This is a genomic window from Bacillota bacterium, from assembly GCA_029961055.1.
Classification (GTDB): Bacteria; Bacillota; Sulfobacillia; order JAIMAT01; family JAIMAT01; genus JAIMAT01.
On the sequence record JASBVM010000001.1, the window covers coordinates 57,672 to 145,577 of the forward strand.

Consider the following 87,906-nt stretch of genomic DNA (forward strand, 5'->3'; position numbering starts at 1 on the left):
CCCGGCGTCGCCTTCGACCGTCGCGGCTTCCGCCTCGGCTACGGCGGCGGCTACTTCGACCGCTGGCTCGCCCGGCCCGGGATGCACGCCCGTACCGTGGGCGTCGCCTACGCGGCCCAGATCGTCGAGAGCCTTCCGCACGCGCCCTGGGACCGGAGGGTGGAGGAGCTGCTCAGCGAGGAAGCGGGGCCGGAGCGATGCGCCGGACCCGGCCGTGCTCCAGGGCGAAGATGAGCGCCTCGGCGGTGGCGCGGTTGGTGGCCACCGGCACGCCGCGGACGTCGCAGAGCCGGAGCAGGGCGGAGACGTCGGGCTCGTGCGGATGGGCGGTCAGGGGGTCGCGGAAGAAGAAGAGGACGTCGACGCGGCCCTGGGCGATCTCGCTGCCCACCTGCTGGTCGCCGCCCATGGGCCCGGAGAGGAGGCGCTCCACGTCCAGGCCGGTCGCCTCGGCGACCACCCGGCCGGTGGTGCCGGTGGCCACCAGCTCGTGGGCGGCCAGCAGCTCCCGGTGCTGGCGGGCGAAGTCGACCATCTCGGGCTTCCGGCGATCATGGGCCACCAGCGCGATGCGCAAGCGCTCCGCCTCCCGACCCTTTCGTGGCTCCGTCTTCTTTCTTCGCGTGGAAAACTTCGCGTGAAAAATGCGGCCGCCTGCCGGCGGCCGCAGCTCCCACGCAAATCCCCTGCGAATCTGGTGGACGTGGCGGGATTCGAACCCGCTACCTCTAGCTTGCGATGCTAGCGCTCTCCCAATTGAGCTACACGCCCTCGCGGCGCCCCTCAGTATAGCCGCGACGCGAGCGGCGGGTCAAGCGACCGCACCCGACAGGAGGCGCCGGCCTGCCGCCCACCCCTGGCGGCGACCGGCGGCGGAGAGCGTGCGCGGCCCCGACCGCCGTCGGCCGCGGGAGCCTTTCGGTCCTCCGCGCCGAGCCCGGTCGAGCCGTGCCCGCCCGCGGCCGGGGAAGGCTCAAAGGTGGGGGAGGAGATCCGATCCCAGGACCGAAGAGGGCAGGCAGTGGGTCAAAGTGGGGCCAAGTGGGAGACCCACCCGGCGGGATGGCGGCGAGCGAGCGTGCTGATCGGGGAGTACCGCCACAGCCTCGATGCCAAGGGCAGGGTGACGATCCCGGCCCGGCTCCGCGACGAGTTGGGCGCGCGGGTGATCCTCACCCGCGGCCTCGACCGCTGCCTCTTCGTCTATTCCGTGGAGGACTGGGAACGGCTCCGCGCGGGTCTGGCCCAACTCCCCTTCACCCAGGCCGACGTGCGCGCCTTCGCCCGCCTCTTCTTCGCGGGGGCGGTGGAGGGCGAGGTGGATCGCCAGGGGCGGCTCCTGATCCCGCCCATGTTGCGCGAGTACGGCGGCATCGATCGGGAGATCGCCATCCTGGGCGTCTCGGACCGGCTGGAGATCTGGGCTGCCGAGGTCTGGGAGGAGTATGCCCGGCGGACCTCCGCCTCCTACGAGGCGGTGGCCGAACGGCTCTTCGCGCCCGGGTGGGGAGCGGGGCGCGAGGAGCGGGGGGCAGGTACCAGGGGGTGAGAGGCTGTGCAGGGTCAGCTTCTGCACGTCCCGGTCCTGCGGGACGAGGTGGTCGACTTCCTGGCCGACCGGGACGTGGGCCAGGCGGTGGACGCCACCGTCGGCGCGGGCGGCCACGCGGAGGCGCTGCTGGCCAGCGGCCGCGTGGGGTCGCTGATCGGACTGGACCGGGACACCCGGGCGCTGCCCTTGGCCAAGGAGCGCCTGGCGCCCTGGGGATCGAGGGTGACGCTGGTCCACGCCGACTTCGCCGACCTGGACGAGATCCTCGAATCGCTGGGCACCGGCCCCGTCGATGCCGTCCTCTTCGACCTGGGCCTCTCCTCCATGCAGGTGGACGAGCCCGAGCGGGGCTTCTCCTACCAGCACGACGCGCCGCTGGACATGCGCATGGATCCGAGCCAGCCGACCACCGCCTACCACCTGGTCAACGGCCTGACGCGCGGGGAGCTGGAGCGGCTTCTGAGGGAGTACGGCGAGGAGCGGTGGGCCGGCCGGATCGCCGACTTCATCGTCCGCGCCCGGGACCGGGGCCGGATCGAGACCACGGGCCAGCTGGTGGAGATCGTCAAGGCGGCCGTCCCCGCCGCTGCCCGGCGCCAGGGGGGCCACCCGGCGCGCCGGACCTTCCAGGCGCTGCGCATCGCCGTCAACGACGAACTGAACGCGCTGGAGCGCGGCCTCCGGGCGGCCATGGAAGCGCTCAACCCCGGCGGGCGCCTGGCGGTGATCAGCTTCCACTCGCTGGAGGACCGCATCGTCAAGCGACGCTTCCAGGAAGCGTCGCGGTCCGGAGGGTGGCGGTTGCTCACGCCCACCCCGGTCTCGCCGGGCACCCGGGAGGTCGAGGCCAACCCTCGCGCGCGCAGCGCCAAGCTCCGTGTGCTGGAACGTTCGGGCCCGGTGGGGGGCGGTTCTAATGCGGAGGCGGGCGAATAGCGATGCAGGGTAGCCGAGCGGTTGCGCGGGGCCGGCCGCAGGAGGGGGCGGGGCGGGCCGCGCGCTCGCCGCGCCGCCGTCCCGCCGCCCGGGAGGGTCGCCGCTCCGAGCTGCGCTTCCTCGGGGGGCTGGCGCTCCTCTGGCTGCTGGCGGTGGGCGTGGTCGTCCTCCACGTACAGGTGAGCAGCGCCGCCTACCGGCTCGATCAGGAGGCCAGCCGCCTGGCCGCGCTCCGCCAGCAGGAGGCGCTCCTGGCGGCGCAGGCCGCCAGCCTCGACTCGCCGCAGCGCGTGCTGAGCGAGGCGCGTACCAAGCTGGGACTGGTGACGCCGCAGGCTTCCCCCATCCCGCTCCGGCCCGGCCGGCCCGCCGGGGCGCCGCCGGCGCCGGCCGGCAGGCAGGCGGTGGTGCGGTTGCCACCCCCGCCGCAGCCTTCCCCCGAACGGGCGGCGGTCCAGTCCTGGTGGGGCCACGCCGTCCGCTTCGCCCAGGCGCTCTGGGCGCTCGGCCGGTGACGGTCTGCGCGGACCGGTCGCCAGCTCCGCGTCGCACGGTGCGAGACGGTGAGAGAGGAAGCGGGTGAGGTGGAGGACGATGAGGGCCGAGGGTAGGCGCCGCCTGGCCGTGGTGCTGATCGGGACGCTCGCGGCGCTGCTCCTCCTGGCCGTCCGTGTCGCCTACCTGCAGCTCTGGCGCGGCTCGGAGCTGGCCAGACAGGCGCAGGAGACGCGCACCCACGACCTTCCCGTCGCCCCCAAACGCGGCGAGATCGTCGACACCCGCGGCCGTCCCCTGGCGGTGGACGTCACCGCCCAGACGGTGGTGGCCAACCCGGCCGAGATCACCGACCCGGCGGGGGAGGCGGCCAAGCTGGCACCCGTGCTGGACGTGCCCGAGCCGGTCATCCGCCAGATCCTCTCCACCCGCAGCTCGTACCAGTACGTGAAGAGGAAGGTGGACCCGAAGACCGCCCAGGCCGTCCGCGACCTCCACCTGCCCGGGATCTACCTGACCCAGGAGAGCTCCCGCTTCTACCCCGACGGCATCCTGGCCGCCAACGTCCTGGGTTTCACCGGCATCGACAACCAGGGGCTGGACGGCGTGGAGGCGGTCTACAACAAGGAGCTGCAGGGCAAGCCGGGAGCGATCCGCCTCCAGTTCGACGCCCGCTCGCAGCCGCTTCCCCAGGCGGGCGCCGTCTACAAGAAGCCGGAGGACGGCATGACCCTGGAGCTCACCATCGACCGGACCGTCCAGACCATCGTGGAGCAGGAGATCGAGCGCGTCTTCCAGCGCGTCCATCCGCTGGGAGCGTGGGCCCTGGTCATGGACCCCAACACCGGCGCCATCCTGGGCATGGCCCAGCGCCCCAGCCTCGACCCGAACCGCTGGCAGCAGCTCTCCGGCCAGGAGCTGCAGAGGCTCTCGCGCGACCTCCTCATCGACAACACCTACCCGCCGGGGTCGGTCTTCAAGCCGGTCACGGCCGCCATCGCCATCGAGACCGGCAAGGTGACCCCCGAGACGCCCTTCTACGACCCCGGCAGCGCCCGCATCCTGGGCCAGACCATCTCCAACTGGAACGGCGCCGGCCGGGGGGCGACCAATTTCGGCGAGGGCTTCCAGGACTCGGCCAACGTCGTCTTCGCCAAGACGGGGCTGATGATCGGCAAGAGCACCTTCTACGAGTACCTGAGGAAGTTCGGCTTCATGGGAACCACCGGCGTCGACCTCCCCGGCGAGGCGCTGAGCATCATGCCGCCGGAGTCGCGAGCCACCGACCTCGACCTGGCGCTGATGGCCTTCGGCCAGACCCTGACGGTGACGCCCATCGCCATGGCCCGGGCGATCGCCGCCATCGCCAACGGCGGCTACCTGGTGACGCCACACGTGGCCAAGGCGCTGCTCTCGCCCGACGGGCGGGTGGTCCGAACCTTCGAGTGGAAGCCCCAGGGCAGGGTGATCTCAGCCCAGACCGCGGCCACGGTCCGCTCCCTCATGGAGCGGGTGGTGCAGAACGGGACCGGCGTGGAGGGGCAGATCCCCGGCTACCGGGTCGGCGGCAAGACGGGCACCTCGCAGAAGGTGATCGGCGGCCGGGTGGTGCCTGGAAAGAATATCGCATCGTTCATCGGACTCGTCCCCATTGATCGCCCCCGGCTTTTGATCTACGTAATGGTGGATGAGCCGCAGGGGGTCCCGTACGGCGGCCAGGTGGCGGCACCGGTCTTCCACGATATCGCCGTGCAGGTGCTCAACGTCCTGCACATTCCCCCGGATGCCAAGGTGGGGAACGGCACCGCCCCCGGCGGACAGGAGCAGGACACGCTGGTACCCAACCTCGTCAACCTGGACCGCAAGACGGCCGAGGGGCTGGCACAGGAGAGCGGGGTCCAGCTCCGCTTCCTGGGCGGCGGGCCCCTGGTGCTTCGCCAGCTGCCGGCCAAGGGCGCGGTGGTGGTGCGCGGCAGCATCGTCTACGCGTACACCGACCCGGCCCCGGGAAGCCCGGCCGCCCAGGGCAAGGTGACCGTCCCCGACCTCCAAGGGCGGCTGCTGGGCGACGCCGCCGACCTTCTGGCCTCGGTGGGCCTCCGGATGGAGGCCGAGGGCGACGGGGTGGTCACCGGCCAGACACCCGCGGCGGGGAGCCTGGTGGACCCGGGGACCGTCGTCCGGCTGCGGTTGACGGCAGCGCCCCAGGAAGGTGTGACCGGACCTCCGTGATCCGGGCGCATCCCAAGATCTGGAGGGAACGTCTTGCGACTTTCGGAAGTGCTTGCCCTGTGCGAGGTGCGTGAGATCCGGGGGGACCCGGCCACCGAGGTGACGGGGGTGGCCTACGACTCTCGCCGCGTCGAGCCCGGCGACCTCTTCGTGGCCGTGCCCGGCTTCCGCACCAACGGCCACCTGTACGTGAAGGAGGCGGTGGCGCGAGGGGCGGCGGCGGTCCTGGCCGAACAGCCGGTGGAGACCGGGGGGCGCCCGGTGGCGCTGGTGGCGGACACCCGGCGCGCCCTGCCCCGGGTGGCCGCGCAGTTCTTCGGTCACCCTTCCAAGCAGCTCCGGGTGGTGGGGGTGACGGGGACCAACGGGAAGACCACCACCACCTTCCTGATTCACGCCATCCTGTCGCGCCGCCATCCCACCGGCCTGATCGGCACCGTGACCAACGTGGTGGGGGGGCGGCGCGTGCCGGTGGAGCACACGACGCCCGAAGGCCCCGACCTCCAGCGGATGATGCGGGCCATGTGCGACGCCGGCGACCGGGCGGTGGCCATGGAGGTCTCCTCCCATGCCCTCAGCTTGCACCGCGTGGACGCGGTGGAATTCGACGTGGGCGTCTTCACCAACCTCACGCAGGACCACCTGGACTTTCACGGCGACCTGGAGCACTACCTGGAGGCCAAGGCGCTCCTCTTCCGCTCGCTCGGTCGGAGCACCTGGGGCCCGCCCAAGCAGGGCCCCAAGGCGGCCGTCCTCAACGCCGACGATCCGGCCAGCCGGCGGATGCGGGAGGTGACGGCGGTTCCCGTGCTCACCTACGGGCTGGGCGAGGGCGCCGACTTGCGGGGCGAGGTCCGGCGCATGGAGAGCGGCTCCACGCGGGTGGCGGTCGAGGGAGCGTACGGAGGGGGCGAGTTGCTCCTGCCGCTGCCGGGCCGCTTCAACGTCTACAACGCCCTGGCCGCGCTCGGCGCGACGCTGGCGCTGGGGGTGCCGCTGGACGCAGGGCTGGAAGCGCTGGCCCAGGCCCCGGTCGTCCCCGGCCGGTTCGAACGCATCGAGGGCGAGCAGCCCTTCACCGTGGTGGTGGATTACGCCCATACGCCCGACGGCCTGGAGAACGTGCTCAAGACGGCCCGCGAGCTGACCCGGGGCCGGGTGATCGTCGTCTTCGGGGCGGGTGGCGACCGGGACCGCGGCAAGCGGCCGCTGATGGGTGCCGTGGCCGCCCGCTGGGCCGACCGCATCGTTCTCACCTCCGACAACCCGCGCGGCGAGGAGCCGGAGGCCATCCTGGACGACATCGAGCAGGGGCTGGCCGGGACGGGCGCCAGCTACACCCGCTGCGTCGACCGGCGGGAGGCGATCCGCGAGGCCATCGCCTCCGCCGCCCCCGGCGACCTGGTCCTGATCGCCGGCAAGGGGCACGAGACCTACCAGATCTTCCGCGAGCGGACCGTCCACTTCGACGACCGCGAGGAGGCCCGGGCGGCCCTGGACGACCTGGGCTTCGCGGTGGCGGGACCCCGGGGAGAGCGCCCGTGAGGTACGAGGCCGGCGAGTTGGCCCGGATCCTCCCCGGCTCGCGCCTCCTGGGCGACGGGCGTGCCGTCGCCACCGGGGTGGCGAGCGACAGCCGCGAGGTGGCGCCGGGGGATCTCTTCGTCGCCCTGCCCGGCAGCCGGGTCGATGGGCACCACTTCCTCGCCGCCGCCTGGGAGGCGGGGGCGACGGTGGCGCTGGTGCAGCGGGAACCGGCCGTGGTGCCGGCCGGGCGCGCGGTCCTCCGCGTCGCCGACACCCGGTGGGCGCTGGAGCGGCTGGCGCGGGAGCACCGGCGCCGATGGGGCGGCCGCGTGGTGGCGGTGACGGGGAGCGTGGGCAAGACCAGCACCCGCGACCTGGTGGCGGCGGTGCTGGCCAGCCGCTTCCGTGTCCTGCGCGCCGAGCGGAATTTCAACACCGAGGTGGGGGTGCCCCTGACGCTCCTCCGGCTCGCTCCGGAGCATGAGGTGGCGGTCCTGGAGCTGGCCATGCGGGCTCCGGGCGAGATCCGCACCCTGGCCCGCCTCGCGGAGCCGGAGACCGGCGTGGTCACCCGCATCGCACCGGTCCACCTGGAGTTCCTGGGCTCGCTGGAGGCCATCGCCCGGGCCAAGGGGGAGCTGGTGGAGGAGCTTCCGGCCTCCGGCCGGGCGGTCCTCTCCGCCGACGATCCGTGGCAGGCCGGCATGGCGGGGAGGAGCCGGGCTCCGGTCCTCTGGTACGGGGGCGGCGAGCGGGCGCAGGTGCGGTACGAGGCGGTGGAGGCAAGACCGGAGGGGAGCCGCTTCCGCCTCCGCCTGCCGGACGGCCGGAGCGTCGAGGCGGCGCTCCCGTTCCCGGGCGAGCACATGGTCTACGACGCCACGGCGGCGGCGGCGGTCGGCTTCCTCATGGGCGTGGAGCCGGAGGCGATCGCGGAGGGGCTGGCGCGCGCGGAGTTGACGGCCCATCGGGATCGCTGGGTGGATGCGGGTCCCTGGCGGATCCTCGACGACTGCTACAATGCCAGCCCCGCCTCGCTGGAGGCGGCGCTGGCCGTCCTCGCCGGCGCGCCGGGGCGGCGGGTGGCCGTTCTCGGCGAGATGCTGGAGCTGGGGCCGGAGTCGGAGCGGTACCACCGCGAGGCGGGTGCGAAGGCGGCGGCCAGTGGCGTCTCGCTGCTCATCGCCGTGGGGGCCGGGCCGGCTCTCCTGGCGCTGGCCGAGGCGGCGCGCCAGGCCGGCGTCCCCGAGGTCGTCGAGGCGGAGGACGCCGGGGCGGCTGCGGAGGCGGCCCTGAACCGGCTCCGGCCGGGCGACGTCGTCCTCGTCAAGGGGTCGCGCGCGCTGGGACTGGAGCGGGTCGTCGAGGCGCTGAGCCATGCTTGAGACATGGCAGCGCGGCTGGTGGCTCCCCCTGGCGGCGGCCGCCGCCTTCGGCCTGCTCGGAACGCTTCTCGTGACGCCACTCCTGCTCCCTCTTCTGCGCCGCTGGCACGTCGGCCAGGCGGTCCGCCCGGAGGGGCCGGCCACGCACCGGGTGAAGGCGGGGACGCCCACCATGGGCGGCCTCGCCTTTGTCCCGGTCACCGCGGCGGCCACCCTTCTCTGGGCACCGCCCAGCGCCCCCACGGCGGTGGCGCTGGCGCTCTTCCTGGGCCACGGAGCCCTGGGCTGGCTGGATGACCACCTGAAGGTGGTCCGCCACCGCTCGCTCGGTCTGGCCGCGCGGTACAAGCTCCTGGGCCAGACGATCCTGGCGCTTCTCCTGGTCTGGGCCGTCGGCCACGGGGAGCTGGGCAGCTGGGTCCAGATCCCCTTCACCAGCCAGCGCATCGATCTCGGCTGGGCCTACCCGGTCCTGGTCTGGCTGGTGGTGCTGGCGGCGAGCAACGCCGTCAACCTGACCGACGGCCTGGACGGTCTCCTCGGCGCGACCACGCTGCCGGTGGCGCTGGCATATGCATGGATCGCCATCGCCGCCGGCCAGGCCGGCCTGGCCGTCGGCATGAGCGCGCTCTTCGGGGCGCTCCTGGGCTTCCTCGTCTTCAACCGTCACCCGGCGCAGATCTTCATGGGCGACACCGGCTCCCTGGCGGTGGGCGGACTGCTGGCGGCGGTGGCCATCCTGACCAAGACCGAGCTGTATCTGGTCCTGATCGGTCTGGTCTATGTGCTGGAGGCGCTTTCGGTGATCGTCCAGGTGGCCAGTTTCCAGCTGACGGGTCGGCGAGTCCTGCGCATGAGCCCGCTCCACCACCATTTCGAGCTGGGCGGCATGAGCGAGGAAGGGGTGGTGGGCCGCTTCACCCTGCTCTCCCTGCTGGCGAGTGCGACGGGACTCCTCTCTCTCTGGATCTCGGGGGGCTGGTAGCGGTGAGGGAGCGCCGCCCGCCGGTGGACTTCGGAATCCTGGCGCCGGTCCTGCTGCTGCTGGCCGTCGGTCTGGTCATGGTGCTCAGCGCCAGCGGCCCCGAGGGCCTGGTGGTCTACGGCGACCCGTACTACTTTTTCAAGCGCCAGCTCGCCTGGGCGCTGATGGGCGGGCTGGGCATGTGGGTCGCCTCGCGGGTCGACTACGCGAACTGGCGGCGGTGGGCGGCGCCGCTGATGGCGGTCACCGTGGTGGCGCTGGTCCTGGTGTTGCTGCCCGGGGTGGGGGTCGAGTCGCACGGGGCCCGGCGCTGGCTCGGCTTCGGCGGCCTCAGCTTCCAGCCCTCGGAGATGTCGAAGCTGACGGCGGTGCTCTTCTTCGCCCACCTTCTCTCGCGTACCCCCGAGGGTGCCAAGGACATCCCCAGGGGCCTCCTGCCGGTGACTTTGGGCGTCGCCGTCCTGGGAGCCCTGATCATGCTGGAGCCCGACCTGGGGACCACGGTCACCATCGCCGGCACGGCCCTCATCCTTCTCTTCGTCGCAGGCATGCGCGTCTCGCACCTGGTGGGCGCCGGGCTGGCCGCGGTGCCGGCTCTGGCCTACCTGATCTTCGCCGAGGGTTACAGGCGGCAGCGCTTCTTCGCCTTTCTCAACCCCCAGGCCGATCCGCTGGGAGCGGGTTACCACATCACCCAGGGACTCTACGCGCTGGGCGAGGGTTCGCTCTTCGGCGCAGGCCTGGGCAACAGCCTGCAGAAATACTTCTACGTGCCCGAGCGGCACACCGACTTCATCTTCACCATCCTGGCCAACGAGCTGGGCTTCGTGGGCGCGCTGGCCGTCATCGTGCTCTTCGCGGTCCTGGGCTGGCGGGGCTTCCGGGTCGCCCTGCGGGCGCCGGACAGCCTGGGCGCGCTGCTGGCCGCGGGGGTGACGGCGGCGATCCTGGTGCAGGCGGTGGTCAACATCGGCGTGGTCAGCTCGGTCCTGCCCATCACGGGCATCCCGCTGCCCTTCGTCAGCTTCGGCGGCTCGAGCCTCGTCTTCAGCCTCACCTCGGTGGGGGTTCTGCTCAATGTCTCGCGCTACGCCAGGCTCTGAGCCGGGCGCGCCGGCGCGCCCGGCCTGGAGAGGCGGGGTGCGGCGCCCGCGCAAGGTGCTGATCAGCGGCGGCGGAACGGGGGGCCACATCTACCCGGCGCTGGCCATCGCCCGGGAGCTGGAGCGGGCGGTCCCGCAGGAGCTGGCGGCCCCCGTGGAGATCGTCTACGTCGGCGTGGCCGGCGGGATGGAGGAGCGCCTGGCCAAGCAGGCCGGGTACCGCTTCCTCGCGGTGGAGGCGGGCGGGCTGGTGGGGAAACGGCCGCTGGAGCTCCTGAGGAACGGGGCGCGGATGGGGATCGGACTCTTCCAGGCGGCGGCGCTCCTCCGCCGGGAGAAGCCGGACCTGGTGGTGGGCACGGGCGGGTATGCCGCCGCGCCGCTCCTGGTCGCGGCCGTCCTGCTGCGCGTGCCGGCGGTCATCCAGGAGCAGAATGCCGTCCCCGGCAGGGTCAACCAGATGCTGGCGCCCTGGGTGCGCGAGGTCTACCTGGCCTATCCGGAGGCGGCCCGCCGCCTGCGGGGACGGAGTCTGGTGACGGGCAACCCGATCCGCGCGGAGGTGGTGGAGGCCCGGCGGGAGGAGGCCCGCCGCCGCCTGGGGCTGCCCGCCGGCGACGCGCTGGTCCTCTGTACCATGGGCAGCCGGGGCTCCGCCGCGGTCAACCGGGTGCTGGCCGACCTGACCGCGGAATGGGCGCGCCGCCCGCCGGGGAGGCCGCCGGCCTTCCTGCTGCTCGCCACGGGACGCGCCCACCACCGGGACTTCCTGGCGCGGCTCGGCCGCGCCGGCGTGCCCGAGGAAGGGCCGCACCACCGGGTCCTCGCCTACATCGACGAGATGCCGCAGGCGCTGGCGGCCGCCGACCTCGCGGTGGCGCGCGCGGGGGCCATCAGCCTGGCCGAGCTGACCGCCCGCGGCCTGCCCGCGGTGCTGGTCCCCTCGCCGCATGTCGCCTACGACCACCAGCATGCCAATGCCGCCGCGCTGGCGCGCCAGGGCGCGGCGGTGGTCCTGGAGGAAGCCGAGCTCACCCCCGAGCGCCTCCGCTCGCTTCTGGAGCGCCTGCTCGGGGACCGCGAGGAGCTGGCGCGGATGGCGGCCGCCAGCCGGAGCCTCGGTCGCCCGGAGGCGGCGCGGGCGGTGGCGGAACGGCTCCTGCGCCTCCTTCGCTAGGCCTGGCCGGCCCGGCCCCGGCCGGCTCCCGGTCGTCTCCCGGTCGGCGGGACCGGCAGGGGTGCTGGCGCATACTTCGGAAGGAGAGCGGCGGTGCGGACGAGCCCGATCGCCCTACGGCGCATCGACGGAGAAGGGACGCAGATGGACGGCAACCGGGCAGCAGACGGGCAGTGGCATCTGATGGGTGCCGGGGGAAGCGGCATGGTCGGGCTGGCCCTCCTTCTGGAGTCTGCGGGCGAGAGCGTCACGGGCTGTGACGCCCACGAGTCGGAGGCCCTGGAGGAACTGGCCCGGCACGGGATCGAGATGGCTTGCGGGCATCGGCCGGAACACCTGTCCGACTGCCGCCGACTCGTGGTCTCGAGGGCGATCCACCCCCGGAACCCGGAGGTGGTCGAGGCGCTGCGTCGCGGTCTCACCGTGGAGTACCGCGGCGAGCGACTGGCGGCGCTCTTCAACCGGCGGCGGGGGATCGCCGTCGCCGGCAGCCACGGCAAGTCGACGACCGCCGGATGGATCGGCTGGTGCCTCCGCGAGGCGGGGCTGGAACCCACCGTCTATCTGGGCGCGCGCCTGAGCGGGCTGGGGACGCCGGTGCTGGTCGGCGGCGGGGACCTCTTCGTCGCCGAGAGCGACGAGAGCGACGCCAGCTTCGAACTGCTCCACCCCTGGCTGGCCGTGGTCACCAACGTGGACGACGACCACCTGGAGCGCTACGGGAGCATGGAACGGATGGTGGAGGGCTTCCGCCGCTTCGTGGACGGCGTGAGGCCCGGCGGGTACGCCCTCCTGGCCGCCGAGGATCCGCTCCTGGGCGGGATCCGCTCCCGGACGCGGATCGTCACGTACGGACTGGGAACGGGCGAACTGCGCGCCGGGGAGGTCCGCTCCAGCCTGGAGGGCGAGAACTTCCGCGTCCGCTGGCGCGGCCGGGACCTGGGTCTCTGGCAGATCCGCCTGCACGGCCTGCACAACGTCCGGAACGCGCTGGCGGTGATCGGAACGCTCGCCCTCCTCGGCCTCGACGTCGAGGAGAGCCGCCGGCTGCTGCAGGCCTACCGCGGGGTGGCACGCCGCCTCGAGCACGTCGGCGAGGCGGCCGGGCGCCACCTCCTGGACGACTTCGGCCATCACCCCGCCGAAGTCGAGGCGACCCTCCGCGCCGCCAGGAAGCTGGCGGGCGGCGGTCGCCTCCTGGTCATCTTCCAACCCCACCGCTACACCCGCACCCGCCGCCTGGCGGAAGCCTTCGGGCCGGCGCTTGCCCTGGCCGACCAGGTCTGGGTGATGCCCGTCTACGCCGCAGGCGAGGAGCCCCTGCCCGGGGCCGATCCGGCCCGCATCGTGGAGGCCGTGCGGCGGGCGGGGGGCCGGGCCGAGCTGGCCGCCTCCGGCGAGGAGGCCGCGGCCGCGGCGGCCGGCCGGAGTTCGGCGGGTGATCTCATCCTCACCCTGGGGGCAGGCGACGTGTATACTGTCGGACCGGAAGTCCTGCGGCAGCTGAACGGGGAGAGGGCGGTTGGAACCGGCGGCGGCACCCTTCGCAGAAGCGATCCGTAGGATAGGCGGGATCCGAGTGGCGGCCGGAGAGCCGCTGGCGCGTCATACGACGCTGCGGATCGGCGGTCCCGCCGATTTCTTTGTGGAACCGGAGACGGAGACAGGGTTGCGAGCCCTTCTTTCTCTATGCGCGGAGAGCGGTGTCGATGTCCACTTCCTGGGGCAGGGGTCGAACGTCCTGGTGCCGGACGAGGGCGTGCGCGGGGTGGTGCTGACCACGCGCCGGCTCTTCGACCGCTGTCGCTTCCAGGGGCGCGAGGTGACCGTGGGCTCGGGCTTCGCCCTCGGTCGCCTGGTCCAGCTCTCGCTGGAGCAGGGCCTGGGGGGACTGGAGCCGCTGGCCGGGATCCCGGGCACGGTGGGCGGTGCCGTCTACATGAACGCGGGCACGCCCGCGGGGAGCATCGGCGACAGGCTGGTCTGGGCGCGGCTGATCGGCCCTTCGGGAGAGGAGCGGCGGCTTGCGCGGGAGGAGATGGGCTTCGGCTACAGGACGTCGCGCCTGCAGAGCGAGCCGGGCTGGCTGGTGGCCGAGGTCCGGCTCGAGCTGGACGAGGCGCCGCGGGTGAACGCCGAGATCCTGCGGGCGGCCGCCCGCAGGCGCCGGCAGACGCAGCCGCTCGCCTACCCCAACGCAGGCAGTATCTTTCGCAATCCCCCCGGGGATTACGCAGGCCGCCTGATCGAGGCGGTGGGGGCGAAGGGGCTGGCGGTGGGCGGGGCGGAGATCTCGACCCTGCACGCCAACTTCATCGTCAACACCGGCGGGGCGACGGCCGCCGACGTCATAGAGCTGATGCGGATCGCGCGGAGGCTGGTGCGCCAGCGATTCGGCCTCACCCTCGTCCCGGAGATCCGGCTCTTCGGCGTGCCGGCGGGAACGCTGGAGCGATGGCTGGACGAGGGTGGAGGTGAAGCCGTTGGCACGCTTCCGCATTGAAGGGGGGCACCCGCTGGTGGGCGAGCTGCCCATCCGTGGGGCCAAGAACGCCGCCCTGCCGGTCCTGGCGGCCACGGTGCTGGCGCCGGAGCGAAGCCTGGTCGTCGACGTCCCGGAGCTGCGGGACATCCATGTCATGGTGGAGATCCTGAAGGCGCTGGGCGCGCGGATCGAGGTCGGAGAGGTGGACGGGGTCCGCTCGCTGGCCGTGGAGCTGGCGGAGGTGTCGGACTGGGAGCTGCCGGAAGGCCTGACGCGGAAGATGCGCTCCTCGATCTTCCTGGCGGGGCCCCTGCTGGCCCGGTGCGGCCGCGTCCGCTTCTCCTACCCGGGGGGCTGCGCCATCGGACCGCGCCCCATCAACTACCACCTGCAGGCGCTCAGGGCGATGGGCGCCCAGGTGGTGGAGCAGGGCGGCTACGTGGAGGTCACGGCCGAGCGCCTGCACGGGGCCGAGATCCACTTCGACCAGCCGAGCGTGGGAGCGACGGAGAACGCGCTGATGGCGGCCACGCTGGCCGAGGGGGAGACGCGCCTCTACAACGTGGCCAAGGAGCCGGAGATCCAGGATCTGGCCGGCTTCCTGACCGCCATGGGGGCGGAGATCGAGGGCGCCGGCAGCGACGTGATCACCGTCCGGGGCGTGCGCGAGCTGCACGGCGCGACGCACCAGGTGATCCCCGACCGGATCGAGGCGGGCACCTTCCTGGTGGGTGCCGCCATCACCCGCGGGGACGTGCTCCTGACCGGCGCCCGTGCCGACCACTTGGCGGCCGCCCTGGCCAAGCTGAACGAGGCGGGCGCCCGGGTGGAGAGCGGCCCGGGCTGGATCCGCTGCCGCGGCCCGCGCCGGCCGCAGGCGCTCGATCTCCGGACCGCGCCCTACCCGGGCTTTCCCACGGACCTGCAGAGCCCTTTCCTCGTCATGGCGACGGTGGCCGACGGAACCAGCGTCATCACCGAGTCCATCTTCGAGAACCGCTTCAAGGTGGCGGAGGAGCTGAGACGGATGGGCGCCGACATCACCGTCGACGGGCGCGTGGCGGTGGTGCGGGGAGTGCCCGAGCTCTCCGGCGCCGAGGTGGAGGCGATGGACGACCTGCGCGGCGGCGCCTCGCTGGTCCTGGCCGGGCTGGCGGCGCAGGGGACGACGTGGGTGACCGGCATCGAGCACGTGGAGCGCGGCTACGAGCGGATGGACGAGAGGCTGCGCCGGCTGGGGGCGGTGGTGGAGCGGGTGGACTAGGAGGCGACGGGGCGGCCACCTGGGGTGCGGGCGGCGGAGGAAGCGCGATGGTAGTAGAATCAAGCCGGTCGCCCGATGGCTTCAGGAGGGAGGAGCGTTGCCCGCTGCACGGCTCCATCGCCACCCGTGGTCCGTGGCAAGGGAGGGTTGGCGGTCTCGCGTACCGGCCAAGGTGCGCCTTCGCGCCCGGGCCCTCCCGCGCCCCGAGCAGGTGGGGACCATCCTGGTGCCGGTCCTCTGCCCGCTGGGCGACACGCTCTTCGCCACGCCGGCTCTCCGCGCCCTTCGCCGGCGTTTCCCCGGCGCGCAGGTGACCGTCCTCGCCTGGTCGTCCAATGCCGAACTGCTGGCCGGGAACCCGGCCGTCGACCGCCTCTGGGAGGCGGAGGGCCCGATCGAGCTGCCCCGCTGGCTGGTCACCTGCCAGGAGGCCCGCTTCGACCTGGCGGTCGGCCTCTCCAACGTGGGCAGCTGGCTCGCCGCCTTCAGCGGGGCCCGCTGGCGGACGGGCTTCGCCTCGCAGAGCCTGGGGCTCCTGTACAACGTCCCGGTGCCCGACCGGCGCGACCTCCACGCCGTCGACTACGCGCTCCGCGTGGCGGCCGCCCTGGGTGCCGAGCCGCCGAGGGATCCGGCGCCCGAGGTCTACCCGTCGCCCGCCGAGCGGCGCTGGGCACGGCGGTTCGAGCGCCGCTTCCGCCTGCCGGGCCGTCCCCTGGTGGCGATCCACCCGGGGGGACGCTTCTTTCCGCAGAAGAGGTGGCCGGCCACCTACTTCGCCCGCCTGGCCTCCGAGCTGGAGAGGCGACGGGGGGCGCGCCTGCTGGTGGTGGGCGGCCCCGACGACGCCGAGGCCGGCGAAGCCATCCTGGACGCCCTTGCCGAACGCGGGAACGGCAGGAACCTGGCCGGCCGGATCGGGCTCCGGCGGACGGCCGCCCTGCTGGCCCGTGCCGACCTCTTCGTGGGCAACGACTCGGCCCCGCTCCACCTGGCCTGGGCGATGGGGACGCCCACGCTCGCGCTCTTCGGCCCCACCGACCCGCGCAACTTCGCGCCGCGCGGGGAGCGCCACCGGCTGCTGCAGGTGCCGATGAGCTGCGGCCCCTGCGTCCACTGGATGGGCGGTACCCTGGAGTACCTGGCGGCGCGCCGCTACCAGGAAGATGCGCCGGCGGAGTGCATGCTCCGCCTCACCCCGGAGAGGGTGCTGGCGGAGGCGGAGCGGCAGCTGGACCGCTGGGGGCGGAGAGGATGAGCGGCATGCGCGTGGCCATGTTCACGGACAGCTACACGCCGTACGTGAGCGGTGTGGTCCGCTCCATCCTGCTGCTCAAGCGCGAGCTGGAACGGATGGGCCACGAGGTGACGGTCTTCGCCCCCGACTATCCCGGCGTCTCGCCGGAGGAAGACCGCGCCCAGCGGGTGATCCGCCTCCCCTCGCTGCCCGCCCCGACCCAGCCGGACTTCCACGTGGCCATCCCCTGGGCGCCCGGCATCATGCGCCGCATGCGCCGGCTGGAGCTGGAGGTGGTCCACAGCCACACCCCCTTCGTCATGGGGGGCGTGGCCGCAGCGGCGGCGCGACGCTTCCGCCTGCCGCTGGTCTTCACGTACCACACGCGCTACGACCTCTACACGCACTACGCGCCCATCGACGTCCCGCTCACCCGCCGGGTGGTGGCCGAGTGGGCCACCTTCTACGCCAACTCGGCCGACCAGGTGATCGCGCCCTCCCCCTCGCTGGCCCGCTGGCTGGCCGAGCAGGGGGTGGGATCGCCGGTCCGCACCATCCCCAGCGGCATCGACCTGGAGGCGCTCCGCGCGGGCGATCCGGAATGGCTTCCCGGGCGGATCGGCATCGCCCCGGGCACGCCCATCGTCCTCTACGCGGGGCGACTGGGGGCGGAGAAGAACCTCGACCTTCTCTTCCGCGCCTTCGCCGGCCTGGCGGAGGTGCGGCCGCAGGCGCACCTGGCCCTGGCGGGCGACGGCACCGAGCGCCGGCGCTTGGAGCGGTGGGCGGAGCAGCCCCCGCTGGCGGGGCGGGTCCACTTCCTCGGGACGCTGCCGCCGGAGGAGCTGCGCCACGCCTACCACGGCGCCACCTGTTTCGCCTTTCCCTCCCTCACGGAGACGCAGGGGCTGGTGCTGGCCGAGGCCATGGGCGCCGGGCTCCCGCCCGTGGCGGTGGACGCGCCGGCCAGCCGGGACACCATCCGGGACGGCGTCGACGGCCTGCTGGTGCCTGCGTCGGAGGAAGCGATGAAGGCGGCGCTGCTGCGCCTCCTCGACGATCCGCGGCTCCGCGCCCTCCTGGCCAGCGAGGCGCGCGCCCGCGCCGAACGCTTCTCCATCCGCCGGACGGCCTCGCTGGTCCTGGCCACCTACGAGGCAGCCCTGGCCGCCGTGCTCAAGCCGTGAGCGCCCGCGCCCTGCGCCGCGGCCTTCTCCTCTCCCTCGGCCTCAGCATCGCCGGGGTGGTGCTCCTCCTCGTGGTGGGTGGCGGCCGGCGGGCGCTGGAAGCGCTCTTCTACGTGGAGCCGGCCTGGTACCTGGCGGCCGTGGCGCTCATCTTCCTCGCCTGGGGGCTCCGCACCTGGCGGATCACCGTCCTGGCCCGGGCGCTGGGCCATCCCATGCCGGTCGGTCGCTCATGGACCTTCTACCTGGCGAGCGTCTTCGTCTCCCACGTCACCCCCAGCAGCTCGGGCGGGCTGCCGGCCCTCCTGGCGCTGATCATCCGGGACGGGATGCCGGCCGGCCGCGCCTCCGCCCTGGTCTTCCTGGAGTCGACGCTGACCGCGCTCGTCTTCGCGGTGGCCGCGCCGCTCCTGATCCTGGTCGGCCCCGTGGCGCACCTCGCCCCCGACCTGCGCGCCGGCCTGGAGACGCTGGTCACCGCCTTCATCGGCGTGGCGCTGCTGCTCCTCGCCCTCCTCCTCTGGCCCGCGGCCCTGGGCGGCGCCTTCCTCCGGCTGGTCGTCAACCGGCCGCTCCTCCGCCTCCTGGGGCGCGAGCGGGGCGCCCGCTGGAACCGGGGGGTGCGCCGGGAGGTCCGGCGCTTCACCGTGGCCATGCGCTGGATGCTCGTGCGCCGCTGGCCGGCCCTCCTGGTCACGGTCCTGCTCAGCCTGCTCTACTGGGCGGTCTACCTGGCCATCCTTCCGGCGCTGATGGCAGGGCTGGGTGTAAGATTCACCTGGTATGCGCCCTTGGCGGTCCAGCTCCTGTTCAACCTGGTCCAGCCCGCGATTCCGACGCCGGGAGGAAGTGGTGGCGCGGAGATCCTCTTCGCCTACCTCCTCCGGGGGCTGGTTCCGGCGGAGCTGGTCAGCCCGCTGGTGCTCCTCTGGCGATCGGTCACCTTTTACCTGAGCGTGGCGGTGGGCGGCGGCGCAGCCATCCTGACGCTGCGGCCGTTCTTCTCGGGGCGCCGGCTGGCCGGCCACCGGGTGCGCTGAGGCCGGGGGCCGGCCAGGCGCGGGCGGCGACCGCGGAGACGCGGAGAGGGGAAGAACCGCTTTGTCGAAGACGGAACGCCTGGAAGAAGCGCTCCGCGCCTGGCGCGGCTGCCGGGTGGCGGTGCTGGGCGACCTGATCGCCGACCACTACGTCGCCGGCGAGGTCCGCCGCATCTCCCGCGAGGCGCCGGTGATGATCGTCGAGGAGCAGCAGGAATGGTACCAGCCGGGCGGGGCGGCCAACGCCGCCCAGGGCGCCCGTGCGCTGGGCGCCTCGGTCACCGTGCTGGGCATGGTGGGCGCCGACGAGGCCGGCCGCCGGCTGCTGGACGGCCTGGCCAGCCAGGGCATCGACACCCATTCCATCCTGGTCGAGAGCGACCGCCCCACGGCGGTGAAGACCCGGTTCCTGGCGGGGGGCCCGCAGGCGCTCCGCCAGCAGGTGCTGCGCGTCGACCGGACGCCCCCCATCCCCCCCGAGGAGGTCATCCACCCGCTGATCGAGCGGCTGGAGCGCCTTCTGGAGGGGATGGACGCCGTCCTCCTCTCCGACTATGGGCACGGGCTCCTGACGCCCGCCCTGATCGAGCGCGTGCGGGAGGTGAGCCGGCGGCGGCAGATCCCGGTCACCGTCGACTCCCGCTACCGGCTGGGCGAGTTCCGCGGGCTGACGGCGGCCACGCCCAACCTGCCGGAGGCGGAGGCGATCCTGGGGCGACCGCTGCCCGAACAGGCGGCGGTGGAGGAGGCGGGACGCTCCCTCCGCCGGGCGCTCGATCTGGAGACGCTGCTCATCACCCAGGGGGACCGGGGCATGACGGTCTTCACGCCCGCCGCGGTCCGCCACATCCCCGCCCTGGAGGTGGCCGAGGTCTTCGACGTCACAGGGGCGGGCGACACGGTGATCGCCACCTTCACGCTGGGCCTGGCGGCCGGGCTCGACCCGCTGGAGGCGGCCGAGGTGGCCAACGTGGCCGCCGGCCTGGTGGTGCGGAAGCTGGGCGCGGCCACGGTCGGCCCCGACGAGCTGCGGGAGGGATGGCGCGCATGGCTGACGCCGACGGGGAGCGGCGTCCTCCGGAGTTGAGACCGGACGGGTCCGCTCGGCCGGGCAAGCAGGCATACGTCGAGAGCATCTTTGACCGGATCGCCCCGCACTACGACCGGATGAACCGGCTGATGACCATGGGCGTCTGGAGCTACTGGCAGAGGAGCTTTCGCCGCCTCGCCGGAATCCGCCCGGGGGACCGCGTCCTGGACGTGGGATGCGGCACCGCCGAGCTCTCCTTCCTGGCGGCCCGGGAGGCGGGGCCTGGGGGGCGCGTCACCGGCGTCGATATCGCCGAGGGGATGCTGCAGATCTGCCGGCAGAAGCTGCTCGACCACCCCATGGCCGACCGGCTGGAGTTCCTGCGCGCCGACGCCCAGGCGCTCCCCTTCCCCGACGCCAGCTTCGACGTGGTCGTCTCCGGCTTCATGCTGCGAAACGTCGCCTCCCTGGACCGCGCCCTGGTGGAGATGGTCCGCGTGCTCCGACCCGGGGGTCGCCTCGCCGTCATGGAGCTGACCCACCCGCCTTCGCGCTGGGTGGCCGCCCCCTACCTGGCCTACTTCCGCCATGTGGTCCCCTGGCTCGGACGCTGGGCGGCTCGCGAGGGCGACCCGCTCCCTCCGTACGCCTGGCTGCCGGAGTCGCTCAGGGAGATCCCGTCCGCCCCGGAGCTGGCGCAGCGGATGGAGCGGGCCGGTCTCAACCGGGTCGCCTACCGCTACCTGACCGCCGGCATCGTGGCCATCCACACCGGCCTCAAACCCGGCCGCAGCGAGCGATAGAGGGCTCCCGCCCGCCGGCTGGCCCCGTCCCGCTCCGCCCGGCGACGGCCTTCGTCAGGAGCGGTCAACGGCTACAATGGGGATCAGGAACTGTGATCAAGGTCGAAACGAATCGGGGGCGATGGCCGCTCGAGATGTCCGTCATCGTCGTGGGTCTCAACCACAAGACGGCCAAGTTGGCGCTGAGGGAGCGCGCCTCCTGGCCGGAGGGCGAGATCCCCTCCGCCTTGCGCAGGCTGGTGACCCTCCCAGGGGTCCAGGAGGCGGCCATCCTGGCGACCTGCAACCGCGTCGAGGTCTACGCCGCCGTGGAGAGCCCGGCGCGCGACGCGCAGCGGATCCGGGAGTGGTGGGGCGAAGGCAGGGGGCTCGGCCCCCATCTGGAAGAGTCGGGATACCTTTACGTCGACGGCGAGGCCGCCGGCCACCTCTTCGCCGTGGCCGCCGGCCTCGACTCGCTCGTGCTCGGCGAGACGCAGATCCTGGGCCAGGTCCGCCATGCCTACCGGGTGGCCCAGCTGGCCGGGACGCTGGGGAAGAACCTGTACGAGCTCTTCGACCGTGCGCTGACGGCCGCCAAGCGCGTCCACACCGAGACCGCGCTCAGCCGGAGGCCGGCCAGCGTCCCCCACGCGGCGGTCGAGCTGATCCGGCGCATCTTCCCCGACCTGGAGCGGCGGTCGGTCCTGGTGGTGGGCGCGGGTCGGACGGCGGCGCTGGCGGCACGGCAGCTGGCAGCCGGCCACCCGGGGCGCTGGGTGATCGCCAACCGGACCCGGGCCCACGCGCTTCCGCTGGCGGAGGAGCTGGGCGCGGAGCTGGCCGGGCTGGAGGCCCTGGAGTCGCTCCTGGGCGAGGTGGACGTCGTCCTCACCGCCACCAGCTCGCCGCACCTGCTGGTCACCCGGGAGATGGTGGCGCGGGCGACGGAGAGGCGGGAGCACCCCCTCTTCCTGGTGGACATCGCGGTGCCGCGGAACGTCGACCCCCAGGTCCGCTCGCTCGAAGGGGTCTACCTCTACGTGATCGACGACCTCCAGGTGCTGGTGGCCCGGGAGCTGGAGGCCAAGGCGAGGGAGGCCGCCCGCGCCCGGGCCATCCTGGGCGAAGAGGTGGACGCCTTCCGGGAGTGGCAGGCGTCGCAGAGCGTGATCCCCCTGGTTCGCGCCCTGGTGGAGAAGGCGGAGGAGATCCGCAGGGCGGAGATGGAGAAGACGCTCCACCGGCTGCCCGGCCTGGGGGAGAGGGAGCGCCAGGCGCTGGACCAGCTGACGGCCAGCATCGTCCACAAGCTTCTGCACGACCCCATCGAGCAGCTGAAGGAAGGGGCGTTGCGCCCCGAGGGCGGCGATCTGGCGGAGATCTTCGGGAGGCTCTTCCGCCTGGCGCCGGAGCCGCAGGCCGGCGGGCCCGGGGCGGAGGCGGGAAGCGCGCGGGAGCCGGCGGCGGCCGCCTCCGGCGGGACCGCCCTCCGCGGCGTGGAGCGCCGGGCCCCATGAAGATCCGGATCGGGACGCGGGGTTCGCGCCTGGCGCTCTCCCAGGCCGCCTCCGTGCGGCAGGCGCTCCTGGCCCTGCTCCCGGAGGAGGACGAGGTCGAGCTGGTGCCCATCGTCACCAAGGGCGACCGGCGGCAGGACGTCTCCCTCGCCCGCCTGCGCGGGCGCGGCGTCTTCGTCAAGGAAGTGGAGCAGGCGCTCCTGGAGGGGCGCGTCCAGATGGCGGTCCACAGCGCCAAAGACCTCACCTCCCGGACCCCGGAGGGCCTCCGCCTGGGCGCCTTCCCGCCCCGCCAGGATCCGCGCGACGCGCTGCTGAGGCCGCGGGGGCGGCCCCCGGCCCGCCTGGAGGAGCTCCCCCGCGGGGCCCGCGTGGCCACGGGGAGCATCCGGCGCCAGGCGCAGCTCCGCTTCCTGCGGCCCGACCTGGAGCTGGTCGACCTGCGCGGCAACGTGGAGACACGGCTGAAGCGCCTGGACGCGGGGGAGTTCGACGCCCTCGTCCTGGCGGTGGCCGGGCTGGCGCGGCTGGGCGTGGCCGACCGGGCCTGGACGGTGCTGGAGCCGGATGTGCTGTTGCCCGCGGTGGGTCAGGGGGCGCTGGCGGTGGAGATCCGGGACGAACCGGGTCCCGTCGCCGAGTGGGCGGGTCGCCTGGACGACCCGGAGACCGCCGTCTGCGTCGGCGTCGAACGCGAGTTCCTGGCTACTTTCGGCGGCGGCTGCGAGGTGCCGCTGGCGGCGCTCGCGCGGCTCTCCCCGGGGGGCAGCCATGTCTCCCTGGTCGCCCGGGCGCTCGACCCGGCGGGAGGAAGCCAGCTGGAGGAGCGGGCGACCGCGCCCCGCGAGGAGTGGCGGGGGCTGGGGCGGCAGGTGGCCGAGCGCCTGATCGGGCGGGGCGCGCTGGAGCTGGTGGGGCGCCGTGACCGGCGAGCCTGAGGGGAGCGGGGCGCGGGCGGCGGCGCCTGCGCGCCGGGTGGCGCTGGTGGCGCTGGAGGACGACCGCCGGCTCGCCCGGCTCGTGGAGGCGCGCGGCGGCGAGGCGGTGGTGCTCCCCCTCCTGCGCGTCGAGCTGGCGCCGGCCGGGTCGGCGGAGGCGATGGAGGCGGCGCTGGAACGGCTCCGTCCCGGCGACTGGGTCGCCCTGACCAGCGCCCGCACCCTCCGCGCGCTGGCCGAGCTGGGCGGCCGCCTGGGGTGGAAGGGTCTGGACGAAGCCTTCCGCGGGCGCGCCCTCCGCGTGGCCGCGGTCGGTGGGGCGACGGCGCGGGCGGCGGAGGAGGCGGGTCTCCCGGTGGAGCTGCGGGGGGGCGGCGGCGACCTGGAGCTGGCGGAGAGGCTGGCGGCCGCGGGTGCCCGGCGGGTCCTGCTTCCCCGCTCCGGGGCGGCGGGCGAGGGCTTCCCCCAGAGGCTCCGCGAGCTGGGCGTCGAGCCCCTGGCGGTGACGGTCTACGAGAACGTCCTGGCGGGGGAGAGGCTGCCCGAGGCGGCGACGCTTCTGCGGGAGCGGCGGCCGGAGGCGGCCCTTCTGACCAGCGGCTCCACCGCGCTGGCGCTGGCCGAGGCGCTGCGGGCGGCCCGCCTGGCGCCGCCGCCGGTCGGGGTGATCGGCGCGTCGACGCGGCGCGCGGCCGAGGAGGCGGGGCTGCCGGTCGCCTTCATGGCCGCGCGCCCGTCGCTGGAGGAGCTGGTGGAGGCACTGGACCGCTTCCTGGCGGGGCGCGAGTGAAGGAGGAGGGACGATGGCGACGAGTCGACAGGCCCAGGTGGCCGCCTTTCCCGCGGTGCGCATGCGCAGGTTGCGCGAGAACCCGGTGATCCGGGAGATGGTGCGCGAGACGCGCCTCTCGCCGCGGGAGTTGATCCAGCCCTTCTTCGTCCGGGAGGGGAAGGGCGAGCGGGAACCGGTCCCGGCCATGCCGGGGGTGGAGCGGCTGAGCATCGACCAGCTGCTGGTGGAGGCGCGGCGGAGCTACGAGGCGGGCGTGCCGGCCGTCCTCCTCTTCGGCATCCCCGGGGTCAAGGACGAGACGGGCTCGGGGGCCTACGCCCGGGAGGGGATCGTGCAGCGCGCCGTGCGCGAGCTGAAGTCGGCGCTGCCCGAGCTGGTGGTGATCACCGACGTCTGCCTCTGCGAGTACACCTCGCACGGGCACTGCGGGCTGATCATCAACGGGCGCGTGGCCAACGACCCGACGCTGGAGCTGCTGGCCGAGACCGCCGTCTCCCACGCCGAGGCCGGCGCCGACATCGTGGCGCCCTCGGACATGATGGACGGCCGCATCGCCGCCATCCGGCACGCGCTGGACGAGGCCGGGTACACGGAGACGCTGGTCCTCTCCTACGCGGCCAAGTTCGCCAGCACCTTCTACGGGCCGTTCCGCGAGGCCGCCGGCTCGGCGCCCGCCTTCGGCGACCGGCGGAGCTACCAGATGGACCCGGCCGACGGCGACCAGGCGCTCCGCGAGGTGGCGCTGGACGTGGAGGAGGGCGCGGACATGATCATGGTCAAGCCGGCGCTCCCCTACCTGGACGTGATCCGCCGCGTGCGGGAGCGCTTCCTCCTGCCGCTGGTCGCCTACCAGGTCTCCGGCGAGTACGCCATGATCCGCTTCGCGGCGCAGGCGGGCGCGCTGGACGAGGAGGCGGCCGTCCTGGAGTCGCTCACCGCCATCCGGCGCGCCGGGGCGCAGATGATCATCACCTACTTCGCCACCGACGTGGCCAGGCGCCTGGGCGCCTGACCGCCTCCGGCGCCTGTCGCGCGCGTCAACCCGCGAGGCCGCCGCATCCCGCCGGATGCGGCGGCTTTCCTGCCAAGGAGCAGGAGTGACGCCGCGTCGACCCGTACAATGGAGGTGACGCATCCGTAAAATCCGCATTCGCGCGAAGGAAGGGAGGAGCGCCGATGGCCATCCGGCAGCAGGCGCCCGGGCAGGGGCCGCAGGCGGAGAGCCGGCCGGAAGCGGAGGGCGGGCTGCGGAAGCCGCGCTTCCTGACCCGTTCCGAGATGGAGGTGCCGGCCTTCGTCCGGCCGGAGCAGCTGGCGGAGGAGGGCTTCGACTACGAGCGGGACCTGGGCGACCCGGGCGAGTACCCCTTCACCCGGGGGATCCACCCCACCATGTACCGCGGCCGCCTCTGGACCATGCGCGAGTTCGCCGGCTTCGGCGACGCGGCGGCCACCAACCGGCGCTTCCACTACCTGCTGGAGCAGGGACAGACCGGTCTGAGCGTCGCCTTCGACTTCCCCACGCTCCTGGGCTACGACTCGGACGCTCCCGTGGCCGAGGGCGAGGTGGGCCGCATGGGCGTGGCCGTGGACACGCTGGCCGACATGGAGCGCCTCTTCGAGGGCATCCCGCTCGACCGGGTCTCCACCTCCATGACCATCAACGGCCCGGCCATGATCCTCTTCGCCATGTACCTGGCGCTGGCCAGGAAGCGGGGGATCCCCTTCGACCGGCTGAACGGGACGATCCAGAACGACATCCTCAAGGAGTACACCGCGCAGAAGACCTATATCTTCCCGATCCGGCCGTCGCTGAAGATCATCACCGACATCATGGCCTACGCCTCGGAAGAGGTGCCGCGGTGGAACACCATTTCCATCTCCGGCTACCACATCCGCGAGGCGGGGGCCACCGCCGTACAGGAGCTGGCCTTCACCCTGGCCGACGGCTTCACCTACGTGGAGGAAGGGATCAAGGCCGGCCTGGACGTCGACCGCTTCGCGCCACGCCTCTCCTTCTTCTGGGACATCCACCTCAACTTCTTCGAGGAGATCGCCAAGATCCGCGCCGCCCGCCGCATCTGGGCGCGGGAGATGCGCGAGCGCTTCGGCGCCAGGAACCCGCGCTCCTGGACGATGCGCTTCCACAGCCAGACGGCGGGCGTCTCGCTCACCGCCCAGCAGCCCGAGGTGAACATCGTCCGCACCGCCTTCGAGGCGCTGGCGGCCGTGCTGGCGGGTACGCAGTCGCTCCACACCAACTCCTTCGACGAGGCGCTGGCGCTGCCCACGGAGGAGGCGGTCCGGCTGGCGCTGCGGACGCAGCAGGTGATCGCCGAGGAGATCGGCGTGGCCGATACCGTCGACCCGCTGGCCGGCTCCTACTACGTGGAGTGGCTGACCCGCCGGATGGAGCGGGCCGCCTACGACTACTTCCGCCGGATCGAGGAGGCGGGCGGCGTCGTGGCCGGGATCGAGAACGGGTTCTTCCAGCGGGAGATCGCCGACGCCGCCTACCGCCAGCAGCTCCGCCTCCAGTCCGGCGAAGAGGTGCTGATCGGCGTCAACAAGTACGTGCTGGACGAGGAGCAGCCCCCGCGCATCCTGCGCATCGACCCGGCCGTGGAGCGGGAGCAGGTGGAACGCCTCCGCCGCATCCGCTCCGAACGGGACCCGCAGGCGGTGGCCCAGGCGCTGGAGCGCCTGGAGCGGACCGCCCGCGAGGGAGGGAACCTGATGCCGGCGCTGGTGGACGCCGCCTCGGTCTACGCCAGCGAGGGCGAGATGGCCGACGCGCTGCGCTCGGTCTACGGCGTCTACCACGAGGAGCCGCTCTTCTGAACGTCCCGGAACGAATCTCGCCGGCCGGGGGGCGCTTCCTCCGGCCCGGCAGGGAGGCGCACCTGCGCGATGAGCCGACCGCTTCGAGTCCTGGTGGCCAAGCCCGGGCTGGATCGCCACGACCGGGGGGCCAAGGTGATCGCACGCGCGCTCCGCGACGCGGGCATGGAGGTGATCTACACCGGCATCCACCAGACCCCGGCCGAGATCGTCGCCGCCGCCGTCCAGGAAGACGTCGACGTGGTCGGCCTCAGCATCCTCTCCGGCGCCCACATGACGCTGGTACCGCGGGTCCTCCAGGGGCTGCGCGAGGCGGGGGCCGGCGACATCCCGGTGGTGGTGGGCGGCATCATCCCTCCCGAGGATGCGGAGGAGCTGAAGCGGGCGGGGGTGCTGGAGGTCTTCGGCCCCGGGAGCTCGACGGAGGCCATCGTCGACTTCATCCGCCGCGAGGTGGGCGGCCGGGTGAACGCCCTTGGCTGAGCCGGGAGCGGTACCGAGGAGGGAGACGGCCGAGGGCTGGGCGGAGCGCCTCCTGGCCGGCGAGAAGCGGGCGCTGGCGCGGCTGATCACGCGCATCGAGGCGCGCGACCCGGCGGCGGGCGAGGTGCTCCGCCTTCTTCACCGCCGTGCCGGCCGGGCGCACGTCGTCGGGGTGACCGGGGCCCCGGGCGCCGGAAAGAGCACGCTGATCACCGCCCTGGCCCGGGAGCTCCGGCGGCGGGAGCGGAGCGTCGCCGTCCTGGCGGTCGACCCCTCCAGTCCCCTGACCGGCGGCGCGCTCCTCGGCGACCGGATCCGTCTGGGGAATCTCTCCACCGACCCCGGCCTCTTCTTCCGGAGCTTCGCCAGCCGGGGTCACCTGGGCGGCCTCAGCCGGGCCGTCGGTGACGCGGTCCGCGCGGTGGACGCCGCCGGCTACGAGGTGGTGCTGGTGGAGACGGTGGGTGCCGGCCAGTCGGAGGTGGAGGTGGCGGAGCTGGCGCACACCACGCTGGTGGTCCTCACCCCCAACCTCGGCGACGACGTCCAGGCGGCCAAGGCCGGCCTCCTCGAGGTGGCCGACCTCTTCGCCGTCAACAAGGCCGACCTGCCCGGCGCCTCGGAGACGGCGGGCGAGATCCGCTTCATGCTGGGGCTCGGCCCGGCGCGGGCGTGGACGCCCCCGGTGGTGGAGTGCTCGGCCCGGACGGGGCAGGGCGTGGCGGAGCTGGTGGAGGCGCTGGTCCGGCACCGCGACTTCCTCGTGGGGAGCGGGCGCTGGGACGAGAAGCGGCGGCAGGCGGCGGAGCACCAGCTGCGAGACCTCCTGGGCGAGGAGCTCCTGCGCGCGGCGCTGGAGCGGCTGGAGGCCGCCGGGTGGGGTCGCTGGGTCGAGGCGGTGGCGCGCCGCGAGCAGGACCCGTATACGCTGAGCGAAGAGCTGGCTCGCCGCCTTCTCGCGGCAGGGGCGGGCGGGTCCGGGGAGGAGGGGCAGCCCCGTGGAGTTCCAGCTGAGTGAGACCGAGCGGGCGCTCCAGGAGGCGGCGCGGGAGCTGGCCGAGCGCGAGCTGAGGCCGCGGGCGGCCGTCCTGGACGAGGAGGAGCGCTTCCCCTGGGAGAGCGTGGCGGCGCTGGGCGAGGCGGGCTTCCTGGGGATGATGGTGCCGCCCGGGTACGGCGGCGCCGGCGCGTCGGCGCTGGAGCACGCGCTGGTGGTGGAGGAGGTGGCCAAGGCCGACGCCGCGGCCGCGGTCCTCCTGGAGGTGCACAACGCGCTGGCCTGCGGCATCCTCCAGCGCTTCGGCGACGAGGAGCTGAAGCGGCAGTGGCTGCCGCGCATGGTGGGGCGCGGGCTCCTGGGGGCCTACGCGCTGACCGAGCCACAGGCCGGCTCCGACCCCTCGGCCATGCGGACCCGCGCGCTCCGCCGCGGCGACCGCTACCGGCTCGAGGGCATGAAGACCTTCATCACCGGCGCCGGCTACGCCGACCTCTACGTCGTCTTCGCCGTCACCGACCCGGCGGCGGGGAAGCGCGGGATCAGCGCCTTCCTGGTGCCCAAGGAGAGCGAGGGGCTCCGCTTCGGGAAGCCGATGAGGAAGATGGGCGTCCGCGCTGCGCTGACCGCGGAGCTCTACCTGGACGGGGTGGAGGTCCCTGCTGCCTGGCGGATCGGGCCCGAGGGCCAGGGATACAAGATGGCCCTGGCCTGCCTGGACGCCGGCCGCGTCGGCATCGGCGCCCAGGCGCTGGGCATCGCCGAGGCGGCGCTGGAGGCGGCGCGGGCGTACGCGCTCCAGCGCGAGCAGTTCGGCCAGCCCATCGCCGCCTTCCAGGGGACGCAGTGGAAGCTGGCCGAACTGGCCACGGCGGTGGAGGCCGCCAGGCTGCTGGTCTACCGGGCGGCCTGGCTTCTGGACCAACCCGGCCGCCACTCGGGCGCCGTCGCCCAGGCCAAGCTCTTCGCCTCGCGGGTGGCGGTCCAGGCCGCGCTGGAGGCGATCCAGATCCACGGCGGCTACGGGTACGTCCGCGAGACCGGGGTGGAGCGCCTGCTGCGCGACGCCAAGATCACGGAGATCTACGAGGGGACCTCCGAGATCCAGCGGCTGGTGATCGCCCGGGAGCTCCTGGCCGCCGGAACCCGCGCCGAGGTGGCCGCCGGCGGCTCAACCCAGTCCGAAGGACCGCACCAGCGTGAACCCTAGGTAGAAGAGGAGGGCGCCGCCCAGGCTTCCCGCCAGCGCCCGCTGTGTCCCGTGCTGGTGGGCGACGGGGATCATCTCGGTGGCGCCCAGGTAGAGGATGGCACCGGCGGCGAGGGCGATCACCGAGTCGACCAGCCGCGGCTGGAGGCTGCCCGCCAGCCAGACGGTGACGCCGCCCGCCAGGGTGGCCACGGCCAGCCCGAGGGTGCTCCAGATGGCCGCCCGGCGGCCGGCCTCGCCGGCGTCGGCCGCCTGCATCACCGATCCCAGGGCGAATCCCGCCGGCAGCTTGTGGGCGGAGAGGGCGACGAACATCAGCAGCCCCGTGGCCACGCCCCCCGCGAAGCTCGCCACCACCGCCACCCCGTCGAAGAAGGCGTGGACGGTCAGCCCCGCCGCCGCGGCGATGCCGCCGGCCCGGGAGATGGTGTGCTCCTCCTGCCGGGCGGGGGCGAGGAGCGTGTGCTCGTGCAGGAGCTCGTCCGGGGGATGATCGGCGCCCCGGCCGGGCGCCGCGCCCGTCGCGGGCAGCCCCGCGCCTTCGTGGGCGTGGACGTCGAAGAGGTGCTCGCTCACGTAGAGGACCAGGTAGCCGGCGAACGCCCAGGCCAGGTTCCCGCCGCGGGCGGCCTCCGGCAGCAGGTCGAGGAAGACGGCCGCCAGGAGGAAACCGGCGCTGACCGCGATGAGCAACCGGAGCCCTTCGCGCGAACGCTCCCCCATCCGGGCGGAGAGGTAACCGCCCAGCAGGTTCATCAGCCCCGAAAGGGCAGCCAGAAGCGTTCCCACCGCCTCTGCCGACATCCGTTCGTCCCCCCGTTTCCCGGCGCCCGGGTGCCGGGCGTGCCGCAGACGCGCCAGGAGCGCCGCGCGCGGCCAGCCCTCCTCCCGGCTTGGCCGGCCCTGCTGGCAGCAAGCATGATACATAGTATCAAGAGGTGCGGCAAGCGGAGAAGACGGATCGAGGCCGGGCCGGGCGGCCGGTCGGGGCGGGCTACCGGCGCGACTCCAGCGGCAGCGCCGTCACCAGCGGCACCTCGGCGACCGGCTCCTGGCCGATGCGGATCACCGCCACGCCGACCCGCTCACCGGCCGCCAGCCGGCTCGGCCAGCTCGCCGGCAGCAGGCGCTGGACGCGGATCCGGCTCTGCTCGCCGGCGCGGACGGGCAGCACGAAGGGGCTCGGCCCCGCCGTGGTCAGCACCACGCTCCGGCCGTCGCCGGTGGGGAGGCGGACCGGCCCCTCCAGCCCGGGCACGGGCACGCGGCGGAAGTTCCGCCAGCCCCAGTCGAGGAGCTGGAGCGTATCCTCGTACTGGGCGTGGAGGTTGTCGCGCAGGACCACCACCGCCAGCTGCCACCCGTCCCGGGTGGCGGAGCCGACGAAGGTGTTGCCGGCCGCGCGCGTGTATCCCGTCTTGACGCCGTCCAGGGGTCTGCCCAGGAGGCGGTTGTGGTTGACCAGCCAGTGCCATGTGCCGTCGGGCCAGCGGACCCGCCAGACGGGCGTGGAGACGATCTGGCGGATGGTGGGGTCCATCAGCGCCGCCCGGGTGATCCGGGCCATGTCCACGGCCGTGGTCACGTGGTGCTCGTCGGGCAGGCCGCTGGCGTTGGTGAAGTGGGTGTGGACCGCGCCCAGCCGGCGCGCCTCGGCGTTCATCAGCGCGGCGAAGTTGGCCTCGCTGCCGGCCACCGCCTCGGCCAGCGCCCGGGCGGCGTCGTTGCCCGACTCCAGGAGGAGGCCGTAGAGCAGGTCCCGGACCGGGAGGCGCATGCCCGCCCGCAGGTACATGCTGGAGCCCTCGGCGGCGGCGGCGCGGGGCGTGACCGTCACCGGCAGGTCCAGGTCGAGCTTCCGCACGGCCACGAGAGCGGTCAGAATCTTGGTGATGCTGGCCGGGTACCCGGCCGTCTGGCCCGCCTTGGCGTAGAGGAGCCGGCCGCTGGCCACGTCGATCAGGGCGGCGGCGCCCGCCTGGAGCCGGGGTGGGGCGGCGGGCCCCGGACCGGGTGCCGGCGAGGGCCGTTCGACGCGCGGCTCGGGGGCGGGCCGGGCCGGGGGCTGGGCGTGCGTCCGCCCGGAGGCGCCGGCGGCTCCGGCCGTGACCACCAGCAGGGCCAGCGCCAGGGTCAGACAGGCTCGTTGTCGGATGGAGCGCCCTCGCAGGGCGACGTGACAGGGACGGATCACGCGCAGTAGGCTGGCTGGCGAGGCAGGCGGATATACCCGCCTGGAACGGGGGGCGTGAGAGGGTGCGTTTCGAGCGCGCGGCGGGAGGGGTCGTCTTCCTCCCGGGGCGGGAGGTGCCGTCGATCCTTCTGGTGCTCGATCGCTTCGGCCGCTGGACCTTTCCCAAGGGGCACGTCGAGCACGGCGAGAGCGACGAGGAGGCCGCACTCCGCGAGATCGAGGAGGAGACCGGGGTGACCGGGCAGGTGGTCGACGAGCTGGCCGCGGTCCGGTACCGCTTCCTCCCGGCGGGCGCGTCGGAGGAGGTCGAGAAGGAGGTCCGCTACTTCCTGGTCCGGGCCACGGGCGGCGATCCGCGCCCGCGGGAAGGTGAGACGCGGGAGGTCCGCTGGTTCCGGCCGGACGAGGTGGGAGGGCTTCCCCAGTATCCGAACAACCGGCCGGTGCTGGAGGCGGCGCTCGAGGCGCTGGGCGGCGAAGCCGGGTCATGAGCGCGACGGCCGGGCGGATGGACGTGCGGCTGGTCACCCGCCGCGAGGAGATCGAGCCCCGCGAGCTCGAGGGACGGGCGGCGGTGGTCATCGACACGCTCCGCGCCACCACCTCCATCGCCACGGCCCTGGCCGCGGGCGCGGCCTGGGTGCTCCCGGTGGACTCGGAGGAAGCGGCCTGGACCGCCCGGCGGGCTCTCCAGGACCCGGCCGGCCAGCCACCCCTGCTGGCGGGCGAGCGCGAGCGGATCCGCATCCCCGGCTTCGACCTGGGCAACTCCCCGGCGGAGTTCACCCCCGGGCGCGTAGGCGGCCGGGGCATCGTCCTCTTCACCACCAACGGCTCCCGCGCCCTCCACGCCGCCGCGCCCCGGGCCGCGCGGCTCTACTGCGCCGCGCTGGTCAACGCGGGCGCGGTCGCGGGCGAACTGCTCCGCACGGGGGCGGAGCGGCTCACCCTGATCTGTTCCGGTTCGGGTGGCCGCTTTTCGGTGGAGGACTTCCTGACCGCCGGCTGCCTGATCGACAGGCTGCACGCGGCGACGGGCGACGCGCCTGGCGAGGAGGGTTGGGAAGGCGTCGAGGCGCTGGCGCCCGGGCGGCTCCGCCTGGACGACGCCGCGGAGGCGGCCTGGCTCGCCTGGCGGGCCGGACGACGCCGGCTCCGGGCGCTGGTCGAGCCCGGCCGGGCGGCCCGCGCCCTGGCCGAGGTCGGGCTGGCGGACGACCTGGACGACGCGCTCCGCCTCGACAGCCTGGGCGTCATCCCCATCTTCCGCGAAGGAAGGGTGGTCGCGCTCGACGGGCCGGCATCCCAGCTGGACGCCGCCCGGCGTGACACGGAGCGATCCTGAAACGTTCGACTCGGGGAAACGTACAGAGAAGAGGTAGACAAAATGGTCGGGATGGCGAGATTCGAACTCGCGACCTCCGCGTCCCGAACGCGGCGCCCTGCCAAACTGGGCCACATCCCGGCGGCGTCTCGCATTCTACGGCCGGTCATCGGCCCTTGTCAAACGGGCGACCGCGGGGCGACGGCAGGGTCGCCGGGCGGGAGGTCGATGGGGACGCCATGAGCGCGGCCCGTTCTTCCCTTCGCTTCGCCGTGGCTTGGCGGCTGGTGGTGGCGCTGGAGCGTCTGGCCCGGCTGGCCGGGCACGGCGGCTCCAGCCTGCCGGGCCTCTGGGGGCAGCGCCTCGATCCGCGGCTCCTGGAAGAGCTCGCCGGCACCCTGGAGAAGGGGAGCGCCGTGGTCACCGGCACCAACGGCAAGACCACCACGGCCACGCTGCTGGCCGAGATCGGCCGCCGTTCGGGGCTCCGCCTGGCCCACAACGCCGCCGGAGCCAACCTGATCAGCGGCCTGGTCACCGCCCTCGCGGGGCAACGGGCCGAGGGCGCCGACCAGTTCGCCGTCCTGGAGGTGGACGAGGCGACGGTGGCGCGGGCCATGCCCGCCCTCCGCCCGCGCCTGATCGTGGTGACCAACTTCTTCCGCGACCAGCTCGACCGGTACGGCGAGCTGCTGGGCGCGGTGGGCCGCGTGGCCGAGGGAATCACGGCGGTGCCGGAGACCGCCCTCCTCCTCAATGCCGACGACCCGCACGTCGCCTCGCTCGCCCGGCCGGACCGGGAGGTCCACGCCTTCGCCCTGGAGGTGGCCGGCGGCGCCGCCAGGAAGCCCGGCGGCGACGCGATCCTCTGCCCCCGTTGCGGCCGCCCGCTCCGCTACCGGAGCGTCACCTTCGCGCACCTGGGCGATTACGCCTGCCCCGGCTGCGGGTTCCGCCGTCCCAGTCCGGAGGTGGTGGGGCAGGTGCTCCGGAACGGGCGCGAGACGGCGCTCCGCATCCGCGCCGGCGGGCAGGAGCTGGCCGACCTGGCGCGCTTCCAGCTGCCCGGGCTCTACAACGCCTACAACGCCGTGGCGGCCGCGGCCGCCGCCTGGCTGCTGGGCTGGCCGGCGCAGGCGATCAGCCGGGCGCTCTCCGAGGCCACGCCCGTCTTCGGCCGGATGGAACGGTTCGAGGCGGACGGCCACCCGGTTCGCCTTGCGCTGGTGAAGAACCCGGCCGGCTTCGACGCGGTCCTGGAGACGCTGGCCGGCGAGGGCGAACCGGGGGCGCTCGTCCTGGCCATCAACGACCTGGACGCCGACGGGCACGACATCTCCTGGCTCTGGGACGTCCGCTTCGAGGACCACCTGGCGCTCCTCGCCCGGAGCCGGCCGCTCCTGGCCTCCGGCCTGCGGGCCGAGGACATGGCGCTGCGCCTGGCCATCGCCGGCGCCGACCGGGAGCGGATCGAGCTGGAGCCCGACCCGGAGCGTGCGCTGGACGGGGCGCTCCGCCGGCTTCCCCGCGGCAGGCCGGTGACGGTCTGCCTCACCTACACGGCGTTGCTCGATCTCCACCGGCGCCTGGCCCGGCGCTACCCGGTGGCCGCCTTCTGGGAACGGGGGGCTCGCCGCGGTGCTTGAACTGCGCATCGGCCACCTCTACCCCCGCGAGCTCAACCTCTACGGCGACCGGGGTAACCTTCTGGCGCTGGCCGACCGGGTCCGCCGCCGCGGCGGCCGGGTCACCGTCCTGCCGCTGGAGCCGGGCGACCCCTTGCGCATGAGCGAGATCGACCTGGTCTTCATCGGCGGCGGGCAGGACCGCGAGCAGCGCTGGATCGCCGAGGACCTGGCGCGGGGGAAGGCGCGCGAGCTGGCGGCCGCGGTCCGGGACGGGATGCCGCTCCTGGCCGTCTGCGGGGGCTACCAGCTCTTGGGCCGGTACTACAGGACGGTATCCGGCGAGAAGATCCCCGGCGTCGGCCTCTTCGACCTCTGGACCGAGGCGGGGTCGCGGCGGCTGATCGGCAACGTGGCCATCGAGAGCGACCTCTGGGAGGAGGGTGACCGGACCCTGGTCGGCTTCGAGAACCACGCCGGCCGGACCTGGCTCGGGCCCTCCGTCCGCCCGCTGGGGCGGGTGCTCCGCGGCCACGGGAACAACGACCGGGACGGCAGCGAGGGCGTCCGCTGGCTGAACGCCATCGGCACCTACCTCCACGGCTCGCTCCTGCCCAAGAACCCGCGCCTGGGCGACTGGCTGATCCTGGCCGCCTGGCGGAGGAAGTACGGCATCGACCGGCTGGAGCCGCTGGACGACCGCTGGGAGGAGATCGCCCACCGGGCCGCGCTGCGGCGCCTGGGCGCGGCTGCCGTCCAGCCGACTTGCTCCAGGGACCGGCGGGGCGCATGGTAAGTGTGGAAGGATGAAGGAGAGGCGCGGCCGGCAGGGTCGGTCAGCCGGTCGCACCGCACTTTCGGGAGCGGAGGGAAACCCATTGGCCTTCAAGAACGATCCGTACGACGTGGTGATCATCGGCGCCGGCCCGGCGGGTCTGACGGCGGCGCTCTACACGGCTCGCTCCAACCTGGAGACGCTGGTGCTGGAGAAGGAGGTGCCGGGCGGCCAGATCGCCACCACCAACGACATCGAGAACTACCCGGGCTTTCGCAGCGTGACCGGTCCGGAGCTGGCGGAGACGATGGAGAAGCACGCCCGCGCCTTCGGTGCCCAGATCGAGTTCACCGTCGTCGAAGGGCTCGAGATGGCCGACGGCGAGCTGAAGCGGATCCGCACCAGCGACGGCGAGATCCTGGCCCGGACCGTCATCATCGCCTCCGGCTCCGAGCCGAGGAAGCTGGGCGTCCCCGGGGAAGACCTGCTCCGCGGCCGGGGCGTCTCCTACTGCGCCACCTGCGACGGCGCCTTCTTCCAGGACAGGTTGTGCGTCGTCGTCGGCGGCGGCGACTCCGCGCTCCAGGAAGGGAACTACCTGACCCGCTTCGCCTCCAAGGTGCTGGTGATCCACCGGCGCGACCGGTTCCGCGCCAGCGAGGCGCAGCAGGCCAAGGCGCGCGCCAACCCCAAGATGGAGTTCCTCTTCAACCACGTGGTGGAGGAGATCCTGGGCGAGCAGCGGGTCACCGGCGTGCGCGTGCGCAACGTCGTCACCGGCGAGCGGCGGGAGATCGCCTGCGACGGCGTCTTCCCCTACGTCGGTCTCAAGCCCAACTCGGACTTCCTGCCGCCCGAGATCGAGCGGGACGCCCTGGGCCGCGTGGTCACCGACGAGCACATGCGCACCACCCTTCCCGGCGTCTTCGCCGCCGGCGACATCCGGCCCAAGGAGATCCGGCAGATCACCACGGCGGTCAGCGACGGCACCGTCGCCGCCATGGAGGCGGAGGCCTACCTCGCCTCCCGGGCCGTGGCCGCCCGGGCCTGAACCCGGCTGGGAGTCGAGCCGAGGCCGAAGAGGCCGACCGGAGGAGGCCGCGCATGTCCGCCACCGCGCCCGCCGGGAGCGAAGGCCCGGCGCCGCTCATCATCGGCACCGCCGGCCACGTCGACCACGGCAAGAGCACGCTGATCCGGGCGCTGACCGGCACCGACCCCGACCGCCTCCCCGAGGAGAAGCGCCGGGGCCTCACCATCGACCTGGGCTTCGGCCACCTCCGCCTTCCCAGCGGGCGGGAGGCCGGCATCGTCGACGTGCCCGGCCACGAGCGGTTCGTCAAGAACATGGTGGCCGGCGCCAGCGGAATGGACCTGGTCCTCCTGGTGGTGGCGGCCGACGAGGGCGTCATGCCCCAGACCGAGGAGCACCTGGACATCCTCCAGCTGCTCGGCGTCCGCAGGGGGCTCCTGGTGGTCACCAAGGTGGACCTGGTCGACCGGGAGTGGCTCGACCTGGTGGACGAGGAGGTGCGGGAGGCGGTCCGCGGGACCTTCCTGGAGGGGGCGCCCCTGGTCCACGTCTCCAGCCTCACGGGGGAAGGCCTGGAGGAGCTGCTGGCCACCGTCGAGCAGGTGGCGGCCGGGACGCCGCCGCGTCCGGCGACCGGCCCGGCCCGCCTCCCCGTCGACCGCGTCTTCACCATGGCCGGCTTCGGCACCGTGGTGACCGGGACGCTGGCTTCCGGCCGCGTCCGCCTGGAGGAGCGGCTGGAGCTCCTTCCTTCCGGGCGGCCGCTGCGGGTGCGCGGGATCCAGGTGCACAACCGGCCGGTGGAGGAGGCGACCGCCGGCCACCGGGTGGCGCTGAACATCAGCCTCGACCGCGACGAGGTGGTCCGGGGCGACGTGGTCGCCACGCCCGGCGTCTTCCGGGCGAGCCTCGGCTTCTCCGGCCACCTGGAGCTGCTGGGGCGGCTCGCCCGGCCGCTCGCCAACGGCGCCAGGGTCCGGCTGCACGCCGGCACCCGGGAGAGCCTGGGCCGCATCGTTCTCCTCGACCGGGACGAGCTCCGGCCGGGCGAGCGCGCCCCGGTCTACTTCCGCTCCGAGACCCCGCTCGTGGTCGCCCGGGGCGACCGCTTCGTCATCCGCAGCTACTCGCCCGCCCGCGCCATCGGCGGAGGCGACGTGATCGATCCCGTCCGCCGCGTCCGCCGGGGCGACCGGGCCGGCCTGGAGCGCCTCGAGCGGCTGGCGCGGGGGGACCGCGTGGAGGTGCTCCGCTCCTTCCTCGACGACCCGCGCCCGTGGAGCCTGGAGGAGCTGGCCCGGGCGGTGGAGGCCCGCCCCGCCGAGCTGGGGCCGCTCCTGGAGGGCCTCGCCCGCCGGGGGGAGGCCTCGCAGGCGGCCGAGGGGGTCTGGCTCGGCCGCAACGCCGAGGAAGCCCTCCTGGAGCGCCTGGCAGCGCGCCTCCGCCAGCATCTGGAGGCCAACCCGCTTCGCCACGGCCTTCCCAGGGAGGAGCTGCGCCAGGCGCTCCTCCCCGACCTCTCGCCGCGCGCCTTCGGCCAGCTCCTGGAGCGCTGGGCCGCCGGAGGCCGGCTCCGGCTGCGCGGCGAGCTGGTCCAGCCGGCGGGCTGGGAGCCCCGGCTCTCGCCGGCGGCAGCGGGCGCCGCCGCCCGCGTCGAGGAAGCGCTCCGCACCCGTCCCTTCGACCCGCCGGATCCCCAGGGGCTGGAGCTGCCCCGCGGCGCACCGCCGCTGGCCGAGGTCCTGCGCTACCTGCAGGAGTCGGGGCGGATCGAACGCGCCGGGACGTTCTGGTTCCACCGCAGCGCCGTGGAGGAGGCGGTCCGGCGCGTGCGCGAGCACTTCCTGAGGGAGCCGCGGCTCACCCTGGCGCAGCTCCGCGACCTCCTGGGCACCACCCGCAAGTACGCGGTGCCGCTGGCCGAGCGGCTGGACGAGCTGGGCGTCACCCGCAGGGCCGGCGACGACCGGGTGCCGGGCCCGGCGGGCGGCACCCGGCGTTCCCCTTCCGAATAGGCTGGGACGAGTCTTGGCGGAAGGGAGGGTCGGAGGTGTCCCGCGGCTGGTTCCACGAGAACGACTTGTCGGTGTTGATCGTGATCCTGCTCATCTACCTCATCGTCGTCCAGTCGCACCACTGCCAGTACGACGAACACGAGTGAGAGGCCGTCGGCGCCGGGAGCCGGACCCTGGAACCGACGGGAGAGGGGGCAGAGCATGAACGAGGAAGGCTGGGGAGGATTCCTGCACGGACCGTTGTTCCGCCTGATCATCCTCCTGAGCATCGTTCCGCCCGGATCAAGTACGGGGCGTCCGCGGCCGCCCCGGCCTCACGCGGCGGGAAGCCAGACCGAGAAGCGCGTCCCGCCCCTGGCGCCCGGAGGCCAGGGGCTTTCCACGTCCACGCGGCCGCCCTGCGCCTGGACGAAGCTGCGCACGATGGCGAGGCCGAGCCCGCTCCCGCCGGTCTCCCGGCTGCGGGCCGGGTCGCCGCGCCAGAAGCGCTCGAAGACGAGGGGCAGGTCGCGCGCCGGGATGCCGGGACCGGTGTCGGTGACATGGAAGAGGACGCCGCCGCCGTCCCCGGCGGGTGCCGGCTCGGCGGAGAGGGTGACGGAGCCGCCCGCCGGGCAGTGGCGGAGCGCATTGGCCAGGAGGTTGGAGAGCACCTGGACCAGCCGGTCGCGGTCCGCCCGGACGGCCAGCTCGCCGGCCGCGCTTCCTTCCAGGCGGACGCCGCGGGAGTCGGCCTCGGCCTGGTAGAGCTCCAGCATGTGCGCGACCAGGGGCGCCACCGGCAGCCGCTGCGGGCGGAGCTCCAGGGCGTGCGCCTCGGCCAGGCTGACCTCCTGGAGCTCGCGCACCAGGCGGCTCATGCGCAGCACCTCGTCCTCCAGCGAGAGGATCGTCTCCGGTCGCGGCGGCTCCCCCGCCTCGTGGATCGCCTCCAGGTGGCCTTGGAGCACCGCCAGCGGCGTCCGCAGCTCGTGGGCCACGTCGGCCATCAGCCGGCGCCGCCCCGCCTCCGACTCCTCCAGCCGGACGGCGAGGCCGTCCAGCGCCCTGGCCAGCTCCCCGAACTCGTCCCCCTGCGAGCTGACCGCCGCCGGCGCCCGCGCGCCGAGGTCGCCCTGGGCCAGGCGCCGGACGGTGAGCAGGAGCTGGCGGAGCGGGGCGGAGAGCCAGCGCGAGAGGAGCGCCGCCGCCAGCGCCGCCAGGAGGAGCGCCACCAGGGAGCCCAGGAAGACCTGGCGGGTGGCGGTGGCCTGGAACTCGCCCTCCAGCGTCTGCACCCAGGACAGGCGTGGAGGCGCCAGCCAGACCGTGCCCACCCGGCGGCCGCCCGCCTCCACCGGCGCCCGGATCAGCGTGCCGGCGGAGTCCCGGAGCAGCTCCCGGTCGAAGGCGGCCGTGGCGTAGAGCAGGCGGCCGCGGGCGTCGGTCAGCGCCCAGGCGGAGCCGAGGAGGCGGCTGGCCAGGGGGGCCGCGCGCCCCCTGCCCGCGGGGGCGCCGGGCGCCGGAGAGTCCAGACCGAACAGGCGCAGGCCGCGGCCGCGACCTCCGGCCTCCAGATCCTGCAGAAGCGGCGGCCAGCCGCCTTCGCGCCGGTAGGCCTGGGCGAGCCGGAGGGCGATCTCGTCCGCGCGCTCCTGGGTGGCCTCCGTCAGGTAGCGCTGGAAGCCCCGGTGGAGCGCGGCCTCGCCCCACCAGGCGGCGACCAGCAGGGCGACGAAGGCGACGCCGGCGATGGCCAGCCCGACGCGCAGGCGGAAGGTCCAGCGGGAGCCGGGGACGGGCTCGGTCATCGTCTCACCGTCCCCCCGGCGGCGAGGCGGCGGCAGGGGGCTCCCCGGGCAGGTCGAGCCGGTAGCCGACGCCGTGCACCGTGCCGATCCAGCGAGGGTCGCCGCCCGCGGCGGCCAGCTTCCTGCGCAGGTTGGAGATGTGCGTGTCCACCGTCCGCTCGTAGCCCGCGTACTCCGCGCCGAAGGCGGCCTCCAGGAGCTGGAGCCGCGTCCAGACGCGCCCGGGCCGCTCCGCCAGGAGGTCGAGGATGCGGAACTCGGTCCGGGTCAGCTCCAGCTCGCGCCCGTCCACCTCCGCCCGGTACCGCTCGGGGTAGATGCGGAGCAGGCCGGCCGCGTGGACGGTCTCGGCCGTCTCCTCCGCCCCGGGCGAGGCGCTCGCCTCCCCGCGGCTCCGGCGGAGGATGGCGCGCACCCGGGCGGCCAGCTCGCGGAGGCTGAAGGGCTTGACCATGTAGTCGTCCGCGCCCAGCTCGAGGCCGAGGAGGCGGTCCGCCTCCTCGCCGCGGGCGGTCAGGATCAGGATGGGGACGCGCGAGCGGCTCCGGATGCGGCGGCAGACCTCGAGGCCGTCCAGACCGGGCAGCATCAGGTCCAGGATGACGAAATCCGGTTCGGCCCGGCCCGAGGCGAACCGGTCCAGGGCGGTGAGGCCGTCGGCGGCCGTCTCGCAGGCGTAGCCCTGCGCCCGGAGGAAGTCGGCGATCATCTCCGCCAGCTTCCGCTCGTCCTCGACCACCAGCACCCGCGTTCCGGGCGAGCCCGGATCCCGCTCCACGCGCGCACCTCCGCCCCCCAGCCTACCACGCGCGGCTCGCGGCTTGACTCGGACGCCTCCAGCCTCTAGAGTCGAGCTGACGATGGCCTTTAAGCCGGTCCGGCGAGGCTGGCAAGGCGGTGCCCCACAGGCTCCCATCAGGGCGGATGACCGCGAGCCCCTCGCGCAGGCCGGAATGGCCGCGCGAGGGGCTCGTTCCGTCAGGGGCCGGCACCGCGGGCCCGGAAAGGGTGAGCGGTCTTGGCGACATGGGTGGAAACCCGGTCGGGCGTAGGGCGTCACTTCCTGGGTGTCCGGGGACTGGAGAGGGAGGCGCTGGCGGCCGTCCTGGGCCGGGCCGCCCAGCTCAAGCGCGCCTGGCTGGAGGGCGAGCCGCTCCCGCAGGCGCTGGCGGGCAGGACGGTGGCCACGCTCTTCTTCGAGCCCAGCACGAGGACGAGGAACAGCTTCCTGCAGGCCGCCCAGCTCCTGGGCGGCCTCACGCTGACGGTGGAGGCCGAGAGCTCCAGCGTGCGCAAGGGGGAGACTCTGGAGGACACGGTCCGCACGTTGGAGGCGGTGGGGGTGGAGGTGATGGTCCTCCGCCACCCCGAGTCGGGCGCGGCCCTCCGCGCCGCGGCGGCCGCCTCGCGGCTGGCCGTCCTCAACGCCGGCGACGGCATGCACGAGCATCCGAGCCAGGCGCTCCTGGACGTGATGACGCTGGCGGAGCACTTCGGCGGCGCCCGGCGCTCGGGCGAGCTGGACCTGGACGTGCTGCGCGGGCTCCGCCTCCTGATCCTGGGCGACATCGCCCACAGCCGGGTGGCCCGCTCCGACATCTGGGCGCTCACCACCCTGGGCGCCCGCCTCTGGGTGAGCGGGCCGGCCACGCTTCTGGGCTGGCTTCCCGAGGAGGTCCGGCGCGTGGAGCGGCCGGAGGAGGTGCTGGGCCAGGTGGACGCGGTGATGGCGCTCCGCCTCCAGCGCGAGCGCATGGCGGACGGCCTGGTCCCCTCCGAACGCGAGTTCCGCCAGCGCTGGGGGATGACCGCCGACCGGGTCCGCCTCCTGCCGGCCCACGCGGTGGTCCTCCACCCGGCGCCGGTCAACCGGAACGTCGAGCTGGACGACAGCGTGATGGACTCCGACCGCTCGCTGGTCTTCCAGCAGGCGCGGAACGGCGTCGCCGTCCGCATGGCGCTCCTGGAGCGGGCCGTGGAAGGGGAGGATGCGCGATGAGCCGCCTCTGGCTGACCGGCGCCCGCCTCGTCGATCCGGAGGGCGGCGAGCACGAGGGGTCGCTCGCCATCGAGGAAGGGCGGATCGTCGAGCTGCGGCGGGAAGCCCGACCCGACCCCGCCCTCCTCCGCTCCTCGCCCGTCCTCGACCTGGAGGGCGCCTATCTCCTTCCCGGGCTGGTCGACCCGCACGTCCACCTGCGCGACTTCGAGGAGGCGGGCAAGGAGACGGTGGCCAGCGGCACGCGGGCGGCCGCCCACGGCGGCTACACCACCGTCTGCGCCATGGCCAACAGCCGGCCGCCGCTGGACGGCGTGGAGGCGCTGGCCGCCTTCCAGGCCAAGGTGGCCGAGTCGGCGGTGGTCCGCGTCCATCCCCTGGCCGCGGTCACCCGCGGGCGCGAGGGCCGGGAGCTGACGGAGATGGGCCGCCTGCGGGAGGCCGGCGCCGTCGCCTTCTCCGACGACGGCTCGCCCGTCGCCGACGCCGCCGTCCTGCGCCGGGCGCTCCTCTACGCCGCCCAGCTGGGGGCCGTGATCGTGGCGCACGAGGAGGAGCCGGCGCTCTCCGCCGGCGAGCCCCTGGCCGCGGGGGAGACCGCCTTCGCCATGGGCTTCCTCGGCCAGCCGGCCTCCGCCGAGACGGCCATGGTCGCCCGGGACCTGGCCCTCCTGGCCGAGACCGGCGGGCGCCTCCACCTCGCCCACCTCTCCACCGCCGGCGCCGTCGCCGCGGTCCGCGCGGCCAAGGCGGCGGGCCTGGCCGTCACGGCCGAGGTGACGCCCCACCACCTCCTCCTGACCGAGGCCGCCTGCGCCGGCTTCCGCAGCGAGGCGAAGGTCAACCCGCCGCTCCGCGGCCAGGCCGACCTGGAGGCGCTCTGGGCCGGTCTCGTCGACGGCACCCTCGACGCGATCGCCACCGACCACGCGCCCCACACCGCGGCGGAGAAGGCGCGCGGCTTCGCCCACGCCCCCTTCGGCATCGCCGGCCTGGAGGCGGCCTTCCCGCTCCTCTACACCTACGGGGTGCTGGCCGGCCGCATCGACCTGGCGACGCTGGTGGAGCGCATGTCGGCCGGGCCGGCGCGGCTCTTCGGCCTCGAGCCGCCGGCGCTCCGGCCGGGCGCCCCCGCCGACCTCTTCGTCTACGATCCGCGGCCCGAGCTCCCGGTCGACCCCGAGGCGTGGCTGAGCCGCGGGCGGAACACGCCCTTCGCCGGCTGGCGGGTGCGCGGCGAGGTGCTCCTGACGCTGGTGGAGGGGCAGGTCGCCTACGCGGCGCCACGGCTGGCGCTGCCGGAGCTCCTCCGGACCGGGGAGGCTCCGGTGCGGTGAAGGGGCGGATCGTGCGGAACCGCTGGTTGCGCGTGGACGACGGCGACGACGGCGGGGCGGGGAGGGGCGCCGGGGCGGCTCCCGGCGCACCCGCCCTCCGCGAGCTCTGGCTGGAGGCGCCGGAGGCGGCCCGCGAGGCCCGGCCGGGACAGTTCCTCCACCTGCGCCTGGGCGAGGAAGGCACCCCGCTCCTCCGCCGCGCGCTCACCCCGGTGGGCATCGACCGGGAGCGAGGGGCCCTGCGCCTGGCCGTCCGGCCGGGCGGCCGCGCGCTGGGACGTCTGGCGCTCCGGGGGGAGGGCGAGGAGGTCGACTTCCTCGGCCCGCTCGGCCGCCCCTTTCCGCTGCCGGCAGAGCTGGAGCGACCGCTGCTCGTGGCGGAGGGCGGCGCATGGCTCGCGCTCTGGGCGCTGGCCGAGGAGCTCGACCGGCGCGGCCTCCGGCCGGGGATCCTGCTCGCGGGCGAGGTCGATGCGGCGGTGGAGGCGGAGATCCGGCGCCTGGGCGCGCTGGACAAGGTGGCCGGCGGCCATGGCCCGGAGGGCAGGGCGGCCGCCCTGGCCGCAGCCGCCGCCCGGGCGGCCGAGCGGATCGCCGAGGGCGTCGACGCCCTCTACGCCGCCGGCTCGGAGCAGCTTCTGATCGCCCTCCGCGCCGCGGCGACGGAGGCGCGCGGGGGCGCGCCGCTTCCCGCCTGGGCGGCGCTCGAGGGGGCGATGGCCTGCGGGATCGGCAGCTGCCTCGGCTGTGCGGTCCTGTTGAGGGAGGGCGCCCCGGGCGGGCCGAGAGCGGCGGGCGCCGTCCGGGTGGCCCGGCTCTGCACCGAGGGACCGGTCTTCGAGCTGGAGCGGCTGGCGCTGGGCGAGAGCTGGCCGCGGGAGGAGGAGGTGGCGGGCGCATGACGGCGGGACGGGGTTCCGGCCCGCTCCCGGCTCGCCAAGAGCGGGGAGCTCCCGAGCTGGCGGTGCGGGTGGGGCCCTGGCGGCTCGAGACGCCGGTCATGCCGGCCTCGGGGACGTTCGGCTACGGCCGCGAGATGGCCGCCTGGGTCGACCTCCGCCGCCTGGGTGCGCTGGTGACCAAGGGGACGAGCCTCCGCCCGCGCCTGGGCGCGCCGCCGCCCCGGCTGGCGGAGACGCCGGCGGGCCTCCTGAACGCCGTCGGCCTCGAGAATCCGGGCATCGAGGCGGTCGTCGACGACGAGCTCCCCTGGCTGGCGGCCCTGGGCATCCCCGTCTTCGTCAACGTCTGGGGGACCGGCGTCGGCGAGTACGCCGAGCTCGCCCGCCGCCTGGAGGGGGCGCCCGGCGTGGCGGGGATCGAGCTCAACCTCTCCTGCCCCAACGTCGGCGCCGGCGGCACCGAGTTCGGACGCGACCCCCGGCTGGCCGCGGCCGTGGTGGAGGCGGCGCGCGGCGCCACCTCGCTGCCGCTCCTCGCCAAGCTGGCGGCCGACGCTCCCGACCTCCTGGCGGTGGCGCGCGCGGTGGCGGCAGCCGGCGCCAGCGCCATCACGCTGACCAACACGCTCCGGGGCATGGCCGTCGACGTGCACCGGCGCCGCCCCGTCCTCGGCCGGGGCCAGGGCGGCCTGTCGGGTCCGGCCGTCAAGCCGCTGGCGCTCCGCGCCGTCTGGGAGGTGGCCGGGGCGGTGGAGGTGCCCGTCATCGGCGTGGGCGGCATCCGGAGCGGCGAGGATGCGGCCGAATTCCTCATGGCCGGGGCGCGGGCGGTCCAGGTGGGGACGGCCAACCTGGTCGAGCCCGACGCCTGCCTGCGGGTGACGGCCGAGCTGGAGGCGCTGCTGCGGCGCGAGGGCTTCGCCTCGGTGGAGGCGATGATCGGCGCGGCCCGGCCTGCGCGCCGGGCGGGAGAGGGACAGGGAGAGGGGGGAGGCGCTTGAGCCCGACCGGGAGCAGGCAGGCGGGCGACCGCGGGAGGCCGTTCCTCTTCCTGGCGCTGGACGGACCCGCCTGGGAGGCGGACCGCCGCCTGGTCGAGCGGCTGCTGGAGACGCCCGAGGGGCGCGCGCTGAGCGGCTTCAAGATCGGCCCGGCGCTCTTCACGGCCTATGGCCCGGAGCCCGCCCGCTGGCTGGCCGGGCGGGGGGGCGAGCTCTTCCTGGACCTGAAGCTCCACGACATCCCCGCCGTGGTGGCGCAGGCGGTCCGCGCGGCGGCGGGCCTCGGCGCCCGCTGGCTGACGGTCCACGCCGGCGGCGGCCGCGCCATGCTCGAGGCCGCCTGCGCGGCGCGCGACGAGGCCGGCGGGCGGCCCGGGATCCTGGCGGTGACGGTGCTGACGAGCCTCGAGGAAGCCGACCTCGCGGCGATGGGCTTCGCGCGGGGCGTGGCCGCCACCGCCCTGCGCCTGGCCGAGCTGGCGCTGGCGGCGGGCGTCGACGGGCTGGTCGCCTCCGCGCACGAGGTGGCCGGCCTCCGGCGCCGCTTCGGCCCCGGGCCCCGTCTGGCCGTACCGGGCCTGCGGCTGCCGGGCGAGCCGCCCGCCGGCGACGACCAGAGGAGGGTGGCCTCGCCGGCCGAGGCCGCCCTGGCGGGGGCGGACCTGCTGGTGCTCGGGCGCCTGGTGCGGCACGCCCCCGATCCGGTGGCGGCGCTGGGGCGCGTGCTGGAGGTGCTGCGATGAGCGGCGACGATGCGCAGGATCTCGAGGTGCGGCGGCTCCTGGAGGAGGTGGGGGCGCTCCGGCGGGGCCACTTCCTCCTCACCTCCGGCCGCCACAGCGACGGCTACGTCCAGTGCGCCCGGCTCTTCGAGCGGCCCGAGGCGGCGGAGCGCGCGGCCGACCTGCTCGCCCGGCGGCTCGCCCCCCTCCTGCGCGAGGAAGTGGACGCCGTGGCCGGCCCTGCGCTCGGCGGCGTCATCCTGGGCTACCTCCTCGCCCGGCGCCTGGGGGCGCGGGCGCTCTACGCCGAGCGCGAGGAGGGCGCGCTCCGCCTGCGGCGGGGCTTCGCCCTCGAACCGGGCGAGCGGGTGGTGGTGGCCGAGGACGTGGTCACCACCGGCGGCTCGGTCGGCGAGCTGATCGAGCTGGCCCGCGCCGCCGGCGCGCGGGTGCTGGCGGTGGCGGCGGTGGCCGACCGCTCCGGCGGCGCCGTCCGCTTCGACGTGCCGGCCGCCTTCGGCGCCCGGCTCGACCTTCCCAGCTGGCCCGCCGGCGACTGCCCGCTCTGCCGCAGGGGCCTGCCCGTCGAGCGGCCGGGGAGCCGCCACCTGGGCGCGGCCGCGAACGGTACGGCGTAGCGCCGCATAGCCTGCCTCGCCGGGAGGCGAGGGGCCTATGCGAGGAAGCAGGATCCGCGGGGAGCGTCTCCGCCTCCGGGTGGAGGCGCTTCCTCCGTCCACGCCGGCGGAGGAGGCGGCGCTCCGCGAGGCGCTCCGCCTCTGGCGGGCGAGCCGGGCGGGGGAGGGGGCGGCGCCCGGGCCGGAGGAGGCGGCCGGCCGGGCGGGGGGTCGCGCGGCCGGGCGGCCGGGCCGCTGACCGGAGCCTGGAGCGAAGGATGCGCGCCGCCGTCTACGCCCGCGTCTCCTCCGAGGAGCAGGTGGGCGGCTACAGCCTCCGCAGCCAGGAAGAGCTCTGCCGCCGCCGCGCGCTCGAGCTGGGCGCCGAGGAGGTGGTCGCCTTCGTCGAGCGCGGCGTCCCCGGCGACACGCTCGACCGCCCGGAGCTGGAGCGCCTGCGCGGCGCCCTCCGCCGCCGCGCCTTCGACCTGGTGGTCGTCCTCGACCCCGACCGGCTGGCGCGCTCGCTGGCGCTCCAACTCCTCCTGACCGAGGAGATCACGCGCTCGGGGGCGCGCCTGGAGTTCGTCGGCTACGAGTGGCGCGACACGCCGGACGGCCGTCTCTTCTACGCGCTGCGCGGCGCCATCGCCGAGTACGAGCGCGAGAAGATCCGCGAGCGGACGACGCGCGGCAAGCTGGCCAAGGCGCGCGCCGGCGGCATCATCAACGCGCCCCGCACCTACGGCTACCGCTTCGACCCCGAGGGCGACCGCCTCCTCCCCGACCCGGCGACCGCGCCCGTGGTCCAGCTCCTCTTCGCCTGGGCCGAGGAAGGCCTCGGACCCGCCGCCATCGCCCGGCGCCTGGCCGCGCTCGGCATCCCGGCGCCGGGCGGAGGGCCTCGCTGGTGGGCGCGCACGGTCGCCCGCATCCTGAGGAACGAGACCTACCGCGGGCGCCTCCGGGTCCACCGCTGGTCGATCACCCGCCAGGGCCGGCGCCGGCGGACGCGCGAGCGGCCCCGCGACGAGTGGTCGCTGGTCGAGGTGCCGCCGCTGGTGGAGGCGGAGCGGTGGGAGGCGGTCCAGCGCCGCCTCCGGCGGGAGGAAGCGGCGGGCGCCCGCGGCGCCACCCCCTTCCTCCTCGGGGGGCTCGTGCGCTGCGGCCACTGCGGCGCGCCCATGGTGGGGCAGAGCCGGCGGCAGCGCAGCCGTCTCTTCCGCTACTACGTCTGCCGGAGCGCGCGCCGGGCGGGCGCCACACCGCTCGCCGGGGCGGCCGGCTCGCCGCCTCCGCCCGCCCACGGCCGCTACGTGCCCGCCGACCTCCTGGAGGCCAGGGTCTGGGCGGCGGTGGAGGAGCGCCTCACCGGGCTGGCCGCCCCCGGGGCGGAGGCGGGCGCGGGCGAGGCGCAAGGGGCGGGTGCCGAGCGCCGGGCGCGGCGTCGCCTTCTCGTCGACCGCCTGCGCGCCCTCCGCCGGGCGCGCGAGCGGACGCTCTGGGCCTTCCAGCAGGGCTTCCTCTCGGCGGCGCGGTACGCCTCGGAGAGCGAGCGCCTGCGCGCCGAGCGGAGCGCGCTCCTGCGCGAGGCGGCCGCCCTCCGGGCGGAGGCCGGGCGCGGGCGGCGGAGCCGCGGCGGCGGGGAGGAAGGGCGACCGCCCGCCGCCGGCCGGGCGCGGGAGCCCGAGTGGGCGCTGCGCCGGCGGATCCTCGCGGAGCTGGTCGAGCGGATCGAGGTGACCGCCGACGCGGCCGGCCGGGCGGAGGTGCGCCTCCGGCTCCTTCTGCCTCCGGGCGCGGCCGGCGGCGCGGGGGTGGCCGCCCCGGGCTCCCGGGCGGGGCGGCTTTCCGCCTGGGGGGACGATCCTCCTGATCATCATCAAGCTGATCTTTGACGACGACTGGATGGGCGAGCACAGCCAGGGTTGAGAAGCCGCCCGGACAGCCGAGCCGGGTGGATCGCGCGCGGGGAGAGGGGGTGAACCCCCTCTCCCCGCACGCCTCCCCGGGTGGCCTTCGGGTCCGCCCGCGCCCGGTCGCCGGGAGGAGGAAGGGCAGAGGGCGACGGCGCGGCCGCGGCACCGGGCCGGCCAGCCCGGTCAGCCCTGCCCCAGCAGCCGGCTCAGCGTCCGCCGGACCTGCGGCGAGCGGAGCAGCTCCGCCAGGGGATCGTCGCCTTCCTCCGCCCGGCCCGCCGTGGGCGGGCCGCCGGCCGCAGCGACCGGGCGACCGGCCGGCGGGTCGCTGCGCTCCAGCTGTTCCGCCAGCGCCCTCAGGCCGCTGACCACCTCTTCGGGCTTCGTCACCAGCAGCCGCGCGAGCTCGGCCAGCTCCACCAGCGCCTCCGTCCGCTGCTCCAGCGCCTGCAGGGCGGCGTGCATGCCGCGCAGCTCCTGCGTCAGCTCCTCCCAGCGCAGGGTTCGGAGCGGGCGGCGGGTCCGGCGGCCCGGACCGCCGCTGCTCCGCTCCGCACCGCCCGCGGCCGGCGCCCGGAGCCGGCCGCCTTCCTCGCCGTCGCCTTCCGCCTGCGGGCCGTCGGGGCCGGGCTCCCCCGGCGCCTCCGGCACGGCCCTCTTCTCCTGGGCGGGCCCGGGCGAAAGGGCGGCGGCCGGCTCGGTCGCGGCGCCGCCCGGGCCGGCGGAGGCCACCCCTCCCACCGGGGCGGAAGGCTCCTCGCCACCCTCGCCTGCCCTCCGCGGGCGAGGAAGCGGCCGGTGGCCCGCTCCCCGCTCCCGGTTCTCCTGGTCGGGTTGCGCGTCCATCGCTCCCACCTCCCGTGCACGAGCGGCCCAGTATATGTGCTCCGGGCCCCCCGGGGGCCCGGAGGGCGCCCGCCCGCCCCGCTCGCGCCTGGACGAGGTCGCCCGGAAACGCTTAGCATAGGCGCTGCGCATGCTCTTCCCTGGGAGGCGAGGATGGAGATGGGCTTCGACCCGGGCGCCCGGCGACCGCCGCGGGGCGCGGGCATGGAGACGCGGAGCCGCCCGCCGCAGCCCGACGCCGAGCGGCTGCGGGCGCTCCTGGAACGCCTCGACGGCCGGGGGTACAAGGCGTACCAGGGCCTGGCCGGCCGCTGGTCGCTGGGAGGCTTCACGCTCCACGTCGACCACGTCCAGGGCGATCCTTTCGCCGAGCCGTCGCGCCTGCGCGTGGAGATGGAGGCCAAAGTCCACGGCCTGCCGCTGGAGCCGCTCCAGACCCCGGAGGGGCGGATCGCCACCGCCGACTTCCTCCTCCGGCAGGTGGTCCGCGTGCTCCAGGCGCGGGGGCAGCGGAGGCGCGGGACGGGCCACTCGGGCGAGATCCGGGTGGCCGAACCCGGGCAGTCCTTCCTGCCGCGGAGCGCCATGGAGGTGGACGCCGAGGGGCATCTGACCTGGCGCTTCCAGGCGGGGCTGCCGGCCGACGGCCGGACCATCCTGGGACGGCAGGCGGCCATCCTGCTCCTCGAGGAGATCCCGGCGGTGGTCCGCGAGGCGCTCCTCTACCGGAGCCTCAACGCCCGCCAGCTGCGCGCCTGGCAGGAGGTGGCCGCCGACCAGGCGGTCGCCCGCCGGCTGATGGAGGAGCGCGGGCTGGTCGCCTTCGTGGCCGAGGGCAGCATCCTGCCCCGCCGCTCCGGGGTGAGCGACCTGCCGCTGGACCCGGGGCGGGCGGTCCCCTTCCGCGCGCCCGGGGAGATGCGCCAGAGCTTCCTCCTGCCCCACGCGGGGGAGGTGCAGGGACTGGCCATCCCCGAGGGGGTCACGCTGATCACGGGCGGCGGATTCCACGGCAAGAGCACGCTCGAGCGGGCCGTCGAGCTGGGCGTCTACGACCACATCCCGGGTGACGGCCGGGAGCTCTGCCTCACCCGCCGCGACGCGGTCAAGGTGCGGGCGGAGGACGGCCGCGCGGTCACGGCGGTGGACATCTCGCCCTTCATCGGGCGGCTGCCGGGCGGGGTCGAGACGGAGACGTTCACCACCGAGCTGGCCAGCGGCAGCACCTCCCAGGCGGCCAACATCGCCGAGGCGCTGGAGGCGGGGAGTCGCCTCCTCCTGATGGACGAGGACACCTGCGCCACCAACTTCATGGTCCGCGACCGGCGCATGCAGCGGCTGATCCCGCGGGAGCAGGAGCCCATCGTCCCCTTCGTCGACCGGGTCCGCCAGCTGCGCGACGAGCTGGGCGTCTCCACCATCCTGGTGGTGGGAGGCGTGGGCGACTACCTGGACGTGGCCGACCACGTCATCGCCATGCGCGAGTTCCGCCCCGCCGTCATCACCGAGGAAGCCCGGCGGCTGACGGAGGAGCTCCCCTCCCAGCGCGAGCCCGAGGCGCCCGGACCGGTCCGCTTCCGCATCCGCCGCCACCCGCGGCTCGCCGTGCTGGAGGCGGAGGAGCGCCGGCCGGCGAGGATCCGCTCCCAGGAGGTGGACGAGCTCCGCTTCGGCCGCTGGGAGATCGACCTGGGCGCGGTGGAGCAGGTGGTGGAGGTGACCCAGTCCCGCGCCATCGGCCACATCCTTCGCCTGCTGGCGCGGATGGAGCGGGAGGGCGCCGGCGGCGCGACGCCGGCCATGCCCGAGCTGCTGGAGGCGGCGGAGGAAGCGCTCCGTAGCGGCGGCTGGCGCTCCCTGGTCGAGCGCCCGGAGGAGGTGCGCGGCGACTGGGCGCTGCCGCGCCGCTACGAGATCGCCGCCGCCATCAACCGCTTCCGCGGCCTGCACGTCGACGTGGAGCGGCTGCGAGAAACCTTTTGACAAGCCTCCGCGGCCGTCCCTATAATGCACCGTACCCTTCCGGCTGGACGCCATGTGCCCGCGGCACATGGATTTTTCATGCGGCCGAGACCCGTGGATCCAAGGGTGGACCGCTTCGGGGGGAAACCCTGCAGGCATGAACCGCCGGACGCGCAATATCGTCTACCTCGTGTCGACCGTCCTCGTCGTCGCCGCTGCCGCGGTCTACGCACTGGTGCCGCTGCCGTTCAACCAGGAGCGGCCGCTCTGGCAGCGGATCACCCTGGGCCTCGACCTGCAGGGCGGCGTCCACGTGGTCTACCAGGCCGAGCCCGACAGGCAGCACCCGCTCACCCCCGAGGCGATGTCGAAGGCGCGGCAGATCATCGAGCAGCGCGTCAACGGCCTGGGCGTCGCCGAGCCGATCATCCAGCAGCAGGGCAACAACCGGATCATCGTCGAGCTCCCCGGCGTGAAGAACCCGGAGCAGGCGATCCGGACGATCGGGCGGACGGCCAAGCTGGAGTTCCGGGACTACAAGGGGGACGTGATCGTCACCGGCGCCGAGCTGGTCTCGGCCGACCCGGAGATCGACCCCCAGAGCAACCAGCCCGTGGTGGCGCTCAAGTTCAACGCGCGGGGCGCCAAGGCGTTCGAGAAGGCGACGGCCGCGGCGCTGCCGTACGCCCAGGCCAGCAACGGCTCGGACCCGCGCGGCCACATCGGCGTCTACCTGGACGACAAGCTCCTGACCAACCCCCAGGTCAGCGCGGTCATCCCCAACGGGCAGGCCATCATCACCGGGTACAGCTCGCTGGAGCAGGCGAAGAACGACGCCGTCGCGCTCCAGTCCGGCGCGCTCCCCATCCCGCTCAAGATCATCGCCAACCAGACGGTCAGCGCCTCCCTGGGGGCCGAGTCGCTCCACCGGAGCGTGGTGGCGGGGATCGCCGGCCTCCTCCTGGTCGCCGCCTTCATGCTCCTCTACTACCGGCTGCCGGGCTTCTGGGCGACGGTGGCGCTCACCATCTACTTCCTGCTGGACCTCCTGGTGCTCCACCTGATCCACGCCACGCTCACGCTGCCGGGCATCGCCGGCCTGATCATGTCGGTGGGCGTGGCCGTCGACGCCAACGTCATCATCTTCGAGCGGGTCCGCGACGAGCTCCGCCGCGGGCTGACGCTGCGCTCGGCGCTGGAGGCCGGCTTCAAGAACGCCTTCCGGGCGATCCTCGACTCCAACGTGACCTCGCTGATCGCGGTGGCCGTCCTCTACTACTTCGGCACCGGCCCGGTCCGCGGCTTCGCGGTCACGCTGGGAGTCGGCGTCCTGATCAGCATGCTGACCGCCATCCTGATCACCCGCCAGCTCCTCCGCTGGCAGGTCGGCACCGGGATCCACCCCGGCTTCCTCATGTTCGGCCACGAGGCGGAGGTGGGCGCCCAGGTGGCGGCCGCGGAGGAGAGGGCGAAGCGCGACCGGAAGAAGGCGGCCCCGGCCGCCGCCGCGGAGCCCGCGCTGCTGGAGCGGGAGCGCTTCCACTTCCGCTTCATCCACCACCGGAGGATCTGGTTCACCATCTCGGGGATCGTCCTGGTCGCCACGCTGGTCTCGCTGGCGACGCAGGGGCTCAACTACGGCGTCGACTTCAAGGGCGGCACCCTCTTCGACCTCCGCTTCGCCCGCCCGACCAGCGTGGCCGAGGTGCGGACCGCCTTCAGCCGCGTGACGCCCGAGGTGACCGTCCGCGCCACCGGCACGGGCGCCGACGAGTACCTGGTCACCGTCCCGACCACCGACGAGGCGGAGCGGAACCGGATGATCGACCAGGTCCAGAAGTCGCTGAACAACCCGATCAGCGTCCGCAGCGTCAACGAGGTCTCGCCGGTCATCGGCTCGGAGCTCGAGCGCTCGGCGGCCCTGGCGCTCCTGATCGCCGTGGTGCTGATGCTCGCCTACATCGCCGTCCGCTTCGAGTGGCGCTTCGCCGTCGGGGCGGTGCTCGCCGACCTGCACGACGTGTTGGTGGTGGTGGGGCTCTTCACGATCTTCCGGCTGCCGGTGGACACCTACTTCATCCCGGCGATCCTGACGGTCTTCGGCTACTCCATCACCGACACCATCGTCATCTACGACCGGGTGCGCGAGAACCTGCGCCAGCGCCGGCGCGAGTCGCTGCTGGAGCTGGTCGAGCGGTCGCTCAACCAGGTGCTGGTCCGCTCCATCAACACCACCACCACCACGCTCCTGGCCATCGCCGCCGTCTTCTTCTTCGGCGGGGTGACCATCCGCGACATGACGCTGGCGCTCCTGGTGGGCATGGGCACTGGGGCCTACTCTTCCATCTTCCTGGCCAGCCCGATCTACTGGCTCCTGGCGCGGCGGAGGGAGGAGCCCGCGGCCAAACCGGCCTGAGCCGGCAGAAGCCGGCCTGTGCCGGCAGCGGGGCCGACGCGGGCGAGCGACGATCCGGACTGGCATAAAGGACCAGCCCCGGGAGCAGACTACGCTCCCGGGGTGGTCGTTCCCATGGTGATGCGCGAGCCCGTCCGGCACGCGGGCAACGAGAGCCTCTACCAGGCCGTCGAGTTGTCGGTCCTGGCGCGACGGTGGGGCGTGCCGCTCCACCTCCACGCCCAGGGGGTCCGCGGAACGGGGAAGACCACCGTCCTGCGCTCGGTGCGGCCGCTTCTCCCGCCCATCCGGAGGGTGCGCGGCTGCCTCTTCAACTGCGACCCGGAGCGGCCCCACTGCCCCCAGCACCGCTCCCTCGGCCGGGAGGAGCTGGAGCGGATCGGCAGCGAGGAAGTGCCCATGCCCTTCCTGGAGATCTCGGCCTCGGCCAAGATCGGCACGGTGGTGGGGACCATCGACCTCGAGCGCCTGGCCGCCGACCGGCCGGCGCTCCTTCCCGGCACCATCGCCCAGGCCCACCGGGGCATCCTCTTCGTCGACGAGATCAACCGGCTGGCCGACGTCGCCCCGGAGCTGGCGGACGTCCTCCTCGACGTGATGGGCACGCGGCCCGGCCGCCTCCAGATCGAGGAAGCGGGACTCCCCCGGGTGGAGCTCCCGGTCAATGTGACCGTCTGGGCTGCCTCCAACCCGGACGAGGAGCCCGGGCCGCTGGAGGAGGTCCGCCGCCAGCTGGCCGACCGCTTCGACCTGGTCGTGCGGATGGGCCGGCCAGCGGAGCCGGCCGACGTGGAGGCGATCCTCCGCCGCGACCCGCTGGGGGAGACCGCGCCGGACGGGAGGGAGCCGGAGGGCGAGCCGGCGGAGGGTGCGGCCGGCCCCTTCGCCCCGCTCCGCGCCGCTCTCGGCCGCGAACCGGTGCCGGGCTCCAGCGCCTGGCTCCGCTCGCTCCTGGCGACCGTCTACACGCGCTTCGGCCTGGAGAGCCTCCGCACCGTGGAGGCCTGGCAGCTGGCGTCACGCCTCGAGGCTCTCCGTCGCGGGCGGAGCCGCGTGGGGCAGGAGGAGCTCCTGGCGACCCTGCCGCTCCTGCTGGCAGGGCGCATGGTCCCGGAGGAGCAGGCAGAGGTGGCCCGTTTCCTGCGCGAGCCGGCGCTCTGCGATCCGCCCTTCCGCGAGGCGGCGCCCGCCGGCCGCGCCGAGCCGGCCGCGGGAGAGGGCACCCCGGCCGGACGGGGCGCGCAAGAAGGCCCGCCGAATCCCGCCGCCGGGGAGCAGGGAGCCGAGGCGGAGGTTCCGCCGGCAAGGGGTGGCCCGGGTCCGGGCGGAGCGCCCGCCGGCTCCTCCGGGGAAGCCGGCCGGCTCCGCCGCCTCCTCCACCGCCTGCGGCTGGACGGGCCGTCCGCGGCGGTCCCGGCGGCGGCCGCGGACGGCGGGGACGAGGGGGTTCGGCCGGTTCCCCCCGCCTGGGCACCGCCCAGGCGGGCGCGGCCCTGGCTCCTGGTCCGGCCCGAGGAACGCTTCCGCGAGGCGAGGCCGCAACCGTGAGGCTCTTCGCGCGGCGGCCGGCCGCGGAGCCGGCCGAGCCGGCGATCGCCCGGGCCGGGCTGGAGCGGGCGCTGGAGCGGATCGGGCGAGGAAGGGCGCTGGCGGTGGGCGACGCCTGTGCCGTCAGTCTCCACGTCCACCTCCTCCGCTCCGACCGCCCCTCCACCGTCTTCGTCCTGGGCGACCAGGACGCGGGCGAGGTCTTCTACGGCCGTTCCCGCCCGGGCCAGATCTGGCACGTCGACTTCTTCCACGCCGTCGCCCGCCTCGACCCCCGGGCCGTCGCCCGCTTCCTGGTGCCGGTCTTCGCCCGGCCGGAGCTGGTCGACATCCAGACCGGGGCGGGCGGCGGGCGCCTCAACGGAAGGCTGGTCTACGGGCAGGGGGAGGTGCTCCGCGCCGCCCACCGCAACCACGTCCACCTGGCCTTCCACCCCGCCGCCTTTGCCGGGCCGCCCGACCTGGTCGGCCTGGTGCTGGCCCTGGAGCGCGCCCTGGAAGCGCTGGGCGTGGAGCCACGCCGCATCGACGAGCTGGTGGAGCTCTCCAACCCCGCCACCGGCCGCCTCCGCCTCGACGGCTACCACGACGCCTCCGACTCGTTCCTCCGCGGTCCCGGGCCGGCGCCGGGACGGGAGCGTGTCCGGACCGGACGCGCGGACGAAGGGGGAAGCGGGCCGGAAGCGGCCGCCGCTCCCGGGACCGGCGGCGCGGGCGAAGCGCGTGCCACGCCGGTGCAGCACCCCTTCCCGGCGGAGAGGACGGACGCTTCCACCCGCCCTTCCTCCGCGGCGAGGAGTCTGGAGCGCGAGCTGAAGCGCCCGCCCCTGCTGCCGGGGCGGAACGGTGCGCCGGGCGCCCGCCTGCTCCGCGGGCGCGCCGCCCCCGGTGCCGCCCGCCGCGACGAGCCGCTCCGGACCTCCCCGGGCTGGCAGCAGCTCGACCTGGCGGGCACCGTCCGCCACGCGCTGGCTGCCGGCGGGGTGCGGGCCCCGCGGGAGCTCCTCCGCCACCTCCGCGTCCTGCCCCGCCGGCGCCGCGGCGCCCTGGACATCTGCCTCCTCCTCGACGCCAGCGCCTCCATGGCCGGCGCCCGCATGGCGGCGGCGCGACGGCTCGTCCGCCACCTGGCGCTCCAGACCCGCGACCGGGTGGCCATCATCGTCTTTCAGGACCGGACCAGCCGGCTCCACGCCGGCTTCACCCGGCGCTGGCGGCTCCTGGCCGAGGGCCTGGACGCCGTCCACCCCAGCGGGCTCACCCCCCTGGCGGAGGGGCTCGTCCACGCCACCCGGTACGTGGCCGCCCACGCCCGCAGGAAGACGCTCCTGCTCCTCCTCACCGACGGCATCCCCACCGTCCCGCGCCTCTCGCTCAACCCGCTGCAGGACGCGGTGGAGGCGGCGCGGGAGATCCGCCGGCGCCGCCTGGCCTTCGCCTGTGTCGGCCTGGCACCCAACGAGGGCTACCTGCGCCAGCTCTGCGAGGCGGCCGGCGGCCGGCTCTACGTCCTGCCCGAGCTGGAGAGCGGCGCCCTGGTCCGCATCGCCGAGAGCGAGCGCCAGCGCGTCATCCGCTGAGCGGGGGCGGCCGCCGCCGGGGTAGCGGGCGGACGCGCCGCCGCCCCGCTTCCTGCCCGTCCAGCAGGCGCCCCGGGGCCGGTGCTATATTGTAGGGAAAGGTCGATGCGGCGCTGGAGACAGAGAGCGGCCGCGTCGAGAACGGAGTGGACCGACGTGCCGACCATCCTGGGAGTGGCGATCAGCGACCCGAGCGACTTCGCGCCCCTCCGGGAACGGGCCAGCACCTACCTGGGACGCGAGGACGTGGAGCGCCTCGAGGCGGCCTTCCGTTTCGCCAGCGAGGCGCATCGGGGGCAGTTCCGCGCCTCGGGGGAGCCTTACATCATCCACCCCCTCTCGGTGGCCGGCATCCTGGCCGACCTCGAGCTGGACGCGGCCACGCTCGAGGCGGCGCTCCTCCACGACGTGGTGGAGGATACCGGCGTCACCCTGGCCCAGCTGGAGAGCGCCTTCGACCCGGAGGTGGCGCTTCTGGTGGACGGCGTCACCAAGCTGGGCCAGATCAAGTACCGGAGCCGGGTCGAGGAGCAGGCCGAGAACCTGCGCAAGATGTTCCTGGCCATGGCCAAGGACATCCGGGTGATCCTGATCAAGCTGGCCGACCGGCTGCACAACATGCGCACGCTGGAGTACCTGCCACCCGAGAAGCGGCGGGATATCGCCCAGGAGACGCTGGACATCTTCGCCCCCCTGGCGCACCGCCTGGGGATCTACCGCATCAAGTGGGAGCTGGAGGACCTCGCCTTCCGCTTCCTGGAGCCCGACGTCTACCGGGATCTGGCGCGGCGCATCCCCAAGCGGCGGGCGGAGCGGGAGGGTTTCGCCGAGCAGGTGATGGAGGCGCTCCGGCCGCGGCTGGCCGAGGTGGGCATCAAGGCGGAGCTGCAGGGGCGTGCCAAGCACTTCTACAGCATCTACCAGAAGATGTACCACCAGGGGAAGGACCTGAACGAGATCTACGACCTGGTGGGCGTCCGCGTCATCGTCGACTCGGTCCGCGACTGCTACGGGGCCCTGGGCGTGGTCCACACCCTCTGGAGGCCGATCCCGGGCCGGTTCAAGGATTACATCGCCACCCCCAAGCCGAACATGTACCAGTCGCTCCACACCACGGTGGTCGGCCCGCAGGGCGAGCCCTTCGAGATCCAGATCCGGACCTGGGAGATGCACCGGACGGCCGAGGTCGGCATCGCCGCCCACTGGAGGTACAAGGAAGGCCGTACGGACCCCAAGCTCGACCAGAAGCTCAACTGGCTCCGGGAGATCCTGGAGTGGCAGAAGGACCTGCGCGATCCCCGCGAGTTCATGGAGTCGCTCAAGATCGACATCTTCCCGGACGAGGTCTTCGTCTTCACCCCCAAGGGCGACGTGGTCCCTCTGCCGCGCGGGGCGACGCCCATCGACTTCGCCTACGCCATCCACACGGAGATCGGCCACCACTGCGTGGGCGCCAAGGTGAACGGCCACATCACGCCCCTCTCCTCGGCGCTGGAGACGGGCGACATCGTGGAGATCATCACCTCGAAGCAGAGCCCGGGGCCCAGCTCGGACTGGCTCGGCATCGTCAAGACGGCCAGCGCCCGGGCCAAGATCCGCCAGTGGTTCAAGCGGGAGCGGCGGGAGGAGAACCTGGCCCGCGGGCGCGAGATGCTGGAGCGGGAGGTCCACCGTCTGGGCGGCGACCCGGCCAGCTGGCTGGACCCGCAGCGGATGGAGGAGATCGCCCGCCGGCTCAACCTGCAGGGCGCGGACGACCTGCTGGTCTCGGTCGGCTACGGGGGCATCAGCGTCGCCCAGGTGCTGGGCCGCCTCCGCCAGCTGGAGGGGCGGGCGCGCCCGCCGGAACGGCCGGAGAGCGACGAGGCCGTCCTGGCGCGGCTGACCGAGTGGGGCGCCCCCTCCAACGGGGTGCGGGTGAAGGGCATCGACAACGTGCTCGTCCGCTTCCCGCACTGCTGCAACCCGGTGCCGGGGGAGCCGATCGTGGGGTACGTCACCCACGGGCGCGGCGTCTCCGTCCACCGCATGGACTGCCCCAACATCGCCCTGCGCCTCGCCCAGGAGCCGGATCGCCGGATCGAGGTCACCTGGGACAAGGTGGAGAGCGCCTACCTGCCGCGCAAGGTGGTGGTCACCGCCCTCGACCGGCCCGGGCTGCTCTCCGAGGTGGCCCAGGTGGTGGCGGCGAACCGGATCAACATCGTCAGCGCCCAGGTTCGACCGCTCCGCGGCCAGCGCTCCAGCATCGAGATGGTCCTGGAGGTGCGCAACCGCCAGCAGCTGGAGAACGTGCTCCGCCAGATGCAGCGCGTGCGCGACGTGCTGGCGGCCGACGTGGCGGGCGCGGCGGGGCGCGCCTGAGCGTGCGGGCGGTGGTCCAGCGGGTCTCGCGCGCCGAGGTCCGCGTGGCGGGTGAACGGGTGGGCGCCATCGGGCGGGGCTTCCTGGTGCTGGTGGGCGTCCGGCGCGGCGACGGCAGCCGCGAGGCCGCCTACATGGCCGACAAGATCCTCCACCTGCGCATCTTCGAGGACGAGGCGGGCCGGCTCAACCGCTCCATCCTGGAGAGCGGCGGCGCGCTCCTGGTCGTCTCCCAGTTCACCCTCTACGGCGACGCGCGCCACGGCCGGCGGCCCAGCTTCACCGAGGCGGCCCCGGCCGAGGAGGCGGCGCCGGTCTTCCAGGAGCTGGTCGACCGGCTGGCGGCCAGCGGCCTGGAGGTGGCCACGGGCCGCTACCAGGCGGAGATGAGCGTCGAGCTGGTCAACGAAGGACCCGTCACGCTGCTCCTCGACAGCGACCGTCGCTTCTGAGCCGTTGCCGAGAACATCGAAATCTGTTCCCGGCATCCATCCGTTGCCGGGCGGAGGCGCCGGTCTTACGCGCTTTCGCGCCGCCGGCTTCCCGCTTCCTCCGGGACCGCCTGCATGCCGCCGAAGGCGGCTTCAGGTCTTACACCCCGTCCACGGGCGTTTCGCGTCTCCGGGCCACTCCCGGCGACGGCGGCCAAAAGCGCCGCGAGGTTTCGCGCCGCGTTCTCGTCCCGGTCCAGGACGAGACCGCAGGCATCGCACCGGAACGTCCGCTCCCCCAGGGGCAGGTCCCCTTTCACTTCCCCGCAGCGGGAGCACGTCTTGCTGCTCGGGTAGAACGTGTTCGCGGTCTCCAGGCGCGACCCGTAGTTGCAAACCCCTTTTGCGCCACCGGACCTTCCTCTCCCGGGGCTCGCCGGCGCCCGGGTGGGACAGGCGTCCCCGCGGCATAGCGGGTCGAGGGGACGAATATGTTCCGTGAGCGGAAGGGGGGTCAAGTCATGGCGGGAGGCAGGGCAGGGGCGGCCCGCCGCGGGGCGCCGGTGGCGGTCCTGGCCGGCCTGGCGCTGCTGCTGGCCGGCTGCGGCGGAGGCGGCAGCGCCTCCAACCAGCAGGCGACCGTGGACCAGCTCGCCCAGCGGGTGACGCACCTGGAGCAGCAGGTGGCCGACCTGGAGGCGGCGGTGGTCGCCTCGGCGCCCGCGCCGGGGAGCGACACCTCGGGGACCGGGGGCTCCCAGGCGACCGGCTCGCAGAGCAGCTCCGGACGGAGCGCCGCCATGGAGGCGACGGTCACCACCGACTACCTGAACGTGCGCTCGGATCCCGACGAGAACGCCACCCGGGTCGGGCAGCTGCGGAAGGGGACCGTGGTGGAGGTCCTGGGGCAGAAGAACGGCTGGTCGCACGTGGTGCTCCAGCAGGGGAGCACCGTCGTGGTCGACGGCTGGGTGACCAGCGAGTACCTGGAGCCCCATTGACGCGGCAGGAAGGGGGCGCCCGCGGGAGCGCGGCGGAGCGAGCGAGGGAGCGGCCCGGCCGCTCCCTCGCTCGCCGCTCTCCGGTTCACCGCGGCCGGTAGAAGACCATGCCGCCGCTCTGCAGGGTGAGCGTGTAGCGGGCGGGGTTCTTCCACGCCGCCGGCACCGAGGCCAGGTCGGTGAAGTAGAGCGCGCCGCCGGTGGGATCCTCGCCGCGCAACGCGCGCAGCACCGCCTCGCGGACGCTGGGCATCAGCGGTGTCCGCAGGTAGGCGCCGGTCCGCACCACCGTGAACTGGCCGGGCGCCAGGAGGACGTCGGCCAGGCTCCGTCCCCAGCCGGCGCGGACGCGGTTGACGATCACCGCGGCCACGGCCACCTGGGTCTCCGTGGGCGCGCCATACGCCTCGGCGTTGACCACGTGGACCAGCAGGTCGAGCTGCCGGGCGTCGACATCGGGGAGGATCAGGGCGGAGGCCGACTGGACCGGGCTGCTCTGCACCGCGGTGGTGCCGGCGGCGGTGGACTGCCCGGTCGCGGCGTTCCGGGCCTCGGGCTCGGCCACCACCTGGGCCGCGGACCAGCGGACCACCGCGCGGCGAAGCTGCGCGTCCCAGGTGACCTGCCCGCCCAGACCGCGGAAGAGCGCGGCCACCGGAACCAGCAGCTGGTCGGTCATCAGGGCGGCCGGTGCGTCGACCCGGCGGCCGTCGATGTCCAGGCCTGGCTGACCGGCCCGCGCCGTCACCACCGCGGCCGGCTGGCTCAGGAAGCCCCGCCCGGTCCGGCTGGCGGGATCGAAGTAATAGCGGCCGGCGAACGCCTCGACCAACTCATCGAAGGGTGCAAAGAGCACTCCGCTTGCGATGCGGATTTCGCTGAGGTCGAGGAGCTCGCCGTTGACGGCCACCGTCGGCGGCCCCTGGGCGACCTGGCTGGCGGCTGCGCTGGCGGTGGCCGGAACGCCCAGAAGGAGCGCCGCCACCAGCGCACCCGCAGCCAGACGGCTGCCGGGGGCCGGCCTCTTCGTCTGCTCGGGCAAGAACATCCCCCCTCGTGCAGGCATGCGCATACAGGCTTACCATTCCGCCTCTTGTGGAAAAGTCCTTCCGGGCGGGGGAACCGGCGCCCGCCCTGGCGCGTCTTGCGCAAGTTGAGCCTGTCGCCGGCCACCGGTAGAATGTCGAGGACATCCCGACCCGCACCCACGCGGGACGGTCAGGGGGAGCCCAGGCATCGTGCCCATCCAGACACCGCGCGGCATGGAGGACGTGCTTCCGGCCGACTCCTGGCGCTGGGAGTACGTCGAGGCGCTTTTCCGCGACCTGGCCGCGCGCTACGGCTACCGCGAGATCCGCACGCCCGTGGTGGAGGCGACCGAGCTCTTCGAGCGCGGGGTGGGGAGCGGCACCGACGTGGTCGAGAAGGAGATGTACACCTTCCTCGACCCGGCGGGCCGTTCGCTCACGCTCCGCCCGGAGGGGACGGCGGGCGCCGTCCGCGCCTACATCCAGCACCACCTCGAGCAGGAGCCCGGCCCCGTCAAGCTCTACTACGTGGGAGCCCCCATGTTCCGCTACGAGCGGCCCCAGGCCGGCCGCCAGCGCCAGTTCTACCAGTTCGGGGTGGAGGTGCTGGGCGCGGGCGCGCCCACCGTCGACGCGGAGGTGGTGGCGCTGGGCGTCCGCTTCCTGGAGGCGCTGGGGGTGGAAGGCGTCCGGGTCGAGCTGAACAGCATCGGCGACCCGGTCTGCCGCCCCCGCTACCGGGAGGCGCTGCTCGCCTACTACCGGCCGCTCCGCGACCGGCTCTGCCAGGACTGCCAGCGGCGGCTCGAGCGGAACCCGCTCCGGCTCCTGGACTGCAAGGTGGACCGCGAGCTGGCGGCGGCCGCCCCCTCGCCCCGCGACTGGCTCTGCGCGGACTGCGCCCGCCACTACGAGGAAGTGAAGCGGCTCCTGGGCGAGCTGGGCGTGGAGGTGGTGGAGAACCCGCACCTGGTGCGGGGGCTCGACTACTACACGCGGACCGTCTTCGAGCTGGTGAGCGACCGCCTGGGCGCCCAGAGCGCGGTCCTCTCGGGCGGTCGCTACGACGGGCTGGTGGAGGGGCTGGGCGGGCCGGCGACGCCCGGCATCGGCTTCGCGGGCGGGATGGAGAGGCTGCTGGCGCTCCTGCCCCGGGAGGGGCCGCGGGCGCCGGCGGAGCCGGGGGCCGACGTCTTCGTCGCCCTGGTGGAGCCGGAGCGGGCGGCCGAGGGGCTGGCCGCCGCCGAGCGCCTCCGGGCCGCCGGGCTCCGGGTCGAGGTGGAGCTGGAGGGCCGGAGCCTCAAGGCGCAGATGCGCTACGCCTCGCGCCGACGCTTCCGCCTGGCGCTCCTGGTGGGGGGGAGCGAGGCGGCGCGCGGCGAGGTGACGCTCCGGGACCTGGGGGACGGGCGCCAGCAGGCCGTCCCCTGGTCGCGGCTGGAGGAGCGGCTGGCCAGGCTGGCCACCCGGAGGGCCGAGCGGGGTGCCGGCGATCCGGCCGGCTTCCTGGCGGCGCTCCTGGAGGACGAAGAGGGAGGGCGAGGGGGGGACGAGCGAGACGATTCGTAGAACGCACGGCTGCGGCACGCTCCGCCCGGCGATGGAGGGCGAGGAAGTCGGCCTGGCGGGCTGGGTGCAGCAGACCCGCGACCTCGGCGGCCTGATCTTCGTCGAGCTGCGGGACTGGACGGGCCTGGTCCAGGTGGTCTTCAACCCGGCCGCCGACCCGCGGCTCCACCAGGCGGCGCGGGAGCTCCGCGCCGAGTTCGTGGTCGCCGTCCGCGGGCGCGTCCGCCGGCGCGCGCCCGAGAACGTCAACCCGCGCCTGGCCACGGGCGAGGTGGAGGTGGTCCCGGAGGCGATGGAGCTCCTCAACCGCTCCAAGACCCCGCCCTTCACCCTGGCCGAGGCGGACGAGGTGGACGAGTCGCTCCGGCTTCGCTACCGCTACCTCGACCTGCGCCGGCCCGCCATGCAGGCCAACCTCCGCCTGCGCCACCGGCTCGTCAAGGCGGTGCGGGACTTCCTCGACGCCGAGGGCTTCGTCGAGGTGGAGACGCCCGACCTGACGCGGAGCACCCCCGAGGGCGCGCGGGACTTCCTGGTGCCGAGCCGGACCAACCCGGGCACCTTCTACGCCCTGCCCCAGAGCCCGCAGCTCTTCAAGCAGCTGCTGATGGTGGGCGGTGTCGGCCGCTACTACCAGATCGCCCGCTGCTTCCGCGACGAGGACCTGCGCGCCGACCGCCAGCCCGAGTTCACCCAGATCGACCTGGAGATGTCCTTCGTGGAGGCGGAGGACGTCCAGGACGTGGCCGAGCGGATGATCGCCTCGGCCATCGAGGCGACGGTGGGCGAGAGGGTGGCGCTGCCGCTCCCCCGCCTCACCTGGAGCGAGGCCATGGCCCGCTACGGGACGGACAAGCCCGACCTCCGCTTCGGCATGGCGGTGGCGGACGTGGGCGACCTCGTGGCCGGGCTGGAGTTCGCCCCCTTCCGGCGCGTCCTGGAGCGGGACGGCGCGGTCCGCGCGCTGGCGGTGCCCGGCGCGGCCGGCGCCTCGCGGCGGCAGATCGACGCCTGGACGGAGCTGGCGCGGCAGGCCGGCGCCTCCGGCCTGGTGTGGCTGGGCGCGGGCGAGGAGCTGCGCGGCCCGCTCCGCCAGGCGCTGGGGCGCGAGCAGGTGGCGCGGCTGCTGGAGCGGACGGGCGGGGCGCCCGGCGACCTCCTCCTGATGGTGGCGGCGGAGGAGCCCCAGGCGGCCAGCGTCGTCCTCGGCAAGCTGCGCCTCCAGGTGGCGTCCGATCTGGGCCTGGTCCCCGGGAGCCGGCTCGCTCCCGCCTGGGTCACCGACTTCCCCCTCCTGGAGTGGAACGAGGAAGAGGGGCGCTGGGACGCGGCCCACCACCCCTTCACCATGCCCCACCCCGACGACCTGGACCGGCTGGAGAGCGATCCCGGCGGCGTCCGGGCGCTCTCCTACGACATGGTGCTCAACGGCTACGAGCTGGGATCGGGCAGCATCCGCATCCATCGCCGGGACATCCAGCAGCGCGTCTTCCGCATGATCGGCATCGACGAGGAGCGGGCCCGGCGGCGCTTCGGCTTCCTCCTGGAGGCCTTCGAGTACGGGGCGCCGCCGCACGGGGGGATCGCGCTGGGCGTCGACCGGATCGCCATGATCCTGGCCGGCGCCGCCTCGCTCCGCGACGTGATCGCCTTCCCCAAGACGGCCCGGGGGGCCGACCTGATGATGGGCGCGCCCTCGGAGGTGGACGCCGCCCAGCTGGAAGAGCTGGGAATCGCGCTGGCACGCCACGGCTCGATTGTCGCCCGGGACGGCGCGTGATACGATCGGGCCGGAACGAGGCGTCAGCCTTCCCCGCCGTGGAGAGCGCCTCGATCCGACCGACCCAAACGAACGCAGCAGGGAGTCCGCCTCCGCCGGCGGTGAGCGCCTCCGCCGAGGAGCCCGAACCGGCGGGAGGACACCCACCTGGTGGAACCGGATCCTGCTCGGACGGGGCGCACGAGACGGCGGGGTGATCTCTGGGAGAGCGCGGGCGAGGGGAGCGGCCCGCGCATCTTTCGTCTGGGGGGATCGAGGTGGCGGACGGCGTGGTCGACCTGCGCAGCGACACGGTCACCCGGCCCACGCCGGCGATGCGGCAGGCGATGGCCTCTGCCGAGGTGGGCGACGACGTCTACGGCGAGGATCCCACCGTGCGGGCGCTGGAGGAGATGGGCGCCGCGCTGGTGGGCCAGGAGGCGGCGCTCTTCGTGCCCAGCGGCACCATGGGCAACCAGGTGGCGGTCCTGACCCACACGCAGCGCGGCGACGAGGTCTTCTGCGAGGCCGAGGCGCACATCTACTACTACGAGGTGGGCGACATCGCCGCCCTCTCGGGTGCGCAGGCGCACCCCATCCCGGGCGTCCGCGGCCGCTTCACCGCCGAGCAGCTGCGTCAGGCGGTCCGCCAGCCCGACATCCACTTCCCGCGCCCGCGGCTGGTCTGCCTGGAGAACACCCACAACCGCGCCGGCGGCACCGTCTGGCGCCCGGAGGAAGTCGACGCCGTGGTGGCGACCGCCCATGAGCTGGGCCTGGCGGTCCACCTGGACGGCGCCCGCCTCTTCAACGCGGCGGTCGCCCTGGGCGTGCCGGCCGAGCGGCTGGCCCGCGGCGCGGACAGCGTCATGTTCTGCCTCTCCAAGGGACTGGGCGCGCCGGTCGGCTCGCTCCTCTGCGGCCCCGCCGAGTGGATCGGGCGGGCGCGCAAGGAGAGGAAGCGCCTGGGCGGCGGCATGCGCCAGGCGGGCATCCTGGCGGCTGCCGGCATCTACGCCCTCCGGCACCACGTCGAGCGGCTGGCCGAGGACCACGCCAACGCGCGCTGGCTGGCCGAGCAGCTGGCGGACGTGCCGGGGCTCCGCGTCGATCCGGCCGCGGTGGAGACCAATATGGTGTTGGTGGGCGTGCCCGGCCCGGCCGTCGCCTTCTCCCAGGCGCTGCGCGAGCAGGGGGTGCTGGCCAACCCCTCCCGCCCGGACGCGCTCCGCCTGGTCACCCACCTGGACGTGGACCGCGCCGGCTGCCGGCGGGCGGTGGAGGCGTTCCGGACGGTGGCCCGCCAGCTGGCTGCCTGAGGCGGCCGGCGCGGCTGGCGGGAGCGGCGAGACGACCGACGGGGAAGGAGGCTCCAGCCGATGAGGGCGGGGATCGAGCGGAAGACGGAGATACCGGGGCCGCGGTCGCGCGAGATTCTGGCACGCCACGCCCGGGTCGTGCCGCGGGCGATGTCGGTGCTCCACCCGGTGGTGATCGAGAGCGCGCAGGGGGCGCTGGTCCGGGACGTGGACGGGAACGTCTTCCTCGACCTGACCGGCGGCGTGGGCGTCCTCAACGTGGGGCACGCCCGGCCCGAGGTGGTCGAGGCGGTCCACCGGCAGGCGGGGCGCTTCCTGCACACCGACTACACCGTGGTCCCCTACGAGCTCTACGTGACCGCGGCAGAGCGGCTCGGCGGCATGGTCCCGGTCGAGGGGCCGGTGAAGGTGGCCTTCTTCAACAGCGGCGCCGAGGCGGTGGAGAACGCGGTCAAGATCGCCAAGCGGGCGACCGGCCGGCACGAGCTGATCGCCTTCGAGGGCGCCTTCCACGGCCGGACGCTGGGCGCCCTGGCGCTCACCTCGAAGCCGCGCCCCTACCGGCACGGCATGGGGCCCTTCCCGGCCGGTGTCCATCGGCTTCCGTACGCCTACTGCTACCGCTGCCCGCTGGGGCTGGAGTACCCGGACTGCGGCGTCGCCTGCGCCGAGGCGCTGGAGCGCGGCTTCCACACACGCTACTCCGAGGACGAGGTGGCCGCCGTCGTCATCGAGCCCGTCCAGGGCGAGGGCGGCTTCGTCGTCCCGCCGGCGGAGTTCCTCCAGAGGGTGGAGGAGATCGCGCGGGAGCACGGCGTCCTCCTCATCGTCGACGAGGTGCAGACCGGCTTCGGCCGGACCGGGGCGCTCTTCGCCTCGGAGCGGCTGGGCATCCGGCCCGACCTGATCACCATGGCCAAGTCGATCGCCGGCGGGCTCCCGCTCTCCGGCGTCGCCGGCCGGGCCGAGCTGATGGACGCTCCCGAGGACGGCGAGCTCGGGGGCACCTACGTGGGCAACCCGCTGGCGCTGGCGGCGGCGCTGGAGATCCTGCGCCTGATGGAGGAGGAGCGGCTCCCGCAGCGCGCCGAGGCGATCGGGGCGCGGCTGGCCGAGGGGCTCCGCCTCCTCCAGGAGCGGCATCGTCTGATCGGCGACGTCCGCCGCCTGGGTGCCATGGTGGGCGTCGAGCTGGTTCGCGACCGGTCGACCAAGGAACCGGCCGACCGGGAGACCCGGGCGGTGGTGGCCGCCATGCGGCAGCGCGGGGTACTGGCGCTGACGGCGGGGATTTACGGGAACGTGCTCCGCTTCCTCAACCCGCTGGTGATCGAGGACGAGCAGCTGGAGGCGGCGCTGGAGGTCCTGGACGAGGCGCTGGGCGAGGTGGAGGCGGGCTCCTGAGCGGAGCCGGCGGGCCCGGCGCAGAAGGAGGCAGGAAGCCGCAGGTGAGCCTCTTCGACCAGATGGGCGAGGCCTTCCGGTCGGCCAACGCGCCGCTGGCCGACCGGATGCGGCCGCAGAGCCTGGAGGAGTTCGTCGGCCAGGAGGCGGTGATCGGACCGGGCCGGCTCCTCCGCCGGGCGATCGAGGCGGGGCGTGTGCCCAGCCTGCTGCTCTGGGGGCCGCCGGGAAGCGGGAAGACGACGCTGGCCCGGCTGATCGCCCGTTCCACCCGGGCCGCCTTCGTCCAGCTGAGCGCGGTCAGCGCCGGGGTCGCCGACCTCCGCCAGGTGGTGGCCGAGGCGCGCGAGCGCCAGCGGATGGAGCAGAGGAAGACCATCCTCTTCATCGACGAGATCCACCGCTTCAACAAGGCGCAGCAGGACGCCATCCTCCCCTACGTGGAGGACGGGACGCTCACGCTGATCGGGGCGACCACGGAGAACCCCTACTTCGAGGTGATCGCGCCGCTCCTCTCCCGCCTCCGCCTCTTCCGCCTCCAGCCGCTGGGCGAGGGGGAGCTGCGCACCCTCCTCCGGCGCGCCCTGGCCGACCCGGAGCGGGGATTGGGCCGGACCCGGGCCGAGGTGGACGAGGCGGCGCTCGACCACCTGGTCCGCATGGCCGCAGGCGACGCGCGGACGGCGCTCAACGCGCTCGAGCTGGCCGTGCTCAGCACCGAGCCCGGTCCGGACGGTGTCCGCCACGTGACCCTGGAGGCGGCGGAGGAGTCGATCCAGGCCAAGGCGCTCCGCTACGACCGCCTGGGCGACGAGCACTACGACACGGCCAGCGCCTTCATCAAGAGCATGCGCGGCTCCGACCCCGACGCCGCCCTCTACTGGATGGCGCGCATGATCGAGGCGGGCGAGGACCCGCGCTTCATCGCGCGGCGGCTGGTCATCCACGCCGCGGAGGACGTGGGGCTGGCCGACCCCATGGCCCTGGTGGTCGCCGCCTCCGCCTTCCAGGCGGCCGAGCTGGTGGGCTGGCCGGAGGGGCGGATCCCTCTGGCCGAGGCGGTGCTCTACGTGGCCACGGCACCCAAGTCGAACAGCGTGGTCCGCGCCATCGACGCGGCCCAGCGCTCGGTCCGCGAGGCGCCCGCGGGCGGGGTGCCGCTCCACCTCCGCTCCTCCGGCTACCGTGGCGCCGCCCGGCTCGGCCACGGCGAGGGCTACCGCTACCCGCACGACGACCCGCGCGGCTTCGTGGAGCAGCAGTACCTGCCCGACGGGGTGCAGGGCGGATTCTACGAGCCCGGGAAGCGCGGGTACGAACGCGAGGTGGCCAGACGGCTGGCGGGCTGGTGGCCGAAGCGGTGGCCGGGGGAGCCCGGGGCCGCGGGTGGGGGTGAGGCCGGAGGCGGCCAGGGGACCGGGTCAGGGTCCGGGTCGGCGGGCTGAGCCCGGGCGAGGGGCCCCCGCTGAGTCCGGGCCGCGGGATGCGGGCATGCGAGGATCTCCCGGGATGCACCGGCGCGATCGGATGGCAGGATGGCCTCGCCGCCGCCATGCCATCCGATCGTGCATCGGTCTTTGCCGGCTGCCCGGCGGCGGGCTCGCACCCCGGGGCGCCCCTCCCCGCCGCTCCGCACCGCGCCGCATCGCCGTTGACCGGCGGGAAGCCGGATGCTACCATGTGCCCTGGATAACCGACTGCTTTGCTCGGAATTCGGCATCGGCGTGCAGCGCCGAGCGGCGCCCGGTATCGGCGCGCAGCGACGGGCGGCGGGTTCGCGTTCCGCATCTCGGCGGGGGCACGCCGTCGCGCCGGTGGTGGCCGGTGGTGGTCCGTGAGCTGGGGGGCTGAAGCGTGAACATCTCGACACGCGGACGGTACGGCCTGATGGCCATGACCGAGCTGGCCTTGCGCTACGGCCAGGGCCCCGTACCCCTGAAGACGATCGCGGAAAGCCAGGGCCTGAGCGAGAGTTACCTGGAGCAGCTCTTCGCGGCGCTGAGGAAGGCGTCGCTGGTGCGCAGCGTGCGCGGCGCCCAGGGCGGGTACGAGCTGAGCCGGCCGCCGGAGACCATCAGCGTCGGCGACGTGCTCCGCGTCCTGGAGGGTCCCCTGGCGCCCGTGGAGTGCGCCATCCTGGAACGGGACGACTTCGCCCACTGCGGCAATCCGGACCGGTGCATGACCCGGAGCGTCTGGGTGCGGCTGCGGCAGAGCATCGAGAAGGTGGTCGACTCCATCAACCTGGCCAGCCTGTGCGAGGAAGCCCGCGACCAGAGCGCCCAGGGGCTCATGTACTACATCTGAGGGAGCGCGGCCACGGCTGGACGAGGCGGTCACGGCGCGACCCGGACGGGCGGGGGAGAGCGTGATCTACCTGGACTGGGCGGCCACCACGCCGATCCGGGAGGAGGTCCTGGAGGCGATGGTGGCCTTCGAGCGGGAGGCGTGGGCCAACCCGTCGAGCACCCACGCGGCCGGCCGCCAGGCCCGGAGCCGCCTGGAGGCGGCGCGGCGGGCGGTGCGCCGCTGGCTGGGGGCGGAGACGGGACGGATCGTCTTCACCTCGGGCGGCACCGAGGCCGACAACCTGGCGGTCTTCGGGCTGGCCGCGGCCGCCGAGGCGAGGGGGAGGCCGCGGCGGGCGGTGACCAGTGCCATCGAGCACCGCGCGGTCCTGGACGCCTTCCGCGAGCTGGAGCGGCGCGGCTGGGAGGTGACCTACCTGCCCGGCGACGGCCGAGGCCTGGTCCCGCCGGAGTCGCTGGAGGCGGCGCTGGAGGCGGAGCCCGGGCCCGCCTTCCTCAGCCTGATGTGGGCGAACAACGAGACGGGCGCCCTCCAGCCCGTGGTCGAGGCCGCCCGGCTGGCGCACCGGCGGGGCATCCCCGTCCACAGCGACGCGGTCCAGGCGGCACCGCTCCTGGAGCTGGGGCTGGACGCGCTGGGGCCGGACGGCCCGGACCTGGTGGCCGTCTCCGCGCACAAGCTGGGCGGGCCCAAGGGCGTCGGCGCGCTCTGGATCCGGGACGGGCTGGAGCTTTCCCCGCTCCTCTTCGGCGGCGGCCAGGAAGCGGAGCTCCGCCCGGGGACGGAGAACGCGGCCGGCATCGTCGGCTTCGGGCGGGCGGCGGAGCTGGCGGCGCGCGAGGCGGGGGCGGAGTGGGAGCGGCTGCGGCGGGTCGCCGGCCGCTTCCTGGGGGAGGTCCGGCGGCGGCTCCCGGACGCGGTGCTCAACGGGCCCGAGGAAGTCGGGCGGCGGGCGGGGGCGAGGCTTCCCTCCATCGTCAACCTGGGCTTCCCGGGGGTGCGCGCGGAGAGCCTCCTGATCCGCCTCGACCTGGCCGGGGTGGAGGCCTCGGCGGGGGCGGCCTGCTCGGCGGGGAGCCTGGAGCCGTCGCACGTGATCGCCGCCATGGGGAGGCCGGAGCTGGCCGGCGCCTCGCTCCGCTTCTCCTTCGGGCGGCTGAGCGACGAGGAGGAGGCGGCGGAGGCGGCCGCCATCGTGGCGCGCGAGGCGGGGGCGCTGAGGAGGTGAGCGGGGTGGCCGGCATGCGCGTGGTGGCCGCCATGAGCGGCGGCGTGGACAGCTCGGTGGCGGCGGCCTTGCTGGTGGAGCAGGGGTACGAGGTGATCGGCGTCACCCTGCAGATCTGGCAGGCGCGCGACCCGGGCGCGCAGGCGCGCCTGGGGGGGTGCTGCTCGCTGGGGGCGGTCTCGGACGCTCGCCGGGTGGCCGAGCTCCTGGGCATCCCCTACTACGTCCTCAACCTCCAGGAAGCCTTCCGGCGCTCGGTCATCGACGACTTCGTGCGCGAGTACGCGCGCGGCCGGACGCCCAACCCCTGCATCGTCTGCAACCGCGAGATCAAGTTCGCGGCGCTGCTGGAGCGGGCGCGGGAGCTGGGCGCCGACTACGTGGCCAGCGGCCACTACGCGCGCGTGGCCTGGGAGCCGGAGCGCCGCCGCTGGACGCTCCGCCGCGGGCGCGACCCGCGCAAGGACCAGAGTTACGTCCTCTACCCCCTGGGGCAGGAGCAGCTGGCGCACGTCCTCTTCCCCCTGGGCGAGATGGAGAAGGCGGAGACCCGCCGGCTGGCGGCCGAGCTGGGCCTGCCGGTGGCGAGCAAGCCGGAGAGCCAGGAGATCTGCTTCGTCCAGGACGACGACTACGCCGGCTTCCTGGAGCAGGAGATTCCCGACCGCTTCCGGCCCGGGCCCATCGTCGACCGTGCGGGGCGGCGGCTGGGGACGCACCGGGGCCTGCCGCGCTACACCGTGGGCCAGCGGCGCGGCCTCGGCGTCGCCGCCGGCGAGCCGCTCTACGTCCTGGAGGTGGACGCCGCGGCCAACCGGCTGGTGGTGGGGACGGCCCGGGAGGCGGAGCGAAGCCGCTTCGAGGTGGCGCCCGTCACCTGGGTCTCCGAGGCGCCACCCGCGGGCGACGCCTGGCAGGAGGCGACGGTCCAGATCCGCGCGCACGCCCCCGTCCGGCCCGTCCGCTACCGGCTCTCCCGGGAGGACCCGGACCGCCTGGAGCTGGAGCTGTTGCAGCCGGTCCGGGCGGTGACGCCCGGCCAGTCCGCCGTCCTCTACCGGGGCGACGAGGTGGTCGCCGGCGGGCCTATCCTGCGCGTCCTGGAGTAGACCGGCGTCCCCGGGGTCTGCGCCTGCGCCGCCCGTATAACTTCCTGCCTGCCTGCGAAACCTTTTCCAGGTGAGGCGTTCCGGAAGGGGAGCCGGGGGGTGGAGGATGGCGACGGCCACCTGGACCGGGGTGGTGGGCCTGCCGCTCATCGAGCGCCGCACGGGGCGGAGGCTCGGGGTGGTGGAGGACTTCCTGGTCAGCGCGCCCGACGGGCACGTGATGGGACTCCTGCTGGACGGTCGCGACCGGAACGGGAGGCAGCGCGTCTTCCCCTTCGAGGCCGTCGCCGAGATCGGCTCGGGGGCGATCCTGACGGAGGAGGCGGGGGCGCTCCTGCCGGTGCCCGACGGCCGGCGGCTGGGCGAGCTTCTGGCACGCCACCGGCGGCTGATCGGCAAGCCGGTGGTGGACGGCCATGGCGACGCCCTGGGCGGGATCGTGGACGTCGCGTTCGACGCCGGGAGCGGGCGGATCACCGCCATCGGCGTGGCCGACGGCCTCTGGCGCGAGCTGCGCGAGGGGCCGCGCTGGCTGCCGGCGGCGCAGGGGATCGTCTGGGGCGAGGATGCGGTGATCCTGGGCGGGGAGGAGCTTCGCGATCGCCGGCGGATCGCGGCGGTGGAACCCGGCGCAGGGGAGTTCGGGGAGGATGGATGATGAGGATGGATGACGCGGTGATCCGTTGCCCGCACTGCGGCAGCTCGAACGTGGGCAAGGTCGATCATCGGCACTACTTCTGCTGGGAGTGTTACGTGGAGTTCGTCCAGAGGGGCGGTCGCTGGCTCCTCTACCGCATCGACACGGAGGGCGCCCTGGAGCCGCTGGAGACGGCGGAGCTGGTGGAAGAGCGGCGCTAGGCGGGCGTGGAGGGCCGATCGGTATGGCGCACGCTGGCGTGGGCCGCCGCCGTCCTGGCGGCGGCCCTCGTTCTCTGGCGGGTGCGCCACGCGCTTCTGCCCTTCTTCCTGGGAGCGGCCCTGGCGTACGTGGTGGAGCCGGCGGTGGCCTGGTTCCACCGCCGCGGGTTGGGCCGGGGCTGGGCGCTGGTGCTGGTCTTCCTCCTGGGTGCGCTGGCCGCGGCCGCGGCGGTCGCCCTCCTGGTCGCGACGGCCGGCCCGGAGCTGAGCCAGCTCTCGCAGCGCCTGCCGGAGGCGGTCCAGCGCCTGCAGGGTCTGGGGGAGGAGGCCGCTCGGCGGCTCGCCCAGGCGGGGGTGCCGCCGTCGCTGCTGGAGTGGGGGCGGCGTCTCCTGCGCCGCGCCGGCGCCCACCTGGAAGAGGGCCTGACCCGGGGCCTGAGCGACTGGTCCGCCGCCGGCGAATGGGCGGGCTCGGTGCTGCTCAGCCCCGTGATCGCCTTCTACATCATCGCCGCCTGGCCGGACTGGCGGGAGAGCTTCTGGCGCCGGCTCCCGGCCGCCTACCGGCCGCCGGTCCAGCGCATGGCCTGGGCCGCCGACCGGGTGCTGGGCAGCTACCTGCGCGGGGAGCTATGGGTCTCGCTGGCCGTGGGCGCCGTCACCGCCGCCGCCTTCATGCTGGTGGGCACGCCCTTCGCGGTCCTGCTGGGGCTGCTGACGGCGCTGGGCGAGCTGATCCCGTACTTCGGCCCGCTGCTGGCGCTGGGGCCGGCGGCGGTGGCGGGCTTCCTCCGCTCCAACCAGACCGGGCTCCTGACGCTTCTGGCCTGGGTGGTCGTCCAGCAGCTGGAGTCGAGCGTGATCAGCCCCCGGCTCATCTCCGGCGGGCTCGGCCTCCATCCGCTGGCGGTCATCCTGGCGCTCCTGGTGGGCGAGTCGCTGGGCGGGATCCTGGGGCTCTTCCTGGCCGTCCCGCTCTTCGCCCTGGTCCGCGCGCTCCTGCCCGACCTGGTCCGGCTCGGCCGGGGCGCGCGTTGACCCTCCGCGCCCGGGACATCTAGTATTTGGTTTACCGGGCCTTGAGGAGGAAAAGCATGCGGTCGCTCAGTTCGTCCGAGATCCGGACACGCTTCCTTCGGTACTTCGCCGAGCGGGGCCACACGGTGGTCCCGAGCTCGCCCCTGGTGCCCCAGAACGATCCGACGCTCCTCTTCACCAACGCCGGCATGGTCCAGTTCAAGGACGTCTTCCTGGGCAACGCCCGGCTCCCCTTCCAGCGGGCGACGACGGCGCAGAAGTGCATGCGCGCCGGCGGGAAGCACAACGACCTGGAGAACGTGGGCAGGACGCCCCGGCACCACACCTTCTTCGAGATGCTGGGGAACTTCTCGTTCGGCGACTACTTCAAGGCGGACGCCATCCGCTTCGCCTGGGAGTTCCTCACCGGGGAGCTGGAGCTCGACCCCGAGCGCCTCTGGGTGACGATCTACGAGGAAGACGACGAGGCGGAGCAGCTCTGGCGCTCCGTCGCCGGCGTCCCCGCCGGGCGGATCGTCCGCCTGGGCGAGAAGGACAACTTCTGGGCCATGGGCGAGACCGGCCCCTGCGGGCCGTGCAGCGAGATCATCTACGACCGCGGCGAGGAGCACCGCTGCGACGCGCCGGTCTGCGGCATCGGCGCCTGCGACTGCGACCGCTGGCTGGAGGTCTGGAACCTGGTCTTCATGCAGTACGACCGCGACCAGGCCGGGGTGCTCCACCCGCTGCCCAAGCCCAGCATCGACACCGGCATGGGGCTCGAGCGGATCGCCTCCGTCCTCCAGGGCGTGGACTCCAACTTCGACACCGACCTCTTCCACCCCGTCGTCCGGCGGATCGAGGAGCTGACCGGGCGGCGCTACGACCGCGGCAGCGCCGGCTTCCCCTTCCGGGTGATCGCCGACCACGCCCGCGCCGGCGCCTTCCTGGTGGCCGACGGCGTCCTCCCCTCCAACGACGGGCGCGGCTACGTCCTCCGCCGCATCCTCCGGCGCGCCGCCCGCTTCGGCCGGGTGCTCGGCCTGGAGCGGCCCTTCCTGGGCGAGGTGGTGGAGAGCGTGGTGGCGGTGATGGGCGACGCCTACCCCGAGCTGCGCGAGCGCCAGGCCTTCATCCGCGACGTGATCCGCCGCGAGGAGGAGCGCTTCCAGCAGACGCTGGAGCAGGGGATGCGCGCCTTCGCCGACCTGGCCGAGAAGGCGCGCGCCGAGGGCCGGCACGAGCTGCGCGGCGAGGACGCCTTCCTTCTCTACGACACCTACGGCTTCCCGCTGGACCTGGCCCAGGACATGGCCGAGGAGGCGGGGCTGGCCATCGACCTGGCCGGCTTCCAGGCGGCGCTGGAGCGGCAGCGGGAGCGGGCGCGGGCCGACCGGGCCGCGCGCGGGCTGCGCGCGGGCGACGCGGTGGCGCAGCTGGTGGCCGACCTGCCGGCCACGCGCTTCCTGGGGTACGAGGGGACGGAGGGACGCGCGCGCGTCCTTGCCCTGGTCCTCCTGGACGAGACGCCGGCCCGGGTCGAGGAGGCCGAGGAGGGGAGCGAGGTCCGCCTGGTCCTGGACCAGACGCCCTTCTACGCCGAGGGCGGCGGCCAGGTGGGGGACACCGGCTGGCTCCTCTCGGACGAGGCGCGGGTCCGCATCACCGATACCCAGGAGGTGGGGCGCGGCATCCACCTCCACTTCGGCCGCGTCGAGGCGGGGACGCTCCGCGCCGGCGCCGAGGTGGAGGCGCGGGTGGACGCCGACCGCCGCCGCGCCATCATGCGGAACCACAGCGCCACGCACCTCCTGCACAAGGCGCTCAAGGAGATCCTGGGCGAGGAGGCGACCCAGGCGGGCTCCCTGGTGGCGCCCGACCGGCTCCGCTTCGACTTCACCCACGACGGCGCCCTGGACGAGGAGACGCTCCGCCGGGTGGAGGACCGGGTCAACCGGGTCATCCTGGAGGCGCTGCCCGCCACGGTCCAGGTGCTGCCGCTGGAGGAGGCGCGCAGGACGGGCGCGGTCGCCCTCTTCGGCGAGAAGTACGGCGAGCGCGTGCGCGTGGTCAGCATGGGCGACTACTCGAAGGAGCTCTGCGGCGGCACCCACGTCCACAACACCGCCGAGATCGGGGCCTTCAAGATCGTCGGCGAGTCGAGCATCGGCTCCAACCTCCGCCGCATCGAGGCGGTGACGGGGCTGGGCGTCGTCGAGGTCGCCCGCCTCCAGGAGAGCCGCCTCCGCCAGGCCGCCCAGATCCTGCGCGCGCCGGAGGAAGAGCTGGTCGCCCGCACGGCGGCGCTCAGCGAGGAGCTTCACACCGCCCAGCGGCGCATCCGCGAGCTGGAGGAGCGGCTCGCCCGGGTCGCGGCGGAGCGGCTCCTCGAGCGGGTGGAGACGGTGGCGGGCGTGCGCATCGTCCGCGGCGAGCTGGAGGGCGTGGGGCCCGAGGAGCTCCGCCAGGCCTCCGACTGGCTCCGGCAGAAGCTCGGCTCCGGCGTCGTCCTCCTGGCCACCCGCTCCGACGGCAAGATCCAGTTCGTCGCCGCCGTGACCGCGGATCTGGTGCAGCGGGGGGTCCACGCCGGCAAGATCGTCAGCGCGGCGGCCCGGGTGGCCGGCGGGGGCGGCGGCGGCCGCCCCGACCTGGCCCAGGCGGGCGGGCGGCGGCCCGAGCTCCTGGAGTCGGCCCTGTCGGCCGGCCTCGACGCCCTGCGCGAGCTGGCGGGCTAGAGGACGAGCGCGGGTGGCCCGCTTCCGCTCCGGTCCGGCGCGCAACGTGAAGAAGCGCCACCACGTGGTGCCGGGGCTGGAGCCGCTGGTCGACCGGATCGGCGCCGCGCCCGGCGTGGAGGCGGTCATCCCGGGGCGGATCCGGCCGCTGGAGCGGGGGGCGGCGCCCTCCGTCACCTACCAGTACCGGACGGAGAGCGGTTTCAAGCTCCTGGGCCGCGCCGGCGGCGCGGTCCAGGAGATCTTCGTGATCACGGGCAAGCCCGAGGAGGCGCTGCGCTGGTGCGTCGAGGCGGGGCTGGTCGAGCCCGTGCGAGGTGGGCGCGATGATCCCGGTCGGTGACGACGTCCGCTCCCGGCGCTTCCCCTGGGTGACGGTCCTGCTCGTGGTCGCCAACATCCTGATCTTCTTGCACGAGCTGGGCATGACGCCCGACCAGCTCGACCTCTTCTATGCCCGCTGGGGGCTGGTGCCGTCCCAGGTGACGGCCAGCTGGTCGCGGTACGGGCCGCTGGCTGCCGCCAGCTGGCAGCCGCTGGTGACCGCCATCTTCCTCCACGGCTCGTGGCTCCACGTGATCGGGAACATGATCTTCCTCTGGATCTTCGGGGACAACGTCGAGGACCTGATGGGCCACCTCCGCTTCATCGTCTTCTACCTCTTGACCGGCGTGATCGGCAACGTGGTCCAGACGCTCTTCTACCCCCACTCGGGGATCGTGGTCATCGGGGCCAGCGGCGCCATCGCCGGCGTCCTGGGCGCCTACCTGGTCAAATACCCCTGGGCGCGGGTGACCACGGTCATCCCCCTGGGCTTCTTCATCGTCCCGCTCCACATTCCGGCGGTGGTCTTCCTGGTCTTCTGGTTCGCGGTCCAGCTCCTCTCCGGCGCCGCCAGCCTGGGCGTGGAATACGCCTCCGGCGGGGTAGCCTACTGGGTGCACGTGGGCGGCTTCCTCGCCGGCGCGTCGCTGGTCTCGCTCTTCCAGACCGAGCGGACGCAGCCGTACACGAGAAGGTGAGGGCGGCTGGGACGGCTCCTGGGCCTGGATGTGGGCGAGCGGCGGATCGGCGTGGCCGTCAGCGACCCCCTGGGCTGGACGGCGCAGCCGGTCCGGACGGTGGAGCAGCGCCGCGGGGAGGCGGCCGCCCTGGCCGAGCTGGCGGCGCTCTGTCGCGAGCTCGGGGTGGAGCGGATCGTGGTCGGGCTTCCCCGCACGCTCCGCGGCGAGATCGGGCCGCAGGCGCTGCGCGTCCAGGGGTTCGCGCGGAGGCTCGGCGAGGCGACCGGCCTGCCGGTCGTCTTCGAGGACGAGCGGCTGACCACGGTGGAGGCGGAGCGCGCCATGCTCGAGGGCGATCTCTCCCGCCGGCGGCGGCGGCGGTCGCTCGACCGGACGGCCGCCGCGCTCATCCTCCAGTCCTATCTGGAGCGGCAGCGGCGGGGTCGAGAGGCCGGGCCCCCCGGTCGCGGCGACGACGAGCCCGGGCCGCGGGGCCCCGGCGCGGCAGGATGAGGCGAGCCCGGGCCTCGATTGACGCCCTCCGGGGTGGTGCCTACAATGACGGCGTGCTGGATGCGGTGGGGGAGCCCGCCGGGAGCGAGGTGAGTCCGCCATGGACGAGCAGGATCGGGAGGACCAGGATTTCGTGGTGTTGACAGACGAGAACGGCGAGGAGCACCGCTTCGAACTCCTCGACGTGATCAGCGTGGATGCGAACGAGTACGCCGTCCTGGCCGATCCTGAGTCGGAGTCCGAAGCCTTCGTCCTGCGCATCGACACCGACGCCGAGGGGAACGAGACCCTCAGCGAGGTCGAGGACGAAGAGGAGTGGAACCAGGTGGCGGCCGCCTGGGGGCGACTCCAGGACGAGGACTGGGACGAGGACGACGAGGACGACGAGGACGACGAGGACTGGGACGAGGAGTTCGACGCCGAGTACGAGGAAGAGGCGGGCGACGACCTCGACCAGGAGGACGAGGACGAGAAGCCCGAGCGCTGAAGCAGCCACCGGGCCCTGGGGCGGCGGCCCGCGCCGGCGGCGAGGAGCGCCGGGGCGGGCCGCCTCGTCTCTTCATGCATGGCCCGGACCGTAGAATGGGCAAGGAAGGATAGCGGAGGCGCCCGGGGGTGACCGCCATGAGCTTCAGCCTGTTCGACCTGTTCTGGCTCTTTCTGATCGCCGCCTCCTTCTCGCCCATGGTCCAGCAGTATCTGCGCGAGTCGCGCCGCATGGCCGTCATCCGGACGCTGGAGCGGCGGCGCCAGAGCCGCGTCGTCACGCTGATCCACCGGCAGGAGTCGCTGGCCTTCCTGGGCATCCCGATCAGCCGGTACATCGACATCGACGACTCCGAGGCGGTCCTCCGCGCCATCAAGCTGACGCCGGACGAGATGCCGCTGGACATCGTGATGCACACGCCGGGCGGCCTGGTGCTGGCCGCCGAGCAGATCGCCCACGCCCTCGTCCGGCGCAGCGGCCCCGTCACCGTCTTCATCCCGCACTACGCCATGAGCGGCGGCACCCTCCTGGCGCTGGCCGCCGACGAGATCGTGATGGACGAGAACGCCGTGCTCGGCCCGGTCGACCCGCAGATCGGCCAGTACGCCGCCGCCGACATCCTCAGGGTGCTCGACCTCAAGCCGCCGGCGGCCATCGACGACGAGACGCTGATCCGCGCCGAGGTGGCCAGGAAGGCGATGCGGCAGGTCTACGAGCTGGTGGTCGCCATCACCCGCGCCAACGGCATGGACGAGGAAGCCTCGCTCCGCGTCGCCCAGGCGCTGACCACCGGGCGCTGGACGCACGACTACCCCATCACCGTGGAGAAGGCGAAGGAGCTGGGGCTGCCCGTCCGGGTGGGGCTTCCTCCGGAGGTCTACGAGCTGATGGAGCTCTACCCGCAGCCGGCGCAGCGGCGCCCCTCGGTCCAGTACGTCCCCGTCCCCTACGAGCGCGAGCCGCGCCTGCCCCGCCGCGGCCGGTGAGGGAGTGCGGGGGCACTCCCCGCCGTGCCCGTGGAGATTCCCGCCGCACGGCTTCCGCGGTAGGATCGGCGTGGGTCGATGGCGAGACCCGCCACATGACGCGACGAGGTGAGCACCCACGCGCAGGAGGTTCCTTTGGGTCCCCGCCCTGGTGCTGCTGATCCTGGCGGCGGGCTGGATGGCGGAGACGCTGGGGCGGGCGCCGGGGAGCGGGCCGAGCCCCCGCCCGGCGCCGGCGGCCCGGACCCATCGCGGCCGGGACGGCCTCAGGGCGCGCGTCCCGGTGCCGGCGGCGCGGGTGGCCAAGGCCGGCTCCACCGCCCAGGAGGCGTGGATCCCGGTGCCGATCCTGATGTACCACGAGATCGGCACTCCCCCCGCCCGCGGGTGGGCGGGGCTCTACGTCAGCCCCGGGGCGTTCGCCCGGCAGATGGCCTACCTGTCGGCCAGCGGCTACCACCCCATCACCATGGACAGCTGGTACACCGACGTCCAGGAAGGGCGGATGCTCCCCTCCCGGCCGGTGGTGATCACCTTTGACGACGGCTACGCGGGCGTCTACCGGAACGCGCTCCCGATCCTGCGCCGCTACGGCTTCCCGGCCGTCCTCAACCTCCAGGTGGGCCTCGTGGGCCGGCCTGGCGCGCTCACCCTGGACCAGGTGAGGGAGCTGGCCGCCAACGGCTTCGAGATCGACGCCCACACCGTCACCCACCCCGACCTGACCCGGGTCCGGGCGACGACGCTCACCCGGGAGCTGGCGGGCTCGCGGCAGTGGATCCGCGAGCGCCTGGGCCTGCCGGCCCGCTTCTTCGCCTACCCCTCCGGGCGGTATGACGCCCGGGTGGAGGCGGCTGTCCAGGCGGCGGGCTTCCTGGGGGCGGAGACGACGGTCTGGGGCGTGGCGGTGCCGGCGCGGTCGGGGTGGTATACGCTCCCCCGCATCCGGGTGAGCGGCATGGAGAGCCTGGCCACCTTCCGCGACGCGCTCGAGCGGGCGCCGGCCTGGCCGCTCCGCAGCGAGCAGAGCGGGGCGGGACGGGGCGGGGCGCGCACGCTTCGCGGCGGCGTCCCGGGGGCGCTCCGGCGGGTGGCGGCCTGCGCACCGGTGGCGCTCCTCTACCATGACGTCCTGGCCGATCGGGCGGATCGCGGGCCGCTCCTCCGCGACGGCGCCATCGTCGACCGGAGCCAGTTCCAGGCGGAGATGGCCTGGCTCGCCCGGAGCGGCCGGCCGGTGGAGACGGTCCGGCAGTTCCTGGCCGCGCCCCGGCCGTGCGCCGTCCTGATCACCTTCGACGACGGCTATCCCGGCCTGGTGACGGAGGCGCTGCCGGTCCTGGAGGCCTATCACCTCCACGCCACGCTCTTCCTGCTGGGCGGGACGGTGGGCCGGCCGGGCTACCTCTCGCAGGGGCAGCTGGACGAGCTGGTCGCCTCCGGCCTCTTCGACGTGGAGGCGCACACCTTCGCGGCCCACGACCCCTCGCCGGGCCACCCGGCCTTCTGGCAGATGACGCCCGCCCAGTTCCAGGCGGATCAGCAGCAGGAGCTGGCGCTCTTCGGCCGGTTCCGCCTGCCGGCGCCGCTGGCCCTGGCCTATCCGCACGGGCGGCCGAATCCGCGCCTGATCCCCCTGCTGGCGGCCGCCGGCTACCGCGCCGCCTTCACGGTGGTGCCGGGCTGGCTCGGAGCGGGCGAGAACCGCTGGTTCCTCCCCCGCTGGACGGTCTGGCCGGACTGGCCGCTGGCGAGCCTGGAGGCGGCGGTGGCGGGGCCGCACAGGCCCGTCGCCGGCGGCGCGGCCGCCTCTCCGTGGACGGAACGGACGGCGCCTCGCGGGCGGGCCGCGCCCCATGACGCCCCGGCGCACGGCCACGCCTCCCCGCGGCCGGCGGCGGGTTCGAAGGTATGAACGATCTGTTCCACCTGGCACTCCCCTGGTGGAACCTGGCGCTGCGCGCGGCGCTGGTCTACCTCCTGCTGCTCCTGGGCTTCCGGCTGATGGGAAAGCGCGAGGTGGGCCAGTTCACCCTCTTCGACCTGGTGGTGGTTCTGCTCGTCTCCAACGCGGTTCAGCCCGCCATCACCGGACCCGACGTCTCCCTGGCCGGCGGCGTGGTGATCGTCGTCACCCTGCTGGGTGTCAACGCGCTGGTGGCTCAGCTCCGGCTGCGCAGCCCCCTGGTCAGGGGGTTGATGGAGGGTCACGCCACCGTCATCGCCCGGGACGGCCACTGGCTCGAGGAGGCGCTCCGGCGCGAGGGGCTGAGCGAGGAGGACTGCCTGATGGCCATGCGGGAGCACGGCGTGACCGACGTGAAGGAAGTCCGCCTGGCCATCCTGGAGACCGACGGCACCATCAGCATCCTGACGGCGGACCAGCCGCTCCGGCGGAGCCGGCGAAAGGTGCGGAGCCGCCGGGCGGGCCTGCTCTGACCCGTCCCCGCACAACGGGCGCCGTTTCCACATAGGCTGCAAGGCACGGCAAGACGGCGCGGCGTGCGAGGTGGAAGCATGGGTTGGACCTGGCTGGCGCTCCTGGCCGCGGGCATCGCGCGGTTCCTCTTCCTCCTGGTCGGCTACGTCTCCGGCGGAGGGGGCTCCTTCCCGCAGCCGCTCTCGCCCGAGGAAGAGGCCGACTGCCTGCGGCGGATGGGCGAGGGCGACGCCGCGGCGCGCGCCCGGCTGATCGAGCACAACCTCCGCCTGGTGGCCCACCTGGCCAAGAAGTTCGAGACCACCGGCGAGGAGTCCGACGACCTCATCTCCGTGGGCACCATCGGGCTGATCAAGGGCATCGAGACCTACGACGCCTCCAAGGGCACCAAGCTGGCAACCTATGCCGCGCGGTGCATCGAAAACGAGAATCCCATGACATCGCCCCCCGCCAGCGCCTCAGCCTTCTTCGCCACCGTCCGGTTCGCCGTCTCCTCCGCCTTCCTGTCCCGAGCCGGTCGCCTGGCTCCAGTCCCCCTCCTGGCCCGGCTCCGAACCGGCCTGGGAGGGGTCCATGCCGCCCGAACCCGGGATGCAGATCACCTGGCCGACCTGGAGGTTGTAGGGGTTGATGCCCGGGTTGAGCGCCAGGATCGCGGCCACGGTGGTGCCGAAGCGCTGCGCCAGCAGGAAGAGCGTGTCACCCGGCCGGATCGTGTACGGGAAGCTTCCCGGCGGGCAGACGCGTCCCGGCGGGGTCGGGATGCAGATCACCTGGCCGACCTGGAGGTTGTAGGGGTTGATGCCCGGGTTGAGCGCCAGGATCGCGGCCACGGTGGTGCCGAAGCGCTGCGCCAGCAGGAAGAGCGTGTCACCCGGCCGGATCGTGTACGGGAAGCTTCCCGGCGGGCAGACGCGTCCCGGCGGGGTCGGGATGCAGATCACCTGGCCGACCTGGAGGTTGTAGGGGTTGATGCCCGGGTTGAGCGCCAGGATCGCGGCCACGGTGGTGCCGAAGCGCTGCGCCAGCAGGAAGAGCGTGTCACCCGGCCGGATCGTGTACGGGAAGCTTCCCGGCGGGCAGACGCGTCCCGGCGGGGTCGGGATGCAGATCACCTGGCCGACCTGGAGGTTGTAGGGGTTGATGCCCGGGTTGAGCGCCAGGATCGCGGCCACGGTGGTGCCGAAGCGCTGCGCCAGCAGGAAGAGCGTGTCGCCGGGCCGGATGGTGTAGGCGAAGCTGCCCGGTGGGCACGGCGGCATGTGCATGGGGGTCGACATGGATCCACCTCCTTGGCGTCCTCGTGCCTGTCTATGAAGCGCGGCGCGGACTGGTGCCGGCCAGTGAAGCGGGGATGGGGGCGGCGGAGGCGGGCGCTGGATGCGGAGCGCCGGCTGAACGAGCTGGAGGCGGAACGGGAGGAGGCGCTCGAGGGCGCCGGCTGAGGGCGGCGCCCTCCACCCCGGCTTCTCCACCTCCCGCCCCGCCGGACCTTCCTCAGGCGCCGCCGCCTCCCCCGCCCGTCCAGCGGGCGAGCGACCAGCCCAGCAGCGCCCCGCCCAGGGCGTCCCAGAGCCAGTGCCCGCCCGTGGCCACCACGGCCAGGGCCCCCAGGAAGGCCAGCCAGGCCGCCGCGCGGTCGCCCCGCCCCGGCCGGCGGCCGCCGCCGGAGGCGAGGAGCCAGCCGGCGAAGGTGATCCGCGCGACGTGCCCGCTGGGGAAGGTCCCGCGGAAGAGCGCCAGGCCGACGTGCGCGGGCGAGGGGCTGAGGAAGCCGAGCCATTCCCGGAGCCAGGGCCAGGTGACGGGCTGGAGGGGCGGGGAGGGGGTGGGCAGGAGCGCCTTCAGGAGCGCCTCCACCGTCACGACGCCCAGGAAGCCCGCCCCCACCCGCCACGCGCGCCCGCGCCCCCTCCCCGCGGCCAGGAGCGCCAGGAGACCGGTCAGGATCGGCGACCCCGCCAGCCAGACCAGCTGGAGCGGCGCCCGAAGGCCGGCGGGCAGCGCGACCAGCACGGCCGTCACCTCGCGGTTCAGCCGTCCGACCGGGGGCGTCAGGGCGAGGCCGCCCAGCAGGAGCAGCAGGAGGAGCGCCGCGGTCCCCCGGAGCGCGCGCCTCCCCCTGCCCGTCCCCGTCTCTTCCGGTCGCTGTGCGGACCGGGAAGAAGCAGCATCCCGGCGGTGACCTGGTCTCGCCATGGCGCCACTATAGCCTGGCACCCCCGCCGGCCCAAGGGACCAGGAGCCCTCTCCCGGCGCCGCGAATCGGGGAGGGGGAGGTGGCGTTCCATCATCGACGTCGACGAGCCCTTCACGCAGCGGACCGGGTCGGGGGAGCCGCTCTGGGAGCCGGGGATCCAGGACGTCTTCCTGGCGAGGAAGCGGATCGCGCCCTACCTCGCGCCCACGCCGCTCCTGAGGCCTCCGGCGCTCGACCGGCGGACCGGCGCGGAGGTCTACCTGAAGTGCGAGAACCTCCAGCCCACCGGCGCCTTCAAGGTCCGCGGCGGCGTCAACCTGGTGGCGGCCGAGCGGGAGGAAGGCAAGATCGGGCCGGCGGGCCTCGCCGCCGCCTCCACCGGCAACCACGGCCAGTCCATCGCCTACGCGGGCCGTCTCTTCGGCCTGCCGGTCACCGTCTTCGGGCCCGAGGGGCTCAACCCGCTGAAGCGGGAGGCGATCCGCGCCTGGGGCGCCGAGGTGCGCGAGGTGGGGCGGGACTTCGACGAGGCGCGGGAGGCCTGCGAGGCCTACGCGCGTGAGACGGGCGCCCGCTACGTCCACTCCATGAACGAGCCGCTGCTGGTGGCGGGGGTGGCCACCGCCTACCTGGAGGCGCTGCTGGAGGTGCCGGACGCGGACTTCCTCTTCGTCCCCATCGGGGGCGGGTCGGGCGCCTCGGGCGCGGCCATCGTGGCGCGCGCGCTCAACCCGCGCATGCGCGTGATCGGCGTCCAGGCCGAAGGGGCGCCCGCGGTCTACCGCTCCTTCCGCTCGGGCCGGCTGGAGTCGACGCCGGAGGCGGCCACCCGCGCCGAGGGCCTGGCCACCCGCGTCGCCTTCGAGCTGCCGCTCCGGCTTCTCCGCCGTCACCTCGACGACATCGTGCTGGTCAGCGACGCGGCCATGCTGGAGGCGATCCGGCTCCTGGCGGAGACGGCCCACCTGGTGGCGGAGGAGGCGGGCGCGGCCGCGCTGGCGGCGGCTCTCGCGCTGCGCGAGGAGATCCGCGGGCGAAAGGTGATCCTGCCGGTCACGGGCGGAAACGCCACGGCCGGGCAGCTGGCCGAGGCGCTGGCGCAAGAGTGAACAGGGAGGCGGAGTCCGGGGGACCGGTGTGAGGGAGAGTCCGGTGGGTCTCCCGCCAGAGGGGGCGGCGGTCCGGCGGCTCCGCCGCCCCGGGTATCTTCCGGGAGCCGGCCTGCCGGAAGGGTTTGGCAGGCCACGGGACTGCCGGTATGCCTCCGGGCGCCGAAGGTACCGGCTACGGGATACGGTCGACAACCGACGATGCAGCCCCAGAACCGGTCCCTACCCCCCGTGCGCCGCCGCCGGGAGACGGCCCGCGTTTTCGGAGATGGTGGCGACGCTGGCGCCGCCCTTGCTCCCGTCCGCCCCCCCTCCCGCTGCTCTCAGATCACCCGGGCCGGCGCCGCCTCCTCCGCGGTCCCTGCCGCTTCCACGGGGCGCTTGACCAGGCCGACGATCAGCGCCGTCACCACGGTGCCGATCACGATGCTCAGGGCGTAGAGACCCAGATGGGTGACCACGTTCGGGATCGGCAGCACGAAGATCCCGCCATGCGGGGCACGAAGCTGGACGTGGAAGAGCATGCTGAGCGCCCCGGTCAGGGCGGAGCCGGCCATGAGGCTGGGGATGACACGGAAGGGGTCGGCCGCCGCGAACGGGATGGCGCCCTCGGTGATGAAGGAGATGCCCAGCACCCAGGCGGCGCGTCCCGCTTCCTTCTCCTGCGGGGTGAAGCGCCGGGGGAAGAGCTGCGTCGCCAGCGCCAGCCCCAGCGGCGGCGTCATGCCCGCCGCCATCACCGCCGCCATCGGCTCGTAGACGCCCGAGCCCAGGAGCGCCACGCCGAAGGTGTAGGCCGCCTTGTTGACCGGCCCGCCCATGTCGAAGGCCATCATGGCGCCCATCACCAGGCCGAGGACGACGGCGCTGCCCGTGCTCAGCGTGCGGAGCCAGTGGGTCAGCCCGTCCATCGCCGCGCGGACGGGGACGCCGACGACATAGATCATGGCCAGGCCGACCACCAGCGAGGAGAGCAGCGGCACGATCAGGATCGGTTTCAGCCCTTCCAGGCCTTTGGGCAGGCGGATGGCACGGACCAGCCAAGCGGCCAGATAACCGGCGAGGAAGCCGGCGACGATCCCGCCCAGGAAGCCCGCCCCGGTCTGCGCGGCGAGGATGCCTCCGATCATACCTGGCGCGAGGCCCGGCCGGTCGGCGATGGAGTAGGCGATGTAACCGGCGAGGATCGGCACCATCAGCGCGAAGGCGGCCTGGCCGCCGATCTGCATGAGGGCGGCGGGCAGGCTTCCTTTCACGTCGGCGGCGTGGATGCCGAAGGCGAAGGAGATCGCGATCAGGATGCCGCCCGCCACCACGAACGGGATCATATAGGAGACGCCGGTCAGGAGGTGGCGGTAGGCGCCGGTCTGGGCGAGGCTCCGCCGTCGCTCCTCCTTCCCCGCCTCCACCTGCCGGAGGTAGTCGAGACCTTCCGCCGTCCGGCGGGCATCACCCGAGGAAGCGGGGGCCGCCGCCCGCCGGAGCGCTTCCTGGATCAGCTTCTCGGCGCCGTGGATGGCGTCACCGGTTCCGGCGCGGATAATGGGCTTGCCGGCGAAGCGGGCTTCGTCTACCCCCGTGTCGGCGGCGATGATCACGGCCTGGGCGGCCGCCACGTCCGCCTCGGTCAACCGGTTCTCCGCGCCGACGCTCCCCTCGGTCTCGACCTTGATCTCCACGCCCGCGGCCTCGGCCGCGCGGCTGAGCGCCTCGGCGGCCATGTAGGTGTGGGCGATGCCCGTCGGGCAGGCCGTCACCGCCACCAGTCGCTGCTTGGCCATGGGAATCCTCCCTTCGTTCCGTACCGGATCAGGTCGCCGCCAGCCTCTCCCGGAGCAGCTCCGCAAGCGCCCCAGCCGTGGCGGCGCCTGCCAGCCGCAGGCGGAAGCCGGGATCCATCAGCGAGCGCGCCAGTGCCGCAAGGATGCGCAGGTGCTTGTCGTCCGCCCCCCGCGGCACCGCGATCAGGAAGAGCTGCGTCACCCGGTCGACGCCGCCGTCGAAGCCCGGCCACTCGATCCCCCGCGCGCTCCGCCCGAAGGCGAGGCCTGCGCGCCGTACATGCGCCGACTTGGCGTGGGGGATGGCGATGCCGTGGCCCATGCTGGTGCTCACCTCGGCCTCCCGCGCCAGCACGTCCCGGGTGAAGCCCTCCACGTCGTCCAGCCGCCCGTCGGCCAGGAGGCGGCCCGCCAGCTCGCGGATCGCCTCCGCCCGGCCGGCCGCCT

General features: G+C 74.3%; 78 protein-coding genes, 2 tRNA genes and 2 pseudogenes (1 of these 82 cut by a window edge). 68 read left to right on the top strand and 14 right to left on the bottom strand.

What is annotated here, in order from left to right; all coding sequences use genetic code 11:
- Positions 1-234, top strand: the 3' end of a protein-coding gene (locus tag QJR14_00255) for a 5-formyltetrahydrofolate cyclo-ligase (protein ID MDI3316061.1). It extends 348 nt beyond the left edge of the window; 234 of the gene's 582 nt are visible here — the last part of the coding sequence; its start codon lies off the left edge, out of view; its stop codon occupies positions 232-234.
- Here QJR14_00255 and QJR14_00260 read toward each other — a convergent pair.
- Together QJR14_00260 and QJR14_00265 are read right to left on the bottom strand one after the other, a co-directional pair.
- A complete protein-coding gene (locus QJR14_00260; GenBank protein MDI3316062.1) occupies positions 173-577 on the bottom strand; it encodes a methylglyoxal synthase in 405 nt (134 codons plus the stop codon). The genes QJR14_00255 and QJR14_00260 overlap by 62 nt on opposite strands.
- Before the next feature lie 118 nt (positions 578-695).
- A tRNA-Ala gene (locus QJR14_00265) sits at positions 696-771 on the bottom strand.
- A 307-nt stretch (positions 772-1,078) separates the two neighbouring features.
- On the opposite strand from QJR14_00265, the gene mraZ reads away from it, so the two are divergent.
- From mraZ to QJR14_00390, 25 genes are all read left to right on the top strand, one after another.
- Positions 1,079-1,549, top strand: coding sequence for a division/cell wall cluster transcriptional repressor MraZ (gene mraZ / locus QJR14_00270; GenBank protein ID MDI3316063.1), 471 nt, complete (start codon positions 1,079-1,081; stop codon positions 1,547-1,549).
- A 6-nt stretch (positions 1,550-1,555) separates the two neighbouring features.
- Complete coding sequence (gene rsmH, locus QJR14_00275) at positions 1,556-2,488, top strand: 16S rRNA (cytosine(1402)-N(4))-methyltransferase RsmH (GenBank protein ID MDI3316064.1); 933 nt, start codon at positions 1,556-1,558, stop codon at positions 2,486-2,488.
- Between the two features lie 2 nt (positions 2,489-2,490).
- Positions 2,491-3,003, top strand: a complete 513-nt coding sequence (locus QJR14_00280) for a hypothetical protein (protein MDI3316065.1) — start codon at positions 2,491-2,493, stop codon at positions 3,001-3,003.
- A 79-nt stretch (positions 3,004-3,082) separates the two neighbouring features.
- A complete protein-coding gene (locus QJR14_00285) occupies positions 3,083-5,215 on the top strand; it encodes a penicillin-binding transpeptidase domain-containing protein (protein MDI3316066.1) in 2,133 nt (710 codons plus the stop codon).
- Between the two features lie 33 nt (positions 5,216-5,248).
- On the top strand, positions 5,249-6,760 hold the full coding sequence (locus QJR14_00290; protein ID MDI3316067.1) for a UDP-N-acetylmuramoyl-L-alanyl-D-glutamate--2,6-diaminopimelate ligase: 1,512 nt from the start codon (positions 5,249-5,251) through the stop codon (positions 6,758-6,760).
- Positions 6,757-8,127 (top strand): UDP-N-acetylmuramoyl-tripeptide--D-alanyl-D-alanine ligase, encoded by a 1,371-nt coding sequence (gene murF / locus QJR14_00295; GenBank protein ID MDI3316068.1) that lies wholly within the window; start codon positions 6,757-6,759, stop codon positions 8,125-8,127. The genes QJR14_00290 and murF overlap by 4 nt, the downstream gene beginning before the upstream one ends.
- Positions 8,120-9,112 carry a phospho-N-acetylmuramoyl-pentapeptide-transferase gene (gene mraY / locus QJR14_00300; GenBank protein MDI3316069.1) on the top strand — a complete coding sequence of 331 codons (993 nt, stop codon included), beginning with the start codon at positions 8,120-8,122 and terminating at the stop codon, positions 9,110-9,112. The genes murF and mraY overlap by 8 nt, the downstream gene beginning before the upstream one ends.
- Positions 9,113-9,135: 23 nt before the next feature.
- The gene (ftsW, locus tag QJR14_00305; GenBank protein MDI3316070.1) at positions 9,136-10,215 is read left to right on the top strand and encodes a putative lipid II flippase FtsW; all 1,080 of its coding nucleotides are present in this window, start codon (positions 9,136-9,138) and stop codon (positions 10,213-10,215) included.
- Positions 10,216-10,252: 37 nt separating this feature from the next.
- Positions 10,253-11,392, top strand: a complete 1,140-nt coding sequence (gene murG / locus QJR14_00310; protein MDI3316071.1) for an undecaprenyldiphospho-muramoylpentapeptide beta-N-acetylglucosaminyltransferase — start codon at positions 10,253-10,255, stop codon at positions 11,390-11,392.
- Positions 11,393-11,485: 93 nt separating this feature from the next.
- The gene (gene murC, locus QJR14_00315) at positions 11,486-12,955 is read left to right on the top strand and encodes a UDP-N-acetylmuramate--L-alanine ligase (protein ID MDI3316072.1); all 1,470 of its coding nucleotides are present in this window, start codon (positions 11,486-11,488) and stop codon (positions 12,953-12,955) included.
- 16 nt (positions 12,956-12,971) lie between these two features.
- Positions 12,972-13,895 carry a UDP-N-acetylmuramate dehydrogenase gene (murB, locus tag QJR14_00320; GenBank protein MDI3316073.1) on the top strand — a complete coding sequence of 308 codons (924 nt, stop codon included), beginning with the start codon at positions 12,972-12,974 and terminating at the stop codon, positions 13,893-13,895.
- The gene (gene murA, locus QJR14_00325; protein ID MDI3316074.1) at positions 13,876-15,141 is read left to right on the top strand and encodes a UDP-N-acetylglucosamine 1-carboxyvinyltransferase; all 1,266 of its coding nucleotides are present in this window, start codon (positions 13,876-13,878) and stop codon (positions 15,139-15,141) included. The genes murB and murA overlap by 20 nt, the downstream gene beginning before the upstream one ends.
- A 211-nt stretch (positions 15,142-15,352) precedes the next feature.
- Positions 15,353-16,399 (top strand): glycosyltransferase family 9 protein, encoded by a 1,047-nt coding sequence (locus QJR14_00330; GenBank protein MDI3316075.1) that lies wholly within the window; start codon positions 15,353-15,355, stop codon positions 16,397-16,399.
- Positions 16,396-17,565 carry a glycosyltransferase gene (locus QJR14_00335; protein MDI3316076.1) on the top strand — a complete coding sequence of 390 codons (1,170 nt, stop codon included), beginning with the start codon at positions 16,396-16,398 and terminating at the stop codon, positions 17,563-17,565. The genes QJR14_00330 and QJR14_00335 overlap by 4 nt, the downstream gene beginning before the upstream one ends.
- Positions 17,562-18,605: a lysylphosphatidylglycerol synthase transmembrane domain-containing protein gene (locus QJR14_00340; GenBank protein MDI3316077.1), complete on the top strand. Its 1,044-nt coding sequence runs from the start codon at positions 17,562-17,564 to the stop codon at positions 18,603-18,605. Before QJR14_00335 ends, QJR14_00340 begins: the two co-directional genes overlap by 4 nt.
- Before the next feature lie 61 nt (positions 18,606-18,666).
- Positions 18,667-19,692: a PfkB family carbohydrate kinase gene (locus tag QJR14_00345; GenBank protein MDI3316078.1), complete on the top strand. Its 1,026-nt coding sequence runs from the start codon at positions 18,667-18,669 to the stop codon at positions 19,690-19,692.
- Positions 19,689-20,438: a class I SAM-dependent methyltransferase gene (locus QJR14_00350; GenBank protein MDI3316079.1), complete on the top strand. Its 750-nt coding sequence runs from the start codon at positions 19,689-19,691 to the stop codon at positions 20,436-20,438. The genes QJR14_00345 and QJR14_00350 overlap by 4 nt, the downstream gene beginning before the upstream one ends.
- Positions 20,439-20,572: 134 nt before the next feature.
- Entirely contained in the window at positions 20,573-21,937 is a 1,365-nt protein-coding gene (gene hemA, locus QJR14_00355; GenBank protein MDI3316080.1) for a glutamyl-tRNA reductase, read from the top strand.
- On the top strand, positions 21,934-22,875 hold the full coding sequence (hemC, locus tag QJR14_00360) for a hydroxymethylbilane synthase (GenBank protein ID MDI3316081.1): 942 nt from the start codon (positions 21,934-21,936) through the stop codon (positions 22,873-22,875). The genes hemA and hemC overlap by 4 nt, the downstream gene beginning before the upstream one ends.
- A complete protein-coding gene (locus tag QJR14_00365; protein MDI3316082.1) occupies positions 22,859-23,665 on the top strand; it encodes a uroporphyrinogen-III synthase in 807 nt (268 codons plus the stop codon). Before hemC ends, QJR14_00365 begins: the two co-directional genes overlap by 17 nt.
- Before the next feature lie 13 nt (positions 23,666-23,678).
- The gene (hemB, locus tag QJR14_00370; protein ID MDI3316083.1) at positions 23,679-24,680 is read left to right on the top strand and encodes a porphobilinogen synthase; all 1,002 of its coding nucleotides are present in this window, start codon (positions 23,679-23,681) and stop codon (positions 24,678-24,680) included.
- A gap of 164 nt (positions 24,681-24,844) precedes the next feature.
- On the top strand, positions 24,845-26,509 hold the full coding sequence (locus QJR14_00375; protein MDI3316084.1) for a methylmalonyl-CoA mutase family protein: 1,665 nt from the start codon (positions 24,845-24,847) through the stop codon (positions 26,507-26,509).
- A gap of 69 nt (positions 26,510-26,578) precedes the next feature.
- Complete coding sequence (locus tag QJR14_00380; protein ID MDI3316085.1) at positions 26,579-26,992, top strand: cobalamin B12-binding domain-containing protein; 414 nt, start codon at positions 26,579-26,581, stop codon at positions 26,990-26,992.
- A complete protein-coding gene (gene meaB, locus QJR14_00385) occupies positions 26,985-28,010 on the top strand; it encodes a methylmalonyl Co-A mutase-associated GTPase MeaB (protein ID MDI3316086.1) in 1,026 nt (341 codons plus the stop codon). The genes QJR14_00380 and meaB overlap by 8 nt, the downstream gene beginning before the upstream one ends.
- A complete protein-coding gene (locus QJR14_00390) occupies positions 27,991-29,199 on the top strand; it encodes an acyl-CoA dehydrogenase family protein (protein MDI3316087.1) in 1,209 nt (402 codons plus the stop codon). Before meaB ends, QJR14_00390 begins: the two co-directional genes overlap by 20 nt.
- Here QJR14_00390 and QJR14_00395 read toward each other — a convergent pair.
- The gene (locus tag QJR14_00395; protein ID MDI3316088.1) at positions 29,161-30,003 is read right to left on the bottom strand and encodes a ZIP family metal transporter; all 843 of its coding nucleotides are present in this window, start codon (positions 30,001-30,003) and stop codon (positions 29,161-29,163) included. The genes QJR14_00390 and QJR14_00395 overlap by 39 nt on opposite strands.
- 190 nt (positions 30,004-30,193) lie before the next feature.
- Entirely contained in the window at positions 30,194-31,393 is a 1,200-nt protein-coding gene (locus tag QJR14_00400) for a D-alanyl-D-alanine carboxypeptidase family protein (protein ID MDI3316089.1), read from the bottom strand.
- Between the two features lie 62 nt (positions 31,394-31,455).
- Between QJR14_00400 and QJR14_00405 the strand changes: the two genes are divergently transcribed.
- Positions 31,456-31,884: an NUDIX domain-containing protein gene (locus QJR14_00405; GenBank protein MDI3316090.1), complete on the top strand. Its 429-nt coding sequence runs from the start codon at positions 31,456-31,458 to the stop codon at positions 31,882-31,884.
- A complete protein-coding gene (locus QJR14_00410) occupies positions 31,881-32,738 on the top strand; it encodes a 2-phosphosulfolactate phosphatase (protein ID MDI3316091.1) in 858 nt (285 codons plus the stop codon). The genes QJR14_00405 and QJR14_00410 overlap by 4 nt, the downstream gene beginning before the upstream one ends.
- Positions 32,739-32,781: 43 nt before the next feature.
- Here QJR14_00410 and QJR14_00415 read toward each other — a convergent pair.
- Positions 32,782-32,858 (bottom strand) — tRNA-Pro (locus QJR14_00415).
- Between the two features lie 98 nt (positions 32,859-32,956).
- On the opposite strand from QJR14_00415, the gene QJR14_00420 reads away from it, so the two are divergent.
- The 4 genes from QJR14_00420 (at position 32,957) to selB (ending at position 38,165) form a co-directional block, all read left to right on the top strand.
- Complete coding sequence (locus QJR14_00420) at positions 32,957-34,363, top strand: MurT ligase domain-containing protein (protein MDI3316092.1); 1,407 nt, start codon at positions 32,957-32,959, stop codon at positions 34,361-34,363.
- Positions 34,356-35,138, top strand: coding sequence for a glutamine amidotransferase (locus tag QJR14_00425; GenBank protein ID MDI3316093.1), 783 nt, complete (start codon positions 34,356-34,358; stop codon positions 35,136-35,138). Before QJR14_00420 ends, QJR14_00425 begins: the two co-directional genes overlap by 8 nt.
- An 82-nt stretch (positions 35,139-35,220) precedes the next feature.
- Entirely contained in the window at positions 35,221-36,168 is a 948-nt protein-coding gene (gene trxB / locus QJR14_00430) for a thioredoxin-disulfide reductase (protein ID MDI3316094.1), read from the top strand.
- Positions 36,169-36,221: 53 nt separating this feature from the next.
- A complete protein-coding gene (selB, locus tag QJR14_00435) occupies positions 36,222-38,165 on the top strand; it encodes a selenocysteine-specific translation elongation factor (GenBank protein ID MDI3316095.1) in 1,944 nt (647 codons plus the stop codon).
- Positions 38,166-38,479: 314 nt separating this feature from the next.
- Here the strand turns inward: selB and QJR14_00440 are convergent, their stop codons facing one another.
- A complete protein-coding gene (locus QJR14_00440) occupies positions 38,480-39,955 on the bottom strand; it encodes an ATP-binding protein (protein ID MDI3316096.1) in 1,476 nt (491 codons plus the stop codon).
- 4 nt (positions 39,956-39,959) lie between these two features.
- Positions 39,960-40,733, bottom strand: coding sequence for a response regulator transcription factor (locus tag QJR14_00445; protein ID MDI3316097.1), 774 nt, complete (start codon positions 40,731-40,733; stop codon positions 39,960-39,962).
- A 240-nt stretch (positions 40,734-40,973) separates the two neighbouring features.
- Between QJR14_00445 and QJR14_00450 the strand changes: the two genes are divergently transcribed.
- Genes QJR14_00450 through QJR14_00485 form a run of 8 tightly spaced genes read left to right on the top strand, consistent with a single transcriptional unit; the run spans position 40,974 to position 48,431 of the window.
- The gene (locus QJR14_00450) at positions 40,974-41,954 is read left to right on the top strand and encodes an aspartate carbamoyltransferase catalytic subunit (GenBank protein MDI3316098.1); all 981 of its coding nucleotides are present in this window, start codon (positions 40,974-40,976) and stop codon (positions 41,952-41,954) included.
- Positions 41,951-43,291 (top strand): dihydroorotase, encoded by a 1,341-nt coding sequence (locus QJR14_00455; protein MDI3316099.1) that lies wholly within the window; start codon positions 41,951-41,953, stop codon positions 43,289-43,291. The genes QJR14_00450 and QJR14_00455 overlap by 4 nt, the downstream gene beginning before the upstream one ends.
- Complete coding sequence (locus QJR14_00460; protein ID MDI3316100.1) at positions 43,288-44,193, top strand: hypothetical protein; 906 nt, start codon at positions 43,288-43,290, stop codon at positions 44,191-44,193. The genes QJR14_00455 and QJR14_00460 overlap by 4 nt, the downstream gene beginning before the upstream one ends.
- On the top strand, positions 44,190-45,194 hold the full coding sequence (locus tag QJR14_00465) for a dihydroorotate dehydrogenase (GenBank protein MDI3316101.1): 1,005 nt from the start codon (positions 44,190-44,192) through the stop codon (positions 45,192-45,194). Before QJR14_00460 ends, QJR14_00465 begins: the two co-directional genes overlap by 4 nt.
- Positions 45,191-45,937 (top strand): orotidine-5'-phosphate decarboxylase, encoded by a 747-nt coding sequence (pyrF, locus tag QJR14_00470; protein ID MDI3316102.1) that lies wholly within the window; start codon positions 45,191-45,193, stop codon positions 45,935-45,937. Before QJR14_00465 ends, pyrF begins: the two co-directional genes overlap by 4 nt.
- Entirely contained in the window at positions 45,934-46,554 is a 621-nt protein-coding gene (pyrE, locus tag QJR14_00475) for an orotate phosphoribosyltransferase (GenBank protein MDI3316103.1), read from the top strand. Before pyrF ends, pyrE begins: the two co-directional genes overlap by 4 nt.
- 37 nt (positions 46,555-46,591) lie before the next feature.
- Positions 46,592-46,792 (top strand): hypothetical protein, encoded by a 201-nt coding sequence (locus QJR14_00480; GenBank protein MDI3316104.1) that lies wholly within the window; start codon positions 46,592-46,594, stop codon positions 46,790-46,792.
- 19 nt (positions 46,793-46,811) lie between these two features.
- The gene (locus QJR14_00485) at positions 46,812-48,431 is read left to right on the top strand and encodes a recombinase family protein (GenBank protein ID MDI3316105.1); all 1,620 of its coding nucleotides are present in this window, start codon (positions 46,812-46,814) and stop codon (positions 48,429-48,431) included.
- Between the two features lie 204 nt (positions 48,432-48,635).
- Here QJR14_00485 and QJR14_00490 read toward each other — a convergent pair whose 3' ends face one another.
- Positions 48,636-49,307 carry a hypothetical protein gene (locus QJR14_00490; protein ID MDI3316106.1) on the bottom strand — a complete coding sequence of 224 codons (672 nt, stop codon included), beginning with the start codon at positions 49,305-49,307 and terminating at the stop codon, positions 48,636-48,638.
- A 144-nt stretch (positions 49,308-49,451) separates the two neighbouring features.
- Here QJR14_00490 and QJR14_00495 point away from each other — a divergent pair, with 144 nt between their 5' ends.
- The 6 genes from QJR14_00495 (at position 49,452) to dtd (ending at position 59,620) form a co-directional block, all read left to right on the top strand.
- Positions 49,452-51,281 (top strand): ABC-ATPase domain-containing protein, encoded by a 1,830-nt coding sequence (locus tag QJR14_00495; GenBank protein ID MDI3316107.1) that lies wholly within the window; start codon positions 49,452-49,454, stop codon positions 51,279-51,281.
- Between the two features lie 136 nt (positions 51,282-51,417).
- The gene (gene secD, locus QJR14_00500) at positions 51,418-53,676 is read left to right on the top strand and encodes a protein translocase subunit SecD (GenBank protein MDI3316108.1); all 2,259 of its coding nucleotides are present in this window, start codon (positions 51,418-51,420) and stop codon (positions 53,674-53,676) included.
- A gap of 102 nt (positions 53,677-53,778) precedes the next feature.
- Entirely contained in the window at positions 53,779-55,224 is a 1,446-nt protein-coding gene (locus tag QJR14_00505; protein ID MDI3316109.1) for a hypothetical protein, read from the top strand.
- On the top strand, positions 55,221-56,804 hold the full coding sequence (locus QJR14_00510; protein ID MDI3316110.1) for a VWA domain-containing protein: 1,584 nt from the start codon (positions 55,221-55,223) through the stop codon (positions 56,802-56,804). Before QJR14_00505 ends, QJR14_00510 begins: the two co-directional genes overlap by 4 nt.
- Before the next feature lie 156 nt (positions 56,805-56,960).
- On the top strand, positions 56,961-59,168 hold the full coding sequence (locus QJR14_00515) for a bifunctional (p)ppGpp synthetase/guanosine-3',5'-bis(diphosphate) 3'-pyrophosphohydrolase (protein MDI3316111.1): 2,208 nt from the start codon (positions 56,961-56,963) through the stop codon (positions 59,166-59,168).
- Between the two features lie 2 nt (positions 59,169-59,170).
- Positions 59,171-59,620, top strand: a complete 450-nt coding sequence (dtd, locus tag QJR14_00520; protein ID MDI3316112.1) for a D-aminoacyl-tRNA deacylase — start codon at positions 59,171-59,173, stop codon at positions 59,618-59,620.
- A 65-nt stretch (positions 59,621-59,685) separates the two neighbouring features.
- On the opposite strand, the pseudogene QJR14_00525 reads toward dtd, so the two are convergent.
- Positions 59,686-59,985: pseudogene (locus QJR14_00525) on the bottom strand (zinc ribbon domain-containing protein).
- A 135-nt stretch (positions 59,986-60,120) separates the two neighbouring features.
- On the opposite strand from QJR14_00525, the gene QJR14_00530 reads away from it, so the two are divergent.
- Positions 60,121-60,600, top strand: coding sequence for an SH3 domain-containing protein (locus QJR14_00530; protein MDI3316113.1), 480 nt, complete (start codon positions 60,121-60,123; stop codon positions 60,598-60,600).
- 85 nt (positions 60,601-60,685) lie between these two features.
- Here QJR14_00530 and QJR14_00535 read toward each other — a convergent pair whose 3' ends face one another.
- Positions 60,686-61,642, bottom strand: a complete 957-nt coding sequence (locus QJR14_00535; protein MDI3316114.1) for a cell wall hydrolase — start codon at positions 61,640-61,642, stop codon at positions 60,686-60,688.
- 196 nt (positions 61,643-61,838) lie between these two features.
- Here QJR14_00535 and hisS point away from each other — a divergent pair, with 196 nt between their 5' ends.
- From hisS to QJR14_00635, 20 genes and pseudogenes are all read left to right on the top strand, one after another.
- On the top strand, positions 61,839-63,197 hold the full coding sequence (hisS, locus tag QJR14_00540; protein ID MDI3316115.1) for a histidine--tRNA ligase: 1,359 nt from the start codon (positions 61,839-61,841) through the stop codon (positions 63,195-63,197).
- Positions 63,190-64,977 (top strand): aspartate--tRNA ligase, encoded by a 1,788-nt coding sequence (gene aspS / locus QJR14_00545; GenBank protein MDI3316116.1) that lies wholly within the window; start codon positions 63,190-63,192, stop codon positions 64,975-64,977. Before hisS ends, aspS begins: the two co-directional genes overlap by 8 nt.
- A 257-nt stretch (positions 64,978-65,234) precedes the next feature.
- Positions 65,235-66,275, top strand: coding sequence for a low-specificity L-threonine aldolase (ltaE, locus tag QJR14_00550; GenBank protein MDI3316117.1), 1,041 nt, complete (start codon positions 65,235-65,237; stop codon positions 66,273-66,275).
- A gap of 60 nt (positions 66,276-66,335) precedes the next feature.
- A complete protein-coding gene (gene gabT / locus QJR14_00555; protein MDI3316118.1) occupies positions 66,336-67,679 on the top strand; it encodes a 4-aminobutyrate--2-oxoglutarate transaminase in 1,344 nt (447 codons plus the stop codon).
- 62 nt (positions 67,680-67,741) lie between these two features.
- Complete coding sequence (locus QJR14_00560; GenBank protein ID MDI3316119.1) at positions 67,742-69,124, top strand: replication-associated recombination protein A; 1,383 nt, start codon at positions 67,742-67,744, stop codon at positions 69,122-69,124.
- A gap of 409 nt (positions 69,125-69,533) precedes the next feature.
- Positions 69,534-69,986 (top strand): Rrf2 family transcriptional regulator, encoded by a 453-nt coding sequence (locus tag QJR14_00565; protein ID MDI3316120.1) that lies wholly within the window; start codon positions 69,534-69,536, stop codon positions 69,984-69,986.
- Positions 69,987-70,047: 61 nt separating this feature from the next.
- Positions 70,048-71,217 carry a cysteine desulfurase family protein gene (locus tag QJR14_00570; GenBank protein MDI3316121.1) on the top strand — a complete coding sequence of 390 codons (1,170 nt, stop codon included), beginning with the start codon at positions 70,048-70,050 and terminating at the stop codon, positions 71,215-71,217.
- A 14-nt stretch (positions 71,218-71,231) separates the two neighbouring features.
- Entirely contained in the window at positions 71,232-72,326 is a 1,095-nt protein-coding gene (gene mnmA / locus QJR14_00575) for a tRNA 2-thiouridine(34) synthase MnmA (protein MDI3316122.1), read from the top strand.
- Between the two features lie 106 nt (positions 72,327-72,432).
- Entirely contained in the window at positions 72,433-72,984 is a 552-nt protein-coding gene (locus tag QJR14_00580; protein MDI3316123.1) for a PRC-barrel domain-containing protein, read from the top strand.
- Positions 72,984-73,184, top strand: a complete 201-nt coding sequence (locus QJR14_00585) for a hypothetical protein (protein MDI3316124.1) — start codon at positions 72,984-72,986, stop codon at positions 73,182-73,184. The genes QJR14_00580 and QJR14_00585 overlap by 1 nt, the downstream gene beginning before the upstream one ends.
- Positions 73,185-73,190: 6 nt before the next feature.
- The gene (locus tag QJR14_00590) at positions 73,191-74,222 is read left to right on the top strand and encodes an AI-2E family transporter (protein ID MDI3316125.1); all 1,032 of its coding nucleotides are present in this window, start codon (positions 73,191-73,193) and stop codon (positions 74,220-74,222) included.
- A gap of 56 nt (positions 74,223-74,278) precedes the next feature.
- Entirely contained in the window at positions 74,279-76,939 is a 2,661-nt protein-coding gene (gene alaS / locus QJR14_00595) for an alanine--tRNA ligase (protein ID MDI3316126.1), read from the top strand.
- A gap of 13 nt (positions 76,940-76,952) precedes the next feature.
- Complete coding sequence (locus QJR14_00600; protein ID MDI3316127.1) at positions 76,953-77,282, top strand: DUF2103 domain-containing protein; 330 nt, start codon at positions 76,953-76,955, stop codon at positions 77,280-77,282.
- A complete protein-coding gene (locus tag QJR14_00605) occupies positions 77,266-77,961 on the top strand; it encodes a rhomboid family intramembrane serine protease (GenBank protein MDI3316128.1) in 696 nt (231 codons plus the stop codon). The genes QJR14_00600 and QJR14_00605 overlap by 17 nt, the downstream gene beginning before the upstream one ends.
- Positions 77,962-77,967: 6 nt before the next feature.
- Positions 77,968-78,456, top strand: coding sequence for a Holliday junction resolvase RuvX (ruvX, locus tag QJR14_00610; GenBank protein MDI3316129.1), 489 nt, complete (start codon positions 77,968-77,970; stop codon positions 78,454-78,456).
- Between the two features lie 100 nt (positions 78,457-78,556).
- Positions 78,557-78,943, top strand: coding sequence for a DUF1292 domain-containing protein (locus QJR14_00615; GenBank protein MDI3316130.1), 387 nt, complete (start codon positions 78,557-78,559; stop codon positions 78,941-78,943).
- Between the two features lie 137 nt (positions 78,944-79,080).
- On the top strand, positions 79,081-79,929 hold the full coding sequence (locus tag QJR14_00620) for a hypothetical protein (protein ID MDI3316131.1): 849 nt from the start codon (positions 79,081-79,083) through the stop codon (positions 79,927-79,929).
- Positions 79,930-80,080: 151 nt separating this feature from the next.
- The gene (locus QJR14_00625; protein MDI3316132.1) at positions 80,081-81,844 is read left to right on the top strand and encodes a polysaccharide deacetylase family protein; all 1,764 of its coding nucleotides are present in this window, start codon (positions 80,081-80,083) and stop codon (positions 81,842-81,844) included.
- On the top strand, positions 81,841-82,368 hold the full coding sequence (locus QJR14_00630) for a DUF421 domain-containing protein (GenBank protein MDI3316133.1): 528 nt from the start codon (positions 81,841-81,843) through the stop codon (positions 82,366-82,368). Before QJR14_00625 ends, QJR14_00630 begins: the two co-directional genes overlap by 4 nt.
- A gap of 78 nt (positions 82,369-82,446) precedes the next feature.
- Positions 82,447-82,797: pseudogene (locus QJR14_00635) on the top strand (sigma factor).
- Positions 82,798-82,827: 30 nt separating this feature from the next.
- Here QJR14_00635 and QJR14_00640 read toward each other — a convergent pair.
- Both QJR14_00640 and QJR14_00645 read right to left on the bottom strand, forming a co-directional pair.
- The gene (locus QJR14_00640; protein ID MDI3316134.1) at positions 82,828-83,649 is read right to left on the bottom strand and encodes a LysM domain-containing protein; all 822 of its coding nucleotides are present in this window, start codon (positions 83,647-83,649) and stop codon (positions 82,828-82,830) included.
- A gap of 217 nt (positions 83,650-83,866) precedes the next feature.
- Positions 83,867-84,385, bottom strand: a complete 519-nt coding sequence (locus QJR14_00645) for a phosphatase PAP2 family protein (protein ID MDI3316135.1) — start codon at positions 84,383-84,385, stop codon at positions 83,867-83,869.
- 165 nt (positions 84,386-84,550) lie between these two features.
- Between QJR14_00645 and QJR14_00650 the strand changes: the two genes are divergently transcribed.
- A complete protein-coding gene (locus QJR14_00650) occupies positions 84,551-85,678 on the top strand; it encodes a pyridoxal-phosphate dependent enzyme (protein ID MDI3316136.1) in 1,128 nt (375 codons plus the stop codon).
- Positions 85,679-86,001: 323 nt separating this feature from the next.
- Here the strand turns inward: QJR14_00650 and QJR14_00655 are convergent, their stop codons facing one another.
- The gene (locus QJR14_00655; GenBank protein MDI3316137.1) at positions 86,002-87,459 is read right to left on the bottom strand and encodes a fructose-specific PTS transporter subunit EIIC; all 1,458 of its coding nucleotides are present in this window, start codon (positions 87,457-87,459) and stop codon (positions 86,002-86,004) included.
- Positions 87,460-87,487: 28 nt separating this feature from the next.
- A partial coding sequence (locus QJR14_00660) for a PTS sugar transporter subunit IIA (protein ID MDI3316138.1) occupies positions 87,488-87,906 on the bottom strand: 419 nt, incomplete at its 5' end.

Excerpts from the sequence above, each read along its gene's own strand:
- alaS (MDI3316126.1), top strand. The coding sequence starts at position 74,279 with ATGCGGTCGCTCAGTTCGTCCGAGATCCGGACACGCTTCCTTCGGTAC.
- QJR14_00455 (MDI3316099.1), top strand. The coding sequence starts at position 41,951 with ATGAGCCGCCTCTGGCTGACCGGCGCCCGCCTCGTCGATCCGGAGGGC.
- QJR14_00530 (MDI3316113.1), top strand. The coding sequence starts at position 60,121 with ATGGCGGGAGGCAGGGCAGGGGCGGCCCGCCGCGGGGCGCCGGTGGCG.
- QJR14_00615 (MDI3316130.1), top strand. The coding sequence starts at position 78,557 with ATGGACGAGCAGGATCGGGAGGACCAGGATTTCGTGGTGTTGACAGAC.
- QJR14_00620 (MDI3316131.1), top strand. The coding sequence starts at position 79,081 with ATGAGCTTCAGCCTGTTCGACCTGTTCTGGCTCTTTCTGATCGCCGCC.
- QJR14_00335 (MDI3316076.1), top strand. The coding sequence starts at position 16,396 with ATGAGCGGCATGCGCGTGGCCATGTTCACGGACAGCTACACGCCGTAC.
- QJR14_00375 (MDI3316084.1), top strand. The coding sequence starts at position 24,845 with ATGGCCATCCGGCAGCAGGCGCCCGGGCAGGGGCCGCAGGCGGAGAGC.
- QJR14_00395 (MDI3316088.1), bottom strand. The coding sequence starts at position 30,003 with ATGTCGGCAGAGGCGGTGGGAACGCTTCTGGCTGCCCTTTCGGGGCTG.
- QJR14_00585 (MDI3316124.1), top strand. The coding sequence starts at position 72,984 with ATGAGGATGGATGACGCGGTGATCCGTTGCCCGCACTGCGGCAGCTCG.
- QJR14_00485 (MDI3316105.1), top strand. The coding sequence starts at position 46,812 with ATGCGCGCCGCCGTCTACGCCCGCGTCTCCTCCGAGGAGCAGGTGGGC.
- hemA (MDI3316080.1), top strand. The coding sequence starts at position 20,573 with ATGTCCGTCATCGTCGTGGGTCTCAACCACAAGACGGCCAAGTTGGCG.
- QJR14_00495 (MDI3316107.1), top strand. The coding sequence starts at position 49,452 with ATGGAGATGGGCTTCGACCCGGGCGCCCGGCGACCGCCGCGGGGCGCG.
- QJR14_00465 (MDI3316101.1), top strand. The coding sequence starts at position 44,190 with ATGACGGCGGGACGGGGTTCCGGCCCGCTCCCGGCTCGCCAAGAGCGG.
- QJR14_00280 (MDI3316065.1), top strand. The coding sequence starts at position 2,491 with ATGCAGGGTAGCCGAGCGGTTGCGCGGGGCCGGCCGCAGGAGGGGGCG.
- hemB (MDI3316083.1), top strand. The coding sequence starts at position 23,679 with ATGGCGACGAGTCGACAGGCCCAGGTGGCCGCCTTTCCCGCGGTGCGC.
- QJR14_00440 (MDI3316096.1), bottom strand. The coding sequence starts at position 39,955 with ATGACCGAGCCCGTCCCCGGCTCCCGCTGGACCTTCCGCCTGCGCGTC.
- QJR14_00640 (MDI3316134.1), bottom strand. The coding sequence starts at position 83,649 with ATGTCGACCCCCATGCACATGCCGCCGTGCCCACCGGGCAGCTTCGCC.
- hemC (MDI3316081.1), top strand. The coding sequence starts at position 21,934 with ATGAAGATCCGGATCGGGACGCGGGGTTCGCGCCTGGCGCTCTCCCAG.
- secD (MDI3316108.1), top strand. The coding sequence starts at position 51,418 with ATGAACCGCCGGACGCGCAATATCGTCTACCTCGTGTCGACCGTCCTC.
- QJR14_00480 (MDI3316104.1), top strand. The coding sequence starts at position 46,592 with ATGCGAGGAAGCAGGATCCGCGGGGAGCGTCTCCGCCTCCGGGTGGAG.
- QJR14_00655 (MDI3316137.1), bottom strand. The coding sequence starts at position 87,459 with ATGGCCAAGCAGCGACTGGTGGCGGTGACGGCCTGCCCGACGGGCATC.
- mraY (MDI3316069.1), top strand. The coding sequence starts at position 8,120 with ATGCTTGAGACATGGCAGCGCGGCTGGTGGCTCCCCCTGGCGGCGGCC.
- pyrE (MDI3316103.1), top strand. The coding sequence starts at position 45,934 with ATGAGCGGCGACGATGCGCAGGATCTCGAGGTGCGGCGGCTCCTGGAG.
- QJR14_00380 (MDI3316085.1), top strand. The coding sequence starts at position 26,579 with ATGAGCCGACCGCTTCGAGTCCTGGTGGCCAAGCCCGGGCTGGATCGC.
- selB (MDI3316095.1), top strand. The coding sequence starts at position 36,222 with ATGTCCGCCACCGCGCCCGCCGGGAGCGAAGGCCCGGCGCCGCTCATC.
- QJR14_00630 (MDI3316133.1), top strand. The coding sequence starts at position 81,841 with ATGAACGATCTGTTCCACCTGGCACTCCCCTGGTGGAACCTGGCGCTG.
- QJR14_00420 (MDI3316092.1), top strand. The coding sequence starts at position 32,957 with ATGAGCGCGGCCCGTTCTTCCCTTCGCTTCGCCGTGGCTTGGCGGCTG.
- QJR14_00410 (MDI3316091.1), top strand. The coding sequence starts at position 31,881 with ATGAGCGCGACGGCCGGGCGGATGGACGTGCGGCTGGTCACCCGCCGC.
- QJR14_00580 (MDI3316123.1), top strand. The coding sequence starts at position 72,433 with ATGGCGACGGCCACCTGGACCGGGGTGGTGGGCCTGCCGCTCATCGAG.
- QJR14_00560 (MDI3316119.1), top strand. The coding sequence starts at position 67,742 with ATGGGCGAGGCCTTCCGGTCGGCCAACGCGCCGCTGGCCGACCGGATG.
- QJR14_00605 (MDI3316128.1), top strand. The coding sequence starts at position 77,266 with ATGATCCCGGTCGGTGACGACGTCCGCTCCCGGCGCTTCCCCTGGGTG.
- gabT (MDI3316118.1), top strand. The coding sequence starts at position 66,336 with ATGAGGGCGGGGATCGAGCGGAAGACGGAGATACCGGGGCCGCGGTCG.
- mnmA (MDI3316122.1), top strand. The coding sequence starts at position 71,232 with ATGCGCGTGGTGGCCGCCATGAGCGGCGGCGTGGACAGCTCGGTGGCG.
- QJR14_00285 (MDI3316066.1), top strand. The coding sequence starts at position 3,083 with ATGAGGGCCGAGGGTAGGCGCCGCCTGGCCGTGGTGCTGATCGGGACG.